We start from the raw sequence: 115343 nt of genomic DNA, 5'->3' as shown, positions 1-115343 counted from the left end.
GATTTACTAAATTAAAATATCTATCTGCTATTTTTTGAAGATTCGCGCGACGTGCTTTTAAAGTTGTTTTGATTTTATCGGTTACTTCTCCCCTAACTTCTTCCGGGAAATTTAAAAAAGCTTTATCAATAACTGCATCGGTAATTCCTTCTTGAATGGTTTTAACTTGTGCATCCCAAACTGCTTTATCCGATTGCATAATAAACTCCATATCTAAAGGATAAGGCTCTACATTTACACCTTTAACATCGACTAAGTCATCGTCATATTTTCGTAACAATCTAGCGGTAGGAATAATTGCAACAGCGGAGGTAAGCATTGCACCATCTGACATGATAGAAAACACTTGATCCCTATCTCTTGGTAAAGGTCTATATACTTTTTTACCATTTTCTTTAAACTCTAACCAACGCCATTGATCTTGGTGCCTATCCCAATCTCCAATTAACATATCAAATAAACGGGCGCGGATATAAGCTGCTTCATCCATGACCATATCTTCATCTTTATGAAGTTCTTTCATCACATCTGCTGTGCTAAAAACGGTATTCGAAAACCCAAAACTTGCTTGATCGCCATGACCATCAGAAGCATGTTCTTCAATCATATATAACGCATCCCCAAATTGTTCATTAAAATCTCCAAGTGCATTTTGCTTCGGAATATAATATAGTTTCGGATTTAAATGATAAATCCCTGCAGCATCGGACAAATCACCAACGGTAAAAAGTGCATACGGATGTGATCCTGTAAATACATCTAAAATTAGATCTTCTGCTGCCGTATCGTCGAACTTACCATCGAGGTATTGATCTTTAAAAAATGCAGCTTGTAAATATTGTGTACCCAATTTTCGCATGGCACGCATGACATATTGTTTTTTTCCATCTTTGGTTATAAGACGTAAGGATTTAGATTGTGTTCCTCCACCACGACGACCAATAGTGACACCTCCAAAAAGGGTATCTAAATCTACCGTTGGCGCTGTAACCTTTGTGCTGTAAGTGCTTCTATATCTTTCTCCCCAAAGGAATTTTGTGAGACCTGTTTTATCTGTTTCTTCATCTGTATAAATGGAAGAAGTTATTGCTTTCGGAAAAGTTTTCGGATAAATGGTATCCGATTTATTTGCATCTGGCTTTAATACTTCGGTTTCAAATACAATTTTATCCTCTTCTACCGAATAAAAACGAACATATGAAGAACCATCTTTAAAAACATCTAATCTGGAATAGCCTGGAGTTCCGTATGAAAATTGCCCGCCTCCAACATTTCTTGTTGCAGTAACTTTTGAACCAGAACCACTTACAATTTGACGTAAATTATCTTCAACTAAATATTGTAAATTATGCTCATGACCAGAAACAAAAACTATTTTACTGTTTTCTTGTGAAATAGTTATCAGTCGTTTTCTTAATTCGTTATACCGTTTGTTTTGTATATCTGCATTGGCAACTCCTGTGGTAATTCGCAATAGATTTTTAAGAGATCCCAAAACCGGAATTGGTTTCATGTGGCTTTTAAAATCATATTGGCCGCCATGAATTCCATTAGTATACATAGGATGATGCAAAGCAACAATGGTTGTTTTACCTCTAGCTTTTTTAATTAAACTGCTGTATTCATCAAAAAAAAGTTCTCTCGTTTTAATCTCACAATCATCATTAATAGTTGGATGATTATCCCAATTAACAACAAACCATTGCGTATCAATAAGTATTAATTCGACATCATCAGAAACATGTATTTTTTCTATCGGACAGCCATTTTCTGGTAAAAAAGTGTCTTTCCCTAAAATATTCTCAATATACTTCTCTTGGCGTTTTAACCCTTTAAGTCCGTTGCTATACCAATCGTGATTTCCAGGAATAAAAATAGCATTCCCTTTAAAGTTTGCTGTAGTTTGCGTTTGAATGTTTAATTGATGTTCTGCGAATGCTCTACCTTCACTTCCTTCCTTTGGTAATCCTTTCGGATAAATATTATCTCCAAGAAAAATAGCCGTACTATTTTTGGAAGCTTTGGCTAATTCCGCTTTGAAAGCTTGTAATGTTTTTGAAGATTCTCCTAACGGTGAATTACCTCCATCCCCAATTAAATAGAAAGAATGTTCAATTTCTTTATCAGGAAATCCATTATTAGTAGTGGTAGTATTGTACTGTGCTTTATAGGTAGCACAAGAAAAAATAAAGAAAAATAATAATAGTCTTAGTAAATTTTTAGCCATTTATAATATATTTTAAAGTAAACCGGAAAACCTTTAAAGTTAGTTATACCTTTTTAAAATACCTTACAATGTTTCCTGTTTTATTTTAAGACTATTCTATTATTGTTTATTCGATTTTGAGCGTTTTTATATCTGTAATCAATTGCGCAATAGAAGTTTTATTTAAGCCATTATAGATTCCTCTAATATGTTTGTTTTTATCAATTAACACAAAGTTTTCGGTATGCAAAAAATCATCAGCTGTTTTAGTTTCCCCTAAATCTTCTTCTATAAAGTATGCTTTTCTACCCAAGTCATAAATTTCATTTCTATCTCCAGTAACTAAATGCCATTTATTAGAAATAACGCCTTTGGTTTCTGCATAGCGTTTTAAAACGGGAACAGAATCACTTTCTGGTGTTACCGAATGTGAAATCAATAAAACATCATCGTCTTCTAAAAATGCTTCTTGTAAAAGAGACATATTGGCTGTCATTTTAGGACAAATACCAGAACAAGAAGTAAAGAAGAAATCTGCGATATAAATTTTATCTTTAAAAGTTTCTTGTGTAACTGTATTTCCATCTTGATTGGTTAATGAAAAGTCTGGAATTTCATGAAAATCATTACTTTTGTCTCCATCTAAATCTAACCAATTAGGTGTAAAATTAGCTTCATTATAAAATGGTAAAGTGGCTACTCTACTTGTTTTTTCTGTACTTTTATTTTTACAACTAGCAAAAATAATTAGTAGTATTAAAGTATAACTATAATTTTTCATCTTGTACAATTTCTTCTTCTAATTGAAAGCATAAATTGGCACGTTTTAATCCGAAGATTCTACCATTTTTTGCTTCATAATTATTATATATTTTTCCGTTTCTTCTCCATGCTTTTTGCATGCCTTCTTCCTTACCATTTACAATAGTCATTTGTTTAAATAGTTCTCCAGTTTTGTACCATTGTTTTTGAATACCGTTGGCAATCCCATTTTTATAGTGAGACTCGGATCTTATATTTCCATTCAACCACCAAGATGTAGCAGTTTCTTCCAACTTTCCGTTTTTATAAAATGCTTCAAAACTTAATGTTTTATTTTCAAACCATTTCTTTAACGTTCCATCTTTTTTTCCATTTTTATACGGAATAGATTCTGCCATATTTCCGTTAGGATAACTTAAAACAGAAATACCGGTAAAAGGGGTATCTTGATAATAGACAAGTCCAATATTTGGCTTTAGCATTAATGCGGATTTGGAAACTTCGGGTAAAGAAACCTCCATAGCAACCGCAGTTAATTGCTCTTTTTTAACTGTCTTATTCTGACAATTAAAAAAGAGCATAAAACTGAATACTAAACAGCTTTTATTGAATATTACTTGGAGTTCCTTGATAATCACCTGGGAATAATATATAATATGAGTTTAAATATAATTCGTTTTGAATATGGTAATGGTACTCTGCAACATCTGTATGTTGTGTAGTACTTGTATGTCCTCCAGACGCATCTAAATCTGTTGGATATGCTCCTGTTGCATTACATTTTCTTCCGTAAAGGAAAAATCCATCAGCAATTATACCAATTAAATTTTCATCATCATCAGACCATGCTTTTGTTTCTAAATGGTAATGGTAACTTTGTGGTCCTGTATGTGCAGCAGTGTAATCTAAAGATCCTACTGCATTATCTAAAGGTACATTTGGACCTTCTTCATCATTATAAATCATCGATCCACTAATCGCAATACCTATTGCTCCTAAACCTGTTGCAGTAGAACTAGATGCTAATTGCGGATTTGCAGAAACGGTTAATGAATACGATCCGTTAAAATCATCAATATTACCTGGTGCCATTTCAGCATAAGAAGTAACTGTAGGCTCAACAAATAACGCATGTGTACTAGACCAATATGGTGATGTATGATTAGGCAAACCATTAGTTTCAATAACAACGTTTGTTCCGCTTAACATGATGGTTAAATTTGTTGCATCAAATTCTGCAAAAGCGGCGTGCAATTCGGATACTGCATTTTCTGAATCAGGGTCGGTATCGTCAGAATCTGTATTATTACTAACATAACCATCTGGTTGTGTAGATGACGTTGTGGATACACTAGGATCTCCATAACCATCGCCATCTGCATCTTGATACCATGTTGTTTCTTCTGCTTCTGCTTCTTCTTCACTTGATCCGTTATCATCACTTGAACAAGCAATAAATCCTGTTATTAAAAACAGGGATAATAATGTTAATTTAAATAGGTTTTTCATAGTATAAATTTTTAGTATTTAGTTTTTAGATGCTTTAAATGATTATAACTTGCGCAAATTTTTAAATTATTTTTTTTTTAATTTATTCGACCTTGTGGTTTTCCTCCTTTTGGTCTTTGATTATTCCCTTTAGAAGCTTTTTGCAATTCTTCTTTAGATATGTAAGTATCTTTATTTATATCTATTTTAGAAAAATCTTCTTTTAATGGTCCTTCTGTTTCAGTACTAGAAAGTTTACCATCTTTATTGATATCCATTTTCGTGAAAATTTCTGAAATACTTGGACGTCCTCCTCCTTGTTGACTGTTTGGAGGTCCTCCTGGATTACTATTTGAAGAAACTTCTCCCATAACACATCTACCAACATAAGGGAATTCATTAGTGACGAAGTACATATATTGTCCATCTATTTCGATTCCGTTACAGGCATCTAAATCTCCAGATCCATCTATATACTCATAATCGGAACCATAAGTTCCGTCATGATGACCACCAACAGATATATCCATGTGTTCCATAGGATTATCATACGTACAATCTTCACCTTCTCTATCGCCTTCTACAAGTGTAAAACTAGGTTTGTATTTTCCACTTTTAGAATAATACATAGGAAAACCATCATGGGCAAAACCAATATGTACTAAATCTTTCCCTGTATCAAATGTTTCAATCATAGACGTTGGGGTACCGTGATAATGATATTCTCCAGTTGGCTGTACATGTGCATGATTGAAATCTAGGCCTAAATTTATAACGTCTTGGATGGCTTCTACACGATAATTTTCTCCTGTTTCACAAACCACAACTTCTGCCGTTTGCGGTTCAAATTTAATACCGTTTAAAGCAATTCCTGGTTCCCGCATCCATTTTGATTTACCTGTATAAACAGGATTTAATGGAAAAGTGTACGTCTTATTTTGAACAGAAATGGTATTTGGGTTTCCTGGATTTGGAAACTCTCCTGTTTTGTGATTTGGTAATGCATTTGTTACCATTACACGTTGATCACCTTCAACAGTTACTTTTGTTTTTGTACCAAAAACAGTATTTTCTAGCTCATAATTACCAAAATAGTCTGGTTTACTATTTGTTTCTGTATTCTGATTATGATCCTCATGTTCATGAGAATGGCTTTCTAAACCATCATGACTATGCGAATTATTATTAGTTTTGCAACCAATTAATAAGGTCACTAACAGAATGGTTATCATTTTATATTGATTTATCATTTTAATTATTTTAAACAATTAATCTCTTTTTTTTCGTTTTGATTTTTTATCGTCGTCCTCATCTTTTTTGTAAAAAAACTTTAGTTCTTCTAGATCCAATTCTGCATCTCCGTTGGTATCGATTTCACTAAATTTTATGGATAAATCGCGTTTTCCTTTAGCAGCAACTTCTAATTCATTTAAGGTGCCATCTCCGTTATCATCTATTTCTTTAATTATCTTTTTTGCTGAAACTTTTTTGGGTTTTGATTTACCATTTAAGGAATCTTTCAATTCTTCTAAATCAATAAACCCATCATCATTGGTATCTATGACCTCAAAATCTTCTGCAATTTTTCCTCGTTTATCGCTAGAAGCTTCGTCTTTATCAATAAGACCATCGTTATTGGTGTCTAGCTTCGATAGAATTTCGGATGCATCCGGTTTTTCTCTTTGCTGTCCTTGCCCTTTCCCTCCACTTCTTCCACCACCGCCTCCTGGAGGTCCTTGAGCAAATACGCTAAAACATAGTAGCATGGAGAAAATAGTTATTGTTGTTTTTAAATTGTTCGTTTTCATATGGAATAAATTATAGTGATTTAATCTTTAGATGTGTTATTGTAAAAAAACTGGTGTTTGCTATAGCTTTTTTTAATTACCTAGTTCTTTATTCAATTTATAAGCGATTATTTGTGTTTTATCTCTTAGGTTATTGCCAATTATTAATTGATTTTCTGTTTGTATTAATCTGTCGACCAATACATTTTGATATGCTCTATTGTTTAATAGTTTTACATAATCTGACGTTGCAGAAAAAGAAGTATTCTTATTATATTTTGATTCCCTATTTAATAGAATATCAATTAACGAAACATGAGATTCTATCACTGGTTGTAATCGGTTAATCACAATATTTCCAATTTTAGCATCTTGGTTTTCAAAATTATTTAACTCATTTGGGTACGAAGCAATTAAATCTCTTAGTAAGTCACTTTTTATAAATTCAAATTTATTGGTACTACTTACCGAATTTATCGATGCGCTTTGCAGTTTTGTGGCCTGAAACTTAACATTAATAATTCCTTCTTTTAGTGCTTCTGTGATTTCCTGAGGTTGCGAACGAATACTTTTTATTGTGTTTTGAATGGTTTGCACATTTTTAGCATACCGAACAATGGAAGAGTCTAATAATATTAAATTAGTATTTAACTCTTCATTTAAACTTTGGTAAATTTTCACTTCTACAATTCTGTTTTTTCGGATTTCATTTATACTATTAATCTTCCAAGCTATTAATATCCCAATAACAATTAATAGAATTTCACCAAAGGCATAGATTATATAACTCCTAGTTTTGCCTGACGCAATTAATGTTCTTCTAATTTTTCTGAATATCTTCATTGTTCCTTTATATTAAAAGTCATAGAATTTATGTTAAACGGTATCATCCACTTCTTCCGCTAGCGTATATAAACCAAAATACTCTGTTCCATCTCCATGATTTATATATACTTTATAGAAAGCAGTATAATTTGGCTCTATTCCTGAATCTTTAGCGACATCACTCATGGCGTTTTCTCGCAACATGAATTTGTTATCAAAATTATTGTGAAGATTTAATTTTTTAAAACCATAAAAACGTTGGTTTTCTATTTGTGGGTAATCCTTTTCAAACAAGTCAAAATCTAATTTGAAGGATAGTTTTAAAATGCCATTTTGCCAACTACTTTGTAAAGTAGAATCGCCTTTAAAAGAAACCCCAACTCTATACCATTCTAGTCCGTTATAGAATACTCCCGCGGGAACAAAAATGGATCCTTCTTCGGTATGCATTGAACTGGTAGCAGCGCCTGCACCAAATGCACCATAAGTTTCTGTCATATCCTCGAGCATACTTTGCCAACGTGCCTCTGTAATAACAATTTCTAGTTTTTTTACGGTGTTGTCATCAAAAACTTCATCCACATTTGCATCTACATCACTACTATGCGTTAATGTAGTCCAATCTGTTGCTTCAAAATCGGTGTCGTCTACTTCTTCTATCGAGGTTACCATATCATCATCACTAGTACAAGCATGGAAAGTTAGTAAGGAAGTGCTGCATGTTAAAGACACTAAAAGAAAATGTATACTTCTTTTTAGTTTTTTCATTATTATTTTCTTTAGTTCTATTATTTAATAAGTTATTTAGCTTTAAAAAAGCTTCGTAATTGCTTACGAAGCCTTCATAACAATTCACTAATCACTCAAAAAACTATCTTCTACTTTGTTTATCTTTTTCCTCTACCTTTTGGTTTTGGTGCTTTATCAAATTCTTCTTCCGTAATAAATCCGTCTTCATCTGTATCTATTTTATCAAAATTTTCTTTTAACGGACCTTTAATTTCATCTTCTGAAAGTTTCCCATCTTCATTGGCATCCATTTCTTTTATTAACTCACTAAAAGTTGGTGGTGTTTTTTGTTGTCTGCCTTCCGATTGTGCAAAACTAGAATTCGACATACATACTGTTAATCCGAAAACCAATACTATTGTTTTAAATGTGCTTCTTTTCATAATGGTATTATTTTATTTGTTATGTGTTTTTAGATGTCTATAAATGAAATTACTTGTGTAGGTTTTTGTTAAATAAAAGCCAAAAAAAAGACCCTTCAGTTTGAAGCGTCTTTTACTTATTTTTTAGGTATTAAAAATCGTTTGGTGGCGGCGGTCTATGCCCATTTCCATCTCGACCCTTTTCACCTTCTGGAGGCGGAGGTCTGTTTCCATCACCTCTGCGAAGAGCGTCTTTTAATATCTTCTTGAATTTTTCTTTTTGTTTCGGATTACAAAGTTCTTGAATACCTTTAAAATGATCATATATTTCTATTTCTTTTACCTTTTGCTTTTCACCTATTAAGGTTGCAATGGAGTCGATACTTTCTTTATTTAAAGAATTTTCAGAAATATTATTAAACAATGCGTCTTTTAACGCTTTTAAATCATCATTAAAACCCATCATTTTTTGATGATGTTCTTTATTAATAATTTCAAAAGTTTCTATTTGCGATGCACTCAAATTTAATTGTTCCCTTACAAAACCCATTGGGTCTCTCGCTTCTATTCCTTTATCTGAAGTTATTTCACCTAAAAAGTTAAAAAGAAAAAATCCATTAACTAAAACTAAAAAAACGAGTAAAATATATAAAACGGTATTTTTTTTCATGTTCCTTAATTTAAAAAAGAGTTAGACTCGCTAGTATCTAAACCGTAAGATTCTGCAAATTGATTAATATTCTCATCATAACTCGTTTTATTAACTTGTGTAAATGCTACTACATTTATAATAACAACACAAGCTAAAGTAGTAAGCTGCAGTTTTGGTGAGAACCAAGACCAAGCAACTTTTTCTTCTTCTTTTACAGAAAACATACGTTGCATAGTTTTATCTTTAAAAAAAGGAGATACAGACACTTGCTCTATTGCTTCGGCAGCTTTGAACGTGTTATCTATTTTTTCTTGAATGTTTTTATTCGATTCCATAATTATTTAGATGCATAAATTTGTAAAAACTTGCGCTTACTTTTCATTTTTATAAAAATGTTCTAGTGAGATTTGTAAATTCTTTTTTGCTCTAAACAATAGAGACTCAATAGAACTAATACTTCTATCTGTAATCTCGCTAATTTCCTTATAACTTTTATCGTCTATTTTATTTAATGTAAAGACTATTCGTTGGGCTTCAGGCAGTTTATTTATGGCAAGAAATAAGGTATCACTAGTTTCTTTTTGTTCTAATAGAACTCCTGGATGATTTATCTCTGTAAAGTAATTTGTTTTATCTAATGGAATATCATTTCCGGTTAGCGATTGTAAAAATGCAAAACGCTTTTTGGTATTCTTTTTTCTAATAAACTCCAGACACTTATTGGTGGTAATTCTATAAATCCAAGTAGATAATTTAGAGTTCCCTTTAAACTTATGTATCGAATTAAAAACTTCTACAAAAACATCTTGGGCTATATCTTCGGCGTCCTCTTTATTTGGGACAAAAGAGATGCAAGTAGCGAATACTTTTTGCTGAAATATATCCAATAGCTTTCCATAGGCAAATTGTTTTCCTGCTCTTAAATCATTAATAAAATCTTGCTCTTCCAAATACGTACTTTAAATACTTCTATTGAATATAAGTTATTTAAACTGTTTTTTGTTTCATTTTAATACCTAATGCTTTTTCAATTTCGTGTACTCTTGATACTTCATTAGATAGCACCAAAGCAATAGATTCTCCTGTTTTTCCAGCTCTTGCTGTTCTACCAGATCTGTGCGTATAATATTCTAAATGTTCTGGTAATTGATAATGAATAATATACCCTAGATTATTTACATCTATTCCTCTTGCAGATACATCTGTAGAAATTAATATTTGAACACTAGTATTTTTAAAAGCACGCATTACTTTTTCGCGTTCTCTTTGTTGCATATCGCCTTCTAAAGCACCAACATTAAAACCTTCTTGCTGTAGCTGATGTGTTAAAGCTTGTGTACCAGCTTTTGTTTTGCAGAAAATGATACCTCTTTCTTCATCGCGCTCTTCTAATAGCGTTACTAAAACATTTATTTTATTTTGTATGGTAGTTTCTACAAAAAAGTGCGAAATATTAGCGTTTACCAAACTATTTCTATCTATTTCAAGTCTAACAGCATCTGGTTTAATATAGCGCTTAACAATATCTTTTAACGATTCTGACATCGTTGCAGAAAATAGCCAAGTATTTTTAGTGCTTTTGGTCGTTTTTAAAATAGTAGTTAAATCCTCTTTAAAACCCATGCTTAACATTTCATCTGCTTCGTCTAAAACTAAAGTTTCTACATTTTTTAAATCTAGAATTTCACGGTTTATTAAATCGACCAAACGTCCTGGAGTAGCAACAATAATATGCGTTGTACGTTTTAAGTTTTTAATTTGAATATCTATTTTCTCTCCTCCATAAACACCTTCACAAAATATTTTAGCATCATTATATTTCGTGAACTTAAAGAGTTGCTTCTTTATTTGTTGCACAAGCTCTCTTGTTGGCGCTAAAATTAAGGCTTGAATTTCTGGTTTTTTAGGATTAATACGATGTAAAACCGGCAAACCATAGGCAGCAGTTTTCCCTGTACCTGTTTGGGCTAAACCTACTAAATCTGTTTTAGATTGTATTAAAATAGGAATTGCTTGTTCCTGAATTTCCGTAGGTGCTTTAATCCCTAATTCTTTTAAGGATTTCACGTAGTTTTTATGAATACCTAATTCTGAAAATGATGCCATAATGGGTTCTAATCTATTTTACTATTAATTGTACACAAATAAAACGAATATAATCTGAATATTCTTTCTAGTACACGTTTTAATATTATTTAGACGAAAAACAAAATTCCGATTTTTAAGAAATATAAGTGCAAAAAGGATGTAAAAGCAAAAAACATCTTGGGTTTGTTTCCAGATGTTTTTATGTATTAAAGTATTTGAAGCACTCTTTTATTTGCAGTCTAAAAGATCTTTACCAAGAATAATATCTTTATTAGCAACAAACATATCTTCTTTTTTTTCTAATTTTAGAATACTTTTATCTAGTCCTTTTTTCGTTAACCGTTTCATGCGATATTTCGTTAGCAAAGGATCATTGTCAAAATAAAAAGCATGTAGTTCATAAGCTTCCTTACCTTCTTCTTTTATAACAGGGCGAATAGATTTTACATGGCCACTTCTATGCACCGTTCCAGGAATAAAAGTATAAAAAGTATACTTACCATCCACATCCGTTATTATAGAAGCACTATGATATATTTGGCGCTTATCTTTATCTTTTTGAATACTGTAATAACCATCTTCATCTGGTTGCGATATAGAAAGCGTAACATTATTGGCAGGCGTTATTCCGTCGGATTGAAAAATGGTTCCAACGATTTTAATCTTTTCTTGTTTTAACTGAAAATCAGGTACACTATCTGTATTTTTATTAAATTCTTTTATTTCGGAATTCGCATCCGTGAAATCTTCCTGAAGGTTAATTGCAAATGCCGTAGCATTATCCGCAGAATCTTGTGCATGTAACGTTTGGTATGCTCCGATAAAAAGGGTACAACAAAAAATAGTAACTAAGCTTTTCATAATATTTGATAGTTTCAAGAGGTTAAAACTATAATATTCAGCGCAATAGCACACAAAAAATCTTATGAACTATAGAAATACACGATGAACAGGAATTTTATTCAAAAAAACCCGATGAAAGGAACACCAAATTTCAAGTTTAGGCATTAAAACTAAGCTATCCAATTGGTTTTCAGATTTCTAAAACATTTCCTTTCTTTTTACTCCAATACAATATGGGCTATTTCTAGTTGAAAAGATTCTTTTGTTTTATTAGCAATTAGAAACGCAATTTCTTCCATACGTTTTCCAGAAAAATTTGGAATATCTAATGTATTTCCTCTAAAACCGGGATAAAAATCGGAAAATGGAATTTTAATAGTTTCCCACTTTCCGGAAGTAGAAAACTTTGCTAAATAGGAATGACGTTGATTTTGTTCTTCTTTAATTCGGAATTGATAGTCTTTTCCATCGCCTTTAATTAAGAGTACTATATGGCTAAATTTGGAAACCTCTTTTTTAGTAAAAGTATAACGTACGGAAGCAAAACCTCCATTGTTTTCTGTACTTACATCGCCTTTAAATAAAGCTTTTCCATCCGCACTAATTTCTAAAGAACTTTTAGAAAGTCCTCCCATGACACCATCATTAACCACGTACCAATTATTGGCATTATTTTTTGTTTTAGAATCGAAAATATTAGATGTTTTATCTTGGTATGCCATACACAAAATTAAGAATAAATATATAATTTTCATTTTCTTAGAAAAGCTATTTTTCTAATCGATAATAACCACATTTTAAATAAGCACCTTCTGGAAATCCGATAGGATGGTCTGTGTCATGCTCTGTTTTTAAAATCACTTTATAATTTCTGTTGGAATCTCTTAAAACTTGTGCATTGATATCGAAAAAAGTCTGTGCTAGAATTCTACTAGAACAAGAAGCCAAAACTAATAAACCATTTTTAGCCGTTAACTGCAAACCTAAACTAGCTAGTTGTGCATATTTTTTCTTGGCTAAATCTATTTCGCTTTGTTGTTTTGCAAAACTTGGTGGATCTATAACCACAACATCATACGTCGTGTTATTCTTTACTAATTGTTTCATTGCCGCAAAAGCATCTCCAGCAATGGTTTTATGGGTTCCGGAATAGGTGTTTAATTTCCCGTTAGCAACAGCCATTTCTAATGCTTGTTTACTAATATCTAAACTAGTAACTTCTTTAGCTTGATTTGCCAAAGCATGTACCGAAAATCCGCCAGCATAACTAAAAACATCTAAAACTGTTTTTCCACGACTCCACGCTCCTACTTGCTTTCTGTTTAATCTATGATCTAAAAAATAACCAGTTTTGTGCCCATGAATTACGTTTGCAGAAAACTGCACACCATGTTCTACAAACTGTACCACTTCATTTTCTAAAATACCGTAAACTACTTCTCCATCTTTTAAATCATGCGCCTTACTTTGTTCTAGGTTTCTGCTTAAACGTAAAACAACCGTTTTACAATCACTAGTTTTTATTAGTGCTTCTAAAATACTTTGCAAATAATTTAGCCAAATTTCGGAATATACTTTTACCACCAAAACAGTATCATATACGTCTGCAATTAAACCTGGGAAACCATCATTCTCACCAAAAAGCAATCTATAACTATTGGTATTTGTTTTTAATAAAGAAGTTCTTTTACTAAAAGCTTCCACTATTTTCTGATTAAAAAAACTAGCATCAATGGCAATTGGATCTCCATGGTGAATCATTTTAATTCGAATAGGCGAAGCTAAATCGAATAAACCAAAGCCAATAATTTTGTTTTTATTCTTCCCAAAAATAATGGCTAGATCTCCTGTTTGCGGATCCTTATTCGTTTTTATAATACTATCTGAAAAAACCCAAGGATGTTCTTGCATTACAGACCTCTCTCCTTTTGCGTTTAATTTAACGGCAATACGCTGACTGGTATTTGTAGTAGAAAAAGCTCTTGTAAACTGCATAAAAATATTTTTGCAAAAGTATGAAATATGCAGCTATCGTTTAGCAGTATTTAATAATAGATTTTAAATTGTTACTTGTGTTAAATATAATTGCTAGCAAGTCTAAAGGTGTTACAAAAACGTATATATCCTATAATTTAAAACATATACATATGAAAACACTATGCATTGCCTTATTTACACTTGTGTCTTTTTCTTTTACTAGTACGCAAGACAAAACAACGGTTACCGCTATATTTGATGGTATAGAAAATGAAGTATATTACTTTAGTGATGATGCGGACACCACGCATATTTTTGATACTATGTCTGAAGAAGCTATTCAGAAATTTGATCTTTCTAATGAAAAATACAATGGCCAGACCTTTAAAATCACGTACACCACAGAAAATATAATGGATGAAATGGAAAACAATATGGAAGTTTTAACCATTATAGATTTAGAAATTTTATAGAATTAAATTACGCACATAAACAACTAAAGCGCAGCATTTTATTAGGTTGCGTTTTTTTATGTAAAAAATAAAATAGCATGCCGATAAACTATTATAAGATTCTCTGCGTACATAAAGAAAACAAAAACTATAAATTTATTATGAAAAAATTTTCAATACTATTACTTATTGCTGTTGTTTTAACTTCATGCGTATCTAAAAAGAAATTTCTTGCTTTAGAAAATGAAAACGGAGAAATTAAAAGTGAATTAACTAAAACTAGAGTCGAAAAGGAAGATCTTGAAGGAAAGTTTGCTGCTATACAAGAGCGTGTAGACCAATACAATACTAAAATTAACACTTTAGCTTCTTTAAACACTTCTTTAAGTGAAGAGAATAATTCTAAAATGGAAACGGTTGCTAATGTCGCTGTAATGTCTAATAATACGAAAACAAAGATGCGTGAAACTTTAGCAAAAGTGGATCCTACCTTAGTGAGCGAGGCAAAAACTTTAAAAGATTCTATGGATTTGGCTGTTTCTTATAACTTAAAGAAAAAAATAAACAGTACCACTTTTGACGAAAGTGATGATATAGCAATTAGTATCGACGAAACGGTAGTTATGATTTCTATATCTGATAAAATGTTATTTAATTCTGGAAGCTATAGAGTTAGCAATAAAGCAAATGATATTTTACAAAAAATAGCAGATGTGATAAATTCAGAATCTAGTATAGATGTTATGGTAGAAGGTCATACCGATGCTAGAAGTATTAATACGGATAAATTACAAGACAATTGGGATTTAAGTGTTTTACGAGCAACTTCTGTAGTTAGAAAATTACAACAACAATACAACGTCGCTCCAGAAAAACTAATTGCTTCTGGACGCAGTAGTTACCAACCTTTAGTTAGTAATGACACAAGTGAAGATAGAGCTAGAAACCGAAGAACTAGAATTATTATTTTACCAAATATTGATAAGTTTTTTGCTTTAATGTCTTCGGATAATTAAGAATATTTAGTTTTGAATATAAAAAAAACGCAACCTGTTAGGTTGCGTTTTTTTTATTATTTAATAGTATACTTTTTTATAAAGTAGGCTCTATAAGATTTCCGTACCTGTCAAATTCTATTACATTTCCATAAATATCTAATTCTATAATTGGTTTCCCTAATTTTGCGATTTCTAGTAATTGTGTTTTTCTATCTCCTACAATAACGTAAATCATTTCTTCTTCGTTTAAATAGTTTTTAATAGTGGCTTTATAATCCTCTAAAGTCATGTTTACTAATTCCTCTTGTTCATCCACAATATAGGTGTCTGGTTTGCTGTATTTACTAATATTTCTTAAAACAGATAATTGTGCTCGCAAACTTTCAAAAGCTCTTGTATTCCCTTTTAGAATTTTGTTTTTTGTTAATTCGACTTCATTATCGGTAAAACTTGCTTGGTAATTGGTTAGCATCTCTTTAATTATTTCTAAAGATTTCAAGGTTGCATTGGCTCTAACACTAGATCTTACTGTGAAAGGTGCCACTTCATTACTTTTTGAAAAACCAGAATATGCGCCGTAGGTATATCCTTTTTCTATTCGTAAAGTTTGAAATAATCTACCACTAGAACCACCTCCTAAAATCTCATTCGCAAATTCTAGTTTATTCGCATTTTTATCGTTTGCAGAAACGGCCAACTTTCCTATTTGTATAACAGATTGTTTTGCATCCGGAACATCAACAAAATAAATGTTTCCTTGGTTATTATTAATTGGTAAATTGTAATGTGGAACTGCTATTTTGTAACCATTCCATGTATTTAAAACGCGAACCACATTTTCGGTTTGTTCTTTAGTAATTGCTCCCGCAATATGAAACTTAGCCTCTTTTGGAGAAAGGTTATTGTAATAGGATTTTAAATCTTTTAAGGTAATCGCTTTTGTGCTTTCCAGCGTTCCAGAACCGGAAGTACCAAAACGGTGATTATGGCCATAAATTAATTCATTAAAAACATTGGATGCTATACTATTAGGGTTGGCTTCTCGTCCTTTTAAATTCGTTTCTAAAGCTAATTTTAAACGTTCAAATTCTTTCTCGTCCCAACGTGGTTCTAGTATCATTTCATTCACTAAAGCCATGGTTCCTTCAAAATTCTTCGTTAAACAAGAACCTGTAATATGAAAATCTTCTTTTGCACTATATATATCTATGGAAGCGCCTAACATACCAATAGCTTCTTCTAATTGCGCTGGTGATTTGGTTGCAGTACCTTCCATCATCAAGTCACTTAATAGACTAGCCACTCCTTCTTTACCAATCGGGTCTAGTAATTCTCCACCTGGAATAGTAATATCAAACGCTACTAAAGGTACTTCGTTGTTTTCTATACCATATAAACTTAATCCATTTTCAAGGCTTCCTCTCCAAATGGTTGGCGCTTTAAATAAAGGAAGTTCACTAAAGTCGGGTTCACTTCTATCGTGTTTGGTTTCTGTTTTGTCATAAACAGCTTCTTCACCTTGACCAACTTCTTCATTTGCCACATTGTAACGCACTCTTTCTAACCAAACCGTTGCTGGTTTTGCGTCTGTAACCGCCAAATCTAATTGCCCTTTAGGCACAACACTTGTCATTACATACTTTTTATCTTTTATGTACTTATTGTATACACGCATCACATCTTCTGCAGTCACCGCTTCGGTTAGCTTCGCGCTTTCTACAATAAAACCTGGATCACCTTTAAACTCGTTGTCTTGAACTAACTGAAAAGCTTTGTTTAAAACGGTACTTATACCTTGATATAAATCGGTTTCTAATTCTGCTTTAATTCGTTTTAAATCCCTTGCATTAACGCCATCGGTTTCAAATTTGGTTAGACCTTCTTCCATTGCATTTTTTACTTGATCTAAGTCTATATCTGCATTTGCCCGAATTCTAAAAATAAATTCTCCTGCTATTTCATTACTAGATTGATACGTCCCAACATTAGGCGCCAGTTTTTGTTCTTCGACTATAACAGTATACAAAGGAGCACTTTTACTTCCACTTAAAAGTTGCCCAAGAATTTGCAAAGCATATACATCTTCGTGGTATTCTTCCACGGTAGGAATAACCATTCTTAATTCTGGAAGTTTCGCAAAATTATCTTCAAAATATAAAGACTTTGTTTCCTCTAATACTACAGGATCTGCTTGCAATTGTTCTACTTCTGGGCCACTAGGTATTTCGCCAAACCATTTTTCTACAAGCGCTTTAGTTTCTTCTATATTGATATCTCCTGCAATTACTAAAGATGCGTTGCTTGCGCCATAATATTCATTATAAAATTCTTTAACATCCGCTATAGTTGCCGCTTGTAAATCGGGTAAAGCACCAATAACGGTCCAGCTATACGGATGTCCTTCCGGATATAAATTTTTTCTAATAATTTCATCGGTGTAGCCATATGCCGCATTATCTACACGTTGTCGTTTTTCATTTTTAACCACTTGTTTTTCGCGTTCTAAAGCTTCTTTGGTTACCGTATTTATCATGTAACCAAAACGATCGGAATCAATCCACAGAATTTTTTCGAAAGCATCTTTAGGAACGACTTCGTAATACACGGTTCCATCACTCCAAGTTCCGCCGTTTCTACTTCCTCCCCATTCTGGAATCATCTTTCGGTTTGCACCAACAGGAACATTTTCAGAATCATTAAAACTCATGTGTTCAAAAAAGTGAGCAAATCCTGTTTTTCCTGGTTTTTCTCGATTAGAACCAACATGCATCATGGTTGCCACAGCAACAATGGGATCACTATGATCTTCATGCAGTATCACTTCTAGTCCATTATCTAAAACAAATTTTTCATAATCTATTTTAAATACGGTTTCTTCTTGAGAGATTGGTTCTGGTTCTTTTTTACAAGAAATACAAGTAAGCGCAAGCAGCACTATCGTTAGTGAAGTTAGTTTCATTTTTAGTTGGTTTGATTAATAGCTTTTTAATTTAATAACTTGATTTTTAAAGATACGTTAAAAAACTATTAATATCTTTGCCTCTTAAATTTAAAATGTATGTTTTCGTTAAAAAATATTTTTCGCTTAGTAGCTTTATTAGAAGGTGTTTCTTACTTATTACTAATGGGCGCTGCTATTTATAAACGTATGCCTGATGGTAATGATTACCTTGTAAAACTATTAGGAATGCCTCATGGATTACTATTTGTGGCTTATGTTGTATTAGCAATTGTATTTGGTATGCAACTAAAATGGAATATGAAAACAATGTTTATTGTACTCATTGCATCCATTTTACCTTTTGCTACTTTTTATGTAGAAGAGAAGTATTTGAAAAATATTTAGTAATATAGCATATCAAATATACTTTAAAATGCTAAAAAAACGCCCTCATTTTCTAGTGCTTTCTTTTATTTTATTGGCTTTAACAAGTTGTATAAAGGAAAAGTCTATACTAGTAAATGAAAACAATAAGACTCCTCAAGCCTTATTGGCAAATGAATTTGTTGTTAGAGGAACCACTTTTAACAACCATTTAAAAACGGCTTATATTTATAAAGTAGAAAGCGATACACTTACTTTAATGGATACTATTTCTATTAAAGAAAAGGCTTTTACATTTAAAGGGGTATCTAATCAACCAGCGTTTTATGCCATTAAAGTAGATGAAAGTGATGTTATGTATAAATTTTTAGTGGATGCATCTGAAATAAATATGTTTCTAAATACAAATTTATTTCTTTCTTCTACTTCTTCTAACTCCGATACCCAAAAGGTCTATTTTGATTATAAATCTAAAATGGATGGTTTTGATTATAAGGAACGAGCATTATTTTTAAAATATAAATCTCCGCAAACCGCAAACAAAAGAACTTCGATTTTAAATACAGATTTAGAAAACTTACAAATTGAAAAAATAACTTTTGTTAAGCAGTTTATTGAAACGAATAACAATTCGCACTTCACTCCTTTTGTATTACAAGAAAATTATCATAGTTTTTCTACGGAAAGCTTAAGGAAACTGCATGATACCTTAACAGATGAGATTAAAAAGGTACCATCTATTAAACAAATCTATAGGGATATTGTTAGCTTAGAAGAAAAAGAAACCCAACAAGGTATAAAAACAGAAAGTTACAGACCGATGGCTTATACTTTAAGTGGGCCAAATGCAAACGGACAAACCATGTCTTTAGCTTCTTTAAAAGGAAAAGTAGTTCTCGTAGATTTTTGGGCGAGTTGGTGTGCTCCTTGCCGAGCTACGAATCCAAACTTGGTACAATTACATAATAAATATAAAGACAAAGGTCTTGTTATTTTAAGTATTAGTGAAGATAAAGGTTCCCCGGAATGGTTGCGTGCAATTCAAACAGACAAACTAACTTGGAATACACATATTCTAGACAAAAATAAAACCATTGCTTTTAGATATGGTGTAGAATCTATACCATATAAAATACTTGTAGATAAACAAGGTAGAATTGCAAGTGGAAAAATTTCCGGTACTACATTAGAAAACCGAATTAAAGAGTTACTTAACGAATAAGCTTATTGAATTACTAGCTTTTTAGTCCGTTTAGATTCTTCCGTAATAATAGTTGCTATATATAAACCAGAACTTAGGCTAGACACATCTAAAGTGTTATTTCCTTGTTCTATTTGTTTTTCTAAAAGAAACTGACCACTTACGGTGTATAACGCTAGTTTTGCAACAGGAACATTTAAATTAATGTTTACTTGGGTAGTTGCTGGATTAGGATACATTCTAAAATCTATGTCTAAAATTTCTGGTGAAGATAACGTTTGACATTCACCTTCATCTGCAACAAAATTACAAGAAGCATCTACTTCCCAATCATTTAAATAACTAGCAGAAGTATTATCTACAAAAACACAAGTTAAACTTTGATTTGACGTTACAATAAACTGGTTTATACGATGGTTATTTCCATTTCTAACATCTATATCATTTAACATGTTATTTTCAGCAATGACATATCTTAAATCTGGATTATTAGAAATATCTAAACTTTGAATTTGATTGTTTTGAGCATATAGTAAAAATAAATCCGCAGCATTACTTAAATCTAAACTAGTCAGATTGTTATTATTACAAAGTAAACGTTTTAAGTCCGCATTATTACTTAAGTTTAAATTGCTTAAACTATTATTTGTACAACTAAAATAACTTAATGATGCGTTACTAGAAACGTCTATAGTATTTAAATTATTATTATCGCATGTTAGTGTTTTTAGAGCAGTATTTGCAGAAACATCTACTGTACTTAAGTTATTTTCTGAAATAAATAAATGCTCTAAATTTAAGTTACTTGCAAAGTTTACACTAGACAGATTATTATTATAACATCTCAAGTCTTTTAAATATGCATTTGCAGATACGTCTAAAACACTAATATTATTAAGGTTGCAATACAAGTATTCTAATTGAAAATTATTGCTAACATCTAAACTGTTCAAATTATTATTACTAAGAAAAACACTCTTTAAAGATGCATTTGCAGCTATATTTAATGCAGATAAATTATTGTTATCCGCATCTAATAACTCTAAATATGGATTAGAACTTAAATCTAATGTTGTTAAATGATTGTTATACGCAAATAAATATTTTAAACTTTTAAAAGCTTCTATTCCAGAAAGATCTGTAACACCAATATTACCAATAAACAAAGTTGTTATGAATACGGCGTCACTATCTAATATATTACCATTTAAACCGTTGGTATCTATATTTAATGATATGAGAGCTTGCTCAAAAGTAGAGTCAGGAATTGCGGTAGTTTGGGAATGTAGGTTTGTACTATTTAATAAAACAAGCGCAAAAAATAAATGGAGCTTAAAATTAAAAAAATAGTTAAACACTACATTTCGAAAAGTGATTAATAGCATATCTTTCTTTCTTAACGTATTGATAGTGTTGTACTAACAATTAATATACTGCAATATGCTAACTAAAACTGTAACTTCCTCTTATTATCGTTATTCTGTTTTATTACTCGTTTAATTACTAACTGTTTAACCTATCGTCTACAAATTCTACTTGAGTTTTGTGATGAGGCAATGCATTTCCATCTTTATCTAAGTTTACCATTACTATTTTTTCTATGGTAATAATGGTTTCTCTAGTCATCATGTTTCGCACTTCACATCGTACTGTTAAAGATGAAGTTCCAAACTTTACGGCATCTATTCCAATTTCTACAATATCACCTTGTCTAGCAGAACTTTTAAAATCTATTTCTGTAATAAATTTGGTAACGACTTGTTGATTTTCTAATTGCACAACTGCGTATAGCGCAGCTTCTTCGTCTATCCATTCTAAAAGTCTACCACCAAACAAAGTTCCGTTTGGGTTTAAATCTTCTGGTTTTATCCATTTTCTTGTATGAAATCTCATATGTTATAATAGTTTTTGTTGCAAATCTTGATTCGGTATTTTAAGATTGCAATTACATTCTTTGTTTAATTTTTCAATAAAATAAGCTGCAAGTAAAGGAGATTCTTTTTCCATATTTTGATGTATAAAAAAATCTATTTCTTTTACGCCTTGGTTCTTCCAAATTTTCAACCTTTCCACCCAATCGTCTAAACGCGCATAATCACTTTCATGATTGGCACCAACGTAACGTACAAATGCGGTACTATTAGTTAGTCGCATGTGCATTAAATCTCTTCTCCCAGCAGTATCTACAATAACATTAGAGATGTTATTTTCTTCTAAAAGCGTATACAAATCTTCAGCAATGGCAGCATCATTATACCAATTAGTATTTCTAAACTCTATGGCTAACGGAATTTCTTTTGGCCAAGATTCTACAAACTCCACGACCCTATTAAAATCTTTTGGTGCAAAATTACTATGCATTTGCAAAAAGATAGTTCCTAGTTTTTCTTTTAGATTAACTGCGTTATTCAAATAGTTATTGACAACCTCTCCTACTTCATTTAAACGTTTCCAATGACTAATTTCTTGGTTTAGCTTCGGAAAGAATTTAAATCCCTTTGGTGTTTTTTCATACCAAGTTGCAAATTGTTCCGAAGAAAAAATCCTATAAAAAGTAGCATTCAATTCAATAGCATTAAACTGACTAGAATAATAACCCAATTCATCTTTTGTACCTCTTGGATAAAAGCCTTTTAAATCTGCTCTATTCCATTTGGCACAACCAACAAATATTTCTGGATTCTGTTTTACTTGTACCTTATTTAAAACGTTAAACGTGTCTTTATGATCTAGAGGTAATGTAAAATCGATTAATTCTGGATGTTCTACGCTTCCAAACTTCATGCTTTATTTGTATTGAGAATCTTTAGGTAAAGATACCAAAATATAGCTTGTTAATAAACTCGTTAACAAGTTAAAAATACTATATAACTATCTATATAATTTATCATTAATTTTAATAAAAACTTATAGATATGAATACTAGAGACTTAAATTTAAAGCAAGCAAGACCTGAAATTCCTTCTATTATTATTAGTGATGACATGTCCAGTGATGAACGTTTTCAAAATCTGGTACTTAGACCAATAGCGAAGTTACAAGTACCTTTATTTATTGAAGTTTTTAAGAATTATGCTAAAAAGCATAAGAATGTTTTTTACGAGTTATCTATTGAAAAACGTATCCTTTATATTGAAAATGCGTTGCAAAAAGATATGAAGCTTAGAAATGCTTTAAAAGGCATGGTGATTGGCTTATTTACTACGGAAGAATATCTTATTTACATTAAAAACTCTTCCGCTTTAAACAAACGTATGATGTCTATAGTTAAAGACCAATTAATTGGAAATATCCAGCTTTTAGATAAAGCCGAATTAGGGATTGCGGTTTAAGTTTAAACCAAAGAAACGCCATTTAAATCTGTGGTAAGCACAGCACTCATATAATCAAAATAGGGTCTGATCGCTTTAAACGCTATTTCTACTTCCTTTAAAAAATCTGGTGAAAGCACTTCTTTATCTGTAAATTTTTTGGTGAAAATAAATTGCTTTTTCTTGATTAAATCCATGGATTTGTGCTCTTTATCAAATCCTCTTGGCGCTGTTTTTAATTCGTCACCAACGAATTCTCCCCAAATTGTTTTAAACTTTTTATTGTCTATAATTTCTCGGATTTCGCTATCGTCTTGTTCAAACTCTTTTCTAATTCGTAATAAATCTTCCTTGTTTGGATCCCAAAAACCTGTTGCTATAAAACTTTCGTTATTCGGCTGAATATGCAAATAGTAACCACCTCTTAAATTTGGTTTTATTCGACTAAAAGAACCTCCAAAATGCGTTTTGTATGGCAGTTTATTTTTAGAAAAACGAACGTCACGATATATGCGAAACATTTTCATTTTATCTATCTCATCATGCGTATTAAGCAGGTTAAATAACTGCGTATAAACTTGCTTTACCTCTGCTTCTATTTCTTTAAATTCTGGTTTATGTTCATTAAACCAATCTCTATTGTTATTTTTTTCTAAACGCTTAAAAAAGTCGAAGGTTTCTCTAGGTATGGTTTCGTTCATAATACAATTATTAATTATTTTTAAAAATACGAAAAGCCTCATAAAAATCGAGGCTTTTCTGCTATTATTACATAGCTAGTTGCATTATAAATTTCTATCTACAAATAGAAATTATTTAGAAATTTTAAATTCTTTGGTTATTAAACCATCACTTTCGCCATCATAATATTCAATTACAAAAGTTTTGTCTTTATCAAAATAACCAACTCCGGTGTATTCCTCTGTGGTAACGATATAACTCCTGTTTCTAGCAGAATATCTGGCATTACCAAAAGGCATATTCTCATCCCCTTTTTTAACAGAAACGATAAACCCTTTTTCATCTGGCACAAAGGCATAATCCACATCCTTAAATTTGTAATACGTAACTTTTGTTTTGGTATCATATTGCGGATCTATATCATTATCTACCTGTACCGTTTTTGTTACTTTTACAGGGGTATCGATTCGGTATCCGTTAAGCTTATATCTATCTTGAGGATCGATTTTCACTTCTTGTTTTTGTACCGTATTTACTTTCACTTTCTTTTCAATAATCTTTCCGTCTTCTTTTACTTTGACTATTTTCACTTCCGTTTCATCGGTAACGTCCACAGGATTATTATTTTGTGCGTAAATACCTGTACACATTAATACACTGAATATATATATTAAATTTTTCATTATTATTTTAGTTTTAAATTTTAGAATTAAACTTTTACTTAGTTGTTAGTTATTATCTATTATTCTAATTCATCCTCGATGTCTTCTTTTACATCTTCCATTTCGTCTTTAACATCATCTGCTGCGTCTTCCATAGCATCTTTGGTATCTTCTGCTGCTGCTTCTATTTTTTCTCCTGGCGTTTTCTTTTCTTCTCTACAACTTGTAAATACAGTTGCAATAGAAAACATAAGTACTACTGTGCATATTAATTTTCTCATGATTATCTTTTTAATGGTTAATTGTTGTTTTGTTTTTAGACTTTTCTAATAACATCTCTAATTAGGGATAGAATAAATAATACTATAAATACAAAGAATAGTATTTTGGCTATTCCAGCCGAAGCTCCTGCAATGCCGCTAAATCCAAAGATTCCAGCAATAAATGCGATTATTATGAATGTGATTGTCCAACGTAACATATCTTTTGATTTTTAAATTTTAATGTAAAAGACTATACTTTTGTGTTCTTAGTATATTCTTACTCTAGTGATTAGAGAATTCTTCTTGATGTGCATTTGAATTTTCAAAGGAAAGTTTATTATCAAATTGAAGCGTTCTAATAGGAAAAGGAATATTGATATTTTCTTTATCGTACGCCTTTTTAATTTCAATAATAGCGGTACTTTTTGCGCTTAGTTTTTCTAATGCACTATCGGCATCAATCCAAAACCTGCATAAATAGTTTATAGAACTTCCTCCAAATTCTGTGTAGTAAAACTCTACTTCATTTGGGTCTTTTACTTGACTAAAAACATTTGCTATGGTTTCCTTTGTAAGTTGTTCTACATGATCTAAATCAGATCCGTAACCAACACCACATTCTAGCATTACACGCATTTTTGTGGTGAGTGAATAATTTTTTATCGGATTTTCTAAAATGGTTTTATTTGGTATAATAACCATATTATTATCTGCTTCTTTTATGGTGAAATCTTTTAGGTTTATATCCATCACTTCCCCAGAAAAACCATTGGTTTCTACCCAATTTCCTATTTCAATTTTCTGTTTAAAGGATAATACTAATCCAGCAAAAGTGTTAGACAATGTACCTTGTAGCGCCAAACCAATTGCTAAACCTACAACACCTGCTCCTGCTAATAAAGAGGATAATGTTTTACCTAGATCTAAGATTCCTAAGGCCAAAAACAAACCAGCTACAACGACTGCTATTGCAGATATTTTTCCAATTATATTACTAATAGAATCTTGTTCTATTTTTTTGGATGCTAGTCTGGTAACTATTCTTTTTACATATTTTGCTGTAAAATAAGCGGTTACTAATACTAAAACGGCAATTAGTAAGTTTGGTAACATTTGAATAATGGCCGTAAACCAACTTTGTAATTTTTCAATAAGGCCATCTAATGCGGTTTGAAATTGTAATTTCATGTATGATACGTTTTAAAGGTGAAGTAAAAATTTTTTGTTTCTAGGAAATACTAAAAACTTAATTTACCGCTACGCTTTGTAACTTATCGGAAGTTTTTTTAGTCCAAGCATCTAGCATCCAACTTGCTTTTTCTAAATCTCTTATGTAGGCACCAATAAGATCTATGGTACCTTCGTCTGAAGCTTCTTCTGCTTTGTGAATAACTCGAGACATTTGTGCTAATATTATTTTATGATCTTTTATAATTTCGGAAACCATGTAGGTATCCGATTTCAAAGATTGTGCTTCTTCTACAGCAGATATTTTTAAGTAATTGCTGTATTTACTCATTGGATGAAATCTTAACGTTAGAATACGTTCTGCTATTTCATCAATTTTTAGTTGGGCGTCTTTGTATAACTCTTCAAATTTATGGTGAAGATCAAAGAAATTTTCTCCTAAAATATTCCAGTGAAAATTTCTTAGCTTTTGGTAATAAATGTGGTAATCTGCAAGTAGTGTATTTAGCTCTACAACTACAGGTAATAATTTCTCATCTTGCATATTCAAATAACTCATAATTATATATTGTTTTAAAGTGTTTGTTTTGTTCGAACACTATATAAACTATGAGAAATATCACTTTTGTCAAGTCCTTTAACGGTCTTTAACAGTCTTAAATTTTATTTAACATAAATTATGTTAAAGCCACTTCTTTCTTCTAAAATAAATTAACATAATAATGAGTATAATAATCATTACCGACCAAACTATATAATAACCATAAGGATTATTAAGCTCTGGCATATTGGTGAAATTCATACCATAAACACCTGCAATAAAAGTTAACGGAATGAAGATAGTAGCAATGATAGTTAGTACTTTCATTACCTCATTCATTTTGTTGCTTATGTTGGTCATATACAAATCCATAAGTCCCCAAATCATTTCCCGATACAAGTCTATACTTTCGTTTACTTGTATCATATGATCGTATAAATTACGGAGGTAATTCTTGGTTTTATCTTCAATAAATTCGATTTCAGACTTTTCCAATTTGTTAACTACTTCACGAAACGGAAAAACAGTTCTTCGTATTTTTAATATCTCGCGTTTCTGGTTTTGAATACTTGTAGTTGTGGTATTCGTATTAGATTCTTGAATAAAAAGCGTTTCTTCTAAGTCTTCAATTTTATCTCCTTCCGCTTCAACAACGGTAAAGTAATTATCCACTACTGCATCTAAAATGGTATACATTAAATAATCTGCTTTCGCATTTCTAACTCTACCTTTCGCATTTCTTATTCTATCTCGTAAATCATCAAAAACATCACCATCTGCTTCTTGAAAAGTAAGCACATAATTTTCACCAACTACCATGCTCATGTGTTCGTAGACAATTTCATCTTCATTTTTAAAATGCAACATTTTAAATACTATAAAGAGATAATCGTCATAGTCTTCCAGCTTTGCTCTTTGGTTAGTGGTTACAATATCTTCAAGTACTAAAGGATGTAGATTATAATGCTGACCTAATTTTTCAATTTCTGCAGTATTATTTAAACCGTTAATATTAATCCAAGTAACGTGCTCTTGCCCTTTAAAATGAAAAGCATCTTCTACATTATTAGAGATTTTAAAATTACAAACTTCTTTATTATAATTTACAATATCAATTTTTGTTTCTAGAGATTGTTTGCTACCAACATAAGCTACTGTTCCAGGAACAGAATTTATGGTTTTATACGTTTTTTTACGCTTGATAGTTTTACGATTTTTTTGAGCCATGTAGTTTATAATTACTATAAAAATACTAAAGTTTATTCAAATTCAATGTTATTTAATACTAAACCAGAAGCAGGCGCAATATAATCCATGACTTCTGTACTTTCCATATGTAAAGTAGCTTTAATATAATCTAAAGTAATTTCGGCTCTTCCTAATTTTATAAGGGCTCCCATCATTAATCGAATTTGATTTCTACCAAAACCTTTTCCTTTTACACGAAGCATATATGTTTTCTCTGGGAAGAAATTTGCACTAAAAACCGTATTTTCTACCAGCTCACAAGTACTAACTTCTCTGGTATATAAACCTTCGTTTGTAGCCTTATAACAATAGGTTTTAAAGTTATGTGTGCCTTCAAATAGGGTTGCACCTTCTTGCATAGCTTCTATATCTAGATTCTCTAAAATAGTAGTTAAAATTGGTGCACAAAAAGGATGGCATTTTTCGCCATGTGTAAAAAGGTATAAATATTCTTTTATTTTAGAATGCTGAATAATATTGAATTTCGCATCCACCTCTTCTATAGATAATGCACGAATATCTTGCGGTAAATTATGGTTAAAGAGTGCTAAAAAAGCTTCTTGATCTGGAATAGGTGCATATAGAAAAAGCTCGAAAGCAGAAGCATTTGCAGAAACCATTGCGTCTGTTCTTCCAGAAGCCAAAGTTTTAAAGCGCTCCCCTTTTAAAATAAATTTAAAGGTTCTGTCAATCATTAAATGCACCGTTTTCAAATTAGGTTGTTTTTGCCAACCATGAAAACGATAGCCTAAATATTGTATTTTGACTAGGTAATAGTAACGTTTATTAAACATGTTTTAAGAATGTCTTAGAAGCTAGCAAGTACGTTATTTTAATGCTTCTAGCAAAATAACTTCTATTTTATTAGAATTATTTCTCTCTAGTTTTTAAAACCGAAACTACATCCTTCAGTTTAAACCCTTTTGCTTGTAGTAACATTAAATAATGAAACAATAAATCAGCACTTTCGCTAAGGAATAAATCATCATTATTATCCATTGCTTCAATAACCACTTCTACAGCTTCTTCTCCTACTTTCTGAGCTACTTTATTAATACCAGAAGCAAATAAAGAAGCAACATAAGATTTTTCGGAATCTCCAGCCTGCACTCTACTTTCAATGGTGTTTTCTAGTTTAGAAATAAAGCCGAAACTTTCTTGATTTTCCTCGTTCCAGCAGGTATCTGATCCTTTATGACAAGTTGCTCCTACTGGGTTTACCTGAATTAACAAGGTATCGTTATCACAATCTAGTTTATAGTCTACAAGGTTTAAAAAGTTACCACTTTCTTCTCCTTTTGTCCAAAGACGTTTTTTGGTTCTGCTATAAAAAGTAACCTTATTTGTTTCTTTTGTTTTGCTGAAAGCTTCCGCATTCATATAACCCAACATCAATACTTTATTTGTAGTTGCGTCTTGAATGATTGCAGGTACTAATCCGTCGTTATTTTTATTAAAATCTATATTCATAATTCAATTTTTGTCTGGTCGAGCGCAGTCAAAACCTTAATGTTTTACTCTAAACCTCTCGACTGCGCTCGAGGTGACCGCAAGTTTATAATCTTACTTCGATGTTATTCTTCTTTAATACTTCTTTTAAATCCTTTATTTCAATTTCACCAAAATGAAAAACACTTGCAGCCAAAGCTGCATCTGCTTTCCCTAGATGAAAAGCATCTACAAAATGTTCCATATTTCCGGCACCACCAGAAGCTATTATTGGAATATTTAATGCTGTAGAAAGTTTCGCTAATGCTTCGTTTGCAAAGCCATTTTTAGTGCCATCATTATTCATAGAAGTAAAAAGAATTTCTCCAGCACCACGTTCTTCCGCTTCTTTAGCCCAAGAAAACAAATCTAATTTAGTAGGAATACTTCCTCCTGCAACATGCACCATCCAGTTTCCATCTATCTGTTTGGCATCAATAGCAACGGTTATACATTGGTTTCCAAATTTGTTTGCTAGTTCATTTATTAATTCTGGACGTTTAATTGCCGAAGAATTTATAGAAACCTTATCTGCTCCACATTTTAATAGCGCGTCTACATCTGCAATAGAAGAAATTCCACCACCAACAGTAAACGGAATATTAACCTGTTCTGCTACTTTTAAAACCATATCTAACATGGTTTTTCTACCTTCTAAGGTTGCAGAAATATCCAATAAAACTAACTCATCTGCACCAAGCATTGCATATTTTTTAGCTAGCGAAACAGGATCTCCTGCATCTCTTAAACCCAAAAAATTTACACCTTTTACCGTACGACCATCTTTAATATCTAAACAAGGAATAATTCTTTTTGCTAACATTTTAATAAATGGTTTCTAAATCGGTTAAACGTATATTACCTTCATATAAAGCTTTACCGATAATTACCGCTTCACAGCCAATTTTTTCTAATAAATTAATGTCATCAATAGTGGTAACGCCACCTGAAGCTATAAGTTTGATCGTTTGATTATTGGCAGAACAGCTTTCTAGCATCTTTTTATACAGTGCTATGGAAGGACCTTGCAGCATACCATCTTTAGCTATATCCGTACAAATAACGTATTGAATATTTTTTTTCTGATAACCTTGTATAAAAGGAATCACTTCTAAATTGCTTTCTTCGGTCCAGCCACTAATAGCAACTTTTTCATTTCTACAATCTGCACCAAGTATTATTTTTTGGGCTCCATATTTTGAAATCCAACTATCAAAAGTATTCGTGTCTTGCACAGCAATACTTCCTCCTGTAATTTGTCGTGCGCCAGAATTAAAAGCGATATGCAAATCTTCATCTGTTTTTAAACCACCACCAAAATCAATTTTCAAATTGGTTTTAGATGCAATTTGCTCTAAAACTTTATAGTTGACAATATGATTGGCTTTTGCGCCATCTAAATCTACTAAATGTAAATATTGAATTCCTGCTGCTTCAAACTGTTTGGCAACCTCTAAAGGGTTTTCATTATATATTTTTTTAGTACTGTAATCGCCTTTAGTAAGTCGAACACATTTTCCGTCTATAATATCTATTGCTGGGATTATTCTCATTTTATTAGCTTTTGGCTTTTAGCTTTTGGCTCTTAGCAAATGGCTAACAGCTAGTAGCTAAAGGCTTATTTTATAATTCTGTAAAATTCTTTAATACTTGTTCTCCTGCATCGCTACTTTTTTCTGGATGAAATTGCACACCATAAAAATTATCTTTTTGTAATGCGGAAGCATACTCTAAATCATAGTCTGTTGTTGCTATAGCTTCATTACAATTCTCTGCATAATAACTATGCACAAGATACATGTAGCTTTTATCATTTATGTTTTTAAATAAATCAGATTTTAAATTACGTATCGTATTCCAACCCATTTGAGGTACTTTTACACGTGCATTAAATCGCTTCACATGCACATCAAAAACGCCTAATCCTTCGGTGTTTCCTTCCTCTGTCGTTTTACATAGTAATTGCATCCCTAAACAAATCCCTAAAACAGGCTGTGTTAAGTTCGGAATTAATACATCTAACGTACTTTCTTTAAGCATTTTCATTGCGGTGCTGGCTTCTCCTACTCCTGGGAAAATAATCTTATCTGCTGCTTTAATTTCTTCTGGATTATTAGATAGAACAGCTTCAAATCCCAATCGTTTAAAAGCAAACTGAATGCTTTTAATATTTCCTGCTCCGTAATCTATAATAACTATTTTCATTCTTTAACTTTTGGCTTTTGGCTTTTGGGAGTTAGCGAAGAGCTAACATCCAAAGGCTAAAAGCTATTTTACAACATTCCTTTTGTAGAAGGTAAAAACATTTTATTAGAATCGCGTTTTACAGCCATTTTCATAGCTTTAGCAAATGCCTTAAAAATACCTTCAATTTTATGGTGTTCGTTAGTTCCTTCTGCTTTAATGTTTAAATTACATTTTGCGCCATCGGTAAACGATTTAAACAAGTGGAAAAACATTTCGGTTGGCATGTCTCCTATTTTTTCACGTTTAAAATCGGCTTCCCATTCTAACCAATTTCTACCACCAAAGTCAACCGCTACTTGCGCTAAACAGTCGTCCATTGGCAAACAAAAACCATAACGTTCTATTCCCAATTTATTGCCCAAGGCTTTATTAAATAACTCGCCCAAAGCAATCATGGTATCTTCAATAGTATGGTGTTCATCTACCTCTAAATCACCATCTACTTTTATCGTTAAATCCATTGCGCCATGACGACCAATTTGATCTAACATATGATCGAAAAAGGATAAACCTGTATCAATATCATTTTTACCAGAACCGTCTAAATTTAGTTTGATGTAAATTTTGGTTTCGTTCGTGTTTCTAGTAATCTCTTGAACACGATCTTCTAGTTTTAAAAATTCATATATTTCTTTCCAGTCGGTACTTGTTAAGGCAATAGCATCTAAAATGGCTTGTTTGGAACTTTCTATTTCATCTACTCCTAATTCTGGATTTTCGGATAAATAGATACCTTTTGATCCCAGATTTTTAGCCAATTCCATATCTGTGATTCGGTCTCCTAAAACAAAAGAATTTTCTAAATCATAGTTTTCTTTATCTAAATACTTGGTTAGCAAACCTGTTCTTGGCTTTCGAGTTTCTGCATTTTCATGTGGAAATGTTCTATCGATACATATTTCAGAAAAAACTACACCTTCCTTTTCAAAAGCAGTTATTACTTTATTTTGAGCAGGCCAAAAGGTGTCTTCGGGAAAAGAATCTGTACCTAATCCATCCTGATTCGTTACCATAACCAATTCATAATCCAATTCGGAAGCTATTTTAGCCATATATTGAAATACTTTTGGGTAGAATTCTAACTTTTCTAAACTATCTAATTGATAATCTACTGGCGGCTCTAGTACCAAGGTTCCGTCTCTATCTATAAATAATACTTTTTTCATCTTTAGTTTCCGCGAAAGCGGTAATCTTTTAATTAATATCCTTTAATGCGCTAATTAACTTCTCATTCTCTTCCTTAGTACCAACAGTAATACGAATACCATTTTCGACTTGTGCATTTCTATTACGAATAATTACTTTTTTTTCAATTAAATATTGATACGTTTTATTAGCATTATCCACTTCAACCAACAAAAAATTGGCATCTGTAGGGTATACTTTTTTCACAATAGAAAGCGTACTTAAAGCGTCTTTCAACTTTGTTCTTTCTAAAAGAATGGTATCGATATTCTGAGTAACTTCTTCTACATTATTTAAGCTTTTTAAAACTGCATCTTGATTTAAAGTACTCACATTATAAGGTGGCTTTACACGATTATAAAGTTTAATAATAGCTTCATTTGCATAGGCGACCCCTACTCTAACACCTGCTAAACCCCAAGCTTTACTAAAGGTCTGACTAACAATTAAATTATTGTACTTGTCTATATTTTTAATGAAGGATGCTTGCGAACTAAAATCGATATAAGCTTCATCTACAATCACAATACCGTTGAAATTTTCTAAAATATATTCTATATCCTCCGGATTAATACTATTTCCAGTTGGGTTATTTGGAGAACAAATAAAAATAATTTTCAGCGCTTCAAAATCTAAATACGGTTGTAATTGATTGAGACTAATTTGGAAATCGTTAATTAACGGTTGTTCTATAACCTCGATATTATTAATAGTGGCAGACACCTCGTACATTCCGTACGTTGGCGAAAAGGTTAATACCTTATCTTTTCCTGGTTCACAGAAAATACGAAATGCTAAATCGATAACTTCGTCACTACCATTACCAACAAAAATTTGGTTTGTTTCTACTTTTTTAATAGCAGATAACTTTTGCTTAATCTCTTTTTGCTGTGGATCTGGATACCTGTTTAAGTCTCCAAACGGATTCTCATTTGCATCTAAAAAAACATCCGCAGTACCTTTAAATTCATCCCTTGCAGAAGAATAGGCTTTTAATGCTTTTATGTTTGCTCTTACGAGATTATTTATGTTGACATTTTGTTTCATTTCTTTATTCTTAGTAGATTTTTAGCTCCGCTCTGAATGACCATATTTTTATTTTAAATCCTTTAAACGAATGGTAACTGCATTTTTATGGGCTTGTAAACCTTCTGCTTCTGCCATTAACTCGATGGTGTTTCCAATATTTAGTAATCCTTTTTTAGTTATTTTCTGAAAGGTAATACTCTTTAAAAAACTATCTAAATTAACACCTGAATACGCTTTACTAAATCCGTTGGTTGGTAACGTGTGGTTTGTTCCTGACGCATAATCTCCTGCACTTTCTGGCGTATAATTACCAATAAAAACAGAACCTGCATTGGTAATATTATCGATAAAAAATTCGTTGTTTTTAGTCGCTATAATAAGGTGTTCTGCTGCATATTCATTAACAAAATCTAATGCATCGGTTGCCGTTTCTAATAAGATGGCACGTGCATTTTGCAATGCTAATGTTGCTATTTCTTTTCTTGGCAGTTCTAATAACTGTTTTTGTATTTCAGTAGAAACCTTAGAAATAAAGTCTTTCGAATCGGAAACCAAAATCACTTGACTATCTGCTCCATGTTCTGCTTGGCTTAGCAAATCGGAAGCTACATAGGCCGGATTTGCAGAATTATCCGCCATGACTAACAACTCACTTGGTCCCGCAGGCATATCGATTGCTGTGCCGTATTTGGTTGCCAACTGTTTGGCTACAGTTACATACTGATTTCCTGGTCCGAAAATCTTAGATACTTTTGCCATTGTTTCCGTTCCAAAAGTTAAACCTGCAATAGCTTGAATACCGCCAACCTTAAATATTTTGGATACACCACAAATTTTTGCTGCGTATAATATTTCGTTAGCAATTTTACCTGCAGCATTGGGAGGCGTACATAAAACGATTTCTTTACAACCTGCAATTTGAGCAGGAACGGCAAGCATTAAAACGGTAGAAAACAAAGGCGCTGTTCCGCCAGGAATATACAAACCAATTTTTTGAATAGCACGTTTTTCTTGCCAACAACGTACACCAGCTGTAGTTTCGACTTCTACTTTAGGCGTTTTTTGAGCGGTATGAAATTTTTCAATATTTGCTTTCGCTTTTAAAATGGCTTCCTTTAAATTAGAAGGCACTTTATTAGAAGCTTCCTCTATTTCTAAAGTTGTAACCAACATACTATCTAAAACTACACCATCAAATTTCTCGGTATACTTAGCAATAGCTTTATCTCCATTTTGAGAGATATCACTAAATATTTTGGTAACTGTAGCCTCTATATCCTTTACAGATAGTGTTGGTCTTTTTATAATGGTTTGCCAATCTTTCTTACTAGGGTTTTCAATTGTCTTCATTTCTAATTGTCTTAATATCTTTCTATTCAATAGTATTAAACTACCATATTTTCAATTGGGCAAACTAAAATACCTTCTGCTCCATTTTCTTTTAGCTCATCAATAACTTCCCAAAATTCGTTTTTGTTTATTACCGAGTGAATCGAACTCCAACCTGTTCTGGCAAGCGGTAAAACAGATGGACTATTCATTCCTGGTAGGATATTAATAATATCTTCTATCTTATCATTAGGAGCGTTAAGTAATACGTATTTGTTTTGTCTTCCTTTTAAAACAGATTGTAATCGAAACTGAATCTTGTTTAAAATACTTTTGTTTTCTTCTGAAATTAATGGAGAAACGGCAAGAACAGCTTCCGATTTTAGCAGCACTTCTACTTCTTTCAATCCATTTTTAAATAAAGTACTTCCGCTAGAAACAATATCTACAATAGCATCCGCCAAACCAATATTTGGAGCAATTTCGACAGATCCATTAATGATATGCAGTTGCGCATCTACCTTATTTTTCTTTAAAAATTGATTTACGGTATTTGGATAAGATGTTGCAATACGTTTTCCTTGTAAATCTTGAATCGATTTGTAGGATGCCGATTTTGGTATAGCAATAGATACCTTACATGCGGAAAAGCCTAATTTTTCAACGATAGGAATAGTATCTCCTTTTTCGATAAGCACATTTTCTCCAATAATAGCAGCATCTACGATACCATCTTTTAGGTATTGCGGAATATCTCCATTTCTTAAATAAAATACTTCTAAAGGAAAATTTCTAGCCGAAGCTTTTAATTGGTCTTTACCATTGTCTATAGAAACGCCAATGTCTTTTAGAAGTTTCAGAGAATCTTCATTCAGTCTACCTGATTTTTGAATTGCAATTTTTAATTTACTCATTTTATCTTTTAATGTGTTTGAGTAAATCTTAAGGAAGAATTTCCAAGTTCATGGAAATAAAAAACCGCTTGATTTAGTCAAACGGTTTTTAAAATATTTTGTTTTTATTCAATACATTTTTAGCTCGCTTGAGTGCCAGTATGAAAATGATGATGATGTAGTTGAATAAAATTCATGTTCTTTTTTGTTGTCTACAAATATTTGTAAAATATATTTACAATTCCAAATATTTTGTAATATTTTTATTGATTTCCTAAAATAATAGGCATTCCAGAATCTCCAGAACCAATAATAATAATTTTACTATTAGGAGATTCAGACAACTTAACGGTTGCTTCAATACCTTTATCTTGTAAAATCTTATCTGTTAAAGATGCACTTAAAATACGATTTGATTCCGCTTTACCTTTCGCATCAATAATTACTTTCTCTGCCTCTTTTGAAGCTGTAACTAGTCTAAACTCATATTCTAGAGATTCTTGCTCTTGCTTTAATTTACGTTCAATAGCGTCTTTAATGGTTGCAGGTAATTTTACATCTTCCACTAAAACTCTTTTAACCGTTAAAAACTGTCCGTCTAAAAGCGTTGTTACTTCCTCTAAAATTTCTTGCTCAATAACATCTCTTTTACTAGAGTATAATTGTTCTGGTGTATAACGACCAACAACACTTCTTGCTGCAGCATTTATTGCAGGATCTAAAAGTTCTCTTTCGTAATCTGCTCCTTTGGTTTTAATTAATTTTCCAAGGTTAGAAAATTCTGGCTCGTACCATATAGTTCCGAATACTTTTACTTCTAGTCCATTAACGGAAAGTACATTCATTTCATCGGAAACCGATTGCTGACGCACTGTTTGCACCAACATATCATTCCAAGGTGCGACAATATGAAAACCTTCTCCATACGTATGATCTGTATTAATACCATCTCCAAAACGCTCAAACAAAACACCACCTTCCCCAGGACCAATAGTCACTGCTGATTTAGATATTAAAATGATTAAGAACACTAGTCCTACTATAAAAGGTACTGCAATTTTAGGTAATTTATCCATATTTATTTTTATATTAATCCGTTATATTTTCTTAAAAACCATTCTAAAGCTAAACTTAAAATTAGCAAAGCTAATAGGTATTTGAAATCAATCAAAGGTACAACATTTTTACTGCTTTTCTGCAGGATAGCGAAGCGTTCGTCCTTTAATAAATCATTAATCAAAGTGTTTGTATTTGCAATAAAATAACTGCTTGCATTTGTATTAATAGCAACTTGCTGAAGCTTGGTTACATTGGCATTTAGAAACTGCTGTTCTATATTATATTCTAAGATTTGAAACACTCCGGATTTAGAAATGTTTTCGTTTGTTGCTTTTACTGAGAAACTATAATCTCCGGCTGGTAAATTACTTAAATCTACTTGGTAATTATTTCCTTTTAAAATTAAAGGAAAAGTACTTGTTGCCTTCGTGCCTTTATTTATAACCGAAATATTTAAAATTTCCTTTACATCAAACTCATAGTTTTTATTAAAAAACTGTGCTTTAATAATTACATTAGAATTCCCTTGATAAAAGGACTCATAATCCACATTTAATCGATTTTTTCTTTTATTCGAAGCTAGGTACTGGACCATCTTACCAATAAAATCATCAAAATTATTAAAGCTCTTTGTGTTTAAATAACTCTGCGCTCTCCATTTCCAGATATTCTCACCAAAAAGTATAGCTTCTCTCCTGTTATTAGTTTCCAAAGTTACTAGCAAAGGATCCTGCGTTTCTAAGCTTCCTATTTTTTTAAATAAAATAGTTTCTGCTGGAACGGAAAAAGTAGCGTTACCAAAAGAAGATTGTAACGGTGGAAAAGATTCAAAATCTAAATCGTCTATAATAAAAGTATTATAGTTTGTATTTAAGCTAGCTTGATAATCTTCGGTTTGCTTTGTGATGTCATGTTTAAAATCGGAAGTGATGGTATTAACAAAGGTATAGTCCGTTTTTGTACCTAAAACCATAAATTTATTCGTATTATCTTGTTTTAAATAATCAAAAACAGACTTAAACTTATTATTTGGCTGATACAATATAACTAATTGAAAATCATTTTTTTGTAACAAATACTCATCTGGAGTAACAATAGAAACTTCACGTTGTTCATTACTTTCAATACTCTTTTTAAAAGCCCCTAAATCTGGGTGTATAAAATCGCTAACTATCGCAACATTTGTTTTCTGATCGATAACTTCCACTGCAAAATCCTTATTATTATTAATCGTATTTTTTTCACTTTCAATAGGAAGAATTTTCGCTTTATACGCTTGTACTCCTACTCGATTTGCTGGTAAACTAAAGTTTAAAACTTTAGAATTATTAGTTCCATTTAGAGTTATATTTTGAGAATATACCGTCGATTTTCCGGAAGTAACCACAAATTTAGAATTTACAATAGCATTCCCATTATAGGTTACAATAGCCTCGACTGGAAACTTATTTTTTAAAAAAGCATACTTATTGACATTAAGCTGTTGCAGCTTTAAATCTGTGTACGTAATAGTATCTCCAAGAATAATTGGAAAAATAGGTTGTTTTACTTTTTCTGCTGAAAACAGGTAGTCATTACCAAAGGTTTGGTTTCCGTCTGTTAGTAAAAGTATTGGTGAAGTTGTGTTTTTATAGATTGGATTAAAGGCATTAAAAGCTTTATCAATATTAGTTTGCTTATCTATAAAAGTTAAAGAATCTGATGTTTTTACACGGTTTCCGAAGGTAAAGAAATCTAGATTAAACTTTTCTGAAAGGGCTTTATTATTCTTAATAGATGCTACTAATTGTAAAACATTTTCTTTCTGATTTAAATGCACAATAGAACTTGAATTATCTACAGCAACCACTAAATTAGGTTTTTCTGTATAGTAGCTAATTTTCTCAAATTTAGGATTGATAAGCAATAACAAAAGTAAAAAAATAGATACAAATCTTAAAAAAGCGAAAAGTATACTCTTAGATGTTCTGTTTTTCTTTTTCATACTATACTGAAATAGCGCTAGTGATAGCGCTATAATTCCAGATAGTATTATGTATAAAAGAGTTTCTGTTTGCATAAAATATTCTTCGACAAGCTCAGAATGACATTATATAAAATTATTAGTTACTAGGAGATTCTCATCTTCGTAGGAATTTATTAAGTTAACATTCCTCCATCTACGTTTATGGTTTGCCCAGTAACGTAAGCAGACATATCACTTGCGAGAAAAACACAAACGTTTGCTATATCTTGAGGCGTACCACCACGTTTTAAAGGAATTGCATTTCTCCAACCTTTAACCGTTTCTTCGTCTAGCTTTGCTGTCATTTCGGTTTCAATGAAACCAGGAGCAATCACATTACTTCTAATATTTCTGGAACCAAGCTCTAAGGCTACGGATTTAGAAAAACCAATAATCCCTGCTTTAGAAGCAGCATAGTTGGTTTGACCAGCATTTCCTTTTACACCAACAACAGAACTCATATTAATAATAGAACCTTTACGTTGTTTAAGCATAGTACGTTGTACGGCTTTGGTCATATTAAATACGGACTTTAGATTTACTTCTATAACGGTATCGAAATCCTCTTCACTAATACGCATTAAAAGATTGTCTTTAGTTATTCCTGCGTTATTAACAAGAATATCTATGCTTCCAAATTCTGCAACTACATCTTCGGCTAATTTTTGCGATTGATTAAAATCTGCCGCATTACTTTGATATCCTTTGGCTTTAACACCTAAAGCTGTTAATTCTTTTTCTAGTTCGTTAGCAGCCTCCACAGAAGCGCTATATGTAAATGCTACATTAGCACCTTGTTGCGCAAAAACCTGAGCAATCCCTTTTCCTATTCCTCTGCTAGCTCCTGTAATAATGGCTGTTTTTCCTTCTAATAACTTCATATGTAATAACTTCAATTAATTAGATTCCTGATTTTCAGGAATGACGATTTTAATTTTAAGCTTTAGTATTTTTTCTAAAAGCGTTTTTATTTCATTCAAATATAATAAATACAAATTGCATCAAATAAAAAAACCTCACAAAAAAAGGTGAGGTTTTTAACATATATGTGATTGTGCTTAGCCTAAAACTTCAGCAACTTTTTTACCAATCTCAGCAGGTGAATCCACAACGTGAATACCACATTCTCTCATAATTTTCTTTTTTGCTTGTGCAGTATCATCACTTCCACCAACAATAGCTCCAGCATGTCCCATAGTACGTCCTGCAGGTGCAGTTTCTCCAGCGATAAAACCAATTACTGGTTTCTTGCTTCCACTAGCTTTATACCAATTAGCAGCATCTGCTTCTAATTGTCCACCAATTTCACCAATCATTACTACCGCTTCCGTTTCTGGATCGTTAATTAATAACTCCACCGCTTCTTTGGTAGTTGTTCCAATAATAGGATCTCCACCAATACCAATTGCTGTTGTAATACCTAAACCTTGTTTTACAACCTGATCTGCAGCTTCATACGTTAATGTACCTGATTTAGACACAATACCAACTTTACCTTTTTTGAAAACGAAACCTGGCATAATACCAACTTTAGCTTCCCCTGGAGTAATAACTCCTGGACAGTTAGGCCCAATTAATCTACAATCTCTATCTTTAATATACGCCGCAGTTTTAATCATATCTGCAACTGGAATACCTTCAGTTATAGTAATAATTACTTTAATTCCTGCATCTGCAGCTTCCATAATAGCATCCGCAGCAAAAGCTGGTGGTACAAAAATAATGGTTGTGTCTGCTCCTACTTTTTCAACAGCTTCTGAAACCGTATTAAAAACAGGTCTATCTAAATGTGTTTGACCACCTTTTCCTGGAGTAACTCCACCAACAACATTTGTTCCGTATTCAATCATCTGTCCAGCGTGAAAAGTACCTTCACTACCAGTAAATCCTTGAACTATTATTTTTGAATCTTTATTTACTAAAACGCTCATTTATGTTTAGATTAAAATTGTTTAATATTTGTTTAAGAATTCCTTTACTAAAAATTAAAACTCTTACTGCAAAAGTAAGATTTTGAAAAGAATTTTTAAAGTGATTTGTATTTTTATTTCTTAAAAAGAATTTAAGCTTTCTGAGCTACTATCTGCTAGCTGACTCATTTGAAATCCTTTGATAATTTTGTCGTCTTTCACTTTCCAAATAGTAGAGAAATGCGCTAATGGCATTTCCTCGTTTGGGTTTTCGACTGTTGTAAAATATGAGGTGTAACGTATCGTTACCATGTTTTCATCTTGTAATAAATGGCTAGTTTCAAAACGTAGTGTATCGTACATTTTTCTAACCTCTTCAAAAACCAATTTCAAAGCATTAAAATCTAACACGTTAAAACCTTTGCTACTATGCCAACTTAAAGTGCAATCCTTATGAAAATAAAGATCCACAGCTTCTGAATTATTTGCTAAATCAGAACTATAAAATTTTTGAACAACTTGCTTAGGTGTCATTTATTTCTTTTTTAATTGTTCTACAATTTCAGGAATTTTCTTGATATACGCTAATTCTTTTAATTTCACTCTAGCTTCTTCAATAGGAGTCCCAAAATAAGACTTTCCTCCTGCTATAGATTTGGTAACTCCAGTTTGCCCCAGAACAACTGCCTTTTCTCCAATAGTAATTCCACTTGTGGTACCTACTTGCCCCCAAATGGTAACTTCATCTTCAATAATACAACAACCCGCAATTCCCGTTTGAGATGCTATTAAACATTTTTTACCAATTACAGTATCATGACCAACTTGAATTTGGTTATCTAATTTAGATCCTTCTCCAATAATGGTGTCTCCAGTAACTCCTTTGTCTATGGTACAAAGTGCACCAATATCTACATTATCTTTAATCACTACTCTTCCTCCAGAAATTAAAGGATCAAATCCTTCTGTACGTTTTTTATAATAAAAAGCAGAAGCACCTAAAATGGTTCCTGCATGAATGGTAACATTATTTCCAATTACCGTGTCATCATAAATACTTACGTTGGAATGAATAATGCAATTATCACCAATGGTTACATTATTACCAATAAAACAATTAGGTTGAATAATCGTATTTTCACCAATTTTTGCGGAAGGTGCAATTGCTACATTAGAAGCCTGAAAAGGTTTAAAATGTTGTGTGATTTTATTGAAATCTCTAAAAGGATCATCGCTAATCAGTAATGCTTTTCCTTCTGGGCAATCTACTTCTTTGTTGATTAGTACAATAGTTGCAGCAGACTGTAATGCTTTATCATAGTACTTTGGATGATCTACAAATACTACATCTCCTTTTTCAACTACATGAATTTCATTAATACCAAGCACTTGAAAATTAGCATCACCAACAAATTTACAATCTATTAGGTCTGCAATTTGTTTTAAAGTATGTGGTTTGGGGAATTTCATAAATCCAGTTTACAGTTTACAGTCTCCGTTTACAGTCTGTTAACTGCATACGGAGACTGTAAATTAATTTTTATTATTCTTTAACACGTTCTTTATAGGTACCTTTTTCTGTTTCTACTTTTATCTTATCTCCTTCATTAATAAATAAAGGCACATTAACAGATGCTCCAGTTTCCATAGTTGCAGGTTTTGTAGCATTTGTTGCTGTATTCCCTTTAACTCCAGGCTCTGTAGCTGTAACTTCAAGTATAACACTTGCAGGCAAATCTACAGAAAGTGGCATATTGTCTTCTGTATTAATTAAAACAGTTACAATTTCTCCTTCTTTCATCAATTCTGGTTTATCTAAAGCAGCTTCTAATAAACGAATTTGCGTGTAATCTGCTTCGTTCATAAAGTGATAAAACTCACCATCATTATATAGATACTGAAATTTATGCGTTTCTACTCGTACATCTTCTAACTTATGTCCTGCAGAAAATGTATTATCTAACACTTTTCCGCTAGTTACACTTTTCATTTTTGTTCTTACAAAAGCAGGCCCTTTACCAGGTTTTACGTGTAAAAATTCAATTACTTTATAAATATCATTGTTATATTTAATACAAAGTCCGTTTCTAATATCTGAAGTTGTTGCCATCTTGTTGCCCGCAAAAGTGGGTATTTTTAATTGTTTATAAATTGGATGTTATTTTTAATAAAAACACCCCTAAAGTCCCCTCACGGGGACAACACTCAGTCCTGATTACTCAAAACCTTAAAATAATTTACGCTTTAATTTTTTTTCGAATAATTAATTCGATTTGAAGTACCCTTTCATAATACCACGATGTGAATTCTTAATAAATTGAAGAATTTCATCACGTTCATGGGTTGCTTCCATTTCTGCTTCAATTAAATCTGAAGCTTGTGTATTATTATAGTTTTTCTGATATAACATTCTGTATATATCTTGTATTTCTCTAATTTTTTCGGTGGTAAAACCTCTTCTTCTTAATCCTACAGAATTAATTCCGACATAAGATAAAGGTTCACGACCCGCTTTTACAAAAGGAGGAACATCTTTTCTTACTAAAGACCCACCAGTTACAAAGGCATGATTACCAATAGAACAAAATTGATGTACTGCAGTCATTCCTGCTAATACTACATAATCACCAACAGTTATATGTCCTGCGAGTGTACTGTTATTAGAAAAAATACAATTATTACCAACCACACAATCATGTGCAATATGACAATATGCCATTATTAAGCAATTGTCACCAATTACCGTTTTCATTTTATCTGTAGTACCACGATTAATGGTTACACACTCTCTAATAGTAACATTATCCCCAATCACGGTTAATGTGTCTTCATCTTTAAATTTTAAATCTTGAGGTACACCAGAAATTACTGCGCCAGGAAAAATGTTACAATTTTTACCTATTCGAGCTCCTTCCATGATAGTAACATTACTACCAATCCATGTTCCTTCTCCAATTACCACATTATTATGTATAGTTGTAAAAGGATCTATAACGACATTTTTAGCAATTTTTGCTCCAGGATGTACGTAAGCTAAAGGTTGGTTCATTTTTTTGATATTTATATTTATAAAGCGGGAAAAACATACTCGCTTATTAAACCTTTACACTTCATTTTAAATTTTGAAGTCCGTTTGGCTCTGTATTATATTATTTTATTTTAGATATTTGTGCCATCAGCTCTGCTTCTGCACATAGTTTTCCGTTAGCATACGCATTTCCTTGCATATGACAAATACCTCTACGTATTGGCGTAATTAAATCACATTTAAAAATTAGCGTATCTCCAGGAACTACTTTTTGTTTAAACTTTACTTTATCTATTTTCATAAAAAAAGTTAGATAGTTTTCTGGATCAGGAACCGTACTTAAAACAAGTATTCCTCCTGTTTGCGCCATTGCTTCTACAATTAGCACACCAGGCATTACTGGAGATCCAGGAAAGTGACCTTTAAAAAACTCTTCGTTCATGGTAACGTTTTTCATACCAACAACATGAGAATCACTTAGCTCAAAAATTTTATCAATTAATAAGAATGGTTGTCTATGTGGCAACATATCCATTATTTGATTCACGTCCATTAATGGTTTTTGGTGTAGGTCTACAACGGGAACGTAATTACGTTTTTCGTTTTTTATAATTTTAGACAGTTTTTTTGCAAACTGCGTATTTACAAAGTGTCCCGGCTTAGTTGCAATCACCTTACCTCTAATTCTTGTTCTAACTAATGCTAGATCACCAAGAACATCTAATAACTTGTGTCTTGCAGCCTCGTTAGGATGATGCAAAGTTAGATTATCTAATATGCCGTTAGATTTTACCGCAATAGTTTCCTTATTAAAGGCAACTTTAAGTTTTTCCATGGTTTCTGGAGACAATTCTTTATCTACATACACTATGGCATTATTTAAATCTCCACCTTTAATTAATCCATGTTCTAGAAGTGTTTCAATTTCATGCAGAAAACTAAAAGTTCTTGCGTCTGAAATTTCCGTTTTAAAATCTGAAATATGGTTTAATGTGGCATTTTGTGTTCCTAGAACTTTAGTACCAAAATCTACCATAGTAGTTATTTGGTATTCATTGGAAGGCATAATGAGAATTTCACTTCCAGATTCTTCATCTTTATATGAAATTATATCGGTAACCACATATTCTTGTCTTGTAGCCTCTTGTTCTACAATTTCCGCTTTTTCTAAAGATTCGATAAAGAATTTTGAAGAACCGTCCATAATTGGTGGTTCTGAAGCATCCAATTCTATAATAATATTATCTATATCTAGACCAACTAATGCAGCAAGTACGTGTTCGCAAGTCTGAATAGTCACTCCATTTTTCTCCATGCAAGTACCACGTTGTGTATTCGTTACATAGTTCGCATCTGCTTCAATGATTGGTTCTCCTTCTAGGTCGATACGTTTAAAACCGAATCCGAAGTTTTCTGAAGCTGGTTTAAAGGTTAATTTTACATTTTTTCCTGTATGTAAACCAACACCACTTAAAGACATTTCCTTTTTGATTGTCTTTTGCTTAATATTAGTATTAACTATTGCCATTTACTTTTTTTTCTAGTTCGTTTAACGTTTTAACAATTCCTGGTAAATTTTTAAAATGCACGTATGATTTTACATAATTACCATAATCTATAGCTGGCGAACCATATAATTTTTCGCCATCTTTGACTCTATGTCCAATTCCTGTTTGCGCTTGTACTCGCACTCTATCACCAATAGTAAGATGACCTGCAATACCTACTTGTCCACCAATCATACAATACTGTCCGATTTTTGTAGAACCAGCAATACCCGTTTGTGCAGCAATTACGGTGTTTTCACCAATTTCTACATTATGAGCAATCTGTATTTGATTGTCTAGCTTTACACCTTTTCTAATGATAGTAGATCCTAAAGTAGCTCTATCTATAGTTGTTGCAGATCCAATGTCCACGTAATCTTCAATAATAACATTACCTATTTGCGGTATTTTTTGAAATGCGCCATTTTCATCTGGAGCAAAACCAAAACCATCGGCGCCAATAATTGCACCACTATTTATAATACAATGGTTTCCTACTTGTGTTTCCGAATAAATTTTAGCTCCTGCAAAAATGGTTGTATTATCGCCTATGGTTACATTATCTCCAATATAAGCTTGTGGATAAATTTTAACATTATTCCCCAGTTTTACATTTTCTCCTAAATATGAAAAAGCGCCTAAATAGACTTCTTCTCCGTAAGTAGCAGTGTCTGAAGCAAAGCTTGGTTGCTCTATACCGACTTTATTATTTTTTACTTGGTTGTAATATTCTAATAATTTGGAAAAAGATTTATAAGCATCCTCCACTTTAATTAAAGTAGTTTCAATATCATTTTCTGGTTCGAAAGTTTTATTGACTATAGTTATAGATGCTTTAGTAGAATATATATATGATGTGTATTTAGGATTAGCAAGAAACGTTAATGATCCTGCTGTTCCCTCTTCTATTTTTGATAGTTTAGAAACTTCAACATCTGGATTACCAACAACGTCTCCTTCTAAAATTCCTGCAATTTGTTCCGCTGTGAATCTCACACTTTTATGTTTAGTTTTTTTGTAATTCTAGCAAAAATAAGAAAAATGTGCTAAACTAACGTTATAGTTTTTGTTTTGGATAGCATATATAATATTTAGTGACAGGTTTTGAAAGTGCTTTTAGGTTTAATTGGTCGGATGCTTTTACTATATCTTCTATCTTTCCATTTTTATGTAAAATATTAATTTTCTGCTTTTTTTGTTGGTATGCTTGATTAGAGATTTCACCAGTAAACACAAAATAGGCAGCTTCTTCTTCCGTAATATTATGGGTTTCCATAAGCGTTTGCATGTGTTGTTCTAATATTTCAGCTTTAATCTTTTTCTTCTTCAGCTTCACTTTTAACAAATCTCTATTTATTATCATTTCGCATAAATTACGCAACACAAAATCTTCATGAAATTGCCATGCTTTCATTGCCGAAACAATATCATAATCATCAAGCATAGAAAAGGTATCTAATGTTTCTACATTAAAATTACCTAATGAGATTTCATTTTCTAAGAAGTATTGTAAAGGTTTGCTTGCTTCTAATTTTTCCCCTTTAGAAGTTAACTCTTTAGCTCTTTTTAAAACTCTAATTAGTAATTGTTCTGCAGCTAAACTGGTTTTATGTAAATAGACTTGCCAGTACATTAAACGTCTTGCTACTAAAAATTTTTCGACACTATAAATACCTTTATCTTCTACAACCAATGCATCATTTACCACGTTTAGCATGGTAATTAAACGCTCACTATTAATATTACCTTCTGCTACTCCTGTATAAAAACTATCGCGTTTTAAATAATCTGCTCTATCCATATCTATTTGACTAGATATTAGCTGACACATAAATTTTCTTGGATATTCTCCTTTAAAGATTTTAATGGCTAAAGTTAAACTTCCGTTAAACTCTTTATTTAAAGTTTCCATAAAAAGGAGTGAAATTTCTTCATGCGAAACATTATTTACAATACTATGTTCCATCGCATGAGAGAATGGTCCGTGACCAATATCATGCAATAAAATAGCAACAAATAATGCGTTTTCCTCTTCCGAAGATATCTCAACCCCTTTAAAACGTAGTACTTGAACCGCTTTTTGCATTAAATGCATACAGCCAATTGCATGTTGAAAACGTGTGTGATGCGCTCCTGGATATACCAAGTAAGACATTCCCATTTGGGTAATCCTACGCAGTCTTTGAAAATATTTATGCTCAATTAAATCGAATATTAACGAATTTGGTATAGTAATAAATCCGTAAATTGGGTCGTTTAATATCTTAAGTTTGTTTTTAGTATGCAAGCTTTAATTTTTTACAAATTTCTAAACAAATATACATGAACAATATAAATATTCTTTGGGTTGACGATGAAATAGATTTATTAAAACCTCATATTATCTTTCTAGAACAAAAAAATTACAAGGTTACTACCTGTAAAAGTGGTACAGAAGCACTTGAGATTTTGGATGACACCAACTTTGATATTGTTTTTTTAGACGAAAACATGCCAGGACTTACCGGCTTAGAAACGCTAAACGAAATTAAAGAAAGAAGAGACACGCTTCCTGTGGTAATGATCACCAAGAGTGAAGAGGAATATATCATGGAAGAAGCTATTGGAAATAAAATAGCAGACTACTTGATTAAACCCGTAAACCCTAACCAAATATTATTAAGTTTAAAAAAGAATTTAGACCATTCTCGATTAGTTTCTGAAAAAACAACTTCTAATTATCAACAAGAGTTTAGAAAAATTGCTATGGATTTATCTATGGTGAATTCTTACGAAGAATGGGCTGCTTTATATCAAAAGCTTGTCTATTGGGAACTTCAACTTGAAAATATTGAAGATATTGGGATGTTTGAAATTTTAGAATCTCAAAAAAGCGAAGCCAATACACAGTTTGGGAAATTTATAGATAAAAACTACCCAACTTGGTTTGATGCACATACAGATGCTCCAATCATGTCTCATACCCTATTTAAAGAAAAGATAGCACCAGAAATTAGCAAAGAGCAACCAACACTTTTAGTGGTAATCGATAATTTACGTTACGACCAATGGAAGTCTTTTGAACCTATTGTAAACAACTATTATAAAAAAGATAAGGAATTCCCGTTTTACAGTATTTTACCTACAGCAACGCAATATGCTCGAAATGCGATATTTTCAGGTTTGATGCCGAGTGATATGGAAAGACTTTTTCCTGAATATTGGAAAAACGATACCGATGAAGGCGGTAAAAATCTGCACGAAGCTGATTTTTTAAGAGAACAGTTAAAACGTTTAGGATTATCTGATTTAAAGCACGAATACTACAAGATTACCAATCTAAAAAACGGAAGAAAACTTGTAGATAACTTTAAAGGACTTAAAGATAACGATCTTACTGTGGTTGTATATAACTTTGTAGATATGCTTTCGCACTCTAAAACAGAAATGGATGTGGTGAAAGAATTAGCTTCTAATGATAAAGCATATAGATCCTTAACCCAAAGTTGGTTTAAGAATTCGCCATTGTTAGAAATGATTCAACAAGCACAACAAATGGGCTTTAAATTAATATTAACTACAGATCATGGTACTATTAATGTGAAAAACCCGTCACGAGTTGTTGGAGATAGAGATACTAGTTTGAATTTAAGATACAAAACAGGTCGAAGCTTAACCTACGAAGACAAAGATGTATTAGTAGCAAAAGACCCGAAAAGTATTCATCTACCATCGCTTTCCATGAGTAGTTCTTTTATATTTGCCAAAAGTGATTTGTTTTTTGCATATCCTAATAATTATAACCATTATGTGAGTTATTTTAGAAATACCTATCAACATGGAGGTGTTTCATTGGAAGAAATGATCATTCCATTCGTGGTATTAAACCCCAAATAGGAATAGACGTAATACAATAAATACCGATGAAATGCATAAATATTAGTTTATTTGGAGAAATATATGTATAATTGTATGTTTAATTTAAGAAAAGTTTGGATTTAGAATACACCATTAATGATCTAGATAAGGTTGTTGAAACACTATTAAAGACTAGTACTAGTAAGATTATTTTATTTCATGGCACCATGGGAGTTGGTAAAACAACCCTTATTAAGGCTTTAGTAAAAGCCATTGGTAGTACTGATGAAGTTCAAAGTCCGACCTACTCTTTAGTAAATGAGTATCAATTGCCCGATATCAGTATATTTCATTTTGATTTATACCGAGTGAACACAATAGACGAACTGTATAATTTTGGTTTTGAAGAGTATATACAGGAGAACCATTGGGTTTTTATAGAATGGCCAGAATTAGCCATGGAATTTATGCCTAAAAATGTAACCAATGTATTTTTAAAATTAGCTCCAAATGCAAGTAGAAGAATTACAATAAAATAACCTAAATTTTTAAAAAAGCATGAGTAAGTAATACAATTCCTACGCTTTTTAGTAAAAAAAAGCACTATTTATGGTAAAGCCGTAAGCGAAAAAACCAAAAACGTTAATTTTAACATAATATTAACATTTGGCGCCAATTTTACCTATAGTGTTTATATAATTTCGAGGTATTAATTAACTAATCCCTTATAATTATGAAAACTAAAAAGTATTTAATAGCAATTGCTATTTTTGGAGGAGTATTGTTTACAGCTCAAGCAACAAATCTTTTAAATATCGATGGACAAACAACAACAAACATTGAAAAGAAAAACAGAAAAATGTCTCCAGCAGGATAAAACAAAAATTAATAAGAGTTTAATTATAGGTAGTTTGATTGCTACTTTTATAGGATTAACACCTTATTTATTTTATTTATATGAAAGTGTTCCAGAAACTCAAGTTTGGAACACTTTTTTATTCACATATGATAGTACATTCTGGGAAGATGCCAATTATGCCATGTGGCACTTAACAAGTAAATTAATTCCTTTAATCCTATTGACAATATGGTTCTTTACTTGTCGCCATTGGTGGTATCACACATTAATAGTACCAATAGCCATGTATGTATATCAAATTATTGTTATGCTAAACGTCGATATTAATTATATGGACGAATTTCAGTTATTGTACTTAGTACCCGTAATGGCTGTAGTTATCCCTTCCATCTATTTAATTAGAGCGAAGATGTTTGATAAATTAAATACTGCAAACAAAACACTAGAAGATCTAGAAGCAGAATTTACAGTTAGACCTAAAACCGTTTGGGGTAAAGTAAAACAGTATTTTTAGTTTATACTACTCCACATAATAACAGATATACTTTATGTACAAATCTTTCTATTTTTCTATTTATTTAGAGGAATAGAACTACACCTATGTTATTCCCATTTAAAAACTTCACTATTTTTTAACATTACGGTTTTCCCGTAATTACATCTTTATTTGTATATTTATAGAAAATTTTCTTCATTCTAGAATATTAAATAAGACACATGAGTAAAACAATTAATAGAATAATGTTAGTTATCAAGCACTTAGGCATTAGCGCAAGGCAGTTTGATATTTCTATTGGTACCGCAAATGGTTATATTTTACGTATGCAAAAGAACAATGCTTCTGTTGGTAGTGATGTTATTGAGCGTATAATGCAATTATATCCGCAAATAAATTTGGTTTGGTTAATCACAGGAGAAGGAAATATGCTACTAGAAAAACCCAAAACAAAAATAAGCCAAACTAACCTAGAAATTGAACAATATATTAATGATAGGTTAAGTGAAAAATGGAGTGCTGAAAAAAAGTTGCTTTTAGATGAAATTTTAACAGAGCTTAAATCTATAGAAAATAAGTAGTCTTTATTTATTTCGCGAGTATAAGTCAAAGTCTTCTCGTAATTTAATTAATTGTATAAGGTATTCCTTTTTATCTAATTTTATTTTCTCCTTTCTTAAAAGAATGAGTTTCGTTTTATAGGCTTTATAATCCTCTTTTTTATAATTAGACACATGTCTCATCAATTCATTTATTTCATCATCTATCTGTTTATTAATACTTTTTGAAAAAGAGTAATAGTTAAGTTTTTTGGATATAACAAAAAGTAATATAATTATTGGTATGCTTAAAAGAAAGCTATAATAATGCTTATACCCACCTATGGCATAATTTATTTCATAATAAGCTGTAGTTACTTTATTTATTTCATAAAATATAGGTGCTAAAATTACATACCTCCACCAATGTTTACATGTAACAAACCAAATACAAAAAATTAAGGTAGTTAAAAACTTATAACTAAAATACCAAAAGATCACAGCTACTTCATTGCCTGTATTGGATAAATTAACAATAAAAAAATTGGTTCTCCATACCATAGTGTTCTCCGGTACGATTGTATATAAAAAGAAAAAAAAGGGACAAACGGCAATTATAAAAACTATAACAAAATCCTTTAAAACATTAACCCTACTAAACACAAATAATTTGGACATATCTATAGTTTAATCAATTGTTGTCTTAAACGCAATAATTGATATTTATAATCTTCTGTGCTTAATCTTGATTTATCTTCTTTAAGCTTTTTAAATTCTTCAATTATCAAAGCATTATTATTGTTAACGTTTAATTCTACTAATAAACTTTCTATTTCTGCATTCATCTCATTATTTAAGTCTAAATATTTAGAATAATAATTAATCTTTTTTGAAACTAAAATAACAAGTATAACAACTGGTATCGTGAATGGTAAACTGTACAAATATTCTATTTCATCTATAACAGACGCATTGCTATTAAAAACAGAGCTAAATTTAAACAACTCTATTATTAATGGAACCAAAAGCACATAGTGCCACCAATGCTTGCAGGTAACAAACCAAATACATAAACTAATCGCCACTATTAGCTTAGTAGCTATTAACCATAAATAGAAATGAGCACTTTCCCATTCTCCTGAATTAAGAGTAAACCATTGCGTTTCCCATACCGTAGTATCAGGAGCGAGCCTATATAAATAAAACAAAAAAGGCAAAGCAGCTATTATTATAGCAATAAAGACATCTTTTATTTTTACTTCTTTTATGTTTTTGAGAATATCTTTCATATTATAAGTATAATATTACAAAAAATAGAGCATATTTTCTATATAAATCTTTTAAATTTTAATTTTTATATAAATTAAAATTATTCGTAATTTGACTATCCAACAAATTGGTTCATATATGTCTAAACCTTTATCGCCTTTTACTAAGCAACAATTGCTCCCGCAAGAGGAAACACTTGAGATTTTTAAACAAAAGGGAAACCTTTTTATAGGTATACCAAAAGAAACTGCTTTTCAAGAAAAGCGTGTTTGCTTAACTCCAGATGCTGTTTCTGCACTTGTTAGTAATGGACATCGCGTTTTAATGGAAACTGGAGCTGGCGAAGGCGCAAAGTTTAGCGATAAAAATTATAGCGAAGCTGGAGCAGAAATAACTAACGATACCGCAAAAGTATATGGTTGCCCGATCGTTTTAAAAGTAGAACCTCCTACTCTAGAACAAATCAATTTAATAAATCCGCAAACCATATTAATTTCTGCGTTACAATTAAAAACGCAAAACAAAAAATATTTTGAAACTTTAGCAAACAAACGTATTACCGCACTTGCTTTCGAGTTTATTAGAGACGAAGATGGCTCCTATCCTGCGGTACGCTCTTTAAGTGAAATTGCAGGAACTTCTGCTGTGCTTATCGCTGCAGAGTTATTGAGTAATGTAAATGAAGGTAACGGATTGATGTTTGGTAATATTAGTGGTGTTCCTCCTATTGAAGTGGTTATTATTGGCGCAGGAACCGTTGGTGAATTTGCTGCTAGAAGTGCTATCGGACTTGGTGCAAATGTGAAAGTATTCGATAATTCGATTACCAAATTACGAAGAATGCAAACCAATTTAGGGATGACCATTTACACTTCTACACTACAGCCTAAAAACTTAGCCAAAGCTTTAAAAAGATGTGATGTCGCTATTGGCGCAGTAAGAGGAAAAAATAGAGCTCCAATTATTGTTACAGAAACCATGGTTGGCAATATGAAATCTGGTGCTGTTATTATAGATGTTAGTATAGATATGGGAGGATGTATTGAAACCAGCGAAGTTACTTCACATAAACACCCTACTTTTATTAAACATGGCGTGATACATTATTGTGTACCAAATATTCCTGCTCGATTTGCTAGAACTGCCTCTATTTCAATTAGTAATATGTTTACACCATATCTTTTAAAAATTGCCGAAGATGGTGGATTAGAAAATTCTTTAAGATTTGATAAAGGTTTAAAAAATGGGTTGTACTTTTACCATGGAATTTTAACCAACAAATCTGTTGGTGAATGGTTCGATTTGAAACACAGCGATATTAACTTACTTATTTTTTAAAATTGTGCATTTAATAAAACGTATTGGATTTTACCTTGGAGGTTTCTCTATAGGATTGGTTATTCTAGCTTTTTTTTTAAACGGAAAAAAAACTTCTTGTGCTTATGGTCCTGAAGCTAGAGTGATAAAAAACATAAACACAAAAACACTTCTTTTTAGCGACACGATAGATGCGCTTATTTCGGAAAGAAAAGTAGATAGTGCTACTATTAAAAAGGCTATTTTAAAAGGAGATGTAGATTTTAGCATGAGCAATACCAGACAAAAACCTTGTGGTATATACGCTATTGAAAGTTATATAGATGATAAAGAAGTAATACTTACAATAGAGAACTGTGATAGTATTGCTACGCTACAAAATATTAAATGGTAAAAAAAAAGCTTCCTAAGTAATTAGGAAGCTTTTTTTATATGCAATCGAAAGACTAATTTCTAATAATTTTCTTTGTTTGTTTCTTACCGTTAATGTTTACAGATAAAAGATAAACACCTTTTGGATAAGATGATAAATCTAAGCTTAATGTGTTTTCATTATTCACTACATTATTTACCAAAGATCTTCCTAATATATCATGTAACTGTATTGCAGAAATAGAATTATTTGGACCAGTAACTTTAATATTTACAATGTTATCTGTAGGATTAGGATATACCGTTAATACATTATTGTCTTCTATTTGTTGATCATTTAAACCTAATTGTGTTTGTGGGTATTCTAAAATCCAAGCTGGAGGATTTGGATCTGCCATAATACTGGTTTCGTCCCAATTACTTGCAAAAAGTATTTTTGTTCCGTTTCTATTTGGAACAGCCATTGCGGAGTGTCCGTTTCCTGGTGCAACATCATTATTATGTTTCGCATAACGTTCAATAATTCCAGAGTTATCTAGTTTTATCGCAAAAATCTCTCTAGATGCTACATCATGACTAGTACAGCATTGCTCACTTACATAAGCCCAGCCTGGTCTATTTGTATTTCTACAACTAATATGACCTCCCCAGATTCCTCCAGGATACTGAAATAATGCTGTTTTTCCTTGTCCGTCTAATCTTGCAGAAAACACATAGGAATCATTGCTCCAACCACTAGGACCTTCATAAGCAACCATAACATCATTTCCATCGGCATCTATTCCTAAATCTCCATGAGTAGTTACGTCATTTATATGTCTTTCGTTTGTAAAATTTAAAGCATACGATTTTAAACCTGCGGTTGCTCCAGAACCATCTGTTCTCCAAGAAACAACTGCAAAATTTCCTAATTGCGATACAGAGAACCAATCTAAATCGCCACTAGATCCAATATTTTTTTCTCCAATAATTTGATCTGCTTCTATATCATAAACAATTAAAGTTCTATCATTTCCGTTTTGACCAATTAAACCAACGTATTTATCGTCATTAGATTGGTTTCCTTCACCATAACCAAAATCAAGACTAGAATAATTACTAAAAGTCTTAAGTGTTACTCGTGTATTATTAAGCACATTAAACTTAACAAATTTATTTCCTGGCGTTCCATACATGTAATTAGGTTCTGTATTTGCCCATCTCCCATACGATGGAATATCTCTCCAGTATAAAAAATCAAAAGTCTCACCATCTAAAATTGCTGCGGGATAACCAGCTAACTTTATTAAGGATCCATCAGAATTCCATGTTTGATCTTTGGCATAATTATGTCTAACTCGTATAGAACTAGTACCAAAAACATTTTTATCACTAATTCTTGTGATTTTACTTCCAGATAAATCTTCGGTAAAAGATTCTAAATATTCAGGAAATTGTCCTGTAGGTGCTTCGTAAGATTCGTAATTTACGGTAGAGAGTAAAACTCGTTGTGGGTAATTTTGGGCTTTTACATTGGCACTAAAGGCTAGGAATGTAAACAAGGATGCCTTCGCTAAATTCCTGCGTAACAGAAACTTATTTAATAAATTTTTCTTCATTTTAGGGTTTTGCTATTAATCTGATGCTAATTTATAATTTCATTTCCTTTATCAGGTAAACTTCCAATTTATTCGACGAAATGCGCTATTTCTGTAAGTTTTAAATTACAAATACTGCAATTTGTAGGCATTTATTCACTCTTAATCGAAACTAAATCAGCTGGTTACATAACTTTCAGAAACGCAAATTATTTTATATACGCAGCAAACAGCCGATTGGATTTTTTAAAACGCAAAATAAGTAAAAAACTTAATTATCTGATTATCTGCTTGTAAGAAAAATAACAATACACTTTAAATACAAAAGAGGTATTTCATCTAATATGTATAAAGTAATAGTACTACAATCTAAAAAAGTACTACTTTTATTGAGCTATTAATCAAGATTACGTATTTCCCTTTGTACCTAATCCTACAATCAAGAATTTCTTGAAAAGAAAAAGACTTGCTTTTATAATACCTAGCCTTAAAGCTGGAGGTGCAGAACGTGTGGTTACTACACTAACAAATCAATTAATTAATGATTTTGATATTGTTATTGTGGTTTTATATACGTGCAAACCATTTTATAATTTAAACACAAACATTAAAGTTGTGTTTTGTAAAGACGTATATAATAGTACTCCTTCTTTTTTTCAATCGATAACAAATCACTTCCAATTAATAAATACATGTAGAAAATTAATCGCTCAGGAAAAATCGGATGTTATTATTGGTTTTACCACTATCGCAAACATTTATAGCGTTTTGATAGGAAAGCAACTTAGAAAACCTACGATTATTAGCGAACGTATTCATCCGCAATTTGGCAGTATTAGTAGTTTTTGGGTAAAGGTTAGAAAATTTGTTTATCCTAAAACAGATGCTTTAGTGATACAAACCAAAGACATCAAAAACTACTTTACGAAACTGATTAAAGCCGATAAAGTACAAATTATAAATAATCCGTTAGCCGAAGAATTAGCAGAACAACGAAACTTAAATGCTACCAAAAACAACCATATTATATGTGTTGGTAGATTAGAACCGCAAAAAAATCAAGAGTTAATAATTAGAGCTTTCGGCAACATAGAAAGAAAGGACTACAAACTCTTATTAATAGGAGACGGAAACAAAAAGGAAGAATATAAAAAGCTTGCCAGCGAATTAAACCTAAAGGAAAGCATCCTCTTTATTGGTAACGTGAAGGATATTTCTAAGTACTACAATACTGCAAAAATATTTGTATTACCTTCTAATTACGAAGGTTTCCCTAACGCTTTAATTGAAGCTATGTATTATGGTTTACCTTGTATTGCGACAAACTGTCCTTCTGGCCCTTCCGAAATTATTAACGATGGCGAAAATGGTTTTTTAATTCCGGTAAACGATCAATTACACCTAGAAAAGAAACTCTCCTTATTAATACATAATACCGATTTACAAATTCAGTTTAAAGAAAAAGCAATAGAGAGCACCACTATATTTGAAGCAGAATTTATAGCAAACAAATGGAAAGAGTTAATTTATAAAGTTTTATAATAAAATGCAGCTAGTTAATTTATTACCAACTTATAAGAAGCAAGAAACGTCAAACTTTGAATATACGTTCACTGTATTTACTCCTATATATAATAGAGCAGATACACTAAAACGCGTTTTTAAATCTTTAAATGCACAAACTTTTAAAGATTTTGAATTGGTTATGATTAATGACGGCTCTAAAGACAATTCACATGAAGTTGCATTAGAACTAATAAAAACGGCAACATTTCCTGTAAACTACATAAATAACAAAGTAAATAAACACAAAATGGCTTGTTTTATGCAAGCGATACAAGTTGCAAAAGGAAAATTCATTTTACCGTTTGATTCCGATGATGCGTGTACTCCCGATGCTTTACAAGTGTTTAAAGACGAGTACGAGGCAATTCCTATAGAAAAACAGAAAAACATAAGCGGTGTAACTTGTTTATGCAACGACCAATTTGGTAATTTGGTTGGTGAGCCTTTTAAAACATCTCCTTATTATAGTAATACTTTTAAACAACAGATGGAGCAACCAAATGCTTCGGAAAAATGGGGATTTACTAAAACCGAAATTTTAAAAAACATTCAAATAAACAGTACTATTTTTTCTCGTGGCTATATACCAGAAGGAGTTATTTGGGAACTTATTGCAAAACAAGGCTTTGACACCAAATACATTAACACCACTTTACGAACCTATTATTTAGATACGGAAAATGCTATTTCTATTCAGAATCATAAAAATGATGCTTTCGGAATGGCTATTTATTCCTTATCTGTTATTAATTGGTATTATCAAGATTATTTATTTAAAAAACCAATGCTCTTTATGAAACGTGTATACACTTTATTAAGAGCTTCTCAATATTTAGAGTTTAGCTTAAAGGAATACCAGCAAGCCATACCAAGTAAATTATTGAAAATTGGTTTCACAATTGGCTGGCCATTAAAAAAACTATTATAAAAGGAATTGAAAGAAACCAACTACATACAAGCCCTTAAAAAAGTAATAAAAAATCCTACCGTAATTAATGTTATTACGGTGGCTATTATTAGCATTTTAGTTAAAGGCTTAGGTTTTTATAAAGAAATTATTGTTGCCGGCTCTTTTGGTTTATCTGAGCTATTAGATACTTTTTTTATTGCGGCAATGCTTCCTGGATTTATTAGTGAAGTGTTTTTAAATGCTTTTAAATCTGTATTTATCCCTAATTATATCGCCGAAAAAAAATCGACAAATAAACTTGGTGCATTTCAGTCTTCGAGCTTTATTATCACCTTAAGTATTGCGTTACTATTTATTGTTATCTCCTATTTATTTACCGATGTTTTTTTAGAAACCTTTTTTGAAGGTCATACGCCAGACTACTATCATTTAATAAAAACGCAATTATACTACTTACTACCTTGCATACTCTTTTGGGGATTCGCTTCTTTATTAAGTGGTTTACTCAATATATATGATGAGTTTAGATACGCGTCTATTTATCCCGTTTTTACATCTATTGCTATGATAGTTTGTCTTTTGTTTTTTAAAGAACAACTACAAGAAAAAGTGCTTGCAGTAGGAATGCTTATTGGTAGTATTACCCAATTCCTCTTTTTACTAGTTGTTGCCATTAATAAAAAAATAATAAAAATTGCGAAACCAGACTTTCAAGGTTTACATACGCAAACCATGTTTAAACAGGTTCCTGCAAAAGTATCTTCTGGTTTTTTAACCGGACTTATTTCTGTTACAGATCAGTTTTTTGCGGCACAATTAATTATAGGATCTATTGCCGCTTTAAATTACGGATTGCGTATTCCTGCTTTCTTTACGGCAATTATAGTTATGGCTTTAGGGAATGTGCTTCTGCCCTATTTTTCAAAATTAACTTTAACCAATAAAGACGAAGCATTTAAAACGTTATACTATATTTTAAAACGTTTATTCATTGGGTTAATAGTAGTAAGCGTTGTGCTTATATTCTTGTCGGATTTTATTGTGGAATTATGTTTTGAACGCAACGAATTTTCTTCCGAAGACACTAAAACAGTAGCAAATATTCAACGTATGTTTTTAATTGGTTTGCCTTTTACTATCTGCGGAAACATTATTGTTCGATTTTTAACTAGTATTAATAAAAATGCTTTTATGGCATATATCTCCTTTGCAACCGTTATCTTAAATATTATTTTAGACATTGTTTTAATGAAATATTATGGCGTTTTTGGTATCGCTTTATGCACCGCATTACTGCAAATGTTTAGAAGTTTAGTATATTTAAAGTACACTACAAACCAGCAAAAAGTTTTAGCTACATGAAAGAAATTCTAAAACATATCATACTTGCATTAACCATATTAAACCTGCCAACATTTGGTTTAATATCGTTTAATCCTGCGTTAGGTTCTTTAGCTGCAGCACTATCCTTAGTGTCCCTAGCATTGTACTACTTTTTTGTTAAAAAAAGTAAACCATTACTCGCTTTATTACTTATTGGAATACTCTACTACTCCATTTCCGGATTCAGTTTTTCTGGAGAGTTAAGTCTGTTTATCAAAGATATTTTTAGGTACTTTCTATTTATTCTATCCGTTACCGAAGTGGCAAAAAACACAACCAACGGAGAAGCCTGCTTTTATCTCGTTATTGGTGCTATAAGTGTCATATTAAATGCATTGGTTTTTTCTGACGAATATGGTAGATATGCTGGTTTTTATATCAATCCGAATCGTGCAGGATTAGTTTGTATTCTAGGATTTGCCTTCACCTATAGATTAGCCAATAAGAAATATAAAGTAATAGCACAATTAATATGTACTTTGGCAGGAATTGCAACCCTTTCTCGTTATTTCTTAATACTATTATTACTCGTAAATATCACCTCTCTTTTTGCAAACAGAAAGAATATTATCGGTTTAATGGTTGGTGCAATTGGTATTGTAATCATAATTAACACACCTGCTTTTAATCTAAATAAAGATCGGTTTGATGCACTTAACAGCTTCTTTAGTGAAGGAGAAGTAAAAACCACAACGATAACCAGAGAATCTAGGCAAGAAACTTGGGCGCTGTATACCGATGCTATTGTAAACAATGCTATAATTGGTAATGGCTACGGATCTATGCAAGGACATCAAGGCGATACTGTAGGTATTAAAGTTGGTGTGCATAACACCTATTTAATGGTTTTGGGAGAAGCAGGAATACTTCCTTTTTTACTCTTGGTCATATTTTACGCAAGTATGATTTTTAAAAGCTTAAGATACTTTACGACAAACCCAGAATACCTCTATTTAGCCTTAATTATGGCATCCTATTTAATGGTTTCCCATAATTATTTTTATAACTATATCATTCTATTTTTTACCATTTGGCTATACACAAGGTTTAGTTTGGAGAAAGAAAAAGAAGGAAATTTAATAACAGAATAACTATGTGCGGTATATACGGATCAACCATAAAATACACACCTGCGCAAGTGAAAGACAAACTTGCAAGAACCTCTTTTAGAGGACCGGATGCGACGCATTATACCTTTAATGGCAAAAATGAAAACATCATTTTCGGACATAATAGATTATCCATTATAGATTTAGACCCTAGATCGAACCAACCGTTGACCTATAAGCACATTCATATTGTTTTTAATGGAGAAATTTATAATTTCTTAGACATTAAAAAACAACTTCAAACTAAAGGATATACTTTTAATACCACAAGTGACACCGAAGTGCTTTGCGCAGCATATTTAGAATATGGCGAAGCTTTTATAAACAAGCTAAATGGGATGTTCGCCTTTGTTATTTACGACGAAAAAGAACAGCGTTTATTTGGTGCTAGAGACCGCATGGGACAAAAACCATTCTATTATTACTTGGGTGAAAATGGTTTTGAATTTGCTAGTCAGATTTCATCTATACAATTACATAATACCAATTTATCCATTTCTAGTAAAGCGATTTCGCAATATCTCACTTGGGGAAACATTCCGGATCCTCTTTCTATTTTTAACGAAATTCATAAGCTAAAAGCTGGTTATTCTTTCACATTAGATTTAGCCAGTAACACCTTTAAAAAATCGCAATATTGGGATATTTCCAGCAACAATAATTCGTTATTTACAGGAAGTTATGAAGATGCAAAACAAGAACTTTCCTATCTAATTAAAGATGCTTCCACCATTCGATTATTTGCAGATGTTCCGGTTGGCGTTTTTCTTTCCGGCGGAATTGATTCTTCAGCTATTGCAGCCTTAGCATCTAAAAGCACGAATAGTAAAATAAAAACATTTTCTGTAAAGTTTAATGAAAAAGGCTTCGACGAAAGTAAATATGCAGCACGAGTAGCAAAACATTTAGATACCGAACATCATGTTATTGATTGTAATTATTCGGAAGGTTTAGATTTAATAGAAAACTTTAGTGAATTTTATGATGAACCTTTTGCCGATGCTTCCGCAATACCGTCCATGCTATTAGCAAAGCATACCCGAAAACATGTAACTGTAGCACTTTCTGGTGATGGTGGTGATGAGAGTTTTATTGGCTACACACGTTATAAATGGATGAAACAAGTAGCTCCGCTTTATGCGATTCCTTCCGGATTAAGAAAATTTTCAGCAAATCTTATAGGAAGTCTTCCACATTACAAATTAAAAACGATTGCTAAAGGTTTACAACAGGATTCTTTAGACGATTTATACTTGGCAATTAGTAGCGGCATTGATAATTCTTGGCTTCAAAACGTGAACGATTACACGAATGTTTCCGAAGTAAAATACTTAAAAGAGTCTAATAAAAATCTGTTAGAACGTATTTCAGATTTCGACTTAAAAACCTATTTAAATTGGGATATAAACACCAAAGTAGACCGAGCAACAATGGCATATTCGCTAGAAGCTCGTGCGCCACTTCTAGATTATAGAATCGTAGAATTTGCGCGTTCGTTGCCAACCGGTTTTAATTACCAAAAAAATAATCAAAAACGCATTTTAAAAGATGTGTTGTATGATCATGTGCCTAAAGAAATGTTTAACAGACCAAAATCTGGTTTCACAATGCCTTTCTCTAATTGGTTTAAAACAGATCTTAAAGATTTTGTACTAGACAATTTAACAGAAGATACGCTAAAACAAATACCAAATATAAATGTGAAAGAAGTACAATTACGTATCCAGCAACATATGGATGGTTCTTGGAATAGATATCCGTTAATCTGGAAATTACTAGTGCTTAAACAATGGTTAGATAAAAACGGAAATTCTTTTTCTATAAAATAATGAACAACAAAAAGATTAAAATAACATTTGTAATTCCGTCACTAGCTGCTGGTGGTGCGGAGCGTATCTTGTCTTTTGTAGCGCAAAACATAGATAAAGTCAAGTTTCAACCTACGTTATTAGTCGTTGGTTTTGAAAAAGATACGGTATATGATGTACGCAATCTAGATGTAATTTACTTGAATAAAACAAGAGTATTAAAAGCCGTTTTTGCAATTGCAAAGCATTTTAGAACCCAAAAACCACAAATTGTAGTCAGCTCTATTTTTCATTTAAACACCATGATCGCATATCTATCCATTTGTTTTCCAAAAATAAAATTTGCAGCAAGAGAAGCTAATGTTTTAAGTGTATTGGCGCAACATGATCGAGGAAACAGATTGAGCTTTTCTAAAAAAATCATCGTAAAAGCATATACATTGGTCGACTGTTTAATTTGTCAATCCAAAGACATGCAAGAAGATATGATGGCTAATTATGGTGTTGCAAAAAGCAAAACGGCATTAATAAACAATCCTATCACCTTTAACGCCGTACCCAAAACGATAACTAGAGATACTACTAAACCGCTTCAAATTATTACTGTTGGCAGATTAAGTAAAGAGAAAGGTCATGAAAGAATTATAGAGGTATTATCTAAATTAGAGTTTCCTTTTCATTATTTTATGATTGGCAATGGCAATGAAAAAGAAAATATTGTACATTTAATTCGTTCCAAAGGAATTGAAAATCAAGTCACTCAAATAGATTACACCAAAAATGTGGAAGATTATTTGAGAAAAAGTGATATCTTTTTACTTGGTTCGTATTCGGAAGGATTTCCTAATGCATTAATAGAAAGTTGTGTCGTTGGTACACCAATTATTGCGTTTAATGCGCCAGGAGGAATTAATGAAATTATTCAACCAGGAAAAAATGGTTTTATTATAAATACAGTAGAAGAATGTGTTCAGGAATTAACCAACCTTAATACGCACTTTTTATTTTCCCCTAAAACTGTAAACCAAATAGTTGTAAACAACTTTAATAGCAAAAAAATTATTAATCAATACGAAGCACTTTTTATTAAACTAACCACGACCTATGCTATTTAACTCCGTAGAATATCTAATATTTTTACCTACAGTTTTTATACTGTATTGGCTGCTTAATAAAGATCTAAAAAAGCAAAACATATTATTGTTAGTTGCCAGTTATTTCTTTTATGCATATTGGGATTGGACCTTCCTTTCCTTAATCATTTACAGTTCTTTTATAGATTATTATATCGGAATTAAAATTTACGAAACTACTTCCGCGAAAGCGAAAAAGAACTGGTTACGACTCAGTTTAGTCTCCAATTTAGGACTTTTAGCTGCTTTTAAATACTTCAACTTTTTTACCGATAGTTTTGCAGAAATGATGCTACTATTTGGTTGGCAAGTAGACCATGTTACCTTAAATATTATACTTCCTGTAGGAATTAGTTTTTACACGTTTCAAACCTTAAGTTATACTATCGATGTTTATAGAGATAAACTAAAGCCGACAAAAGATATTGTAGCCTTTTTTACGTTTGTTAGTTTGTTTCCGCAATTAGTTGCAGGACCAATTGAAAGAGCTTCTAACCTATTACCACAAATAGAAAACGTACGAAAGTTTAAACAAAAATGGTTTCACGATGGTATTTTTCAAATTGCTGTAGGTTTATTCCGAAAAGTTGTAATTGCAGATAATTTAGGAGTTTATGTAGATTCCATTTATGCGAGTCCAGATGTACATAATTCGAGCACATTATTACTTGCTACCGTATTTTATTCCTATCAAATATATTTTGACTTTGCAGGATATTCAGATATTGCCATTGGTAGTGCAAAACTATTAGGATTCCGATTTAACCAAAACTTTAATCTGCCCTATTTTTCAAACTCTATAGCCGATATTTGGCAACGTTGGCATATATCACTATCCTCATGGTTGCGGGATTATTTGTATTACTCTTTAGGTGGAAGTCGTGGTACAGCCCTTTTCACCTTTAGAAACTTAATGTTAACCATGATTCTAGGAGGATTATGGCACGGGAATAGTTGGAATTTCGCGATCTGGGGAGCCATTCATGGATTGCTACTTGTTAGTGAAAAAATTATATTCACCGTTTTAAAAATCAAAAATGCAGGTTGGTTTGGTTACATCTATCCGTTTTGTTTGGTACTTATTTCGTGGGTTTTCTTTAGAGCAAAAGACTTTGAAGCTGCAGGAGTAATCGTTAAAAAGCTAATTTTCTTTGATTTTAAAGTTCCTTTTATTGGGGACACGAACGCTATTGCTACAGGTATATCCATGCTTCTAATAGGTATGTCTTTAGACCTTTACTTATTTAGATCGAAACAAGATTTAGAAACTTTAGGTCGTAAACTTAGTCCAATAAAACTTGGAGCAGCTGTTTCTTTAATCATACTTCTTATTAGCTTGTTTTACTCTACGTCTAATAACTTTATTTATTTTCAATTTTAAATGTTATGAATAAAAAACAAATCATACAATCCACAAAACTTATAGCTTTTATCATCGTTTTATCTTTTGTAGTAGATAAAATAGCATATTTTACAATAACTAAAATTAGTGATACCGTGTATTCTGGTCAGGCAATTGGTAAGCTAAACCATTATTTATCCATAAAAGACACAACGAAACTTATTGTTTTTGGGAGCTCTAGAGCGAATCATCATATCGATGTTAAAAAATTAAATGAATCTAGTTTTAACATGGGAGTCGATGGTAAATTTATAGCATATAGTGCCACGCTAATTAAACTACTTCCTAAAGATGTAAAGCAAACTGTAATTCTTCATGTAGATCCAAATGTTGCATATAGAGAACACTACAATAGAGAGGAAACAAAAACCTTAATGGTGAAGTATCATACCAATGATATTATAAAGAAAGAACTTATAAGAGCCGATTTAACGAATCCTTTACAAGAATTTTATTGGTGTGTAGATTATAATGGTTTGGCTTTAGGGATACTTAAAAATGCTATTTTCCCTAAGTATGATTTAGAACACTATTATGGATATGATCCTATGGAAATAGATGGTACGCAAAAAGAAATATTCCAAAAGATATTAGAACGTAACGACAGTATTGTATGTCGAACGGATTTAAAACTCAATCCGCTTTTTGAAACCTATTTAAAAGAAATAGATTCGTTTTGCACAAATAATAACAAAAGATTAATCACAATTACGACACCATTATATATAGATAAATGCCCGGAAGACAATGATGCATTAAAGAAAGTAATGGAAGATTTACATATTGAATACCACGATTATAGCCACTTTTTTGACAACGACAATAAACCAGAATACTGGGCAGATATTGCACACATGTCTAATATAGCTTCTGAGATTTTTTCGGAAGCATTAAGTAAAGATTTAACTATTGATGACTAACAAAAAAAATATTTCCCTATTTGTATCTTCTATTGGTTTTGGTGGTACAGAACGCGTAGTTGCTAGGTTAGCAAATGAACTTGTAAAATATTATAATGTTACTTTAATACTTATCTACAATAACATAGACTTACCTATTCATGAAGACGTTAACGTGGTTCGCTTGTCCACAAAAGAAGAACATTACGACAATTCTTCCCTTTTCAAATTAGGTAGCTTTCTATTAAGTGGTTACAAATACCCAAAAATAATTAAACAACATAATATAGATATTAGTGTTTCCTTTTTAATTAAACAAAATGTAATTAATGGGTTTACCAAAATGTGGAACCCAAATCTAGAAACTATTATTAGCGAACGCTGTTTTCCTTCTAAAACCTATGGTGCATTTGGGAAACAATTAGTAAAATATTTTTACAATAAAAATACGAGTCTTTTTTCTAATTCGGTGCATATCAATTCCGATTTACTAGACAATTTTCATGTAAAAACGCCAGCACATGTAATTTACAATCCAATCTATACCCTTCAAGAAAAGCCTGCTTTTTTAAGCCATTCAGAAGAAAATAAACCTTTTCAAATAGTTGCTGTAGGACGCTTAAATCCGGTGAAAAATCAGAGAAGCTTAATAGAAAGTATAGCACTTATAACAGAAGAAATTGCTTTAAATATTTATGGCGTTGGGGCTTTAGAGGAAGAACTAAAAGCACTTACAAATACTTTAAACCTTAATGATATTGTTAGTTTTAAAGGAAATAGTGAAACTATAAATAAAGAAATAGTAAAACATCATTGTCTAGTATTAACCTCTCTTTCTGAAGGATTTCCAAATGTAATTCTAGAAGCTATGTCACTTGGTGTCCCTGTAATTGCTACCAATTGTATGTCTGGACCATTAGAATTATTAAACGATAATGAAGAAATCCAAATTGAAACAGGCGATTTTTATAAAGCGAAATATGGATTACTAGTAAATGTTGACGATAACGAAGGTATAGCGAAAGCAATTACCTATTATAAAAATAATAATTCGATAAGAGAGAATTACAGTAATTTAAGTTTTATAAAGGCAAAACAATACGATATCTCTGTAATAGGAAAACAACTTAAAAAATTAATAGACTCGCATTTATGTGTGGAATAAACGGCATAATAAGTAGAAGTGGTACACGTGAAGAGATAAGCAATTCATTACAAAAAATGAATCAGTTAATCTATCATCGTGGTCCTGATGAAGATGGTTTTTGTATTGAAAATCATGAGCAATCCATCATTACTATGGCCATGCGAAGGCTTTCTATTATTGATTTAAGCACAGGAAAACAACCCATTTATAATGAAGATAAAAGCATTGTTATTGTATTTAATGGCGAAATTTATAACTACCAAGTTTTAAAACAGCGTTTAGAAAACCAAGGCGTTACTTTTAAAACCAAAAGTGATACCGAAGTAATTCTAAAACTTTACGAAACCAACGGAGAAAGTAGCTTTGCCGAACTAGATGGTATGTTTGCTTTTAGTATTTATGATAAAAACAGAAGTAAGGTTTTTATAACGCGTGATTTTTTTGGCGAAAAACCTCTGTATTATTATCAAGACAAAGAAAATTTCTTTTGGGCTTCAGAGTTGAAATCTATTGTTAATAATCTAGATAGTAAACCAGAAATTTCTAAAGAAGGCTTAAACCTATATTTCAGATTAACCTATACTCCTGCTCCTTTTACTATATATGAAAACATTTTAAAATTGGAAGCCAATCATTATATCGATTATGATTTAAATACGAATAACTTTCAAATACATAAGATAAATACCATTAAAACCGAAAAGCAAGATATCGCTTTCGCGGAAGCAAAAAAGGAACTCAAAACCCGAATGCTAACCAGTATTGAAAGTCGTTCGATAAGTGATGTTCCGCTTGGTACCTTTCTTTCAGGAGGCGTAGATTCTTCCATTGTGAGTTTAGGATTATCACAAATGAACAATCAAAAAATAGATACGTTTTCTATCGGATTTGATAAAGCATCGTTTGACGAAACCGACAAATCGAAACTCGTTGCCAAGATGATTAATAGTAATCATCATGAGTTTATTATTTCAGAAAAAGACATTGAAAAAAACATTCATGAAATTCTGCTAAATTTCGATGAACCTTTTGCTGATTCCTCGGCATTACCAACCTATTTGGTAGCGAATAAAACAAGAGATTTTGTAAAGGTGGCTTTAACTGGAGATGGTGGAGATGAAGTTTTTGGCGGTTACAACAAATATTATATTGGTAAACTAAACAGCAAGTATACAAGTGTGGTTCCTGCCTTTCTGCATAACGCTTCCAAAAGTGTTTTAAACAAATTACTGACTACAAAAGACGATAATAGAGGAAAACGTTTTAAGCTAAAAAAGGCTGTAAACGCAATAAACTACAACAACGAACATTACTGGAATATCATTTCATTAGGATTTTCTAACGACACAGAAAAGCTATTAAAATCGGATAGCATTCAGTTAAACCCTTTTAATTATTACAAAGAGAAATCTGGAATTGCAAAACCAAAAACCGTTCATGAGTATCGCGAAATAGACCGTCATATAAGTTTAGAAGGCGATATGTTGGTAAAAGTAGATAGAACAAGTATGCTTAACTCTTTAGAATGCAGAGCGCCATTTTTAAATAAATCCCTTTGGGAATTTGCTAATAGCTTGCCAGAAGATTATTTACTAAAAGGGTACAGCAAAAAACACATTTTAAAAGAAGCTTTTAAAGACGAGTTTCCGGAAGGTTTCTTAGAGAAATCTAAAAAAGGATTTGTCGTTCCGGTTGGAGATTGGTTACGTTCTGGCTTAAAACAAGAATTAGAAAGCTATATAGAAACTAAGTTTTTAGAAAAACAAAATCTATTTAACATAGACTATATCCAACAATTGGTGCATAATCACTTAACAGGAAAAGAAGATAATAGTTACAAAGTTTGGACCTATTATACCTTTCAAAAATGGTATATGAATTTGTACAACTAATTAACCTCTGTTTTATGCAACTTCAACAACTTCCCAAAATCTGCATCATAATGTTGCGGCGTAAAAGCACCACAACCAGATTCTGCATGAAAGGTTAATTCTCCAAAATAAATTTTATCGTTTACATGGTAAAAATCTACACGTAGATAACAAAAGTCTTTAGCGAAAATTTCCCCCAAAGCAATCATTTTATCATAGAGTTTCGGTTTTTTTACTTCGCTTCCACTTTTATAAACCCATTGTAAATCCATTAAATTCCAATCTACATCATACAAATTACGTCGGTGGTTTTTCTCTCTATCAATATCTACTTGCGTAAAAACAAGTTTTCCGTTAAAATAATGCATTTTATAATCAAAAGGAATTTCGCCACTTTCATCCATTAACAATTCTTCAACGACTACTCTACGCTCAATATTTTTGTATTGCCACTCTTTATATCTGTAGTAATAATTAATATTTAAAAACTTAGAAAGTGTATTTTGCACGTTAATCCAATTATGCTTGGTTTTATCTCTAACTATAATGCCGCCTGAACTATCGTGATTGGTTTTTATAATAAATGGAAAATCCGGTAAATTCTCCGGAACAATATATTTAACATTTTTTGTTTCTAGCACTAAAGGAATCAGATACTCTTCCCCTATTTTTTCTTTCACATATTCTCGAACCTTATATTTATCAGCACTAATAGTATGTAAAGATGTTCTATCATTTAATTTTAACCATTGAAGTTTTTCGTTAAAAGTCTTCGGGTTTTCTAAATCTGGAGCATAGCCCAAATTCTTTATAAACTCTCTTTTAATAACGGTTTCATCGGAAACTAAGGCATAACGAAAATATTCGTATACATTTTTAAATGGCTGAATAACTGTAAAACCCAATCTTGTATTATGGTATATGTTAGATATCAATTGCTTCATTTTAAGCTTCCGTTTTTATTTTAGTTACATCTAATAAATTTCCTAATTCCAAATCATATTTCTCTGGATGAATAGTTTCTAATCCGCTACCATGATGAAAAGTAACCTCTCCAAAGTAAACAGTACCTTCAAAATCGTATACATCTATTCTAGCATAACAAAAAGGCTGAGACAGCTTTGTTGCAACGTCTAGCATTTCATTTAAATTCTTCGGTTTTTCTAAATCTCTTCCATTATCCCAAAGCGGCTTACCATCATTCCACAAAGACCAAGTATACGGCAACAAATTCCAATCAACATCGTATAAATTTCGCTTATGATTCGTGTACCTATCGATATCTACTTGAATAACTTCCACTTTCCCATGAAAACAATGTATTTTATAATCAAAAGGAATTTCGCCAGCTTCATTTACCAACAATTTTTCCCCAATAACACAAGGTTTTATGTTTTTATACTGCCATTCTTTACCTGAATAGTAATAATTTTTGCTGAGCAATTTCTTAAAGTGCTTTTGCATTTTTTTCCAATCTACAATTGCTTTATCTCTTACAATAGTTCCACCAGAACTGTCGTGGTTTGCTTTCATAATAAATGGAAAATCAGGAAAACTAGAAGCTTTTACCTCTTCAGCATTATAACTTTGAAATACTAGCGGAATCAAGTACTTAGCACCAACAGTTTCTTCTACATACTTTCTAACTTCAAACTTATCTGCACAAGTGGTATGTAAAGCTGTTCTATCGTGCAGCTTTAGCCAATTAATTTTTTCATTTAAGGTTTTAGGATTGTTTAAATCTAACGATTTACCAAAGCGTTTTTTAAAGTTTTGTTTTAAAAACGTGGCATCGTCTATATAATGCGATCTGTAATAATGATGCAATTCTTGCACAGTATCGATTATATTTTTTCCAATCCAAGTATTATGGTATAAATACTTAGCAATCTTTAACATAAATAGCGTTTTGTCCATTCTAAAGTAGAACAAATTTTAGTAAACAAAAAACTTATCTTATTTTAGTTGTAAATTTATTCCATGATTAAAAAAATCTGTCTTGTTGGTGGCGAAGATGTCCATAAACGCATATCCTTATCTAGCTATCTTAAAGATGCCGGTTTTCAGGTTACCATTCTTGGTACAAGCTCTCAAAAATTCCCAGATTACATTAATTATGTACCCTATAATTTAGTGCGAAGCTTCTCGCCTACTGCCGACAGAAAAACATTAAAATGGTATAAGAAATTTTTTACGAAAAATGAATTTGATGTCATTCATACCTTCGATACAAAACCCGCTTTTTTACTCCCAATAGCATTAAAAAAAACAAAAACACCAATAACAAGAACCATTACCGGATTAGGAACAATTTTCATGTCTAACAACCTGTCTAGCTTCTTTTTAAGAAAGGTCTATTACACGCTTCATCGAAGCGTGAAACATCGGGTGTTTAGAACTGTTTTTCAAAATTACGACGATAAAAATTTATACCAATCACACCAACTAATAACCGATAAAAACTTCAAATTAATTTTTAGTAGCGGCATTGAATTAAAAAATATTAATAAAACTGCAAAGCGAAATAACACGCCTTTTACATTTATTTGTGTTGCTCGTTTGGTATACGAAAAAGGAATTATAAATCTTTTAGAAGCTGCTAGAATTTGTAAAGATAAAGGGCATAATTTTAGAATACTACTTGTTGGTCCTTTAGAAGAAAACAGCAAACGATTAAACCAAAACATACTAGATCAATACCAAGATATTGTGGATATGTTAGGAAGCAGAAATGATGTTTTTGATCTTCTTTTAGCTTCGGATGCTTTCGTATTACCAACCTTTAGAGAAGGTTTTGCAAGAGTACTACTAGAAGCTGCTGCAGTTGGATTACCTATGGTTGCTACAGATGTTACAGGAGTTAGAGAATTTGCAAGACACGAAAAAGAAGCTTTATTAGTAGAAGTAAAAAACTCGGAAGCACTTGCAAATGCGATGATACGATTAGCTACCAATCAAAAATTAGCCAATGAATTAGCCGAAAACGCATTAAAACACGTTGAAAAGTTTAGTTTAGAAAATGTTTCTAAGCAATATATTAATATCTTTAACGAAGCTATTAATCACAAAATATAACGAAAATGAAAATCCCATTTTCTCCTCCTTACATTAACGACAATGTAATCAAAGAAATTACCGAAGCCTTAGAATCTGGATGGATTACCACAGGACCAAAAGTAAAAAAACTAGAAGAACTTGTTAGCTATTATACCAAAGCGCCCAATGTGCTTGGCGTAAATTCTGCTACTTCCGGGCTCATGCTTGCCTTAAAATGGTTTGGTATTGGCGAAGGTGACGAAGTTATAATTCCGGCATATACTTACGCAGCAACCGCTTTAGCAGTTATTCATGTTGGCGCAACACCAATAATGGTGGATATTGAAGACGATTTTAATATTTCATTAAAAGGAATTAAAGACGCAATAACAGAAGACACAAAAGCAATAATCCCTGTAGATATTGCAGGCTGGCCTTGTGATTATGACGCTATAAATACTTTAGTAGATAATACTAGAGATCTGTTTCATCCAACACACGAAAATCAAGAAAAATTAGGAAGAATTGTAGTAATTGCAGATGCTGCACATGCCATTGGCGCAGCATATAAAAATAAATTTGTTGGAGCAACCACAGATATTACGGTGTTTTCTTTTCATGCTGTTAAAAACGTGACTACTGCTGAAGGTGGCGCCATTTGCTTAAACTTACCTAAACCTTTTGTTAACCAAGAAGAATATAACTACTTACGCTGCCTTTCTTTAAACGGACAAACTAAAGATGCATTTACAAAATCTAAAGCTGGTGGTTGGAGATACGATATTATATATCCTGGCTTAAAAATGAACCTTCCAGATTTACTTGCCGCTGTTGGCGTGGCGCAATTACCAGAATATTTTGATTCTATTTTAGATAAACGAAAAGAGATTTTTACTTATTATCAAGAGTATTTTGCCACAAAAAATTGGGCAATCCTTCCTCCTTTTCAAAATGATGAAAAAATATCTTCTTGTCACTTATACGCTTTACGAATCAAAGATGCAACAGAAGAACAACGCGATGCTATTATAGATAAAATCGCTAGAGAAGGAGTTGCAGTTAATGTACACTTTCAGCCATTGCCATTATTGAGTTTGTTTAAATCTTATGGTTACAAAATCGAAGATTACCCAAATGCTTTTAATAATTATAAAGCAGAGATATCTTTACCTATTTATCCGCAATTAACAGAAGAACAGTTACAATATATTGTAAGTACAATTACCAATGCTGTAGAAACCACACTATGATAAAACGTTTGTTTGATTTATTTTTTTCACTATTTGGCTTGGTAATATTATTCCCAATATTATTGGTGATTGCTATATTCATTAAACTAGAATCTAAAGGTTCTATTTTTTACAGACAAACACGAGTTGGTAAAAATAGTAAAGATTTTAAAATCTTTAAATTTAGAACCATGTTTGTAGGGGCAGACAAAAAAGGACTATTAACACTTGGCGACAACGATTATAGAGTAACAAAAGTTGGTTATTTTTTAAGGAAATTCAAACTAGACGAAATGCCACAACTCATTAACGTGCTGCAAGGAACGATGAGTTTTGTTGGCCCGAGACCGGAAGTCCGCAAGTATGTAGAATTCTATTCTAATGAAGATTGTGAAATACTACAAGTAAAGCCAGGAATTACAGACTATGCTTCTATTGCTTTTAGAGACGAAGCAGAACTTTTAAAGGATACAGATAATCCTGAAAAACTTTATATTGAAGATATTATGCCAAAAAAAATCGCTTTAAACAAGATGTATATTGATAATCCTTCCGTGTTTACAGATATTAAAATCATTATGAAAACATTTCTAAGCATTTTAAAATGAAACTGGATCAAGGACATTTAGTGGTTTCTTTAGACTTCGAATTATTTTGGGGTATTTTTGATGTTCGCTCTTTAGAAAGCTACAAATCGCAATTAGAAAAAGTTTCCGAAATCATTCCTAGATTATTAGCATTAAGCGACGCATACAATATCCACCTAACCTTTGCTACTGTTGGGTTCTTACTTGCTAAAAACAAAGAAGAGTTAATTCGGTTTAGCCCAAAACTAAAACCTAATTATAGTAATTCTAATTTTAGTCCCTATAGATTATTGGATGCTATTGGCAATAATGAAATAGAAGATCCATATCATTATGCAACCTCGTTAGTAGAAAAAATACAACAAAATGGCAACCATGAAATAGGAAGCCATACGTTTTGTCATTATTATTGCAACGAGTCCGGACAAACAGCAGAACAGTTTGAGGCAGATTTATTAGCGAATATTAATATTGCAAAACAGCATGGAATTACGATTAAAAGCATGGTATTCCCAAGAAATCAAATAAACGAAACGTATTTAAGAATTTGTGCAAAACATGGCATTTTAAGCTACCGAGGAACGGAAAGCCACTGGATGTATAACACGAATGACACCGAGCTACTGGGTAAAACAAAAAATAGGATTTACAGATTGTTAGATACGTATTTAAATATTTCTGGACATAACACGCATGACTTACAAATGCAACATGGTTTGATAAATATTGCTTCTAGTCGATTTTTAAGATCGTATAGTATGAATTTAAGTTTTTTAGAAGCCCTAAAAATTAAGAGAATAAAAAGAGGGATGACCTATGCTGCTAAACAAAAGCAAGTTTATCATTTATGGTTTCATCCGCATAATTTTGGAGAAAATACAGAACAGAATTTCAAAGGCCTAGAAGAACTTTTTGCCCATTACAACATGCTTAAAAGCACATACAATTTTAAAAGTAAAACCATGGCGGATTTGGCAATTTCAGCAAGACATTAACTAAATAATATTCTATAGTTAGTCTCTTCACCTACTACATAATAGCAATCCGAATCTAAACTCTTAATTTCAAAAATACGTATATCTGAAATAGCTTCCGGTTTCTTGTATAATTCGTCATAAATTATAGCTTTTAAAAAAGAGAAATCAGCATTCTTCAAATCTATTAATTGCATAGAATTTGTATCTTCTTTTACTTCTGACTTTTCAATAGTATATTTCCTTCTTGCAACTACTTCCGCTTTCTTTCCTTTTAATAAAAACTTAAGTTTTACATATTTTTCGTTAACATTCTTATCTCTTAAATATTGCTTTAGCGCATATTTAGATTTTATAAATTTTGCTGTCGTAGACGCCACAATACTTTTAGAATCGTATAAAATGTGATTTTCGTAGGTGTATTCTTTATTAGTCCATCTATTTTTATATTCGTATTCTCCTTTCGAAAAATCATAAATAGTATATCCGTTATCAAAACACCAATTAAATAGTTTGATTATTGTGGTATGTCCTAAATTAAATCGGTAATAATCGGTATCAAAAGAAGTAATTGCGTAAAACATGGTGGTATCCGAAAGAAAACTAAGAGAAACTCCGATGGGTTTATCGCCATTACTAATTGTTATTAATAAAGCGCGTTTTTCTTGAAGCATCTGAAAGATTAAATCATAGTAATAATCCCAAGTTTCCAGTATGTCATTATCTTTTTCCAATTCATTAAATCGCTTGGTAAGTAAAGACTTAAAACCATCCATGATAACCTGATACGCTTCTTTTTCAACACCTTCATTATAAATGGAATAACGAATATCAAAACATGCTTCAAGTCGTTCTTGGTTTCGTCTAAACTTATATCTTGTATTCGATTTAAACTGACTTTTAGCAAAAGCATCATAACTTTCAAAAGCATCTAATTCTGCCAAAAAACCTTTGTACTGCCCTACTTTATAGATTTTTAAATCGGAAGCATTAGGTGTTTCCAAATTAAAATAAGACGGCACATCATGCATTAAAAAAGCTTTTCCCTTAAAATCTTTTTCTTTAGGATCGACAACATAAGACATACCATTGGTTATGTTTTTACCAACATTATAGAACAAAGGAAGCATACTACTTTTCACAAAGGTAACATCCTTAATAAACTTAAAATTTAAACCTGGTTTTGAGGCATTAAAATACTTGGACCAAACTGTAGTAAAGGTCTTGGAAACAAATGGGTTGTTTTTCATAAAATGATAAATAGCTTGCACTAAATTATTACTTAAAAAGAATATATCCTAACCAATCGCCTCTTTAAAGGACGAAAATAATAAGCTGTAATATTATATTTTGTATATTTAACATAATCTATAACAGATTATTACATACAACCTCCTTCATGATATTGATTTAGCAAAAAATTATTAAAAAAAGTAGACTATTGGCATATTAATTAATTAAGCCTAAAGCGTGTTTAAATCTAGATAAATCTTAATACCTTTATTAATTAAATCAAAGAACGTTTAAATGGGTTCTTTGTCGTATTTTTTTGATTTATACTCTAAAAACAACAATATTTATATGGCTATTAATGAATCTAAACTGAATTCTAAAATCTGGTTATCTCCACCTCACATGAGTGGACACGAACAAGAATTCATAACAGAAGCATTTAAATTAAATTGGATTGCTCCCTTAGGACCAAATGTAAACGGTTTTGAAAAGGATATTGAAACATATCTAGACCAAAAAAGTTATGCCACGGTTTTGAGTTCTGGCACAGCAGCAATTCATCTTGCATTAACCCTTTTAGGTGTTAAACAAGGTGACGAGGTGATATGCCAAACAAAAACATTTGTAGCGTCGGTAAACCCTGTGGTTTATTTAGGCGCAACACCTATTTTGGTCGATAGCGAAGAGCAAACATGGAACATGTGTCCTGTGTTATTAGAAAAGACAATAAAAGATAGAATTAAAAAAGGAAAAAAACCAAAAGCTATTATAGCTATTAATTTATACGGAATGCCATATAATGTAAATGAAATACAAGCAATATCTAATCAATACAACATTCCTGTTGTAGAAGATAGCGCGGAAGCATTTGGGAGTCAGGTTAATGGTCGAAAGTGCGGTACATTTGGTGATTTTTCTATTCTTTCGTTTAACGGAAATAAAATAATAACTACTTCTGGCGGTGGTGCTTTAATTTGTAAAACCGAAGCTTTAAAGAAAAAGGCAATCTTTTTAGCTACACAAGCAAAAGAAGACGGCATAGAATACGAACACAAAAGCATTGGCTACAACTATAGAATGTCTAACATTATTGCTGGAGTTGGCAGAGGACAAATGAAAGTTCTTGATAATTACGTAGCGTTAAGAAAACGAAATCACAAGCATTATTACAAGAAGCTACAAAGTATAGAGGCTATTACATTTCTTCAAGAACCAGAAGGATATAGCTCTAACAGATGGTTAACCTGTATTCTATTAGACACAAAACAGACAAGAGATAATTTACTAAAAGTATTAAACGACAACAATATTGAAGCAAGACCCTCCTGGAAACCTATGCATTTACAACCTTTATATAAAGACACTCCCGCATACTTAAACGGAGTTTCTAATAAATTATATGAAAAAGGTTTATGCTTACCAAGCGGATCTTGTCTTACAGAAGCAGATTTAAACAGAATAACAAAACTAATTATATCGTATTTTGATTAATTATAATGACATATTAAGAAAATTAACAGAGCGATACGCATCAAAATGGCTTGTACTATTGTTTGATTCTTGTATTGTACTCTTTACTTTCTTTATAGCGTATATCATTAGATTCAATTTTGAAATAGATTTTAATTTTTACACCTTTTTAAAACAACTTCCTTTTGTTTTTGCAGCAACCGTAATTAGCTTTTTAATGGTTAGCTCCCATAAAGGTGTTGTAAGATTTACAGGAGTTAAAGATGTTGTCAATGTGGTTATTGGTTTAAATATTTTGGCCACTATTTTAATTATTACCACCTATATAAGTAGAGAGTATAATTTTGATAGCGTTTTTGATATTCCAGGATCCATCATATACATTCATTTATTACTTAATATTTTCTTTATAATTGGTGCTAAATTTTTCATTAAACACATGTACAGAAGTCTGTTTCATGATTTTGAAAGTTTAAAAACAGTTCTTATTTATGGTGCAGGAAACTCTGGAATGATAACCTATGATGCCATTACCAACGATGCTAAAAGCAATATTAAGGTTTTTGGGTTTTTAGATGATAAAGATGGTAAAATCGGAAAAAAAATAAACATGCTAAATGTTTATAATCCAAAAAAAATAGATAAAGAATTTGTAGAAAAAAACAATATAGACGAAGTAATTATATCTATTCAAAGCATAGACTCGAATAGACTTTTAGAAATTTCTGGATCTTTCTTTGCATTAAACCTAAAAGTAAAAATTGTTCCAGATGTTCAACATTGGATTGATGGAGACTTAAGTATTGGACAAATAAAAGACATTAAAATTGAAGACCTTTTAGGAAGAGAGCCAATTAGAATAGACAACCCATTATTAACAGACGAGTACAACAACAAAGTACTTCTAGTTACGGGAGCTGCAGGTTCTATTGGTAGTGAGCTAGTTAGAAAACTTAGTATCTTTAAATATAAAAAGCTAGTAATTATAGATAATTCGGAATCTGCTTTATATGATTTACAACAAGAACTTAAAAGAAACAATATAACAAACGTTGAGACTATTATTGCAGACGTAAGAAACAAGCAACGCTTAGATCAAATTTTCAACACCTATAAACCGGAAATTATATTTCACGCAGCTGCTTATAAACACGTACCTCTAATGGAGAACAATCCATTTGAAGCAGTTAGCGTAAATATATTTGGCACCTACAACACAGCAGAACTTGCCATGAAACATGGTGCAGAAAAGTTTATACTAATATCCACAGACAAAGCTGTTAACCCAACCAATGTGATGGGAGCTACAAAGCGAATTGCCGAAATATGCATCTTCTGTCAGAAAAACATAGTAAAAGGAAAAACGAAATTTATAATTACAAGATTTGGTAATGTTTTAGGATCTAATGGCTCTGTCATTCCATTATTTAAAAAACAAATAGAATCTGGCGGACCGTTAACAGTTACACACAAGGATATTATTCGTTATTTCATGACTATTCCCGAAGCGAGTCAACTAGTACTGGAAGCTGCAGCAATGGGATTAGGAGAAGAAATATTTGTTTTCGATATGGGAAAACCAGTTAAAATAATCGATCTAGCAAAAAACATGATTGCCCTTTCAGGATTAAACTACCCTGAAGATATTGATATAAAAATAATAGGATTAAGACCAGGTGAGAAAATTTTTGAAGAACTATTAATAGATGGAGAAAACACAAAACCAACGTATAACGAAAAAATAATGATTGCTAAATGTAGAGATGTAAATGAAAATCAGCTAGAAAAAATAAAAAAATTACTACTATTAGATTCTACTTCTTCCAATATTGAAATAGTTTCTATAATAAAAGACATAGTGCCAGAATACAACCCTAACAACACCAAATACGATGTTTTAAACATAAAATAAACTTATAAAAAACGCTATTAATCATGAAACCACTTTTTAACCAAACAAAGACTAGTATTGTAGTTACTCTATTAGCCATTTTTTTATTTACTTCTTGCGGAACAACACAAGAAGTAACTTACTTTCAAGATGAATCCCTTGCAGACTACACCCCATTAGATTTTAATACCGATGTAGTTTACAAAACCAATGACAAAATCTCAATAATTGTTTCCTCACTAGATCCAGAAGCCGCAAGGCCATTTAATCTACCTACAATATCTGAAGGACAATCGGCAATTGTAACACAAGGTAGTACCAAAATGCAAACCTATCTAGTAGACAAGTTTGGTAATATTGAATTCCCTGTGCTTGGCCAAATAAAAATAGGAGGTTTAGGCAGAACAGAAGCTACGGAATTATTAAAAGAAAGATTAAAGGAATATCTAAAGAATCCAATTATCAATATTAGACTAATAAACTTTACGGTTACCGTTTTAGGAGAAGTACGTAATCCAGGAACATTTGTTCTAGAAGACGAAAAAATATCTTTATCAGAAGCACTAGGTTACGCTGGAGATTTAACCATTTACGGTAGAAGAGATAACGTTTTACTTATTAGAGATAATAACGGTAAAAAGCAATATGCTAAATTTGATTTAACATCTATCTCTGTACTAAACAACCAGAGTTACTATCTAGCGCAAGACGATGTTATTTACATATCGCCAAACAAAGCTAAAGCGCGTTCTGCATCTTACAACCAAAATACAGCAGTTGTAATTTCGGCACTTGCCGTATTAGTATCATTAACCGCCATTATAATAAATTAAAAAGCCTACCAATGAATAATAACGCTGCAAATCAAAAAGAGCATTTTAGAGATTTAGTAGATCCATATTTAAGCAAATGGAAACTAGTAATTCTATGTGTAATTGCTGCAATAGCACTAGCTCATCTATATTTAAGATACGCTACCTACCAATACAAAGCGAGTGCTACCATACAAATTAAAGACGAAAGACAAAGTACTAAGCTACCAGAAATATCCTCTTTACAAAATTACGGTTTATTCAAAAAAGACCTTAATAATGTTTTAGATGAAGCCGAAATTATTGGATCCAGAGAATTAATAGAACAAGTAGTTAAAGATTTAAAGTTTAATATTCAATACTATGTGGAAGGCAGAATTCAAAATCACGAAGTATACGCCAATCCGCCATTAAACTTAAACTTTAGCGCAACAGACTCTATTCTTTTTCAAGCAGATACCATAATGAATGTGAAAATACATTCCAAAACACAATTCCTACTTAAAGGTATCACTGAAGGAGAGAAAATATGGAAGTCTAAAGACCAAAATATGGAAGATCAAGGAACATTACATAGTTTTGGTCAACCTATAAAAACAGGATTTGGAGATATTATTATAACACCAAATCTTGGACAGTATGCAGCTAAAATTGGCTCTAATATCACTATTGAAATTTCTCCAGTTAGCAAAATAACAGGAAACTTTAAAAAGGATTTACGTATTGAAACCAAAGAGTACTCTAGTATTATCAAACTATCTATCTCTAATAACAATAGAGAAAAAGCTTCTTTATTCTTGAGTCAATTAATAGAAGTTTACAATAAAGATGTAGTTAAAGACAAACAAAAAGTAGTAGAGGTTACATCAGACTTTATTAATAGTAGACTTGAAATAGTCTCTAGAGAATTAGGGCAAGTAGATTTAACTGCAGAAACCATTCAAAAAAGAAACAGACTAACAGATTTAGCAACACAGTCTAATATCTTTTTACAAAATGAAAGAGATAATGAAACGCAAATAATCAATACCACCAATCAAATTCAGTTAATAGATTACATGAAGGATTTTGTGGATGACAACAGTGATTCTTCAGATTTATTACCAGCAAACATAGGAATTGCAGAAAATTCAATTGGAGAAATCACAAGAAGACATAATGACCTTGTTATTGAAAGAAATAGATTATTAAAACATTCTAGCGAAAAAAATCCAACAGTCGTAAATTTAACCTATCAAATTAATGAGTTAAAAGGTAATTTAAACCAAAACCTAAACAATATTAAGTCTTCTAATCAAATCACATTAAGCTCTTTAAGTGAAAAAGCGAATAAAATTAGCGGACAAATTTACACAACCCCTAAAAAAGAAAGACAATTTAGAGACACACAAAGACAACAAAACATTAAAGAATCTCTGTACTTGTATCTACTTCAAAAACGAGAAGAAGCAGCTATTTCACATGGCGTCTCCTCTCCTAATGCCAAAGTTGTAGACAGAGGTTATTCAAGCAACAAACCAGTATCACCAATAAAACCAATAGTATATCTATCTGCACTTATTTTAGGCGCAAGTTTACCAATAGGATTGATTTACTTATTTCAATTATTAGATTCAAAAGTGCACACTATTAAAGACATTAAAAAGAATATAGATGTACCTTATTTAGGAGATATACCAAAATCTAACAATCGTAAAAAACTTATTGATAAAGTAGATTATTCTGCAAAAGCGGAAGCTTTTAGAATGGTTAGAACCAATATAGATTTTATGCTTCAAGGTATTTCAGATAGAGCAAAAATTATATTCGTAACGTCTACTACTAGTCAAGAAGGTAAATCACATACCTCTATAAACCTAGCTTCTTCCCTATCTTTCTCAGAAAAGAAAGTGCTTTTAATTGAAACAGATATTAGAGTACCAAAAGCGACCAATTACTTAAAAATTAAAAATGAAATTGGAATCACAAATTTCATAGGAAATAAAAACCTTACCGCAAGCGAAGTAACTACTAAATTAGAAAATAACCCTTTTTTAGATGTCATTCCAGCAGGAGTTATTCCTCCTAATCCTTCCGAATTATTAATGAACGATCGTGTTGGAGAACTATTTGAAGCCGTTAAAAACGAATATGACTATATCATTGTAGATACCGCTGCTGTTGGTTTAGTAACAGATACGCTACTTATTAGCAAATATGCAGATATGTTTGTTTATGTAGTACGAGCAAATTATATAGATAAACGTCAATTGCATATAGCACAAACGATGTATACGGAAAAACGTTTACCAAATATGGCTATTCTACTAAATGCAGTAGACCATAAAAAAGCAGGAAGCTACACCTATGGTTATGGTAAAAACCCAATAAAGAAAAAATGGTGGAAGAAGTCTAGCTAAGACCAAATAGAAAGCATAAAAAATCCCGAAACTTTTCGGGATTTTTTATGCTTAAAACTGAAATTATTTTTTATACTACTTCCCTTTTCTACGTTGCTTTTCCTTCTTTAACAAAGTAAGTTCACGACCTGTTTGTCCCGCAACAGAAGTGTTTTCTTCGGCTCTACGTATCAAGTAAGGCATCACGTCTTTTACCGGTCCGAAAGGTATATATTTTGCTACATTATAACCATAATGGGCAAGATTGTAACTTATATGGTCACTCATGCCATAAAGCTGTCCAAACCAAACTCTAGGATCTTTATTTGCTATGTTTTTAGACTTCATTAAATCCATAACCAAATAATTGCTATCCTCATTATGTGTTCCCACAAATACAGACATAGCTTCCAAATGATCTAACATATAAGAAACAGAAGCGTTAAAGTTTTCGTCTGTTACTTGTTTACTCTCACAAATTGGAGAAGTATAGCCTTTCTTTTCAGCTCTTTCATTCTCTTTCTCCATGTAAGCACCACGAACCAATTTATAGCCTAGAAAGTAATTGTTAGTTTTTGCTAAAGCAGCTTCTTTTTTTAAGAAAGTCATTCTATCATGTCTATACATTTGTAATGTATTGTAAACAATAGGTTTTTCGGTATTATAACGTTGCATCATTTGTCTAACTAAATCATCTGCTGCGTCTTGCATCCAGCTTTCTTCACCATCAATTAAAACAACCACATCCTTTTCTTTTGCAGCTTTACAAACGGCATCAAATCTAGCTATTACTCTATCCCATTCCGCCTGTTCTTCATTAGTAAGCGCTTTTCCTTCGCCCAATTTTTGGTATAAATAAAACCTACCAAAACCGGTAGGTTTAAAAACCACAATAGGCATACTTTCCTTTTCATCTGCAAAATTTACAATCTTTAATATTTTTTGCATGGCTGCATCAAATTCCCCTTCGTTTTCTTTTCCTTCCACCGAATAATCCAAAACAGAACTTACACCTTTTGTGTACATATTTTCTATAACAGACAAACAATCTTCTTCATTTACACCACCACAAAAATGATCAAAAACCGTAGAACGGATTAAACCCTCAATAGGTAAATTTGCTTTTAAAGCAAAATTGGTTGCCGCAGTACCAATTCGTACCAAAGGCTCATTAGAAATCATTTTAAACAAAAAATAAGCGCGTTCTAATTGCGAATCATTTTTTAATGCAAAAGCAATTTCCGTATTTTCAAATATTTTATCTGTATGCATGAGAATATTAAGTTTTCTGGAACAAATATAATTGAAGTCTATTATATTTGATTAATTTCTCCTTATTTTTACGTCAAAATAATTTTATAGTTAATGACACCTATTGCTACTCAAGATTACAGTATCTATTTCAATGAAAACGGGTATACTTCTTTAAATGAACACTTAAAAGCTGCAAACTATTCTAAAATTTTCTTTTTAGTAGATGAAAATACAAACGTAGACTGTATGCCTTTTGTTTTAGCTAATATAGATGCCGAAATAACATATGACATTTTAGAGATGGAATCTGGGGAAGAAAACAAGAATTTAGATATATGTTTAGGTCTTTGGGAAGCTTTATCGGAATATGGCGCAGACAGAAAAAGCTTAATGATAAATGTTGGTGGTGGTGTAATTACAGATTTAGGTGGTTTTGTAGCTTCTACATTTAAACGCGGCATTAGCTTTATAAACATCCCAACCTCATTACTAGCAATGGTTGACGCTTCTATTGGTGGAAAAACAGGAATAGATCTAGGCCATTTAAAAAATCAAATAGGTGTTATAAACACTGCCGAAATGGTTTTAATCGATACCGCTTTTCTAGCTACATTACCTGAAAATCAAATGCGATCTGGCTTAGCCGAAATGCTAAAGCATGGCCTAATATCAAACCTAGAATATTGGAGCAAATTTTTAGATCTTTCTAAACAAACAACCGCAGATTTAGATACACTTATTTACGAATCTATCCTCATAAAGAAAGATATTGTAGCACAAGATCCCCACGAAGAAAACGTTAGAAAAACCTTGAATTACGGACATACCTTGGGCCACGCCATAGAGTCTTACTTTTTAAGCAATGCAGACAAAGAACCTTTACTTCACGGAGAAGCGATTGCTGTAGGAATGATTCTAGCAAGCTACATATCTACAAAACTTGTTGGTCTTGACGAAACAACAAACCAAGAAATAAAAACTACAATCACAAATACTTTCGGAAAGGTAATATTTGACGATAAGGACTACGCTCCTATTATTGAGCTACTTATATACGACAAAAAGAACGAGCATGGTAACATCAACTTCGTGCTTCTTGAAGCTATTGGAAAACCAAAAATAAACTGTAAAGTTTCTAATGAATTAATATTAGAAGCATTTAATTTTTACGCTTCGTAACTTTTTGAATTAAAAATTTTGTAACTTTAAGTCGCTTGTAAAAGAAGATACTATGGTTTTATTAACTTAAACACTCTAGTTATGCAAAGATTAATTGTAGACTACAAAAAACTAACTCCAGAACTTTTGGAGTTATTAACGCAAAAATTTCCGGATGGTTACGGAGATAACGATATCATTATTTTTGATAATCACAAAAACCAAACCATTGAAGCTGTTGAAGTAAAAACAGAAGACGCTATTTATTTAGTCAAGGTTAGTAGTAAGTTACATTACACCATGACTAATTTTGACAGTAATGACGATCTACTTTTAAACGATTCCGGTCATATTGTTATCGATGAAGAGGAATAATTATAAATACCGTTCTTTAATCACCTTACAATGATGCTTTTCATGACCAATATTAATAAATCCAATTGCTCTAACGGACATATTTCCGCCACTTGCTTTACCGCTTAACAAAAGCATTTCATTAGTAAAACTCTTAAATAAACTTATTGTAGATTTTCTAACATGTATATACTCTTCAATAAGAGAAGCTTTCGTTCTCCTGTTAGCATCGCTAGAAGGCGTGTATGCATTCTCACTAAATCCAGGCAACTCTGTATGGTCATTTCTAGAAAATCGCAAAGCGCGATACGCAAACACACGTTCTGTATCTATGATATGTTGCATCACTTCTTTTACCGTCCATTTGCCTTCCGCGTAAGCGTATTCCATTTTGTTTTCCGGCAGATTATTAAAAAAATCTAGTGTTGTGTTAAAACTTTCAATTAAACCATCTAACAAGCTTAAATCATTAGCTTTACTTATGTATGTTTCATAATACGTATTGTATTCTGAAGCGTTTAAATCTTTTACTTTCATAAATTTTTAAAAATAAAAAAGCCCTTAAAAAAGGGCTTATTAAATACTATATTTGATTTCTATAATTCGCTAAATATAGAATGCATTAATCGTTTTTTGTCGTTTATGCTCTCTTCTAAAGAGATCATCGACTCTGTTCTATAAATACCATCAATATCATCTAATTTAAAGATAATATCTTTTGCGTTTTCTGTGTTTTTAGCTCTAATTTTACAGAAAATATTAAACTTCCCTGTTGTGATATGTGCTACCGTTACATTTGGTATTTCGTTTATACGTTCTAAAACAAATTTTGTTTGTGAAGTATTTTGCAAAAACACACCAACGTAAGCAATAAACGAGTAACCAAGCTTTTTATAATCTAAAGTTAATGAAGAACCTTTTATTATTCCGGCATCTTCCATTTTTTTAACTCTTACATGCACAGTTCCAGCAGAAATTAATAGTTTTTTTGCAATATCTGTAAAAGGAACTCTGGTATTTTGAATCAACATATCTAAAATCTGATGATCTATTTCGTCTAATTTAAACTTAGCCATTTTTATCGTATTATTAAATTTTATTCAAAAATAATACATTTTTATTGATTTATATATACTAAATATCAAGATTTTGTTAATTTTAATGAAATTTCTTCATTTCTTAACTTTACTAAATCGTTTTCGTAACCTATAGTTATCGCCTCTTTTTTTAAGGCTTCTACTACACCGCCATTAACATCTATTTCTTTGTGTGCAAAAAACTGATTTATACTTGTAAATTTCTCGATTTTAGGTATAAATTCAATCGTATTAGTAATTAATCTTTCTTGATACTGGATTGCTATATCTAACAAATCACCACCTGGCTCTACTCTAGCGTTTCTAATAATAAGGTCATAAAAACACTTCTGGTTTTCCGGAATGTCTATATAAGGAAGATAAGCATCACCAGAAACAGCATTTTTAGCTATATAATCCAAAGAAACCAGTAAAGACTGAAAAACATACACTCTAACCTTTTCTCTTGTGTAATCGTCCTTATAATGACCTGCTTCAAAAAGAATGGTAGGTGTATTTTGCACTTGAAAGGTATCCCCAACACAGTTTATATTAAAAGAATCATCATAAACACCAACTTGATTTGGTATCTGCATCTGCAAATTAGCATTCATAACCGCAATAATCTCCATAGCTCGCTTTCTATTGTTAGTAATAGTACAAGCCTCATCCTGTGCTGGCGCTAAAAACGAAACCGTTGCCGAATTATTCGTGTTTCCTGCGCTAAAGATAGTCCGCTGTCCATGTAAATTATAACAAAAATGAGGCTTAAAAGCTTCAAAACAAGACTTAAGAACAAGGCTTTCTGGTTGCGTAAGCGCTTGCGCATCTCTATTTAAATCAACTTGATTCGCATTTACACGCGTATACGCTTTAGCGCCATCAGGATTTAAAATAGGAATAATCTGTATTGTACACGCTTTTAAAATAGTCTCCGAAACTTCCTGGCTGCTTAATAAAAGGTTCAATAAATCGAAAATAGCCTTCGTTGTCGTGCTTTCGTTTCCGTGCATTTGAGACCACATCAATATTTTTTTAGGTCCAGACCCAAGCGTAATAGTATGAATATTTTCATGCAGAACAGATTTCCCCACCACCGAAACTTGGCATTTTAAAGCTAGCTTTTGCAACAAAGGAGCAATGTCTTTTGCGTGAATATATCTATTAAAAAGTTGCACTTCTTTGTATCTATTGAACAACAATTCTAAGGTTTCTAATTCCATATGTAATTTGTATTGATTACAAAGGTAAACAATTGATAATTTACAATTGTAAACACTAAAACCAATAAACTTTGGTTACATTGTTAAACAGATTTACAGAAGTCTACAAGGCAAAGCAAATATTGCGTTATAAAATTTTAACATTATTACGATTTAAATCTTAAATATCTTTATTTCAGTTAATTAAGCTAACTTATTTAAAGCTTTAAATGAATATATATTAAATATATTAGACTAATACAACCATGCTATTGAAATAATGTTTACATTTGTAACGTTATAAAAACAAAACAACTTGTTTACAATGATAAACACCGAAGGATTTACAAAAAGACTACAGAAAGTCATCGATTTTTATGGAGAAAGTGCCTCTTCTTTTGCTGAGAAAGTTGGTGTGCAACGCTCCACTATTTCGCATATTCTTTCTGGCAGAAATAAGCCAAGTTTAGATTTTGTAATGAAGGTGCTCGCCCATTTTCCAGAGGTGGAATTATATTGGTTGATGAATGGAAAAGGAATTTTTCCGAAGGACAATAAAAGTGAAGTGAAAATTCCAGAAATTGAAAAAGTGGAAAAAAAGATAGATCCACCAAAAAGCGAAAAGGAAGAAATTTCAACTTCACCTTCTTCTTCGATTTCTTCTTCTTTAAATAATTCGATAAATGCTTCTTCCGAAAAAAAAATAGAACGCATTGTTATTTTTTATTCGGATGGTAGTTTTCAAAATTTTGACAATTTGTAACCTAGTACGTTATTTTTTCATTTAGACGATTCTCAGCAAATGCCATTTTTATAGTTTTCTATGTTCTAAACTTTTTTTATTAAAAGTATTCAGAAGCATCTATACTATAAGATTTCAAAACAAACTATATCCTAAAATAAAAAATACACGCATTACTTTCAGAAAAAAACTACAATAACACAAAATATTGCTAATTTTGTACAAAATGTTTTTCATGAAAAAGATACTGCTATTTGCAATTGTTTTAAGTTTTTCTGGCTGTTATCAAGTAGAGCGAAATTGCACCGATTATAAAACAGGAAGTTTTTATAGTGAAGTAGTCATAGATGATATTATTTATAAATCTGACTTTACAAGAACTAGTGATTTACAAATTGAAGTTTACGAAGGAAAAACAGATTCTACACAAGTACGTTGGATTAATGATTGCGAAATGATATTCAAAACCATTAACCCTAAAAATATGGCAGAGCATAAAGACGTGCATTTAAAAATACTTACAACTACAGATAGCTCATATACTTTTGAGTATTCTTATGTTGGTGAAAAATTAAAACAAAAAGGAGCTGCTTTTAAAAAATAGCAACGCGTATTTATGCGCAAAATTTCTAGGGATGCTCCATAAGGATATAGCATGTTTAAAACTAGAATAAACTTGGTAACCGTCCGGAAAGTTTTCGGAAACAAATAACAAATAGGAACATACCTTAATATAGAATATTATGTTAGATTTTTTATTTACTAGTGATGCGATTTTTGCATTGTTAACTTTGACCTTTTTAGAAATTATTTTAGGGATAGATAATATTGTATTTATTTCTATAGCTGCAAACAAATTACCAGAACAGCAACGTAGCAAGGCAACAAATATAGGTTTACTGCTTGCCATGGTGCAGCGTATTATATTATTATTCTTTGTTTCGTTTTTAGTTGGCTTAAGTGAACCTTTTTATCATATTGAAACCTCATGGTTACAAATCGCTGTAAGCTGGCAAAGTATTATATTATTTGCTGGAGGATTATTTTTGATTTATAAAAGCACTTCAGAAATTAGAGAAAAAGTAGACACGCCACATCATGATGAAGATGCTGTGAAAGGTAAAAAAATCACTTCCTTGTCGCAAGCAATCACGCAAATTGTAATTATTGACTTTATCTTCTCTATAGACTCGATTTTAACTGCAGTTGGTATGACTAACGGTTTACATGAAAACCATTACTACAATCTTGTTTTAATGATTATTGCCGTAGTAATTTCTATTAGTATCATGATTGGTTTTGCAAACCCAATTCGTAAATTTATTGATGCACATCCAAGTATGCAAATTTTGGGTTTATCTTTTTTAATCCTAATTGGTTTTATGCTTATTACAGAAGCGGCTCACCTTTCACATACCAATTTATTTGGAAAAACGGTTGGCGCAATACCTAAAGGCTATTTATATTTTGCTATCGCCTTTTCTTTAATGGTGGAGTTTATTAATTTTAGAATTACTAGGAAGAAATAAAATCACATGAAAGTCGATTGTGATTTCTCGACAATCTAAAAATGACATTATCTTTTTAAAGAGCTATTACTTTAAGAACAAGTTTAGTCTTTAATTTATAAAAAAATGTCATTCCGGCAGCAATGGAGGAATCTTTTTGTTAGATTTCTCGACTACATTCGAAATGACATTTTGTATTTTAAAATATTAAAATATTTAGATAAAAATTTCTGCCAATGTTGGTATTTCCTCCAACATTTTCAGATGCATTATAAGGATATAGATTCTGAAACAAATTTAGAATGACATAATATTAAAACAAGGTTATTTGTCCTTCGCCATCTTTAGATGCATCCTTATCTTCTGTTGGTTTTGAATCTCCTTTTTTAACTTCTTCCGACTTTATTTTTAGTGTTTCCTTTTCTGGTTTTTCTGAAGTTTTCTCAGAGGTTTCTTCTGTTACATCTTCTTCTGCTATCACTTCTATTTCTTCTGCTGGAATTTCCTCTGGAGCTTCATAAGGCAAAGGATCTAATAAACTTATTTGATTCACTTTATCTTTTGTAAGTTGATTTCCTAAGGCTGAAATTCCTTTTACAGCTATAAATTCTTCTAAATTTAGCTCTACATTATCTTTTCGATCTTTCCCTCTTTCTTTAGTGAACTCAATTTCTGCCATTGGTTTCCAATCTGTAGAAACAATTTCTAATTGTGATTTTGGGTGTTCAGAAATAAAGCTTTCTTCCTTACCTTCGGTTTCAATTAAAAAACGTTTTACATAGTAAAGTTCTTTTCCGCCATCAAAGTAAATAGCAGAAATCGGCTTTTTAGGAATCCATTTTTCTAGCACAATCATATCCTCTTCAAAATGCGCAGTAATTTCAGGAAGTATGGTTTTTACCATTCCAGATTGTGTGATAATTAGCAATCTGTCTTCTCCTCTAAATTCCCCAATTAATTCACCTCTAGCATCTACATTTAATCGTTGTACGGTATCATCAAACCAGATTTTTCGTGGTTTTAAAGTAGAAACTCCTTTTTCTTTAAGTTCTATTTTCTTTACAGGATGCTTGGTAACTACATTTCCTTTAGATGCTCTTCCTTTTATTATTACATTAGAAAAATCTAAATCCCATTTTAGTTTTTTTATACCACCCACTTGACGTAACATGATAGAAACTACTTCTGCTTCTCCGTTCGGATTTGCTGAAAAATATAGGGCTACGGAACTAGAATTCCCGTTTGTTAAATCGTATTCTCTATCGCGAGTTGTACTGGTAACGGCAAATCGTTTTACATACGAAGGTCCGCTTTTACCATCTCGATAAATCATATTGTAAATGGTACGTTTGTCTTTCTTTTTAAAGATGGCAACGTGAATAATATCTTTACCAATAAATGTTTTACTATCTACTTTAGTAACCATCATTTTACCAGATTTGGTAAACACAATAATATCATCAATATCACTGCAATCACCAACATATTCATCTCTTTTTAATGAGGTACCAATAAATCCTTCTTCTCTATTTACGTATAACTTGGTATTACGAATAATTACTTTTGTGGCATCTACATCATCAAAAACTCGAATTTCTGTTTTACGTTCTCGTCCTTCGCCATATTCCTTTTTTAATCGTGTAAAATATGCAATGGCATAATCAATAAGATTTGCAAGATGATGCCTTACTTCTGCTATTTGTTCTTCCAGCGCATCAATTTTTTGCTGTGCTTTATCGATATCAAATTTCGAAATACGTTTGATTCGTATTTCGGTTAAACGCGTAATATCTTCTTCCGTTATGGCACGTTTTAAATGTTTTATATGTGGCTGAAGTCCTTTATCTATGGCTTGAATTACGCCTTCCCAAGTTTCTTCTTCTTCAATATCACGATAGATTCTTTTTTCAATAAAAATACGTTCTAACGAAGCAAAATGCCATTGTTCTTGAAACTCACCAAGTTTAATTTCTAATTCTTGTTTTAAAAGCTGCACTGTATTATCTGTACTACGACGAAGCATTTCAGAAACACCTACAAAATATGGTTTGTTATCCTCAATAACACAACCCAAAGGCGAAATAGAAGATTCACAATTGGTGAATGCATACAGTGCATCAATCGTTTTATCTGGCGAAATACCGGCAGGTAAATGCACTAAAATCTCTACATTAGCTGCCGTATTATCCTCAATTTTTTTGATTTTTATTTTTCCTTTTTCATTCGCTTTTAAAATAGAATCTATTAAAGACGACGTATTTGTAGCAAAAGGAATTTCTGTAATAACTAATGTATTCTTATCATATTGGGAAATCTTTGCACGTACGCGAACCTTTCCTCCTCTTAAACCATCATTATACCCAGTGATATCTGCAATTCCTGCAGTAGGAAAATCTGGAAGAATGGTGAATCGTTTTCCTTGTAAATGTTTTACAGAAGCATCAATTAATTCGATGAAATTATGCGGTAATATTTTAGTAGATAAACCAACCGCAATTCCTTCTCCTCCTTGCGCCAAAAGCAATGGAAACATTACTGGAAGATTTACTGGTTCTTTTCGTCTACCATCATAAGAAGCTTGCCATTCGGTTATTTTCGGGTTAAAAACAACGTCCAATCCAAACTTTGAAATACGTGCTTCAATATAACGAGAAGCTGCTGCTCTATCTCCTGTTAATATATTTCCCCAGTTTCCTTGTGTGTCTATAAGTAAATCTTTTTGTCCGATTTGCACCATAGCATCTGCAATACTTGCATCTCCATGCGGATGGTATTGCATGGTATGACCAACAATATTTGCTACTTTGTTATAACGACCATCATCTAGATCTTTCATAGAATGCATGATTCTACGTTGCACAGGTTTAAAACCATCTTCTATTGCAGGAACAGCACGCTCTAAAATTACATAAGATGCATAATCTAAAAACCATTCTTTAAACATTCCAGTAACCCTGGTAATGGTTTCTTGTGGTTCTTGACTTTCGTTTTGCTCATTTACCAAATCATCATTATCTTCTATCATGAACTAGCTAATTTTCTATTGTTTTTAATCATTTTATTTAACGATTGTCGGATGTATTTTCGTTTCTTTTTAGCAACCATAGTAACATTAAATCGTTCTTTTCTAGAGGTACCACTTTTATCTTTTATTAGTAACACCAAACTAGTGTACACTATATAATTATTAAACTTAAAACCTTTTAAATCTGTTTTAGTAAACTCGACAGTATGTTCTCTATAATTAAACCTATCCGATAGTAATAAACCTCTATTGGTAACTACTACTTTCATACCATCACTATCGTATTCAAAAAACTTTGAAATAGAATGAACCACAAAAAAAAGCAGACCAAAACTTAATGCTATAATTAAAAATACAACCAAAGCATTACCACTAATGTTGCTAAACATTTTAAACATAACAGCCGAAATAATAGCAAATACGATAAGTATAAAATATAATGAAATTATAAAATTCTTTGCTTTATTGTTGTTGGTTCTCATTTTGTGAATTTTGCTTTTATAGGATATGAATTATACACTTTCTTCTTCTATAATATCTAATTCCACCTTCAGATTGTCGATAATAAACTCTTGTCTTGTTGGTGTGTTTTTTCCCATGTAGAAACTTAGCAATTCTTCAATCGACATATCTTTATCTAGCATTACAGGATCTAATCGAATGTCTTGCCCTATAAAATGTACAAACTCATCTGGTGAGATTTCACCAAGTCCTTTAAATCGAGTAATTTCTGGTTTTGGCTTTAATTTTTGTACTGCATCTCTTCTTTCTTGTTCGGAATAGCAATACGCCGTTTCCTTTTTATTACGCACTCTAAACAATGGTGTTTGCAAAATATATAAATGTCCTTCTTTTATAATTTCTGGGAAGAATTGCAAAAAGAAAGTAATTAATAACAAACGAATATGCATACCATCGACATCGGCATCTGTTGCAATTACAATATTGTTATAACGTAAATCCTCAATAGACTCTTCTATATTTAAAGCTGCTTGTAGTAAGTTGAATTCTTCATTTTCATATACTATTTTTTTACTTAGTCCGTAACAGTTTAAAGGTTTCCCTTTTAAACTAAATACTGCTTGTGTATTTACATCACGGGATTTAGTAATACTACCAGATGCAGAATCTCCCTCGGTAATAAACAAGGTGCTTTCTAGGTTTCTGTCGTTTTTAATATCTCCAAAATGCACTCTACAATCGCGTAATTTTTTGTTGTGCAGACTTGCTTTTTTCGCTCTATCTTTTGCTAGTTTTCTAATTCCGGAAAGCTCTTTACGTTCGCGTTCTGCTTGCAATATTTTGCGTTGAATACTTTCTGCTACATCGGTGTTTTTGTGTAGAAAGTTATCTAGGTATTTTTTAAGAAAGTCATTGATATAGGTTCTTACCGTTGGCAATTCGCCTCCCATATCTGTAGAACCAAGTTTGGTTTTTGTCTGACTCTCAAAAATAGGCTCCATTACTTTTATGGCAATAGCGCATACTACCGATTTACGTATATCGGAAGCCTCGTAATTTTTACCAAAGTATTCTCTTATAGTTCGTACTAATGCTTCTCTAAATGCTGCAAGATGCGTTCCACCTTGCGTGGTATTTTGTCCGTTTACAAAAGAATGATATTGCTCGCTATACTGCGTTTTACTGTGCGTAAGCGCTACTTCTATATCGTCACCACGTAAATGAATAATTGGATAGGACCTGTCTGTTTCGTTAATGTTTTCGGATAATAAATCTTTTAAACCATTTTCACTGTAGAATTTTTCACCGTTAAAAACAATGGTTAATCCTGGATTTAAGTACACGTAGTATTTGAGCATTTTTTCAACATACTCACTTCTGTACTTGTAGTTTTTGAAGATAACTTCATCTGGAACGAAAGATACTTTAGTACCTTTTCGTCTCGAGGTATCTTCTAATAGATCTTGATTAATAAGGTTACCTTGTTCAAATTCCGCGGAAGCGCTTTTATTATCCCTCGTAGATTCCACTCTAAAAAAGGAAGATAAGGCATTTACAGCCTTGGTACCAACTCCGTTTAAACCTACAGATTTCTTGAAGGCTTTAGAGTCATACTTCCCACCAGTATTCATTTTAGAAACTACATCTACCACTTTTCCTAAAGGAATACCACGTCCGTAATCTCTCACAATCACTTTGGTTCCTTGAATAGAAATCTCAATGGTTTTACCAGCTCCCATTACATATTCATCGATGGAATTATCTAGTACTTCTTTTAAAAGAATATAAATACCATCATCTGCCGAAGAACCATCACCAAGTTTACCAATATACATCCCCGGACGCATACGAATATGTTCTTTCCAGTCTAGTGAGCGTATATTATCTTCGGTATATTTGGTTTCTTGAGACATAGTTGAATAAAAAAATAGGATAAGTTGCTAAGATAGTATTTCGCGTGAAAAAATGAAATACAGAAGGCACAAAGTAATTAACAAGTTATTAGAAAATGAAAAGGAAGATGAAGTCGGTTTTTAATATGAAGTGATTTCAATAATTATTCAAATAATATGCAATAAAAAAGCGAGATGAAAATTCATCTCGCTTTTGGCCTTTACTATATATGTTTTACGTGTTTTTACACATTAAATAAGAAATGCATTACATCGCCATCTTTAACCACATAATTCTTTCCTTCTACTCGCATTTTACCAGCTTCTTTTACCTTTGCTTCACTACCAAAAGTAACAAAATCCTCATAACCAATAACTTCTGCTCTAATAAAACCTTTTTCAAAATCGGTATGAATAACTCCAGCAGCTTGAGGTCCTGTTGCTCCAACATTAACGGTCCAAGCTCTAACTTCCTTTACTCCTGCAGTAAAATACGTTTGTTGTTTTAATAACTTATAAGCAGAACGAATTAATTTTGCAGCTCCAGCTTCTTCTAAACCAATATCTGCTAAAAACATTTGTCTTTCTTCGTAATCATCCAATTCATTAATATCTGCTTCTGTACCAACTGCCAATACTAAAACTTCGGCATTTTCATCTTTTACAGCTTCTCTTACTAATTCTACGTACGCATTACCAGAAACAGCAGATCCTTCATCTACATTACAAACATACATAACTGGTTTGTCTGTAATAAGTTGACTAGGTTTTACAAATTCTAAATAATCTTCATCGCTAAATTCTAAAGCTCTTACCGAAACTCCAGCTTCTAAGTTTTCTTTTATTTTTAATAAAATAGCTTCTTCTTTTTGCGCTTCTTTATTTCCTGTTTTAGCAGCTCTTTTTACTTTATCTAATTTTTTATCTACAGTTTCTAAATCTTTTAACTGCAGTTCCATATCGATAGTCTCCTTATCTCTAATCGGATTTATATTACCATCCACATGAATAATATTGTCATTATCAAAACAACGCAATACATGCAAAATAGCGTCGGTTTCTCTAATGTTTGCTAGGAATTGATTTCCTAAACCTTCTCCTTTACTTGCTCCTTTTACTAAACCTGCAATATCTACAATCTCTACAGTTGCTGGTTGTACACGAACTGGTTTTACTAGTTCTTCTAGTTTTTCTAATCTTGGATCTGGTACATTTACAATTCCAATATTAGGTTCAATAGTACAAAACGGAAAGTTTGCACTTTGCGCTTTAGCATTAGATAAACAATTAAATAAAGTTGACTTTCCTACATTTGGTAATCCTACAATTCCTGCTTTCATATGTGTTTTTCCGCAAAAACGGAAATCTTTAAATTAAACTTCTTTTACCTGCCAAAGGCATATACCTTTCAGGAAACTATTTTTATTAGCGATTGCAAATATAAATGATACAACTCATTATTGATTAATTTTTAATAAATAAGTTAATAAGTTAAAAACAAAATCTCACTTAAATGTTTAATTTACATATCTTTAACCTATAACTAATCAAAAATAATAACGATATGAAACACTTTTATTTAGTATTGCTTTTACTTTTTAGTGCCCAATTTGCCATTGGACAAACAATAACTGGAAATATTACAGATCCAGAAGGCTTACCGTTACCAAATGTAAATATTATTGAAAAAGGAACCACTAATGGTGTTACCACCGATTTTGATGGAAATTATAGTATTACTACCAATGAAAATGCGACACTTATTTTTAGCTATATTGGCTATGACACACAAGAATTAGACGTAAACGGACAGTCCTCTATTAATGTTACTATGGCAGAAGGTGTAGGATTAGACGAGGTGGTACTTGTTGGATCTCGTAGTCCTAAAAGAACTGCGCTAGACACTGCTGTTCCTGTCGATGTTCTTGATGTTGCTGGAATTGCATCCTTAACAGGAAAAGTAGAAGTTAATGAAATACTTCAATATGCAGCTCCCTCCTTTAATGCAAGTAAACAATCGGGATCCGATGGTGCCGATCATGTGGTTCCTGCTTCTTTAAGAGGTTTAGGTCCAGATCAAACACTGGTATTAATTAATGGAAAACGAAGACACCAATCTTCTTTAGTAAACATCTTTGGAACAAGAGGTCGTGGAAATTCTGGTACCGATTTAAATGCGATTCCTGCTTCTGCTATTAAAAGAATAGAAGTTTTAAGAGATGGTGCTTCTGCACAATATGGATCTGATGCCATTGCTGGTGTAATTAATATTGTACTTAAAAATAATACAGATGGCGTTTCTGGAGGTATTACTTACGGTGCTTATAGTACAGCCGTTGGAGATGGTTGGGAAGAAAGATCTGGAGAAACCTTATACAATGTAGAAGGTGAAAACAGATTAGATGGTAAAGACAAAAGAATGGATGGAGAAACCGTTAAAATTGATTTAAACTACGGTGCAGCTCTAGGTAAAAATGGCGGTTTTATAAACTTTACCACAGAACTTTTATCCAAAAACAACACGCTTCGTCCTGGGTTTTCTTGGAGAAAAGGATATGGTAGTGCTGGTGTAGACGGATTTAACTTTATGGTAAATGCAGCAATTCCTGTAGATGATAAAACAGAAATTTATGCTTTTGGTGGTCGTAACTTTAGAGACACCAATGCATATGCTTTCTCTCGTGATAGTTTTGATGATGGAGATAATAGATCGGTACCTAGCTTATATCCTAATGGGTTTACTCCTAGAATAACTTCTAATATTACAGACATTTCTGTTTCTGCCGGTGTAAGACACGAAATGAGTAACGGATGGAATGTAGACTTTAATAATACCTTTGGTAAAAACGACTTCCATTATTATGTAAAAGATAGTAATAACGCTTCTATGGGAGATGCTTCGCCGACAGATTTTGACGCTGGTGGACATTACCTTTCTCAAAATACTACTGGTGTAGATTTTAATAAATATTTTGAAGATGTAGCTTCTGGATTAAGTATTGCATTTGGTATGGAATATAGAACAGAAAACTTCGGGATTTTTGCTGGAGAGGTTGCTTCTTACGCGCTTTATGATGAAAACGGAGTTCCTGTTACAAATCCTGCAACGCAAACAGTAGCTACAGATACTAATAATGATGAGTTACCCGGAGCTTCTCAAGGTTTCCCAGGTTATAGTCCTGCAAATGAAATAGACAGAAGCAGAACCAATTATGGTATTTATTTTGATACCGAACTTAATATTAGTGACGACTTTTTAATTGGAGGTGCTTTACGTTTTGAAAATTATAGTGACTTTGGAAATACTTTTAATTTCAAAATTGCAAGTAGATATAAATTACTAGATGATGCATTAGCTATTAGAGGTTCTGTATCTACAGGTTTTAGAGCGCCTTCTCTAGCCCAATTGTATTATAACCTTATTTTCAATAATATAGTGGCTGGTGAATCTGTTCCTTCTTTATTATCTGCCAATAACAGTACCGTTACTAAAGCTTTTGGAATTGAAGAATTAAAAGAAGAAAAAGCATTTAACGGAAGTGTAGGTTTTACTTTTAAGAAAAGTGGATTCACTGCAACTATAGATGGATATTTAATTAATGTAGACGACAGAATTATACTAACAGATAATTTTACAGATCAAGCAATTTTAGGTCCTTTAAATGTAGATGCTGCGCAATTTTTTGCAAATGGTGTGGATACGCAAACCACTGGATTGGATATTGTTTTAGGCTATGAAATGGCTTTTGGAAAGGATAGTAAAGTTAATGTAGGCGTTATTGGAAACATTAATAAGTTAAAAATTAAAAACATAAATACACCTGAATTTGAAGGAAGTAGCATGACCGATGAAGAAGCAGAACTAAGATTCTTTGGTCCTTTTTCTCAAGCATATTTAAAGGCTGCCGCTCCAGATTATAAATTTGGTTTAAACCTTGGCTATAGCGTTTCTAAATTCCATGTTTTAGTATCTATTACTCGTTTTAGCGAAGTACAACTACAAGATTTTCAATGGGTAGATTCTCCTCCTGTAACTTTCGCAGAAGCAGACGCTTTAGAACAAGTTGCAACAGATACATATGACGCAAGAAATATTGTAGACTTAAGTTTAGGATACAAGTTTACAGAAAGCCTGAATTTAACTTTAGGAGCAAATAACTTATTTAATAAATATCCTACTTCTCAATTTGATGGTTGGACAGATCAAGGTGGTTTAGCCGATTCTGTTCAAATGGGTTCTGATGGTAGATATGTTTTTGCTAGACTAGGATTTAATTTCTAAAATATTAAAAACAGTAAAAACAAAAAAAACCGAGCAATTGCTCGGTTTTTTTATATAAAGCTAGCAATTATAAACATCGTATTACACAATTGGCCACAATTAAATTATTCACAATAATACATGCAAGAGTCACTATAGGATTTTGCATACATGCTTCAGCCATATTAACTATACAATTTCTAAAGCAAGAATTTCCTTGACCTAAAGTAGAATCTGTAGGGCCTGTGTAAGAACCTCCATCCACTTTGAATACTCTACCACCTCCATCGGATTTTACTAAATCGGCTCCACCAAAAAGCTCATTCTTACTAGTACGAATATCAAATTGTATGTCACTTGTATCTTCTTTTATTTTATTTTCAATAACAAGGGCATTTTCTAATACACCATTTTCAATTGTAAAAAATAATTGTCTTAAATCCACACCTTCAGTACTTAAATCCATAGAATAAAGCACCTGACCGTCTATTGTATTTTCTTCCAAAGATTGATCCATCATGGCTTTATCTATATTTGAATATGTATTAGACAATTCTTCAAATTTTGCACTCGAAAATAAAATTGTAGATTCTTTTTTAAATTCGGAGTTTGATGCGGTTTCAAAATCAGTCTCTTTCTCACAAGAAGTAAAAATCAATAGTAATAAAGTTAGTGTTAAAAATTTTCTCATAATTTATATATAGTTTAAAAGTTACAGGGTTAATTGTTATTACCTTATTTCTTTCCAAAGGTTAATAACTTGATTCTTTGCGTTATGTTCCAATTAAACCTTAAATGTTACCCATAGATTATTTTTAATTTTTTAAAAAAATAGTCAAAAAAAAACCTAAGTTTAAGCTTAGGTTTTTTTTTATAAATTAATTCTATTATCTCCTATCCTTTTAATTCTTAACTATTTTTGATGAAAAAACTCCTGTATTCGAATGTACTTTTAAAAAGTAAACACCATCCGAAAAATCTTTTATATCTATTTCTAACTTTCTTTGATTAATGTTAGAAATCGTCTTTATTAAGGAGCCACTTACATTATAAAAAGTAATAGAATCCATAAAATCCTTTGACGAAATATATAATTTCTCTGCAACTGGATTTGGATAAACAGTAATTGTATTTAATGCATATTCTTCTACACTTAAACCAGAGCAATCGGTTACAACATTACAATTAGTATAACCATTGTAATCTACCAATGCTTGTATTTGATCAACTTCGTTAGCATCTACACAAATAGCAACTAAGTTTGAACAACCAGCTATACTACTAGTTTGCACTGCTGACATCCTATTCCCGTTTTTAAGATTAATTGCCGTAAGATCTGGACTACCATAAAATGAAAAAAAGCTTAAATTAATGTTATTACTAAAATCTATCGTCTTTAATCTATTCGTATTTCCTAATGAATTAGTCATACAAGTAAATGTAGAAAGGTTACTATTATTACTTAAATCTAAAGTTTCAAATAGATTACTTCCACATCGAAGCGTTTCCAGATTAATATTATTACTAAGGTCCAAACTAATTATATTATTCCTATCACAATTTATATGGTTTAATAATACATTGTTTGTAACATCTAAAACTGCAACTGAATTTCTATCAAACCGCAAGGATTCAAGGTTTATATTATCACTTAAGTCAAAACTTGTTATTGCATTATCAGAACATGTAAGAGACTCCAGATTAACACAGTTAGATGTATTAATACTTGTCATTCCATTAAAATCACATGTAATTACTTTTAAATTAATATTATTACTTAAATCTAATACATCAATGGAGTTAAAATCACAATATAAACGTTCCAGATTCGTAAAATATTCAATACCAATCATGGAGTTAATATTACTGTGATAAATAGCTATACTAAATACTGCTTCTGCTTCTGACACTTGAATTTCTCCATCATTGTTTGTATCTGCATTAGAGTCGGTAGTAGAACCTGGGACTAAACTCACACAGTTAGTATTCACTAATGCATTTTTAAAATTTGCATCTGGAATTTCTATTATTTGAGCATGTATACTTTGTATGCAAAATAGAACACTAAAAAAAAATACTGCAAATCTCATAATAAACTTGGGAATTATATTAGCTGTAAAGGAAACTTAATGCTTTATATATTCAAAAATAAAAGCAAAAAAAATCCTAAGTACAAACTCAGGATTTAATATTATTATTAAAAATATCTTCTACTCTTCAGGATGCATAAATTTTTGCTTTCCTAAAAGTACTTCTTTTGTTTCCACGTGGGCATCATCAGGTACACAACAATCTACAGGACATACTGCAGCACATTGTGGCTCTTCATGAAAACCTACACATTCGGTACATTTATCTGGAACAATATAATATACTTCATCACTAATAGGTTCTTGCGCTTCGTCTGCATCTACAGATTTACCGTTTGGTAAAACTAATTTACCATCTAAACTTGTTCCGTCTTTGTATCTCCAATCGTCTGCACCTTCATAAATTGCTGTATTTGGACATTCTGGTTCACAAGCACCACAATTGATACATTCGTCTGTTATTATAATTGCCATAGCGTAATTTTCAATTTAATTTAATAGTTTTTAAAACGATGAAAATTCTTTAAAATTAAGAATTCTTTAAAATTTATTTTAATCCTTTTAAAAAAATAGGTTTAAAAAAATTTCGTTCATTTCATTTTTCTAACTTTGCGCAAAAATAACGCCAAAAGTATTCATAACCAAATACAAGATGAATTTAGACCAAAGAATTAACGCTTTTGCGAAATTAGGAGACTTTTTAAGCCAGTTTACTTCTGAAAACTTTCAGAAAAAAGAAAATATAGAACACAATGAACTATTTTTTGATGGATTTAAACATCAAATCAAACTAGCGCAAGAACATAACGGTTGGTTTACTAAAAAAAACCTAGTGTTTACTTTTACTAATTGGTCCAATGCTTTAACTTCTTCTAATTTAAAAAATTGGCTAGAAAAGTATGAACTTCAAGAAGTCAATACGCAAAAAGTAGCCATAATCATGGCGGGAAACATTCCTCTAGTAGGTTTTCATGATTTTCTATCTGTTTTAATTTCTGGACATGAAGTGCTAGTAAAACAATCTAGTAACGACAAACATCTACTTCCTTTTATAGCAAAATATTTAGAACATGTAGAACCTGCTTTTAAAGGAAAAATAACGCTAACAGAACAAAAGCTAGAAAATTTTGATGCGGTTATAGCAACAGGAAGTGATAATACGGCTCGTTATTTTGAATACTATTTTAAAAACAAACCTTCTATTATTAGAAAAAATAGAAACTCTGTTGCTATTTTAACAGGAAACGAAACTGAAGAACAACTAACTGCTTTATCGGAAGATATTTTTAGATACTACGGTTTAGGATGCAGAAACGTATCGAAGCTATTTGTACCAAAAGATTACGATTTTCAGCCCTTTTTTAAAGCGATGTATCCCTGGAATGCTATCATAAACGAAAGTAAGTACGCCAATAATTACGATTATAATAAAGCGGTATATTTAATGAGCGAATTTGATATGCTGGAGAATGGTTTTTTAATGATTAAAGAAGACACTAGTTTCGCTTCGCCAATCGCTACCGTTTTTTATGAATATTACGATAGCACAGAAGCACTCAAAACGTATATAGATACTAACACAAACAATATTCAATGCATTGTATCTAATGGCTTTAGCGAAAACGAAATAGTATTTGGTAAAACCCAACAACCAGAACTTTCCGATTATGCAGATGGGGAAGACACAATTGCATTTTTGTTAAAAATTTAGAGAATAATTATCATTTTAATAACACAATTCCCTTCAAAAATTAGCACCTTTGTAACTGTTTAAAAATAAAAATTTCCGGTTTCTCGGAAATGAAAAATAAATTTTTCAATGAAAAAACATAATTTTAGTGCAGGACCTAGTATTCTTCCGCAAGAAGTATTATTAAAAGCTTCAGAAGCTGTAATGGATTTCAACAATGATGGCTTATCCTTATTAGAAATATCACACAGAAGTAAATCTTTTGTAGATGTTATGGAAAAAGCAAGATCCTTAGCTTTAGAGCTTCTTGGATTAGAAGGCAAAGGCTACAAAGCTTTGTTTTTACAAGGTGGAGCAAGTACACAGTTTTTAATGGTTGCGCTAAATCTTTTAGAAAAAAGAGCTGCATATTTAAATACGGGAACTTGGAGTGATAAGGCGGTAAAAGAAGCCAAAATATATGATGATATTTTAGAAGTAGCTTCTTCCAAAGATGCTGGTTATAATTATATTCCTAAAGGATATGATATTCCTAGTGATCATGATTATTTTCATGTTACATCTAACAATACTATTTTTGGTACACAAATGAAATCTTTTCCAAACTCTCCTATTCCACTTGTTTGTGATATGAGTAGTGATATATTTTCAAGAACTTTAGATTTTTCTAAATTTGATTTAATATATGCCGGTGCACAAAAAAATATGGGACCAGCAGGAACTACTTTAGTGATTGTTAAAGAAGATGTTTTAGGAAAAGTATCTCGTAAAATTCCGTCCATGATGGATTACAAAGTACATATTAGTAAAAGCAGCATGTTTAATACACCTCCTGTATTTGCAGTGTATACTTCTATGTTAACACTAGAATGGTTAAAAAATCTTGGTGGTGTTAAGGCTATAGAAGAAATTAACGAAATGAAAGCTCGTGTCATGTATTCTGAAATAGATTTAAACCCGTTATTTAAAGGATATGCGAATAAAGAAGATCGTTCTAACATGAACGCAACCTTTACATTATCTAACCAAGATTTAAAAGAAACTTTTGAAACCATGCTTAATGAAGCAGGTATTAGTGGTTTAAATGGACATAGAAGTGTTGGTGGTTATAGAGCTTCCATGTACAACGCAATGCCTTTAGATAGTGTAAAAGCACTTGTAGAAGTAATGAGTGAATTAGAAACAAAAGCATAAAATAAATTTTAATGTAAAGTGGAAGCATAAATCGTTCAAACAACATTTAACTTTCAACTTTCAACATAATACATAAAAAATGAAAGTATTAGCAAATGACGGAATTTCTCAAAGTGGTGTAAAAGCCCTTGAAGAAGCAGGTTTTGAAGTTTTAACTACAACTGTAGCGCAAGAACAACTAATAAACTACATCAACACAAATAAAATTAGCACACTATTAGTAAGAAGTGCAACAACGGTACGCCAAGATTTAATTGATGCATGTCCAAGCTTAAAAATCATTGGTCGTGGTGGTGTTGGTATGGATAATATAGATGTGGAATATGCAAAAAGCAAAGGCTTACACGTAATTAATACGCCTGCTGCATCTTCGCAATCTGTTGCCGAATTAGTATTCGCGCATCTTTATGGTGGGGTTCGTTTTTTACACGACTCGAACAGAAACATGCCATTGGATGGCGATTCTAAATTTAAAGCATTAAAGAAAAATTATGCTAAAGGTATTGAGTTACGTGGAAAAACAATAGGTATTATTGGATTTGGTCGTATTGGCCGTGAAGTGGCGAAAATAGCTTTAGGTGTTGGAATGAAAGTTATAGCTGCAGATAAATTTATTGATGAAGCTGATGTAAGTGTGGATTTCTTTGACGGACAGTCTGTTAAATTCAACATCGCTACACAATCTATGGAAGAAGTTTTAAAACATGCGGACTTTATTTCTTTACACGTTCCTGCACAAGACGGATATGTTATTGGGAAAGAACAATTTGATCTAATGAAAGATGGCGTTGGAATTGTAAATGCTGCTCGCGGAGGAGTTATAGACGAAGTTGCTTTAGTAGATGCTTTAGAATCTGGAAAAGTTGCTTTTGCTGGACTAGATACTTTTGAAAATGAGCCTACTCCTGCTATTCCCGTTTTAATGAATGGTAGAGTTTCTTTAACACCACATATTGGTGCTGCAACGAATGAAGCACAAGATAGAATTGGTACAGAATTAGCAGATCAAATCAAGAGATTACTTCTTGACGATAAAAAATAACACTTCATCGGTGTTTTTTGAAATATTTTAAAAATCAAGTCTTAACAAAAACGTTAAGACTTTTTTTGTGTAATTTAGTAGTATATCTTTTGATATATAGCGATTCGTATTAATTAAAATAAAAAATAAAAATGTCAGGAATTCTAGACTTATTAAACAGTGACCTTGGTAAAACTATCATTAGTGGTGTATCAGGTTCTACAGGAACAGATCAAAACAAAACAAGTAGCGTATTAACAATGGCTTTACCTGTTTTAATGAAGGCTATGGAGCGTAACGCTTCTACACCTCAAGGTGCTGAAGGCTTAATGGGAGCTTTAAGTGGAAAACATAATGGAAGTATATTAGATAACCTTGGTGGTTTATTTGGTGGTGGAGTTGATGACGAAGTACTAAATGATGGAGACAAAATTTTAGGTCACGTTCTAGGAAATAAAAAACAAGGCGTTGAAAAAATTATTGGTGAAAAATCTGGTTTAGATGCTAGTTCTGTAGCCAACATATTAAAAGTAGCGGCACCAATTTTAATGGGTGTTTTAGGAAAACAAGCAAGTCAAAACAATGTAAGTTCGTCTAACGACTTAAGTGGTTTACTTGGTGGATTACTTGGTGGTAGTGAAGCTAAAGAAGAGCAAAGTTTCCTTGAAAAAATATTAGATGCAGATGGTGATGGTAGTGTAATTGATGATGTTGCAGGAATGGTATTAGGACAAGCAACAAAAGGAAAAGGTGGACTTGGTGGTTTACTTGGTGGACTTTTTGGAGGTAAATAAATAAAATTCTACATATTTTAACTTAAATGCCAAACGTTTGTTTGGCATTTTTTGTATTTTAATAGCAAACAAATTTTAAAATGAAATCCTTTCTTTACGCGATACTTGTATGTACATTATTAGTAGCTTGTAATTCAACGAAAAACAATAAAGTAGTTGAAGAAACAAAACCTAGTATAGAAAATGACACCATAACTATTAGTAACGAAGCGCTAGAATACGAAATAGTAATCATTGAAACCGGTTTTAGTTCTTGGTTTGCCACTAGAGCAAAACCAGAGGGCTTCTATTCCCAAGAGTATTTAGAAAATAAAAATCATCTTTTCGTAAATGCATGGAATACTCGAGTTCTTAATCCGAGTCTATACGATCCTAACCTGTATGAAATGAAAATAAACTATGAATACGGCACAGATTATGGCTACGATGTTAATTATAAACTCTATAACTATTTTATTTATTTTCAATTAAAATATAAACAAAAATTAGCAGGTTTTATCCCGCGAAATTAAACTGCGTTCTGTATTTTTGCATCGAAATTACATGCATGGAAAAATTTAAACAACGTTGGGAAATTCAAAAAAATTGGCAATTACTATTTCCTATACTTGGTTTATTAGTAACATTTTATTCGGCTTACCGACTTTCCAGTAGGTTTGCTAACGAACTTCATTTTAGTATTCAAATAGTATTAACTATTATTATTTCTTATGCACTAGTACGCTTTTTCCTATTTCTTTTTACCAAAGTAGAGAATAGGTGGAAAGTAACGTATCGTTGGGAAATGATTGCTATATTCATTGTCTTTGCCTTAACCGGTTCTTCGTCTTTATTTGTAGGAAGGCCACTAATGAAATGGATAGGAATTACTAAAGAAAACCTAAACATATTTGTTTATTGGATCCTTTTTATTATCATTGGCCTAATTTTCTATCAAATATTATTAGTATTTTTTGGTTGGCTATTTGGTCAACATAAATTCTTTTGGGAATTTGAAAAAAAGATGATTAGACGATTTGGCTTAGGTCGATTTTTATAAAACATGAAACCCATTCAAGAACATAGCATCTTTAAATTTGTAACTATACTCCTCATAGTTACTATACTTATACCAAGTATAGTGAAGCTTGGTCATGTTTTTGAAAACCATAAACACGACGTTTGTACAGATAATTTAAGTCAAACACACTTACACACTCTAGATTTAGAATGTGAGTTTTATAAGTTTAAAGTAAATAGTTCTTTTGTTTTTCAGGCGCCAGCATTCCATTTAATTTATGTAGAAAACAATCATAAAGTACATACTTCACAATATCAATTTATTTCCGAATACCAACGCTTATCCTTTGCGTTACGTGGTCCGCCACAATTAGTTTAATGCCATTACACCAAATACTTTTTTAAGTAGTTGATTAAATTCGTTTCTATTTCCTTTATGTTTTTTTTATAAAACGTAATCAAAATATAGGCCCTATTTACTATCTTCTATTTTAAATATCTCTTGGTTTTAGAGCTGAAATTATTTCAGTAAAATTCACATTAAATTAATTAGTAAATGAAATCATTTATAAAAATATTTTTGCTTTTATTAGCAACAAACATATACGCACAAAACAGTATTAATGGTACTATTTTAAATAGCGAAACGAAAGAAGGAATCGCTTTTGCAAACATTTATTTCCCACAGCTAGAAAAAGGAACTACAACCAACGCAGATGGTATTTTTACTTTAAACAACTTACCAAACGGAAACTATAAAATTTTAGTTTCTTATGTTGGTTTCGAAACGTTCTCACAAACCATTACGCTTCCGCTAGAAGAAAATTTAGAGATTAATTTAAATGCTTCCGCAATAGAAATGGAAGAAGTTATTGTCTCTACTCCTTTTCACAAATTACAAAGTGAAAACGTAATGAAAGTCGAACAACGTAAAGTTTCCGACTTAAAGAAAAATGGCGCTATTAATCTATCACAGGGAATTACGAATATTCCTGGTGTAGAGGGCGTTTCCACAGGAATTAGTATTTCTAAACCCGTAATTCGAGGTCTAAGTTCCAATCGTGTTTTGGTATACACACAAGGAATAAGGCTTGAAAACCAGCAATTTGGTAGCGAACATGGTCTTGGCATTAGTGATGCAGGAATAGAAAGTGTAGAAGTTATAAAAGGTCCCGCTTCCCTACTCTATGGTAGTGATGCGCTTGGTGGTGTTTTATATTTAAATCCGGAACGATTTGCACAACAGAATGAAAGTGAAACCAATATCAATCTGCAATATTTTTCAAATACCGAAGGATTAAACACCAATTTAGGTTACAAAAGTTCTGGTGAACATTTTAAGTTTTTAATTAGAGGAAGCTTTGCCGAGCATGCAGACTATAAAACGGAATCGTATAGAGTTACCAATACACGTTTTAACGAAAAAGATTTGAAAGCTGCATTAGGTTATCAAGCGGTAAATTTTAAAACGGAATTACGTTATAACTTAAACGCTTCAAAGCTTGGGATTCCTGAAGAAATTGGAATTCAAAGTTTAAACAATTATCCGCTATTACCATATCAAGACCTAACAAATCATATTTTTAGTTCAAAATCTACACTCTTTTTTGAAAATTCTAGTTTAGATGTAAATCTTGGTTTTACATACAACGATAGAAAAGAATTTGAAGAAGAACACGATCATGAGGAAGCTGAGGAAGATCACGAAGAACACGAAGAGGAAGAAGAACATAACGATGAAGTTTTGCACCCTGCGTTACACATGAAGCTTAAAACCTTTAATTATGATGTTAAATATCACATGCCAAAATTAGGGAAATTTGAAACTATTGTTGGTATTCAAGGTATGAATCAAACCAACACGAATTATGGTGAAGAACAATTAATTCCAGATGCAACAACGAATGATTTTGGCGTATTAGCAACCTCTCATATTCATTTTGAAAAAGTGGATGTGCAATTAGGAGCACGTTATGATACTAGAAAAATAGATGTATTAGAAGGACTTAATAAAAACTTTAATAGCTTTAATGGTGCATTAGGATTTAAAACTAATCTTACAAAAAATGTAGTTGCTCGATTAAATGTAGCTTCCGGATTTAGAGCTCCAAACCTTGCTGAACTTACTTCAAATGGATCACATGAAGGAACAAACCGTTTTGAAATAGGAAACGAGAATTTAAATAACGAACAAAACTTTCAAACCGATTTAGCTTTAGAGTATAAAACAGACCATTTAGAGGTTTTTGCTAACGGATTTTATAATGTAATTAACGATTACATTTATTTATCTCCAAATGGTGAAACGATGAATGACGACCCTGTTTATCTGTATCTTCAAGAAGATGCTGCTTTATATGGAGGAGAAATTGGTTTACACATACATCCACATCCTTTAGATTGGTTACACATAGAAAGTAGTTTTGAAACCGTTACAGGAAAACAAAATAGCGGAGATTACCTACCATTAATTCCTGCAAATAAGATAAACAATACGCTACGCATAGAATACAATCTAAAACCTGTACAAAACGGAAATGCTTTTGTGACCTTAAGTACCGCTTTAGCACAAAAAAATACGAACATTTTTGAAACCGAAACTTCAGGATATAGTTTATTAAGTGCTGGATTTGGTGGAGAAATACACGTGTTTAAAAATGCTTTACAGTTTCAAATTACGGGAACTAATTTAACTAACAAAAAATATGTAAATCACTTATCTAGATTAAAACCAGATGGTATTTATGATATTGGAAGAAATTTTAGTTTCTCTGTGAGTTATACCTTGTAGCGTAAAAATTCAGGTTAAAAAAATGCACCTTTCTTTTAATAACAGAGAGGTGCATTTTTCAATAAACGAAATTAAGAATATCAGAAAAAATTATTCTGCATCTACTTCAATAATCGTTTCTTCCGGTTTTGTCTTTTTAAATATATGTGTATAAAGCCACATGATGGTAAACGTTGGAATAAAATCTAATCCGGGAATAGCTTCTTCAAGAAAAGTAATAACTCCGGCTATTTTTCCAATTTCACCTTTATATAATCTTGTCATAATGTACCCAGAAAGTGGTGCCCAAACAATATCTATAAAAGGTATTAATCCTATTACATCTAATAAGATGCTTATTGCTAATAATTTGTATTTGTTTTTAATTTGTAAATTCATAGTACGTATATAGTAAACAAAAAAAGTGCCAAGATTAACGGACACTTAATTAGTATATTTTTTTTACTATAGGTTACGTGTAGCTTCTCTAAGAAAGCTTGGTGCTAATTAATTTTAAAAATTCGTTTCGTGTTTCAATTTTTTCAAATTGGCCTCTAAATCCAGAAGTTGTAGTTACCGAATTCTGCTTTTGCACACCACGCATCATCATACACATGTGAGAAGCTTCAATAACCACGGCAACTCCTTGCGGTTTTAATGTATCGTTAATACAGTCTAAAATTTGATGTGTTAAACGCTCTTGTACTTGCAATCGTCTCGCAAAAACATCTACAATTCTTGGTAATTTACTTAAACCAACAATTTGTCCGTTTGGTATGTATGCAATATGTGCTTTTCCGAAGAAAGGAAGTAAATGATGCTCGCATAACGAATACAATTCTATATCTTTTACAATTACCATATCCTTATAATCTTCTTTAAACATAGCGCTTTTAAGAATTTCCTCCGGACTTTGATCGTAACCTTGTGTTAAAAATTGCATTGCTTTAGCTGCACGTTCTGGAGTTTTAAGCAATCCATCGCGTTTCGTGTCTTCACCTAAATCTTCAATAATACTTTTAAATTGGTTTTTAAGACCTTCAGTAACTTCAATATTATACTCTTCAAATTGTTTGTATGGCATCTTATATGGATTAATGGTATAAAAATAAGCAAAAAAAATAAGTCGAAAAAAAACTTTTAAAATTCCGTTGGTACTTCTGTTCTCTGCATTTATCCATTTTTTTTTATAGACCTAATAATAAAGTGTATTTTTGGTTTCTTAAATTTACTGTAACATTCCTTTTTTTTTAATGTCTTTAAGTCATCAATCAAAAACTAAATACATCACCAAATGAGACATTTAATCCTCCTTTTACTTGCAATGGTTACTGCTATTACTTTGCAAGCCCAAGAAAAAAAGTCATTACACATTTTAAGAACAGAACAAGCACCAAAAATTGATGCCGTTTTAGACGATGCTGCATGGCAAAATGCAGAAGTAGCTAGAAACTTTACTCAAATTAGACCAGATGCTGGAGCAGCAGAAAAGGCGCATCAAAAAACAGAGGTTAAAGTTACCTATAACGATAATGCTATCTTTTTTGCTGCTTATTTACACGACGTTCCAGAAGATATTATTAAACAATTTTCCCAACGTGATAATTTTGGGATTTCCGATTTCTTCGGAATTATTTTAAACCCGAATAACGATGCACAAAACGATGTCGAGTTTTTCATTTTCCCAACAGGTAACCAAGCAGATGCTATTGCAAACCCAACCATTGGAGAAGACTTTGGATGGAATGCCGTTTGGGAGAGCGCAACTAAAATTGTAGATGATGGCTGGATCGTTGAAGTGAAAATTCCATATTCCGCTTTGCGTTTTTCTAATCAGAAAGTGCAAACTTGGGGATTACAATTTCATAGAAGATTTAGAACAGACAACTCCCAATATACATGGAATCCTGTAGATGTTACCAAAGGTTATATCGGTTTATATAATGGTGAAATTAAAGGAATTGAAAACATTGAACCTCCTACTCGATTAAGTTTTTATCCTTTTGCTTCTGCAACATACAATTCAAAAAACAGTCCGGATTATGGTGTTGGTATGGATGTTAAATACGGAATTAGTGAAAACTTTACTTTAGATGCAACACTAATTCCAGATTTTAGCCAAGCTGGTTTTGATGATGTACAATTAAATTTAGGTCCGTTTGAACAACAGTTTTCCGAGCAAAGACAATTCTTTACGGAAGGTGTCGATTTATTTTCTAAAGGAAACTTATTTTACTCTAGAAGAATTGGAAGTGCTCCCGTTGGAGAAGTTACTTTAAGTGATGATGAAGAATTTGTAGACTTTCCAGAAAAAGTAAACATGCTTAATGCGATCAAAGTTTCTGGTAGAACCAAAAACGGATTAGGTATTGGTGTTTTTAATGCCATTACCGAAAAAACAAAAGCACAAATAAAAGATAATGTAACTAATAGTACTAGAGAAGAAGAAATAGAACCTTTGGCTAATTATAACATTCTTGTTGTTGACCAACAGTTTAATAAAAACTCATCGGTAAGTTTAATTAACACCAATGTTACTAGAAATGGTCATGCTAGAGATGCCAATGTAACGGGTTTACTATTAGATCTTGTCAATAAAAATAATACCTATGGTTTTATTGCTCAAGTAAAAAGAAGTGCTATAAACCTTCCGGATGCAAACAATCAAGTTGGTTATAGTAGTAGAATCGGCTTTGGAAAAAATAGTGGTAAGTATCGTTTTTCTGTAGAACATGAAGCTGTCGATAAAAAATACGATATCAACGATATGGGAATTTTATTCAGAAATAACTTCAGTAATTTTTATGCTAACGGAAGCTATAGAATTTTTGAACCTACAAAAAGACTAAATAGCTTTCAACTATACGTTAACGCCAATGTAAGCTACTTGTTTAAACCACATACATACACCGGTAAAAACTTTAATGTAAACTTTAGCGGAAACTTAAAAAAGAGCTTAATGGACTTTGGCGCTTATGTTGCCATACAACCTGGAAAACAATATGACTATTTTGGACCAAGAGCAAAAAATCGTTATTTTATTTCTGAAGACTGGCTGAATATGAACGGATGGATTTCATCGAACTACAACAAAACCTTTGCTTTAGATGCTAGTTTAGGTTATGAAACCCTTTTTGAAAGCGGAAGAGATTACACGAGCTATTTCTTTAGCATAGAACCTCGTTTAAAACTTGGGGATAAGTTTATCATGCAATATTCATTTAATTATGATATGGAAAAAAAAGAGCGTGGTTATATAGAGACTCTGGATAATAATGATATTATATATGGGCAACGCGATCAAGAAACAATAATTAATAGTATTTCAGGAAGTTATAATTTCAACTCCTTTCATGCTTTAAACTTAACCTTTAGAAACTACTGGAGTACGGTAACTTATGAAGATGACTTATATGCATTACAAGAAAATGGAAGATTAAATCAAGACGATGGTTATGTAAAAGCAGATGTAGAGAATCCCGATGTTAATTTTGATACTTGGAATTTAGACTTATCGTATTCTTGGCAATTTGCTCCTGGAAGTCAGCTAACTGCATTGTACAGAAATCAATTACTTAACTTTTCTAATGCTTCCAAAGAGGACTATTTTGCAAGTTTAGACGATTTGTTTCAAGAAGATATTAATCATACTTTTTCTCTTAGAATGGTTTATTTTATAGATTATAATAATGTAAAAAACATCTTTAAATCGAAACCTAAAAACATTTAAAGTTGCTGGATTAAGCATAAAGTAGTACTTTCATAGCTTGATAAAAAGATAATGATTCAAGCCAAAAATATTCATAAATATTACGAAGATTTACACGTGTTAAAAGGTGTAAATCTTCATATTAAAAAAGGAGAAATTGTATCTATTGTTGGTGCTTCTGGAGCAGGAAAAACAACCCTTTTACAAATTCTTGGAACTCTCGATAAAGCTTCCAAAAAAGAAGAAACCATATTTAAGATTAAAGAAACGGATATTACTTCTTTAAGCGATAAGGCTTTGGCTAAGTTTAGAAACCATAATATTGGTTTTATCTTTCAGTTTCATCAATTATTACCAGAATTTACAGCTTTAGAAAACGTTTGTATCCCTGCTTTTATTAAAGGAACAAAACCTGCGGAAGCTGAAAAACGAGCGAAAGAACTTTTAGATTTTCTAGGGCTATCACATAGATACAAACACAAACCTAATGAACTTTCTGGAGGCGAACAACAACGTGTTGCGGTTGCTAGAGCTTTGGTTAATAATCCGGATTTAATTTTTGCAGATGAACCTTCGGGAAATTTAGATAGCGCCTCTGCCGAAAACTTGCATAATCTCTTTTTTAAGCTACGTGATGAGTTTGGACAAACCTTTGTAATTGTTACCCATAACGAAGAATTAGCAGATATGGCGGATAGAAAACTGACTATGGTAGATGGGAAGATAGTTGACAGTATTTAGTAAGCAGTGTTCAGTATTCAGTATTCCGTGTTCCGAGTATAAAACAAGAAGCCTATTCGTATACGAAACTGTCCCTTCGAAACTGTCCCTTCGAAACTTTTTTTGGAATTTGAAATTATATAATTAGTATGCTACTAATCCTCCTTTCTTGGTTTTATATTCTTGCAATAAGTAGCATTATTGGAGTACACATAAACCGTATTTTACAATTAAAAAAACAGGATAGCGTAATAACTATCTTTTTTGGTTTTTTCGGAGTTACTCTACTTGCTAGTATTTGGGCAATTCCATTTGCTATTAATGCCTCCTTTCATATTGTTTTACTATTAACCACAAGTGCTTTAGCATTTATAAATTGTAAAGAAATAGTTGCTTTTTGGCACCAATTAAAAACAAAATCACTTGCACTTTCTACGTTTTTTAAAATACTTTTAACGGTTATTAGTATCCTTATTTTAGCCCAAAGTGCTTCTCCTCCATTTGTTATAGATAACGAATCGTATTACATACAAACCATTAAATGGCTTAATGAATTTGGTTTTGTAAATGGTTTGGTAAATCTACACGTTTTTCTTGGCCAAACTTCTGGTTGGCACATTTTACAAAGTGCTTTCAATTTTAGCTTTATTTACAACCGATTTAATGATTTAAGCGCTTTAGCATTACTACTTGGTAATGTCTATGCTATTTTTAAATTGAATGATTATATCACTAAAAAAGAGACTTCAACTAGGAATCTTATCTTTGGTTTATTTCCATTAGCGAATGTTTTTTTCTTCCAATTTATAAGTGCTCCTTCTCCAGATATTGCTATTTATGTTTTAAGTTTTATCCTTTTACATCAGTTTATAATATGCTATTCTAGTTATACAAAACAGGCTTTTCTTACCGTTGTAATGCTTTCGTTTTTTATGATTTTCATAAAACT

The 115343-nt window shown here is 31.7% G+C and carries 113 protein-coding genes (2 of these 113 only partly in view); 47 read left to right on the top strand and 66 right to left on the bottom strand.

What is annotated here, in order from left to right:
• The 16 genes from ACVCZW_RS09065 to ACVCZW_RS08990 form a co-directional block, all read right to left on the bottom strand.
• Nucleotides 1-2227, bottom strand: partial view of a metallophosphoesterase gene (locus ACVCZW_RS09065; protein ID WP_452232212.1) — the 5' portion only. It extends 1463 nt beyond the left edge of the window; the window shows 2227 of its 3690 coding nt (coding positions 1-2227); its start codon is at nt 2225-2227; its stop codon lies off the left edge, out of view.
• A 106-nt stretch (nt 2228-2333) separates the two neighbouring features.
• Nucleotides 2334-2987, bottom strand: a complete 654-nt coding sequence (locus tag ACVCZW_RS09060; protein ID WP_452229888.1) for an SCO family protein — start codon at nt 2985-2987, stop codon at nt 2334-2336.
• Nucleotides 2974-3549, bottom strand: coding sequence for a toxin-antitoxin system YwqK family antitoxin (locus ACVCZW_RS09055; protein ID WP_452232211.1), 576 nt, complete (start codon nt 3547-3549; stop codon nt 2974-2976). The genes ACVCZW_RS09060 and ACVCZW_RS09055 overlap by 14 nt, the downstream gene beginning before the upstream one ends.
• A gap of 22 nt (nt 3550-3571) precedes the next feature.
• A complete protein-coding gene (locus tag ACVCZW_RS09050; protein WP_452229886.1) occupies nt 3572-4477 on the bottom strand; it encodes a YHYH protein in 906 nt (301 codons plus the stop codon).
• A 77-nt stretch (nt 4478-4554) separates the two neighbouring features.
• Complete coding sequence (locus ACVCZW_RS09045; protein WP_452232210.1) at nt 4555-5706, bottom strand: YHYH protein; 1152 nt, start codon at nt 5704-5706, stop codon at nt 4555-4557.
• Between the two features lie 18 nt (nt 5707-5724).
• Complete coding sequence (locus ACVCZW_RS09040) at nt 5725-6264, bottom strand: EF-hand domain-containing protein (protein WP_452232209.1); 540 nt, start codon at nt 6262-6264, stop codon at nt 5725-5727.
• A gap of 72 nt (nt 6265-6336) precedes the next feature.
• Nucleotides 6337-7086: a hypothetical protein gene (locus ACVCZW_RS09035; RefSeq protein ID WP_452232208.1), complete on the bottom strand. Its 750-nt coding sequence runs from the start codon at nt 7084-7086 to the stop codon at nt 6337-6339.
• A 33-nt stretch (nt 7087-7119) separates the two neighbouring features.
• The gene (locus tag ACVCZW_RS09030; protein ID WP_452232207.1) at nt 7120-7836 is read right to left on the bottom strand and encodes a CotH kinase family protein; all 717 of its coding nucleotides are present in this window, start codon (nt 7834-7836) and stop codon (nt 7120-7122) included.
• Nucleotides 7837-7955: 119 nt separating this feature from the next.
• Nucleotides 7956-8240 carry an EF-hand domain-containing protein gene (locus ACVCZW_RS09025; protein WP_452232206.1) on the bottom strand — a complete coding sequence of 95 codons (285 nt, stop codon included), beginning with the start codon at nt 8238-8240 and terminating at the stop codon, nt 7956-7958.
• A gap of 130 nt (nt 8241-8370) precedes the next feature.
• Nucleotides 8371-8889, bottom strand: a complete 519-nt coding sequence (locus ACVCZW_RS09020; protein ID WP_452229880.1) for a hypothetical protein — start codon at nt 8887-8889, stop codon at nt 8371-8373.
• 5 nt (nt 8890-8894) lie between these two features.
• A complete protein-coding gene (locus ACVCZW_RS09015) occupies nt 8895-9206 on the bottom strand; it encodes a hypothetical protein (protein WP_452229879.1) in 312 nt (103 codons plus the stop codon).
• A gap of 36 nt (nt 9207-9242) precedes the next feature.
• Nucleotides 9243-9821 carry an RNA polymerase sigma factor gene (locus tag ACVCZW_RS09010; RefSeq protein ID WP_452232205.1) on the bottom strand — a complete coding sequence of 193 codons (579 nt, stop codon included), beginning with the start codon at nt 9819-9821 and terminating at the stop codon, nt 9243-9245.
• A 37-nt stretch (nt 9822-9858) separates the two neighbouring features.
• Nucleotides 9859-10977 carry a DEAD/DEAH box helicase gene (locus ACVCZW_RS09005; protein ID WP_452232204.1) on the bottom strand — a complete coding sequence of 373 codons (1119 nt, stop codon included), beginning with the start codon at nt 10975-10977 and terminating at the stop codon, nt 9859-9861.
• A 210-nt stretch (nt 10978-11187) separates the two neighbouring features.
• Complete coding sequence (locus ACVCZW_RS09000; protein ID WP_452232203.1) at nt 11188-11820, bottom strand: dioxygenase family protein; 633 nt, start codon at nt 11818-11820, stop codon at nt 11188-11190.
• Nucleotides 11821-12020: 200 nt separating this feature from the next.
• On the bottom strand, nt 12021-12524 hold the full coding sequence (locus ACVCZW_RS08995; protein WP_452232202.1) for a CIA30 family protein: 504 nt from the start codon (nt 12522-12524) through the stop codon (nt 12021-12023).
• A 46-nt stretch (nt 12525-12570) separates the two neighbouring features.
• A complete protein-coding gene (locus ACVCZW_RS08990) occupies nt 12571-13797 on the bottom strand; it encodes a class I SAM-dependent rRNA methyltransferase (protein ID WP_452229874.1) in 1227 nt (408 codons plus the stop codon).
• Nucleotides 13798-13949: 152 nt separating this feature from the next.
• Between ACVCZW_RS08990 and ACVCZW_RS08985 the strand changes: the two genes are divergently transcribed.
• Both ACVCZW_RS08985 and ACVCZW_RS08980 read left to right on the top strand, forming a co-directional pair.
• On the top strand, nt 13950-14252 hold the full coding sequence (locus ACVCZW_RS08985) for a hypothetical protein (RefSeq protein ID WP_452229873.1): 303 nt from the start codon (nt 13950-13952) through the stop codon (nt 14250-14252).
• Nucleotides 14253-14392: 140 nt separating this feature from the next.
• Nucleotides 14393-15247 carry an OmpA/MotB family protein gene (locus ACVCZW_RS08980; RefSeq protein WP_452229872.1) on the top strand — a complete coding sequence of 285 codons (855 nt, stop codon included), beginning with the start codon at nt 14393-14395 and terminating at the stop codon, nt 15245-15247.
• A gap of 76 nt (nt 15248-15323) precedes the next feature.
• Here the strand turns inward: ACVCZW_RS08980 and ACVCZW_RS08975 are convergent, their stop codons facing one another.
• A complete protein-coding gene (locus ACVCZW_RS08975; protein WP_452232201.1) occupies nt 15324-18188 on the bottom strand; it encodes a M16 family metallopeptidase in 2865 nt (954 codons plus the stop codon).
• 99 nt (nt 18189-18287) lie between these two features.
• Between ACVCZW_RS08975 and ACVCZW_RS08970 the strand changes: the two genes are divergently transcribed.
• Together ACVCZW_RS08970 and ACVCZW_RS08965 are read left to right on the top strand one after the other, a co-directional pair.
• Nucleotides 18288-18575 (top strand): DUF3817 domain-containing protein, encoded by a 288-nt coding sequence (locus tag ACVCZW_RS08970; protein WP_452230200.1) that lies wholly within the window; start codon nt 18288-18290, stop codon nt 18573-18575.
• Between the two features lie 28 nt (nt 18576-18603).
• On the top strand, nt 18604-19776 hold the full coding sequence (locus tag ACVCZW_RS08965; RefSeq protein WP_452232200.1) for a thioredoxin-like domain-containing protein: 1173 nt from the start codon (nt 18604-18606) through the stop codon (nt 19774-19776).
• A gap of 2 nt (nt 19777-19778) precedes the next feature.
• On the opposite strand, the gene ACVCZW_RS08960 is transcribed toward ACVCZW_RS08965, so the two are convergent.
• The 3 genes from ACVCZW_RS08960 to ACVCZW_RS08950 form a co-directional block, all read right to left on the bottom strand.
• Nucleotides 19779-21140, bottom strand: a complete 1362-nt coding sequence (locus tag ACVCZW_RS08960; RefSeq protein WP_452232199.1) for a T9SS type A sorting domain-containing protein — start codon at nt 21138-21140, stop codon at nt 19779-19781.
• A gap of 118 nt (nt 21141-21258) precedes the next feature.
• Entirely contained in the window at nt 21259-21648 is a 390-nt protein-coding gene (locus ACVCZW_RS08955; protein ID WP_452230203.1) for an acyl-CoA thioesterase, read from the bottom strand.
• Between the two features lie 3 nt (nt 21649-21651).
• The gene (locus ACVCZW_RS08950; RefSeq protein WP_452230204.1) at nt 21652-22539 is read right to left on the bottom strand and encodes a DUF72 domain-containing protein; all 888 of its coding nucleotides are present in this window, start codon (nt 22537-22539) and stop codon (nt 21652-21654) included.
• Between the two features lie 131 nt (nt 22540-22670).
• Between ACVCZW_RS08950 and ACVCZW_RS08945 the strand changes: the two genes are divergently transcribed.
• The gene (locus ACVCZW_RS08945) at nt 22671-23087 is read left to right on the top strand and encodes a glyoxalase (protein WP_452232198.1); all 417 of its coding nucleotides are present in this window, start codon (nt 22671-22673) and stop codon (nt 23085-23087) included.
• Nucleotides 23088-23089: 2 nt separating this feature from the next.
• Here the strand turns inward: ACVCZW_RS08945 and ACVCZW_RS08940 are convergent, their stop codons facing one another.
• The 27 genes from ACVCZW_RS08940 to ACVCZW_RS08810 form a co-directional block, all read right to left on the bottom strand.
• A complete protein-coding gene (locus tag ACVCZW_RS08940) occupies nt 23090-23767 on the bottom strand; it encodes a DUF2461 domain-containing protein (protein WP_452230206.1) in 678 nt (225 codons plus the stop codon).
• A 111-nt stretch (nt 23768-23878) separates the two neighbouring features.
• Nucleotides 23879-24430, bottom strand: a complete 552-nt coding sequence (locus tag ACVCZW_RS08935) for a hypothetical protein (RefSeq protein ID WP_452232197.1) — start codon at nt 24428-24430, stop codon at nt 23879-23881.
• Between the two features lie 59 nt (nt 24431-24489).
• On the bottom strand, nt 24490-24690 hold the full coding sequence (locus ACVCZW_RS08930; protein ID WP_452232196.1) for a hypothetical protein: 201 nt from the start codon (nt 24688-24690) through the stop codon (nt 24490-24492).
• A gap of 35 nt (nt 24691-24725) precedes the next feature.
• Nucleotides 24726-24890, bottom strand: coding sequence for a DUF1328 domain-containing protein (locus ACVCZW_RS08925; protein WP_452232195.1), 165 nt, complete (start codon nt 24888-24890; stop codon nt 24726-24728).
• A gap of 64 nt (nt 24891-24954) precedes the next feature.
• On the bottom strand, nt 24955-25860 hold the full coding sequence (locus tag ACVCZW_RS08920) for a mechanosensitive ion channel family protein (RefSeq protein ID WP_452232194.1): 906 nt from the start codon (nt 25858-25860) through the stop codon (nt 24955-24957).
• A gap of 58 nt (nt 25861-25918) precedes the next feature.
• On the bottom strand, nt 25919-26419 hold the full coding sequence (locus tag ACVCZW_RS08915; protein ID WP_452230211.1) for a Dps family protein: 501 nt from the start codon (nt 26417-26419) through the stop codon (nt 25919-25921).
• Between the two features lie 123 nt (nt 26420-26542).
• Nucleotides 26543-27628 carry a magnesium/cobalt transporter CorA gene (corA, locus tag ACVCZW_RS08910; protein ID WP_452230212.1) on the bottom strand — a complete coding sequence of 362 codons (1086 nt, stop codon included), beginning with the start codon at nt 27626-27628 and terminating at the stop codon, nt 26543-26545.
• A 32-nt stretch (nt 27629-27660) separates the two neighbouring features.
• Nucleotides 27661-28443, bottom strand: a complete 783-nt coding sequence (locus ACVCZW_RS08905; RefSeq protein ID WP_452230213.1) for a tRNA pseudouridine synthase A — start codon at nt 28441-28443, stop codon at nt 27661-27663.
• Nucleotides 28444-28519: 76 nt separating this feature from the next.
• On the bottom strand, nt 28520-29119 hold the full coding sequence (hisIE, locus tag ACVCZW_RS08900; protein ID WP_452232193.1) for a bifunctional phosphoribosyl-AMP cyclohydrolase/phosphoribosyl-ATP diphosphatase HisIE: 600 nt from the start codon (nt 29117-29119) through the stop codon (nt 28520-28522).
• A gap of 85 nt (nt 29120-29204) precedes the next feature.
• The gene (gene hisF / locus ACVCZW_RS08895) at nt 29205-29960 is read right to left on the bottom strand and encodes an imidazole glycerol phosphate synthase subunit HisF (RefSeq protein ID WP_452232192.1); all 756 of its coding nucleotides are present in this window, start codon (nt 29958-29960) and stop codon (nt 29205-29207) included.
• Between the two features lies 1 nt (nt 29961).
• The gene (gene hisA, locus ACVCZW_RS08890; RefSeq protein ID WP_452230216.1) at nt 29962-30690 is read right to left on the bottom strand and encodes a 1-(5-phosphoribosyl)-5-[(5-phosphoribosylamino)methylideneamino]imidazole-4-carboxamide isomerase; all 729 of its coding nucleotides are present in this window, start codon (nt 30688-30690) and stop codon (nt 29962-29964) included.
• A gap of 70 nt (nt 30691-30760) precedes the next feature.
• The gene (hisH, locus tag ACVCZW_RS08885) at nt 30761-31342 is read right to left on the bottom strand and encodes an imidazole glycerol phosphate synthase subunit HisH (protein ID WP_452230217.1); all 582 of its coding nucleotides are present in this window, start codon (nt 31340-31342) and stop codon (nt 30761-30763) included.
• Nucleotides 31343-31410: 68 nt separating this feature from the next.
• Entirely contained in the window at nt 31411-32550 is a 1140-nt protein-coding gene (gene hisB / locus ACVCZW_RS08880) for a bifunctional histidinol-phosphatase/imidazoleglycerol-phosphate dehydratase HisB (protein WP_452232191.1), read from the bottom strand.
• Between the two features lie 28 nt (nt 32551-32578).
• Nucleotides 32579-33616, bottom strand: coding sequence for a histidinol-phosphate transaminase (gene hisC, locus ACVCZW_RS08875; RefSeq protein WP_452232190.1), 1038 nt, complete (start codon nt 33614-33616; stop codon nt 32579-32581).
• A gap of 48 nt (nt 33617-33664) precedes the next feature.
• A complete protein-coding gene (gene hisD, locus ACVCZW_RS08870) occupies nt 33665-34948 on the bottom strand; it encodes a histidinol dehydrogenase (protein ID WP_452232189.1) in 1284 nt (427 codons plus the stop codon).
• Nucleotides 34949-34983: 35 nt separating this feature from the next.
• Nucleotides 34984-35841, bottom strand: a complete 858-nt coding sequence (hisG, locus tag ACVCZW_RS08865; protein ID WP_452230221.1) for an ATP phosphoribosyltransferase — start codon at nt 35839-35841, stop codon at nt 34984-34986.
• Nucleotides 35842-36083: 242 nt separating this feature from the next.
• Nucleotides 36084-36896 carry a prohibitin family protein gene (locus ACVCZW_RS08860; protein WP_452230222.1) on the bottom strand — a complete coding sequence of 271 codons (813 nt, stop codon included), beginning with the start codon at nt 36894-36896 and terminating at the stop codon, nt 36084-36086.
• Nucleotides 36897-36904: 8 nt separating this feature from the next.
• Nucleotides 36905-38938: a VWA domain-containing protein gene (locus tag ACVCZW_RS08855; RefSeq protein ID WP_452232188.1), complete on the bottom strand. Its 2034-nt coding sequence runs from the start codon at nt 38936-38938 to the stop codon at nt 36905-36907.
• Between the two features lie 80 nt (nt 38939-39018).
• Nucleotides 39019-39765: a 3-oxoacyl-[acyl-carrier-protein] reductase gene (gene fabG, locus ACVCZW_RS08850; protein WP_452230224.1), complete on the bottom strand. Its 747-nt coding sequence runs from the start codon at nt 39763-39765 to the stop codon at nt 39019-39021.
• A 177-nt stretch (nt 39766-39942) separates the two neighbouring features.
• Complete coding sequence (gene sucD / locus ACVCZW_RS08845; RefSeq protein ID WP_203458759.1) at nt 39943-40815, bottom strand: succinate--CoA ligase subunit alpha; 873 nt, start codon at nt 40813-40815, stop codon at nt 39943-39945.
• Nucleotides 40816-40935: 120 nt separating this feature from the next.
• Complete coding sequence (locus ACVCZW_RS08840) at nt 40936-41328, bottom strand: nuclear transport factor 2 family protein (protein ID WP_452232187.1); 393 nt, start codon at nt 41326-41328, stop codon at nt 40936-40938.
• On the bottom strand, nt 41329-42264 hold the full coding sequence (locus ACVCZW_RS08835; RefSeq protein WP_452230226.1) for a UDP-3-O-(3-hydroxymyristoyl)glucosamine N-acyltransferase: 936 nt from the start codon (nt 42262-42264) through the stop codon (nt 41329-41331). It lies immediately after the preceding gene.
• Between the two features lie 73 nt (nt 42265-42337).
• Nucleotides 42338-42904, bottom strand: coding sequence for an elongation factor P (gene efp, locus ACVCZW_RS08830; RefSeq protein WP_452230227.1), 567 nt, complete (start codon nt 42902-42904; stop codon nt 42338-42340).
• Between the two features lie 153 nt (nt 42905-43057).
• Complete coding sequence (gene lpxA / locus ACVCZW_RS08825; protein ID WP_452230228.1) at nt 43058-43843, bottom strand: acyl-ACP--UDP-N-acetylglucosamine O-acyltransferase; 786 nt, start codon at nt 43841-43843, stop codon at nt 43058-43060.
• Nucleotides 43844-43943: 100 nt separating this feature from the next.
• Nucleotides 43944-45350: a bifunctional UDP-3-O-[3-hydroxymyristoyl] N-acetylglucosamine deacetylase/3-hydroxyacyl-ACP dehydratase gene (locus tag ACVCZW_RS08820; protein WP_452232186.1), complete on the bottom strand. Its 1407-nt coding sequence runs from the start codon at nt 45348-45350 to the stop codon at nt 43944-43946.
• Nucleotides 45337-46365, bottom strand: a complete 1029-nt coding sequence (gene lpxD, locus ACVCZW_RS08815; RefSeq protein WP_452232185.1) for a UDP-3-O-(3-hydroxymyristoyl)glucosamine N-acyltransferase — start codon at nt 46363-46365, stop codon at nt 45337-45339. Before lpxD ends, ACVCZW_RS08820 begins: the two co-directional genes overlap by 14 nt.
• A 61-nt stretch (nt 46366-46426) precedes the next feature.
• On the bottom strand, nt 46427-47656 hold the full coding sequence (locus ACVCZW_RS08810; RefSeq protein WP_452230231.1) for an HD domain-containing protein: 1230 nt from the start codon (nt 47654-47656) through the stop codon (nt 46427-46429).
• A 35-nt stretch (nt 47657-47691) separates the two neighbouring features.
• Here ACVCZW_RS08810 and porX point away from each other — a divergent pair, with 35 nt between their 5' ends.
• The 5 genes from porX (at nt 47692) to ACVCZW_RS08785 (ending at nt 51142) form a co-directional block, all read left to right on the top strand.
• Nucleotides 47692-49245, top strand: coding sequence for a T9SS response regulator signal transducer PorX (gene porX / locus ACVCZW_RS08805; protein WP_452230232.1), 1554 nt, complete (start codon nt 47692-47694; stop codon nt 49243-49245).
• Between the two features lie 95 nt (nt 49246-49340).
• Nucleotides 49341-49745 carry a tRNA (adenosine(37)-N6)-threonylcarbamoyltransferase complex ATPase subunit type 1 TsaE gene (tsaE, locus tag ACVCZW_RS08800; RefSeq protein ID WP_452232184.1) on the top strand — a complete coding sequence of 135 codons (405 nt, stop codon included), beginning with the start codon at nt 49341-49343 and terminating at the stop codon, nt 49743-49745.
• A 194-nt stretch (nt 49746-49939) separates the two neighbouring features.
• Nucleotides 49940-50083, top strand: coding sequence for a hypothetical protein (locus tag ACVCZW_RS08795; RefSeq protein ID WP_452230234.1), 144 nt, complete (start codon nt 49940-49942; stop codon nt 50081-50083).
• A complete protein-coding gene (locus tag ACVCZW_RS08790; protein WP_452232183.1) occupies nt 50046-50579 on the top strand; it encodes a hypothetical protein in 534 nt (177 codons plus the stop codon). The genes ACVCZW_RS08795 and ACVCZW_RS08790 overlap by 38 nt, the downstream gene beginning before the upstream one ends.
• Nucleotides 50580-50782: 203 nt before the next feature.
• The gene (locus tag ACVCZW_RS08785) at nt 50783-51142 is read left to right on the top strand and encodes a hypothetical protein (protein WP_452230236.1); all 360 of its coding nucleotides are present in this window, start codon (nt 50783-50785) and stop codon (nt 51140-51142) included.
• A gap of 3 nt (nt 51143-51145) precedes the next feature.
• On the opposite strand, the gene ACVCZW_RS08780 is transcribed toward ACVCZW_RS08785, so the two are convergent.
• Together ACVCZW_RS08780 and ACVCZW_RS08775 are read right to left on the bottom strand one after the other, a co-directional pair.
• Entirely contained in the window at nt 51146-51778 is a 633-nt protein-coding gene (locus tag ACVCZW_RS08780) for a hypothetical protein (RefSeq protein WP_452230237.1), read from the bottom strand.
• Nucleotides 51779-51780: 2 nt separating this feature from the next.
• Nucleotides 51781-52389 carry a hypothetical protein gene (locus tag ACVCZW_RS08775; RefSeq protein ID WP_452232182.1) on the bottom strand — a complete coding sequence of 203 codons (609 nt, stop codon included), beginning with the start codon at nt 52387-52389 and terminating at the stop codon, nt 51781-51783.
• A 118-nt stretch (nt 52390-52507) separates the two neighbouring features.
• Between ACVCZW_RS08775 and ACVCZW_RS08770 the strand changes: the two genes are divergently transcribed.
• Complete coding sequence (locus ACVCZW_RS08770; protein ID WP_452230239.1) at nt 52508-53707, top strand: alanine dehydrogenase; 1200 nt, start codon at nt 52508-52510, stop codon at nt 53705-53707.
• A 4-nt stretch (nt 53708-53711) separates the two neighbouring features.
• Nucleotides 53712-54080 (top strand): hypothetical protein, encoded by a 369-nt coding sequence (locus ACVCZW_RS08765; RefSeq protein ID WP_452230240.1) that lies wholly within the window; start codon nt 53712-53714, stop codon nt 54078-54080.
• Nucleotides 54081-54132: 52 nt separating this feature from the next.
• Here ACVCZW_RS08765 and ACVCZW_RS08760 read toward each other — a convergent pair whose 3' ends face one another.
• Nucleotides 54133-55656, bottom strand: a complete 1524-nt coding sequence (locus ACVCZW_RS08760; protein WP_452232181.1) for a T9SS type A sorting domain-containing protein — start codon at nt 55654-55656, stop codon at nt 54133-54135.
• 429 nt (nt 55657-56085) lie between these two features.
• Between ACVCZW_RS08760 and ACVCZW_RS08755 the strand changes: the two genes are divergently transcribed.
• The 10 genes from ACVCZW_RS08755 to asnB (ACVCZW_RS08710) are packed head-to-tail and all read left to right on the top strand — an operon-like array spanning nt 56086 to nt 68884.
• Entirely contained in the window at nt 56086-57177 is a 1092-nt protein-coding gene (locus ACVCZW_RS08755; protein WP_452232180.1) for a glycosyltransferase family 4 protein, read from the top strand.
• A gap of 4 nt (nt 57178-57181) precedes the next feature.
• Complete coding sequence (locus ACVCZW_RS08750) at nt 57182-58129, top strand: glycosyltransferase family 2 protein (RefSeq protein ID WP_452232179.1); 948 nt, start codon at nt 57182-57184, stop codon at nt 58127-58129.
• Nucleotides 58130-58135: 6 nt separating this feature from the next.
• Entirely contained in the window at nt 58136-59473 is a 1338-nt protein-coding gene (gene murJ, locus ACVCZW_RS08745; RefSeq protein ID WP_452232178.1) for a murein biosynthesis integral membrane protein MurJ, read from the top strand.
• Nucleotides 59470-60585: an O-antigen ligase family protein gene (locus ACVCZW_RS08740; RefSeq protein WP_452230245.1), complete on the top strand. Its 1116-nt coding sequence runs from the start codon at nt 59470-59472 to the stop codon at nt 60583-60585. The genes murJ and ACVCZW_RS08740 overlap by 4 nt, the downstream gene beginning before the upstream one ends.
• A 2-nt stretch (nt 60586-60587) precedes the next feature.
• Nucleotides 60588-62432 (top strand): asparagine synthase (glutamine-hydrolyzing), encoded by a 1845-nt coding sequence (gene asnB / locus ACVCZW_RS08735; RefSeq protein WP_452232177.1) that lies wholly within the window; start codon nt 60588-60590, stop codon nt 62430-62432.
• Nucleotides 62432-63526: a glycosyltransferase gene (locus ACVCZW_RS08730; RefSeq protein WP_452232176.1), complete on the top strand. Its 1095-nt coding sequence runs from the start codon at nt 62432-62434 to the stop codon at nt 63524-63526. Before asnB (ACVCZW_RS08735) ends, ACVCZW_RS08730 begins: the two co-directional genes overlap by 1 nt.
• Nucleotides 63516-64925: an MBOAT family O-acyltransferase gene (locus tag ACVCZW_RS08725; RefSeq protein WP_452230248.1), complete on the top strand. Its 1410-nt coding sequence runs from the start codon at nt 63516-63518 to the stop codon at nt 64923-64925. The genes ACVCZW_RS08730 and ACVCZW_RS08725 overlap by 11 nt, the downstream gene beginning before the upstream one ends.
• A 5-nt stretch (nt 64926-64930) precedes the next feature.
• Entirely contained in the window at nt 64931-65866 is a 936-nt protein-coding gene (locus ACVCZW_RS08720; protein WP_452230249.1) for a hypothetical protein, read from the top strand.
• On the top strand, nt 65859-67010 hold the full coding sequence (locus tag ACVCZW_RS08715; protein WP_452232175.1) for a glycosyltransferase: 1152 nt from the start codon (nt 65859-65861) through the stop codon (nt 67008-67010). The genes ACVCZW_RS08720 and ACVCZW_RS08715 overlap by 8 nt, the downstream gene beginning before the upstream one ends.
• Entirely contained in the window at nt 66998-68884 is a 1887-nt protein-coding gene (asnB, locus tag ACVCZW_RS08710) for an asparagine synthase (glutamine-hydrolyzing) (protein WP_452232174.1), read from the top strand. Before ACVCZW_RS08715 ends, asnB (ACVCZW_RS08710) begins: the two co-directional genes overlap by 13 nt.
• Here asnB (ACVCZW_RS08710) and ACVCZW_RS08705 read toward each other — a convergent pair.
• Together ACVCZW_RS08705 and ACVCZW_RS08700 are read right to left on the bottom strand one after the other, a co-directional pair.
• Nucleotides 68881-69807, bottom strand: coding sequence for an ATP-grasp fold amidoligase family protein (locus ACVCZW_RS08705; RefSeq protein ID WP_452232173.1), 927 nt, complete (start codon nt 69805-69807; stop codon nt 68881-68883). The two genes, asnB (ACVCZW_RS08710) and ACVCZW_RS08705, sit on opposite strands and share 4 nt — an antisense overlap.
• 1 nt (nt 69808) lies before the next feature.
• Nucleotides 69809-70762, bottom strand: a complete 954-nt coding sequence (locus tag ACVCZW_RS08700) for an ATP-grasp fold amidoligase family protein (RefSeq protein ID WP_452230253.1) — start codon at nt 70760-70762, stop codon at nt 69809-69811.
• 81 nt (nt 70763-70843) lie between these two features.
• Here ACVCZW_RS08700 and ACVCZW_RS08695 point away from each other — a divergent pair, with 81 nt between their 5' ends.
• From ACVCZW_RS08695 to ACVCZW_RS08680, 4 genes are read left to right on the top strand one after another with little or no spacing between them, the layout of a single operon-like run.
• Nucleotides 70844-71938 (top strand): glycosyltransferase, encoded by a 1095-nt coding sequence (locus ACVCZW_RS08695; RefSeq protein WP_452230254.1) that lies wholly within the window; start codon nt 70844-70846, stop codon nt 71936-71938.
• Nucleotides 71939-71943: 5 nt separating this feature from the next.
• The gene (locus ACVCZW_RS08690) at nt 71944-73149 is read left to right on the top strand and encodes a DegT/DnrJ/EryC1/StrS family aminotransferase (protein WP_452230255.1); all 1206 of its coding nucleotides are present in this window, start codon (nt 71944-71946) and stop codon (nt 73147-73149) included.
• Nucleotides 73146-73736, top strand: coding sequence for a sugar transferase (locus ACVCZW_RS08685; RefSeq protein ID WP_452232172.1), 591 nt, complete (start codon nt 73146-73148; stop codon nt 73734-73736). The genes ACVCZW_RS08690 and ACVCZW_RS08685 overlap by 4 nt, the downstream gene beginning before the upstream one ends.
• Nucleotides 73733-74710 (top strand): polysaccharide deacetylase family protein, encoded by a 978-nt coding sequence (locus ACVCZW_RS08680; RefSeq protein ID WP_452232171.1) that lies wholly within the window; start codon nt 73733-73735, stop codon nt 74708-74710. The genes ACVCZW_RS08685 and ACVCZW_RS08680 overlap by 4 nt, the downstream gene beginning before the upstream one ends.
• Here ACVCZW_RS08680 and ACVCZW_RS08675 read toward each other — a convergent pair.
• Nucleotides 74707-75939, bottom strand: a complete 1233-nt coding sequence (locus ACVCZW_RS08675; protein WP_452232170.1) for a GNAT family N-acetyltransferase — start codon at nt 75937-75939, stop codon at nt 74707-74709. The genes ACVCZW_RS08680 and ACVCZW_RS08675 overlap by 4 nt on opposite strands.
• A 331-nt stretch (nt 75940-76270) precedes the next feature.
• Here ACVCZW_RS08675 and ACVCZW_RS08670 point away from each other — a divergent pair, with 331 nt between their 5' ends.
• The 4 genes from ACVCZW_RS08670 to ACVCZW_RS08655 are packed head-to-tail and all read left to right on the top strand — an operon-like array spanning nt 76271 to nt 82494.
• Nucleotides 76271-77413 (top strand): aminotransferase class V-fold PLP-dependent enzyme, encoded by a 1143-nt coding sequence (locus ACVCZW_RS08670; protein ID WP_452230259.1) that lies wholly within the window; start codon nt 76271-76273, stop codon nt 77411-77413.
• On the top strand, nt 77406-79304 hold the full coding sequence (locus ACVCZW_RS08665; protein ID WP_452232169.1) for a polysaccharide biosynthesis protein: 1899 nt from the start codon (nt 77406-77408) through the stop codon (nt 79302-79304). Before ACVCZW_RS08670 ends, ACVCZW_RS08665 begins: the two co-directional genes overlap by 8 nt.
• Before the next feature lie 23 nt (nt 79305-79327).
• Nucleotides 79328-80116 (top strand): polysaccharide biosynthesis/export family protein, encoded by a 789-nt coding sequence (locus ACVCZW_RS08660; RefSeq protein ID WP_452232168.1) that lies wholly within the window; start codon nt 79328-79330, stop codon nt 80114-80116.
• Nucleotides 80117-80127: 11 nt separating this feature from the next.
• Nucleotides 80128-82494 (top strand): GumC family protein, encoded by a 2367-nt coding sequence (locus ACVCZW_RS08655; RefSeq protein ID WP_452230262.1) that lies wholly within the window; start codon nt 80128-80130, stop codon nt 82492-82494.
• 75 nt (nt 82495-82569) lie between these two features.
• Here the strand turns inward: ACVCZW_RS08655 and ACVCZW_RS08650 are convergent, their stop codons facing one another.
• The gene (locus ACVCZW_RS08650; protein WP_452232167.1) at nt 82570-83745 is read right to left on the bottom strand and encodes a proline dehydrogenase family protein; all 1176 of its coding nucleotides are present in this window, start codon (nt 83743-83745) and stop codon (nt 82570-82572) included.
• A gap of 93 nt (nt 83746-83838) precedes the next feature.
• Between ACVCZW_RS08650 and aroB the strand changes: the two genes are divergently transcribed.
• The gene (aroB, locus tag ACVCZW_RS08645) at nt 83839-84906 is read left to right on the top strand and encodes a 3-dehydroquinate synthase (RefSeq protein ID WP_452232166.1); all 1068 of its coding nucleotides are present in this window, start codon (nt 83839-83841) and stop codon (nt 84904-84906) included.
• 81 nt (nt 84907-84987) lie between these two features.
• On the top strand, nt 84988-85260 hold the full coding sequence (locus ACVCZW_RS08640; protein WP_452230265.1) for a hypothetical protein: 273 nt from the start codon (nt 84988-84990) through the stop codon (nt 85258-85260).
• Here ACVCZW_RS08640 and ACVCZW_RS08635 read toward each other — a convergent pair whose 3' ends face one another.
• From ACVCZW_RS08635 to ACVCZW_RS08625, 3 genes are all read right to left on the bottom strand, one after another.
• Nucleotides 85261-85776: a DinB family protein gene (locus ACVCZW_RS08635; RefSeq protein ID WP_452232165.1), complete on the bottom strand. Its 516-nt coding sequence runs from the start codon at nt 85774-85776 to the stop codon at nt 85261-85263.
• 59 nt (nt 85777-85835) lie between these two features.
• The gene (locus ACVCZW_RS08630) at nt 85836-86315 is read right to left on the bottom strand and encodes an Lrp/AsnC family transcriptional regulator (protein ID WP_452230267.1); all 480 of its coding nucleotides are present in this window, start codon (nt 86313-86315) and stop codon (nt 85836-85838) included.
• A gap of 65 nt (nt 86316-86380) precedes the next feature.
• Complete coding sequence (locus tag ACVCZW_RS08625; protein ID WP_452232164.1) at nt 86381-87538, bottom strand: M14 family zinc carboxypeptidase; 1158 nt, start codon at nt 87536-87538, stop codon at nt 86381-86383.
• Nucleotides 87539-87842: 304 nt separating this feature from the next.
• On the opposite strand from ACVCZW_RS08625, the gene ACVCZW_RS08620 reads away from it, so the two are divergent.
• From ACVCZW_RS08620 to ACVCZW_RS08610, 3 genes are all read left to right on the top strand, one after another.
• The gene (locus tag ACVCZW_RS08620; RefSeq protein ID WP_452230269.1) at nt 87843-88280 is read left to right on the top strand and encodes a helix-turn-helix domain-containing protein; all 438 of its coding nucleotides are present in this window, start codon (nt 87843-87845) and stop codon (nt 88278-88280) included.
• A gap of 214 nt (nt 88281-88494) precedes the next feature.
• Entirely contained in the window at nt 88495-88863 is a 369-nt protein-coding gene (locus ACVCZW_RS08615; protein ID WP_452232163.1) for a DNA topoisomerase IV, read from the top strand.
• Between the two features lie 139 nt (nt 88864-89002).
• On the top strand, nt 89003-89788 hold the full coding sequence (locus tag ACVCZW_RS08610; RefSeq protein ID WP_452232162.1) for a TerC family protein: 786 nt from the start codon (nt 89003-89005) through the stop codon (nt 89786-89788).
• Between the two features lie 292 nt (nt 89789-90080).
• Here the strand turns inward: ACVCZW_RS08610 and ACVCZW_RS08605 are convergent, their stop codons facing one another.
• The 4 genes from ACVCZW_RS08605 to ychF form a co-directional block, all read right to left on the bottom strand.
• Nucleotides 90081-92792 carry a DNA gyrase/topoisomerase IV subunit A gene (locus ACVCZW_RS08605; protein ID WP_452230272.1) on the bottom strand — a complete coding sequence of 904 codons (2712 nt, stop codon included), beginning with the start codon at nt 92790-92792 and terminating at the stop codon, nt 90081-90083.
• Entirely contained in the window at nt 92789-93274 is a 486-nt protein-coding gene (locus ACVCZW_RS08600; protein ID WP_452230273.1) for a hypothetical protein, read from the bottom strand. Before ACVCZW_RS08600 ends, ACVCZW_RS08605 begins: the two co-directional genes overlap by 4 nt.
• A 30-nt stretch (nt 93275-93304) precedes the next feature.
• Complete coding sequence (locus tag ACVCZW_RS08595; protein WP_452230274.1) at nt 93305-95167, bottom strand: DNA topoisomerase IV subunit B; 1863 nt, start codon at nt 95165-95167, stop codon at nt 93305-93307.
• A 224-nt stretch (nt 95168-95391) separates the two neighbouring features.
• Nucleotides 95392-96486, bottom strand: a complete 1095-nt coding sequence (ychF, locus tag ACVCZW_RS08590; RefSeq protein ID WP_452232161.1) for a redox-regulated ATPase YchF — start codon at nt 96484-96486, stop codon at nt 95392-95394.
• Between the two features lie 224 nt (nt 96487-96710).
• Here ychF and ACVCZW_RS08585 point away from each other — a divergent pair, with 224 nt between their 5' ends.
• Nucleotides 96711-99428, top strand: coding sequence for a TonB-dependent receptor (locus tag ACVCZW_RS08585; protein ID WP_452230276.1), 2718 nt, complete (start codon nt 96711-96713; stop codon nt 99426-99428).
• 67 nt (nt 99429-99495) lie between these two features.
• Here ACVCZW_RS08585 and ACVCZW_RS08580 read toward each other — a convergent pair whose 3' ends face one another.
• From ACVCZW_RS08580 to ACVCZW_RS08570, 3 genes are all read right to left on the bottom strand, one after another.
• Complete coding sequence (locus tag ACVCZW_RS08580) at nt 99496-100098, bottom strand: hypothetical protein (RefSeq protein ID WP_452232160.1); 603 nt, start codon at nt 100096-100098, stop codon at nt 99496-99498.
• Nucleotides 100099-100309: 211 nt separating this feature from the next.
• On the bottom strand, nt 100310-101398 hold the full coding sequence (locus ACVCZW_RS08575) for a T9SS type A sorting domain-containing protein (RefSeq protein ID WP_452232159.1): 1089 nt from the start codon (nt 101396-101398) through the stop codon (nt 100310-100312).
• A gap of 219 nt (nt 101399-101617) precedes the next feature.
• Complete coding sequence (locus tag ACVCZW_RS08570) at nt 101618-101971, bottom strand: 4Fe-4S dicluster domain-containing protein (RefSeq protein ID WP_452232158.1); 354 nt, start codon at nt 101969-101971, stop codon at nt 101618-101620.
• Between the two features lie 178 nt (nt 101972-102149).
• On the opposite strand from ACVCZW_RS08570, the gene ACVCZW_RS08565 reads away from it, so the two are divergent.
• The 8 genes from ACVCZW_RS08565 (at nt 102150) to ACVCZW_RS08530 (ending at nt 109986) form a co-directional block, all read left to right on the top strand.
• Nucleotides 102150-103208: an acyl-CoA reductase gene (locus ACVCZW_RS08565; protein ID WP_452232157.1), complete on the top strand. Its 1059-nt coding sequence runs from the start codon at nt 102150-102152 to the stop codon at nt 103206-103208.
• Nucleotides 103209-103316: 108 nt separating this feature from the next.
• Nucleotides 103317-104381 (top strand): 3-phosphoserine/phosphohydroxythreonine transaminase, encoded by a 1065-nt coding sequence (gene serC, locus ACVCZW_RS08560; protein ID WP_452232156.1) that lies wholly within the window; start codon nt 103317-103319, stop codon nt 104379-104381.
• A 79-nt stretch (nt 104382-104460) separates the two neighbouring features.
• Nucleotides 104461-105423 (top strand): D-2-hydroxyacid dehydrogenase, encoded by a 963-nt coding sequence (locus tag ACVCZW_RS08555; protein ID WP_452232155.1) that lies wholly within the window; start codon nt 104461-104463, stop codon nt 105421-105423.
• A 131-nt stretch (nt 105424-105554) separates the two neighbouring features.
• Nucleotides 105555-106196, top strand: a complete 642-nt coding sequence (locus ACVCZW_RS08550) for a DUF937 domain-containing protein (protein WP_452230283.1) — start codon at nt 105555-105557, stop codon at nt 106194-106196.
• Nucleotides 106197-106276: 80 nt separating this feature from the next.
• Nucleotides 106277-106708 carry a DUF6146 family protein gene (locus ACVCZW_RS08545; RefSeq protein ID WP_452230284.1) on the top strand — a complete coding sequence of 144 codons (432 nt, stop codon included), beginning with the start codon at nt 106277-106279 and terminating at the stop codon, nt 106706-106708.
• Nucleotides 106709-106743: 35 nt separating this feature from the next.
• Entirely contained in the window at nt 106744-107235 is a 492-nt protein-coding gene (locus ACVCZW_RS08540) for a DUF6787 family protein (protein WP_452230285.1), read from the top strand.
• Nucleotides 107236-107238: 3 nt separating this feature from the next.
• Entirely contained in the window at nt 107239-107574 is a 336-nt protein-coding gene (locus ACVCZW_RS08535; RefSeq protein WP_452230286.1) for a hypothetical protein, read from the top strand.
• A 177-nt stretch (nt 107575-107751) separates the two neighbouring features.
• Complete coding sequence (locus tag ACVCZW_RS08530) at nt 107752-109986, top strand: TonB-dependent receptor (protein WP_452230287.1); 2235 nt, start codon at nt 107752-107754, stop codon at nt 109984-109986.
• A gap of 90 nt (nt 109987-110076) precedes the next feature.
• Here the strand turns inward: ACVCZW_RS08530 and ACVCZW_RS08525 are convergent, their stop codons facing one another.
• Entirely contained in the window at nt 110077-110364 is a 288-nt protein-coding gene (locus ACVCZW_RS08525) for a hypothetical protein (RefSeq protein ID WP_452232154.1), read from the bottom strand.
• A gap of 88 nt (nt 110365-110452) precedes the next feature.
• Nucleotides 110453-111049 (bottom strand): GTP cyclohydrolase I FolE, encoded by a 597-nt coding sequence (gene folE / locus ACVCZW_RS08520; protein WP_452230289.1) that lies wholly within the window; start codon nt 111047-111049, stop codon nt 110453-110455.
• Between the two features lie 210 nt (nt 111050-111259).
• Between folE and ACVCZW_RS08515 the strand changes: the two genes are divergently transcribed.
• From ACVCZW_RS08515 to ACVCZW_RS08505, 3 genes are all read left to right on the top strand, one after another.
• On the top strand, nt 111260-113695 hold the full coding sequence (locus tag ACVCZW_RS08515; protein WP_452232153.1) for a DUF5916 domain-containing protein: 2436 nt from the start codon (nt 111260-111262) through the stop codon (nt 113693-113695).
• Nucleotides 113696-113746: 51 nt separating this feature from the next.
• Nucleotides 113747-114415, top strand: coding sequence for an ABC transporter ATP-binding protein (locus ACVCZW_RS08510; protein ID WP_452230291.1), 669 nt, complete (start codon nt 113747-113749; stop codon nt 114413-114415).
• A gap of 128 nt (nt 114416-114543) precedes the next feature.
• Nucleotides 114544-115343, top strand: the 5' end (the start) of a protein-coding gene (locus tag ACVCZW_RS08505; RefSeq protein WP_452232152.1) for an LIC_10190 family membrane protein. 898 nt of this gene lie beyond the right edge of the window; only the first 800 of its 1698 coding nucleotides appear in the window; its start codon is at nt 114544-114546; its stop codon lies off the right edge, out of view.

Source organism: Lacinutrix sp. MEBiC02595, from assembly GCF_053601555.1.
The sequence above is the reverse complement of the archived record's forward strand: the minus strand, read 5'-3'. Positions and strand labels throughout refer to the sequence as shown.

What these genes read in the sequence shown, in the direction of transcription:
- ACVCZW_RS09060 (WP_452229888.1), bottom strand. Translation starts at nt 2,987, where the DNA reads ATGAAAAATTATAGTTATACTTTAATACTACTAATTATTTTTGCTAGT.
- ACVCZW_RS09055 (WP_452232211.1), bottom strand. Translation starts at nt 3,549, where the DNA reads ATGCTCTTTTTTAATTGTCAGAATAAGACAGTTAAAAAAGAGCAATTA.
- ACVCZW_RS09050 (WP_452229886.1), bottom strand. Translation starts at nt 4,477, where the DNA reads ATGAAAAACCTATTTAAATTAACATTATTATCCCTGTTTTTAATAACA.
- ACVCZW_RS09045 (WP_452232210.1), bottom strand. Translation starts at nt 5,706, where the DNA reads ATGATAAATCAATATAAAATGATAACCATTCTGTTAGTGACCTTATTA.
- ACVCZW_RS09040 (WP_452232209.1), bottom strand. Translation starts at nt 6,264, where the DNA reads ATGAAAACGAACAATTTAAAAACAACAATAACTATTTTCTCCATGCTA.
- ACVCZW_RS09035 (WP_452232208.1), bottom strand. Translation starts at nt 7,086, where the DNA reads ATGAAGATATTCAGAAAAATTAGAAGAACATTAATTGCGTCAGGCAAA.
- ACVCZW_RS09030 (WP_452232207.1), bottom strand. Translation starts at nt 7,836, where the DNA reads ATGAAAAAACTAAAAAGAAGTATACATTTTCTTTTAGTGTCTTTAACA.
- ACVCZW_RS09025 (WP_452232206.1), bottom strand. Translation starts at nt 8,240, where the DNA reads ATGAAAAGAAGCACATTTAAAACAATAGTATTGGTTTTCGGATTAACA.
- ACVCZW_RS09020 (WP_452229880.1), bottom strand. Translation starts at nt 8,889, where the DNA reads ATGAAAAAAAATACCGTTTTATATATTTTACTCGTTTTTTTAGTTTTA.
- ACVCZW_RS09015 (WP_452229879.1), bottom strand. Translation starts at nt 9,206, where the DNA reads ATGGAATCGAATAAAAACATTCAAGAAAAAATAGATAACACGTTCAAA.
- ACVCZW_RS09005 (WP_452232204.1), bottom strand. Translation starts at nt 10,977, where the DNA reads ATGGCATCATTTTCAGAATTAGGTATTCATAAAAACTACGTGAAATCC.
- ACVCZW_RS09000 (WP_452232203.1), bottom strand. Translation starts at nt 11,820, where the DNA reads ATGAAAAGCTTAGTTACTATTTTTTGTTGTACCCTTTTTATCGGAGCA.
- ACVCZW_RS08995 (WP_452232202.1), bottom strand. Translation starts at nt 12,524, where the DNA reads ATGGCATACCAAGATAAAACATCTAATATTTTCGATTCTAAAACAAAA.
- ACVCZW_RS08990 (WP_452229874.1), bottom strand. Translation starts at nt 13,797, where the DNA reads ATGCAGTTTACAAGAGCTTTTTCTACTACAAATACCAGTCAGCGTATT.
- ACVCZW_RS08985 (WP_452229873.1), top strand. Translation starts at nt 13,950, where the DNA reads ATGAAAACACTATGCATTGCCTTATTTACACTTGTGTCTTTTTCTTTT.
- ACVCZW_RS08980 (WP_452229872.1), top strand. Translation starts at nt 14,393, where the DNA reads ATGAAAAAATTTTCAATACTATTACTTATTGCTGTTGTTTTAACTTCA.
- ACVCZW_RS08975 (WP_452232201.1), bottom strand. Translation starts at nt 18,188, where the DNA reads ATGAAACTAACTTCACTAACGATAGTGCTGCTTGCGCTTACTTGTATT.
- ACVCZW_RS08970 (WP_452230200.1), top strand. Translation starts at nt 18,288, where the DNA reads ATGTTTTCGTTAAAAAATATTTTTCGCTTAGTAGCTTTATTAGAAGGT.
- ACVCZW_RS08965 (WP_452232200.1), top strand. Translation starts at nt 18,604, where the DNA reads ATGCTAAAAAAACGCCCTCATTTTCTAGTGCTTTCTTTTATTTTATTG.
- ACVCZW_RS08960 (WP_452232199.1), bottom strand. Translation starts at nt 21,140, where the DNA reads ATGCTATTAATCACTTTTCGAAATGTAGTGTTTAACTATTTTTTTAAT.
- ACVCZW_RS08955 (WP_452230203.1), bottom strand. Translation starts at nt 21,648, where the DNA reads ATGAGATTTCATACAAGAAAATGGATAAAACCAGAAGATTTAAACCCA.
- ACVCZW_RS08950 (WP_452230204.1), bottom strand. Translation starts at nt 22,539, where the DNA reads ATGAAGTTTGGAAGCGTAGAACATCCAGAATTAATCGATTTTACATTA.
- ACVCZW_RS08945 (WP_452232198.1), top strand. Translation starts at nt 22,671, where the DNA reads ATGAATACTAGAGACTTAAATTTAAAGCAAGCAAGACCTGAAATTCCT.
- ACVCZW_RS08940 (WP_452230206.1), bottom strand. Translation starts at nt 23,767, where the DNA reads ATGAACGAAACCATACCTAGAGAAACCTTCGACTTTTTTAAGCGTTTA.
- ACVCZW_RS08935 (WP_452232197.1), bottom strand. Translation starts at nt 24,430, where the DNA reads ATGAAAAATTTAATATATATATTCAGTGTATTAATGTGTACAGGTATT.
- ACVCZW_RS08930 (WP_452232196.1), bottom strand. Translation starts at nt 24,690, where the DNA reads ATGAGAAAATTAATATGCACAGTAGTACTTATGTTTTCTATTGCAACT.
- ACVCZW_RS08925 (WP_452232195.1), bottom strand. Translation starts at nt 24,890, where the DNA reads ATGTTACGTTGGACAATCACATTCATAATAATCGCATTTATTGCTGGA.
- ACVCZW_RS08920 (WP_452232194.1), bottom strand. Translation starts at nt 25,860, where the DNA reads ATGAAATTACAATTTCAAACCGCATTAGATGGCCTTATTGAAAAATTA.
- ACVCZW_RS08915 (WP_452230211.1), bottom strand. Translation starts at nt 26,419, where the DNA reads ATGAGTTATTTGAATATGCAAGATGAGAAATTATTACCTGTAGTTGTA.
- corA (WP_452230212.1), bottom strand. Translation starts at nt 27,628, where the DNA reads ATGGCTCAAAAAAATCGTAAAACTATCAAGCGTAAAAAAACGTATAAA.
- ACVCZW_RS08905 (WP_452230213.1), bottom strand. Translation starts at nt 28,443, where the DNA reads ATGTTTAATAAACGTTACTATTACCTAGTCAAAATACAATATTTAGGC.
- hisIE (WP_452232193.1), bottom strand. Translation starts at nt 29,119, where the DNA reads ATGAATATAGATTTTAATAAAAATAACGACGGATTAGTACCTGCAATC.
- hisF (WP_452232192.1), bottom strand. Translation starts at nt 29,960, where the DNA reads ATGTTAGCAAAAAGAATTATTCCTTGTTTAGATATTAAAGATGGTCGT.
- hisA (WP_452230216.1), bottom strand. Translation starts at nt 30,690, where the DNA reads ATGAGAATAATCCCAGCAATAGATATTATAGACGGAAAATGTGTTCGA.
- hisH (WP_452230217.1), bottom strand. Translation starts at nt 31,342, where the DNA reads ATGAAAATAGTTATTATAGATTACGGAGCAGGAAATATTAAAAGCATT.
- hisB (WP_452232191.1), bottom strand. Translation starts at nt 32,550, where the DNA reads ATGAAAAAAGTATTATTTATAGATAGAGACGGAACCTTGGTACTAGAG.
- hisC (WP_452232190.1), bottom strand. Translation starts at nt 33,616, where the DNA reads ATGAAACAAAATGTCAACATAAATAATCTCGTAAGAGCAAACATAAAA.
- hisD (WP_452232189.1), bottom strand. Translation starts at nt 34,948, where the DNA reads ATGAAGACAATTGAAAACCCTAGTAAGAAAGATTGGCAAACCATTATA.
- hisG (WP_452230221.1), bottom strand. Translation starts at nt 35,841, where the DNA reads ATGAGTAAATTAAAAATTGCAATTCAAAAATCAGGTAGACTGAATGAA.
- ACVCZW_RS08860 (WP_452230222.1), bottom strand. Translation starts at nt 36,896, where the DNA reads ATGGATAAATTACCTAAAATTGCAGTACCTTTTATAGTAGGACTAGTG.
- ACVCZW_RS08855 (WP_452232188.1), bottom strand. Translation starts at nt 38,938, where the DNA reads ATGCAAACAGAAACTCTTTTATACATAATACTATCTGGAATTATAGCG.
- fabG (WP_452230224.1), bottom strand. Translation starts at nt 39,765, where the DNA reads ATGAAGTTATTAGAAGGAAAAACAGCCATTATTACAGGAGCTAGCAGA.
- sucD (WP_203458759.1), bottom strand. Translation starts at nt 40,815, where the DNA reads ATGAGCGTTTTAGTAAATAAAGATTCAAAAATAATAGTTCAAGGATTT.
- ACVCZW_RS08840 (WP_452232187.1), bottom strand. Translation starts at nt 41,328, where the DNA reads ATGACACCTAAGCAAGTTGTTCAAAAATTTTATAGTTCTGATTTAGCA.
- ACVCZW_RS08835 (WP_452230226.1), bottom strand. Translation starts at nt 42,264, where the DNA reads ATGAAATTCCCCAAACCACATACTTTAAAACAAATTGCAGACCTAATA.
- efp (WP_452230227.1), bottom strand. Translation starts at nt 42,904, where the DNA reads ATGGCAACAACTTCAGATATTAGAAACGGACTTTGTATTAAATATAAC.
- lpxA (WP_452230228.1), bottom strand. Translation starts at nt 43,843, where the DNA reads ATGAACCAACCTTTAGCTTACGTACATCCTGGAGCAAAAATTGCTAAA.
- ACVCZW_RS08820 (WP_452232186.1), bottom strand. Translation starts at nt 45,350, where the DNA reads ATGGCAATAGTTAATACTAATATTAAGCAAAAGACAATCAAAAAGGAA.
- porX (WP_452230232.1), top strand. Translation starts at nt 47,692, where the DNA reads ATGAACAATATAAATATTCTTTGGGTTGACGATGAAATAGATTTATTA.
- ACVCZW_RS08795 (WP_452230234.1), top strand. Translation starts at nt 49,940, where the DNA reads ATGAAAACTAAAAAGTATTTAATAGCAATTGCTATTTTTGGAGGAGTA.
- ACVCZW_RS08785 (WP_452230236.1), top strand. Translation starts at nt 50,783, where the DNA reads ATGAGTAAAACAATTAATAGAATAATGTTAGTTATCAAGCACTTAGGC.
- ACVCZW_RS08780 (WP_452230237.1), bottom strand. Translation starts at nt 51,778, where the DNA reads ATGTCCAAATTATTTGTGTTTAGTAGGGTTAATGTTTTAAAGGATTTT.
- ACVCZW_RS08775 (WP_452232182.1), bottom strand. Translation starts at nt 52,389, where the DNA reads ATGAAAGATATTCTCAAAAACATAAAAGAAGTAAAAATAAAAGATGTC.
- ACVCZW_RS08770 (WP_452230239.1), top strand. Translation starts at nt 52,508, where the DNA reads ATGTCTAAACCTTTATCGCCTTTTACTAAGCAACAATTGCTCCCGCAA.
- ACVCZW_RS08760 (WP_452232181.1), bottom strand. Translation starts at nt 55,656, where the DNA reads ATGAAGAAAAATTTATTAAATAAGTTTCTGTTACGCAGGAATTTAGCG.
- ACVCZW_RS08750 (WP_452232179.1), top strand. Translation starts at nt 57,182, where the DNA reads ATGCAGCTAGTTAATTTATTACCAACTTATAAGAAGCAAGAAACGTCA.
- ACVCZW_RS08740 (WP_452230245.1), top strand. Translation starts at nt 59,470, where the DNA reads ATGAAAGAAATTCTAAAACATATCATACTTGCATTAACCATATTAAAC.
- asnB (WP_452232177.1), top strand. Translation starts at nt 60,588, where the DNA reads ATGTGCGGTATATACGGATCAACCATAAAATACACACCTGCGCAAGTG.
- ACVCZW_RS08730 (WP_452232176.1), top strand. Translation starts at nt 62,432, where the DNA reads ATGAACAACAAAAAGATTAAAATAACATTTGTAATTCCGTCACTAGCT.
- ACVCZW_RS08725 (WP_452230248.1), top strand. Translation starts at nt 63,516, where the DNA reads ATGCTATTTAACTCCGTAGAATATCTAATATTTTTACCTACAGTTTTT.
- ACVCZW_RS08720 (WP_452230249.1), top strand. Translation starts at nt 64,931, where the DNA reads ATGAATAAAAAACAAATCATACAATCCACAAAACTTATAGCTTTTATC.
- ACVCZW_RS08715 (WP_452232175.1), top strand. Translation starts at nt 65,859, where the DNA reads ATGACTAACAAAAAAAATATTTCCCTATTTGTATCTTCTATTGGTTTT.
- asnB (WP_452232174.1), top strand. Translation starts at nt 66,998, where the DNA reads ATGTGTGGAATAAACGGCATAATAAGTAGAAGTGGTACACGTGAAGAG.
- ACVCZW_RS08705 (WP_452232173.1), bottom strand. Translation starts at nt 69,807, where the DNA reads ATGAAGCAATTGATATCTAACATATACCATAATACAAGATTGGGTTTT.
- ACVCZW_RS08700 (WP_452230253.1), bottom strand. Translation starts at nt 70,762, where the DNA reads ATGTTAAAGATTGCTAAGTATTTATACCATAATACTTGGATTGGAAAA.
- ACVCZW_RS08695 (WP_452230254.1), top strand. Translation starts at nt 70,844, where the DNA reads ATGATTAAAAAAATCTGTCTTGTTGGTGGCGAAGATGTCCATAAACGC.
- ACVCZW_RS08690 (WP_452230255.1), top strand. Translation starts at nt 71,944, where the DNA reads ATGAAAATCCCATTTTCTCCTCCTTACATTAACGACAATGTAATCAAA.
- ACVCZW_RS08685 (WP_452232172.1), top strand. Translation starts at nt 73,146, where the DNA reads ATGATAAAACGTTTGTTTGATTTATTTTTTTCACTATTTGGCTTGGTA.
- ACVCZW_RS08680 (WP_452232171.1), top strand. Translation starts at nt 73,733, where the DNA reads ATGAAACTGGATCAAGGACATTTAGTGGTTTCTTTAGACTTCGAATTA.
- ACVCZW_RS08675 (WP_452232170.1), bottom strand. Translation starts at nt 75,939, where the DNA reads ATGAAAAACAACCCATTTGTTTCCAAGACCTTTACTACAGTTTGGTCC.
- ACVCZW_RS08670 (WP_452230259.1), top strand. Translation starts at nt 76,271, where the DNA reads ATGGCTATTAATGAATCTAAACTGAATTCTAAAATCTGGTTATCTCCA.
- ACVCZW_RS08660 (WP_452232168.1), top strand. Translation starts at nt 79,328, where the DNA reads ATGAAACCACTTTTTAACCAAACAAAGACTAGTATTGTAGTTACTCTA.
- ACVCZW_RS08655 (WP_452230262.1), top strand. Translation starts at nt 80,128, where the DNA reads ATGAATAATAACGCTGCAAATCAAAAAGAGCATTTTAGAGATTTAGTA.
- ACVCZW_RS08650 (WP_452232167.1), bottom strand. Translation starts at nt 83,745, where the DNA reads ATGCATACAGATAAAATATTTGAAAATACGGAAATTGCTTTTGCATTA.
- aroB (WP_452232166.1), top strand. Translation starts at nt 83,839, where the DNA reads ATGACACCTATTGCTACTCAAGATTACAGTATCTATTTCAATGAAAAC.
- ACVCZW_RS08640 (WP_452230265.1), top strand. Translation starts at nt 84,988, where the DNA reads ATGCAAAGATTAATTGTAGACTACAAAAAACTAACTCCAGAACTTTTG.
- ACVCZW_RS08635 (WP_452232165.1), bottom strand. Translation starts at nt 85,776, where the DNA reads ATGAAAGTAAAAGATTTAAACGCTTCAGAATACAATACGTATTATGAA.
- ACVCZW_RS08630 (WP_452230267.1), bottom strand. Translation starts at nt 86,315, where the DNA reads ATGGCTAAGTTTAAATTAGACGAAATAGATCATCAGATTTTAGATATG.
- ACVCZW_RS08625 (WP_452232164.1), bottom strand. Translation starts at nt 87,538, where the DNA reads ATGGAATTAGAAACCTTAGAATTGTTGTTCAATAGATACAAAGAAGTG.
- ACVCZW_RS08620 (WP_452230269.1), top strand. Translation starts at nt 87,843, where the DNA reads ATGATAAACACCGAAGGATTTACAAAAAGACTACAGAAAGTCATCGAT.
- ACVCZW_RS08615 (WP_452232163.1), top strand. Translation starts at nt 88,495, where the DNA reads ATGAAAAAGATACTGCTATTTGCAATTGTTTTAAGTTTTTCTGGCTGT.
- ACVCZW_RS08610 (WP_452232162.1), top strand. Translation starts at nt 89,003, where the DNA reads ATGTTAGATTTTTTATTTACTAGTGATGCGATTTTTGCATTGTTAACT.
- ACVCZW_RS08605 (WP_452230272.1), bottom strand. Translation starts at nt 92,792, where the DNA reads ATGATAGAAGATAATGATGATTTGGTAAATGAGCAAAACGAAAGTCAA.
- ACVCZW_RS08600 (WP_452230273.1), bottom strand. Translation starts at nt 93,274, where the DNA reads ATGAGAACCAACAACAATAAAGCAAAGAATTTTATAATTTCATTATAT.
- ACVCZW_RS08595 (WP_452230274.1), bottom strand. Translation starts at nt 95,167, where the DNA reads ATGTCTCAAGAAACCAAATATACCGAAGATAATATACGCTCACTAGAC.
- ychF (WP_452232161.1), bottom strand. Translation starts at nt 96,486, where the DNA reads ATGAAAGCAGGAATTGTAGGATTACCAAATGTAGGAAAGTCAACTTTA.
- ACVCZW_RS08585 (WP_452230276.1), top strand. Translation starts at nt 96,711, where the DNA reads ATGAAACACTTTTATTTAGTATTGCTTTTACTTTTTAGTGCCCAATTT.
- ACVCZW_RS08580 (WP_452232160.1), bottom strand. Translation starts at nt 100,098, where the DNA reads ATGAGAAAATTTTTAACACTAACTTTATTACTATTGATTTTTACTTCT.
- ACVCZW_RS08570 (WP_452232158.1), bottom strand. Translation starts at nt 101,971, where the DNA reads ATGGCAATTATAATAACAGACGAATGTATCAATTGTGGTGCTTGTGAA.
- ACVCZW_RS08565 (WP_452232157.1), top strand. Translation starts at nt 102,150, where the DNA reads ATGAATTTAGACCAAAGAATTAACGCTTTTGCGAAATTAGGAGACTTT.
- serC (WP_452232156.1), top strand. Translation starts at nt 103,317, where the DNA reads ATGAAAAAACATAATTTTAGTGCAGGACCTAGTATTCTTCCGCAAGAA.
- ACVCZW_RS08555 (WP_452232155.1), top strand. Translation starts at nt 104,461, where the DNA reads ATGAAAGTATTAGCAAATGACGGAATTTCTCAAAGTGGTGTAAAAGCC.
- ACVCZW_RS08550 (WP_452230283.1), top strand. Translation starts at nt 105,555, where the DNA reads ATGTCAGGAATTCTAGACTTATTAAACAGTGACCTTGGTAAAACTATC.
- ACVCZW_RS08545 (WP_452230284.1), top strand. Translation starts at nt 106,277, where the DNA reads ATGAAATCCTTTCTTTACGCGATACTTGTATGTACATTATTAGTAGCT.
- ACVCZW_RS08540 (WP_452230285.1), top strand. Translation starts at nt 106,744, where the DNA reads ATGGAAAAATTTAAACAACGTTGGGAAATTCAAAAAAATTGGCAATTA.
- ACVCZW_RS08535 (WP_452230286.1), top strand. Translation starts at nt 107,239, where the DNA reads ATGAAACCCATTCAAGAACATAGCATCTTTAAATTTGTAACTATACTC.
- ACVCZW_RS08530 (WP_452230287.1), top strand. Translation starts at nt 107,752, where the DNA reads ATGAAATCATTTATAAAAATATTTTTGCTTTTATTAGCAACAAACATA.
- ACVCZW_RS08525 (WP_452232154.1), bottom strand. Translation starts at nt 110,364, where the DNA reads ATGAATTTACAAATTAAAAACAAATACAAATTATTAGCAATAAGCATC.
- folE (WP_452230289.1), bottom strand. Translation starts at nt 111,049, where the DNA reads ATGCCATACAAACAATTTGAAGAGTATAATATTGAAGTTACTGAAGGT.
- ACVCZW_RS08515 (WP_452232153.1), top strand. Translation starts at nt 111,260, where the DNA reads ATGAGACATTTAATCCTCCTTTTACTTGCAATGGTTACTGCTATTACT.
- ACVCZW_RS08510 (WP_452230291.1), top strand. Translation starts at nt 113,747, where the DNA reads ATGATTCAAGCCAAAAATATTCATAAATATTACGAAGATTTACACGTG.